Consider the following 81,762-nt stretch of genomic DNA (forward strand, 5'->3'; position numbering starts at 1 on the left):
CCATCCGAGGCCTTAGCTAAACATAATCAAGATGTTAAAAACATATTCTCTAAATATCCATTGATAAAAAATCCAAAAGTATTTGGATCAGTATCACGAGGTGAAGATACTGAGGAGAGTGATATTGATTTTTTAATTCAAGCCGAACGAGGGGTTACTTTGTTCATGGTTTCAAGGCTAAAGAATGAATTGTCAGAGTTGTTGGGTATTGATGTAGATATTGTCACAGAAAATCAATTACCACCAAAACATAAAAACGAAATTATAGAAACGGCCATGTCACTATGAGTAAGTTTGATTTATATGAACAAATTGAACATATCAAAGAATATGCTGAGGCTATACTTAAGGACACAGATGATATTCAGGAAGAAGAGTTTAGGTCAAATAGATTGCTTCAGCGTTCATTGACATTAGATATCATTACTTTAGGTGAAATTGCGGCAGTAATCTCACTCAAGTTTCCAGATTTTGTGAAAAATAATAAGACATTGCCGTGGAAAGATATGGCAGCAATGAGGCATAAAATGGTGCATGGTTATTACACTATTGATTTGGCTATTGTCTGGGATACCGTAAAACAAGATATTCCGAGAGTTTTAGAGTCTATACCTCAGCTAAGAAAAGATGTTATTTATTTTAATGAAAGAAATCTTGATGAGAATTTAGAAAGATAAGAGTATGGAAGATACGGGGCCGATGAGTTTTTATGCCTTGAGTTTATAAAGGCACAAAACGCCAGGTGGCCATAGAAGATTTTCAATAGAAATGCTGGATAAATTTAAAAAAAACAGTGAAAAAATTAAAGCTCCACAAGATCTATCCTTTTATAAAAGGATTGAAACTTTAGAAAAAGAAGATAAAGTAAAAAGCAAAAAGAGCCTGTAAATAATTTTGTGTAACTTTCTTTAATCCGATATCCATCATAGGAGTATTTCACATGGAAAGTTACAGGACTAAAGACGACATCATTCTATCGTTAATCAAGCAATTAGCCTTAAAGCCTAGCGATGGTGATAGCATTGAAGCACTTGCAGACAATTGTTGCCTTAACCCCGTATTACCACCGCAGCTTAAATCAGTTTAGTATAGAGTTGTTGTCGTAGGGATAAAAAGCTAAGTGATATCCTCTGTATCATAACGGCATCATGAGCGCAATATCTAAACCCATAGGCGGGAGATGACGTTGGTGGCGCAGATAGACAATTAATTAAAGGTCATACAGCATGAGTGAAAGTAAAGAAAAAAGTTTAGAGCAATTACGTAAGATATTTAGCGAGATGGACGCTCGCACGGTTCAAGCGGAACAAGATGTTAAAGAAATGCAGGCGTTTATTGAGCGCTTTGCGGCGATAGAAGAAAATCGCAAGCAGCTTGAAGCGTATTATTTCGGCGATTGGATGAAGGATGTTGCGGCCTATGAAGCTTTGGGGCTTGAGGAGAGTTTTTACAGCATCTGTGAGGATCCGATTTGGAATGCAACGGGCTGCTTACAATCAGAGAGAATCAGGCTTTTAAAGCTGTTAGCCGACTCGCTCTAGCGCAGCTAATGCAGACCTAATCTGCTGTGGCTCCCTCATCATTAAGTGACCGCCTTTTTAAGCTTTACAAAAGACCGCGCCAGTTCTCGCATAGTCCGCCCTGTCAATGACTGAGGTTCTCCCCATGCAAGCGTCTGAGGAGGACCTCAAACTTATTCATCCCAATGAAAGGTGGTGAATTCATCTAGCTCAATACGTGGCGTTCTGAAGGTGTTGACGATGTGATTTTTATCTTCGTAGCCAATCGAAATGGCGCAAACGATCTTCAGATTCTCAGGATAGTTTAAATGCTTACGTACGATACTAGGGTAATGCATCAAAGCACCTTGTGGGCAGGTGCTTAGTCCGAGTGATTTTGCCGCAAGTAAAATATTCTGTATAAAGGTACCGGTATCAATCCAGCTACCTAATTCCATTTCTTTATCAATTAAGATAAAGAGGGCGACGGGGGCGCCAAAGAAGTTAAAGTTTTGCACTTGCTGCGCTTTCATTGCGGCTAAGTCGCCTTTTTGAATGCCTAAGGTACCATAGAGTCCCCAACCGTTTTCGCGGCGACGCGTAAGATATGGCTCACTCAAGCGTCTAGGATAGTATTTATATTCAGCTTCTTCACGGTGCTTGTTATTAAAGGCTTGCATCATGTCCGCAGCCAGTGCCTCACGTTTTGCACCGCTAACGACTTGTACATGCCAAGGCTGAATGTTACTGCCGCTAGGGGCTGAACTGGCCGCTTTGAGGATAGTCTTGATATCGTCCTGTGAAACGGGATCAGCTAAAAATTGACGCACGCTTTTGCGTTCGACCATGGTTTTTAAAACAGGGTTTAACTCCAATTCAGTCATTTTGTTCATAAGGTATTGTCTGTTGCATTGTGAATGTTGACAGCACTATAACATATCGTTTAACGATAGTTTGAGCAGACAATCAAAGATATCGTTTAAAAAATTGCCAGATTAATTGACTTGCATGGGGCCCATGCTGGGAGTTAAAGGGGAGTCGATGATCGCCTCCAGCCCACGCATGGTCCAGGTGTTTAATGAGAATTAACTCGATGATACGCTTGCGTCCATCGTAATAAAGCGATTGATTATATTCTTTTGTTGTCCCTTGAAAAAACTCAGTGCTTTTAGCAAGACTGTTCATTGGTAGCTGATTAAAGTGAAGCAACTGTTTAACTAGCTCAGTGGCATGACGTGGATGAACGATCTTATCCTTTTCCCCCTGCAGGATGATGGTCGGCAGTTGTAACTTTTGGGGTGGTGCAAAGCCATCCATAGCCGCTGCTAAGATGCTATCAGAAACTACCTGCGGATCGCGCATGGTGCTAACCGCACTCTGCGCATCATAAGCGAGACCTAGCACGGGGCCGCTGTGCATGGCTAAGCCAGCGAATTGCGAAGGAAAGTTTGACGCCAATATGCCAGCCATTGCGGCGCCAGCAGATAAGCCAACCACAAATACTTTGTTAGGGTTAAGGCGATGCATCATAATGGTGCTTTGAATGATACTCATGATGCTATGGGCTTCAGCCATGCCCTGATGATGCTTGTCCGTGTCGTACCAATGCCAACAGTTAGTGAGATGGTAGCGACGGCTTTGCTGAGGATAAAGCACCACAAAACCATTGCGTTGAGCTACCACGTTCATCTGTGAACCTTGAGCAAATAAAGCGCTGTCTTGTTGGCAACCATGCAACATAACCACTAAAGGCATACCCTCAGTGCTTGGATGGCGGACGCTTGCTGAAGGTTCAAAAATATAGTAATCAAGCTGTGGCACTAGGGTTACCTTAGAAAAGGCTGGCGCAATAAAGCGATGCTTTTTCCAGATGCCACGTCCTTGAGGATCAGGTCGTGTTAATAACACATTCATTGCCTTGAGTTGCTCTGGCAATTTCCTTTTTACCTGTTTTGTCAGTTGCTGTTGGAGTTTGAGTAGTTGTTTAGTGGTTTTAATAATGGGCTTTTTCAAGCGCGTGCGTTTTGCCATTGTGAGTAACCAGTGAATAGGGCTTAGGTCGAGTCAGTGCTTAAATCACTTTTAGCATAACAAGCCAATCACGTTGATGACAAGCGAATACCACTGTAGCAAGCGTTGCCATAAAAAAAACGGGATGATGTTCATATCATCCCGTGGTTACACTCAGGTGGTCTAGCCCTACTGATTAGCTAATAAGGCATCACGTAAAATGCCTAGCGCCTCATCAAATAGCTCCTCACCAATGGTGAGTGGGAATAAGAAGCGAATGACATTGGCATCTGGTCCGCAGCTAAGTAAAATCAAGCCCTTAGCCAGTGCATCTTGTTGTACCTTTTTGACAAAATCACTTTGTGGGGCACCGGTTTTAGGGCAACGGAATTCAACCGCAACCATAGCACCTAGACCGCGCACATCGGAGATAACAGGCACCTCAGCGCGTAGCTCATTAAGCATGGCTTGGAGTTTATCACCTAATTTGCTGCCTTTTTCTAATAGATTTTCCTCTTGCATCACCTCAATGACTGCAAGCGCTGAAGCTGTGGCCAAGGGGTGACCAGCATAGGTGCCGCCAAGCCCACCAGGTAGTGGTGCATCTAGGATGTCTGAACGACCGCAGAGGCCAGATAACGGCATGCCGCCAGCCAGACTTTTTGCCATGGTGGTGATGTCGGCTGCCACCCCATAATGTTCCATCGCAAATAGCTTGCCAGTGCGGCCAAAGCCAGTTTGAACCTCGTCTGCAATGAGTAAAATACCGTGTTCATCGCATAGTTCACGTAAGAAGGTCATGAACTCTGGTGGGCATACGTTAAAACCACCTTCACCTTGAACAGGCTCAATAATAATCGCCGCTACTTGTTGTGGATCCACGCTGACGGCAAGTAATGATTTGAGTTGACGCTTGGCATCATCCAGGCTGACACCTTGTTGCTCATTCGGGAATGGTGAATGGTAAACATTAGGCGCTAAAGGACCAAAGCCTTTTTTGTAAGGGTTTACTTTGGCGGTTAAGGTGATGCCTAAAAGCGTACGACCATGGAATGCATGGTTAAAAGAAATAATATGAGGGCGCTGGGTCGCATAACGCGCAATTTTAATTGCGTTTTCAACGGCTTCTACCCCGGTGGTAAAGAAAGCGGTTTTTTTAGGAAAATCACCCGGTACGAGGGCGTTAATTTTTTCCGCTAATTCAACATAGGACTCGTAGGGTACGACTTGATACGCAGTGTGAATGAAACGAGCTAATTGCTCTTCAATCGCCGCCACTAAACGTGGGTGACGATGCCCGGTATTACATACCGCAATACCACTAGCAAAATCGATGTAACGCTTGCCTTCAATATCCCAAATTTCAGCGTTTTCTGCGCGATCAGCATAAAACTCACACATCACACCGACACCACGTGGTGTGGCAGCGTTTTTGCGTTCAACTAAGGTTGCGTTTTTCATTCAAAATGTCTCCTCACAAAGTTATATCTATCAAGTGTTGAATGACGCTGTGTTTTGTCGCATCGGGAGCTGACGAAAACAATCCATGTAATTTTCTTAGCTTATCCTTAATTTGGTACCATGCAAAGAGCCATTTATGCAAAAATAAGTGGAGCCACTTAGGGAGGGAAGAATGCATATTGATGCATTACAAGAGCATATTTTGCAGCGCTTGGAGCGCGATGGTGAGATACCGTTAGCGCGCCAGATTTACATTATATTAAGTGATTTAATTTTAAGTGGTGAACTCAGTGCCGGAGTGAAGTTGCCCGCCAGTCGTAGTTTAGCAACAGATTGTGGTGTCTCCAGAAATACCATTATGTTTGCCTATGAGCAATTACTCGCAGAGGGCTATGTGATTTCGCAGACCGGCAGTGGTACTTTTGTTTCTGATACGGTGCCAGTGGCGGATTGGTCGCAGGAGGAGTCAGCGCTCAAAGAGAAATCGCCAATGACTGAGCATCAACCCTATTTATCCAAGCGTGGTTTTGAGCTGGTGAGTTCAGCCCAGGCTTCAGCCGAGCAATGGCAGCCATTTGTTTCAGGTGTGCCAGATATTTCTTTGTTTCCCAAGGATATTTGGCTACGTTTATTGCGTAAGCATTGGCAACAAGCAACACCAGCGATGCTTAGTTATGCGCATGGGGCAGGTTATTTGCCACTACGTCAAGCCTTAATCGAGCGCTTGCGCTTGGCCCGTTCGGTTAATGGCACGGCTGAGCAAGTATTGATGATTTCTGGCTTGCACAATGCCATTAGTTTAATTGCCCATTTGCTGATTGACCCGGGTATGACCGTTTGGATGGAAAATCCAGGTTACTGGGGGGCCGCCACCGTGCTGAAAATGGCAGGCGCTAATATTGTCCCCATCGCCATTGACGAAGAGGGTTTGGCACCCACGCCTGAGCAGATAGCGCAACCCCCTAAACTTATTTTTGTGACGCCATCACATCAATATCCACTCGGACATGTGATGAGCTTAGCCCGACGTCGCATGTTGTTAGACTATGCCAATGCGCATGATGCATGGATTATCGAGGATGATTACGATAGTGAATTCCGTTTTGCCGGTTTACCTATTGCTTCATTACAAGGTTTAGACTCCTATCAAAAAGTGATTTATTTGGGTACCTTTTCTAAAACCCTATTCCCCGGTATGCGCTTAGGTTATATGGTATTGCCAGAAAATTTAGTGGATTATTTTGCCATTGGTTTGTCGGAAAAATATCGCGATGGCCGCTTGCTTGAACAAGCTGTATTAGCGGATTTTATGGTTGAGGGGCATTATGCTGCACATGTGAGAAGGTCGCGTTTACGCTATGCCAAACGTTCCGTATTATTGCGTGAGGCTATTAATGAGCAGTTAGGGCCGGATTGGGTTTCCTCAAATGTTGAAGCTGGATTGCATTTGGTGATACATCTACCAGCGGGTACGGATGATGTGGCCATTGCGCGAGCGGCAAAAGCGGCAGGTATTATGGTCAGACCGTTGAGTAGGTATTATCTGGGTGAGCCGTCTAGGGCGGGTGTGTTGTTGGGTTATGCCAACGTTGCCGATGAGCTGATTAAACCGAGATTCGCACAATTAGCGAGAATTATCCGCAGTGAATTAAGGACTTAGGCGATTCGAAATTCATAAATTCGCTGTAAAAGCATTGCAAAAGATAAATGGCTTAGATAATATGCCTTAAAGTCGCTTTATTAGGGTGCCATTTGCAATTGCTGCTTTGCTTGGCAACAATGACAAGGAAATATGCGCATTATTTTTTAGGAGGAGTGTATGCAGGACTTATCACGTAAGGATTTATTTAAACAACAGGCTTATATTGATGGGCAGTGGGTGGATGCAGACAGTGGTGAGACACTGGAAGTGACTAACCCAGCCACGGGAGAGGTGTTAGGTACCGTGCCTAAGATGGGCCAGGCTGAAACCCGCCGCGCCATTGAAGCGGCCGAGCGAGCGCAAAAGCAATGGCGTGCTAAAAGTGCTAAAGAGCGTGCGCTTGTATTACGCAAATGGTTTGATCTGGTGATGCAGCATCAGGATGATTTGGCACGTATCATGACGCTTGAGCAGGGTAAGCCATTAGCCGAAGCAAAGGGTGAGATTGCTTATGGTGCCGCCTATCTTGAGTGGTATGCGGAAGAGGGTAAGCGCGCTTATGGGGATATTATCCCGGGTCCAGCGTCGGATCGCCGTATTGTCGTGACCAAAGAGCCGGTGGGAGTGTGCGCCGCCATCACGCCTTGGAACTTCCCGTCCTCAATGATTACTCGCAAGGTCGGTGCCGCCCTAGGTGCAGGGTGTTCGATGGTGATAAAACCGGCCGCCCAAACCCCTTACTCGGCCTTCGCATTGTGCGTATTAGCAGAGGAAGCTGGCGTGCCAGCAGGTCTCGTGTCGGTGGTGACTGGTTCAGCATCAGAAATCGGTAAAGAAATGACGGCCAACCCCATTGTGCGTAAATTTAGCTTTACGGGCTCCACTGAAATTGGTCGTTTATTGATGTCACAGTGCTCCGATCAGATCAAGAAGGTCTCATTAGAACTGGGCGGTAACGCACCATTTATCGTATTTGATGACGCTGATTTAGATGCGGCGGTTGAGGGGGCGTTGATTTCTAAATACCGCAATGCGGGACAAACATGTGTTTGTGCAAACCGCATTTATGTTCAGGATGATATTTATGATGCCTTTGTCGAAAAATTTGTTGCTGCCGTCAACAAGATTAAGGTAGGTGCTGGTACTGAGGCCAATGTAACGCAGGGACCTTTGATTGACAAAGCTGCTGTGTCTAAGGTGCAAGAGCATATTGACGATGCTGTCAGCAAGGGCGCTAAGGTCGCCGCTGGCGGTAAGCAGCATGATTTAGGTGGTTTATTCTTTGAGCCTACTGTGTTAACCGAAGTGACCTCGTCGATGAAAGTTGCTAAGGAGGAAACCTTTGGTCCTTTAGCCCCATTATTCCGCTTCAAAACCGAAGAGGATGTGGTGCAAATGGCGAATGACACCGAATACGGTTTAGCGGCGTACTTTTATAGCCGTGACTTAGGTCGCGTGTGGCGCGTTGCAGAGGCCTTGGAGTATGGCATGGTAGCCATCAACACAGGTATTCTTTCTAATGAAGCGGCGCCTTTCGGCGGCATTAAGCAATCAGGCCTTGGTCGCGAAGGCGCTAAATACGGTTTGGATGATTACTTAGAAACGAAATACATGCTAATGGGTGGCATTTAATCCTAAGCAGGTGTTTTGTATTTAAAGTAAGCGATTAGCGTTAATCCTAAGCCCGTCATGTAGATGTTTTTCTATCTGACGGGCTTTTTATTTGAGCTGAATCAAGGAGATTGCTGAGCAGATACAGGGATAATCCCTAAATAAGAGCTTTTATGATTGCTAAGCTATTGAATATATTAGATGTATTTAAATTGGCTCTATAAAATATAGGCAAAGTGGCACTGTTCAGTAGTGCCACTTATTCATAAAATAAATTTCATTAATAAAAACTACAAATTGTTAACTTATAAACATCTTAACTAGTTAAGGAGACAAAGATGAAATTAAGTCGTTTCTTTAAAACGGTACTAGCGGCGACGGCATTTTCTTTAGTAGCTACCGCTGCCCATGCAGACAATTTGCGTTTGCGTTTCCACACTTTCTTTGGTTCGGAAATGGATACAGCCGCTAAGCGCATGCAAGATACACTTCGAGAAAAAAGCGATAACAAAATTCGTATGCAATACTTCCGTGGCGGTGAATTGGTGTCCAGTGACCAGTTTGTGGAAGCAGTAGGCCGCGGCACCATTGATATTGCCTATGGGGTTGGTAGTTATTGGCCAGGCCAAGTCGACGTTGGCAATATTGAAGCGGGGCTACCTGGCGCCTGGACTAGCGTAGAAGAAGCGCGCGAGGTGTTTAAAAAATTAGATCCGATTATTGCTGAAGCCTATGAAGAGAAAGGAGTCGTTCTGATTGGCCGTGGTTATGGTAGTGATTATGAATTGCTAACCAAAGAACCGGTCAAATCCCTAGAGGATCTTAAGAAAATGAAGATCCGTTCGACTGGTCAAATGGCTCGGTTACTAAAAGAGTTTGATGTACCTACTGTCTTTTTACCCGCTGAGGAATTGTATGTGGGTTTATCCACCGGCGTGATCGATGGTGTTTTATACGGCGGTCCACTTGAGTATGAGCAGCTAAAGCTTAACGAAGTGGCTAAAAACTATACCTCACTCAATTTACTGAACCCTGGCTGGATTGAAACCATCATCATCAATAAAAAAGTCTGGGATAAGATGAATGATGAACAAAAAACGCTTGTCAAAGAGGCCGTTAACCAATACGCCGAAGATATTCATGCGTGGTTAGATAGTGGTAATAAAAAGCTTATGGAAGAGGCGAAGCTATTTAATTTCGCGACGATTAATGATGAGGATACCCGTAAATTAGCTACGGCAGCTGAAAAAATCTGGCAAGAGGAAGCCGCTAAGTCTGAGCGTAACGCCAAACTCATCGACATTTTGATGGAAAATAAAAAAGCACAAGGTCGTTAGTTGTTAGCAAGGGGTGGGTATTAGCAATATCAACCCCTTTGTTGTCTCTGTTAATTCTTAAGATAAGTTGGTCTTTCTGATGATTGAAAAGTATCTACGCTTGCAAGACGGTCTTTCTGAGTGGGTTGGACGTGTGATTGCATGGTTTGCTTTGGTGCTAATTCTGACCTTAATCTATGAGGTGGTGTCGCGTTATTTTTTTAATGCGCCGACCATTTGGAGTCATGAATTATCAACCATGATTTTTGGTGCTTTTGCTATCTTGTCTGGTAGTTATACCTTAAAGCATTTAGGGCATGTGCGCAGTGATGTGGTGTATTTATTACTGCCTGCTAGATTACAGCGTTTTTGTGACATTCTAGTGTATTCAATTGGGCTATTTATTTTAGCTGTTTTCCTAGTGCACTCCATTGATTTTGCACTCAAGTCGTGGGAGGCGAGGGAGGTGTCTGCGCGTAGCATCTGGCAGCCTCCGCTCTACTACATTAAATCGGTAATTCCAATTGCTGTGTTGTTATTGATGCTGCAGAGCTTAGCCGAGTTAGTGCGAGCTGTGCTTTTATTTTTGAATATTTCCTTTACTGATCCACGTCATTCAGTGTCTGTGAGTGGGGATGATGATGTTTGATTTTTTGCTTGATCCGAGTCCGCTGGCCGTCACGGTCATCATGTTTTCATCCATGCTGTTGATGATGGTCATTGGTGCGCCATTGGCCTGGGCGCTAATGGTTTCAGGCATGTTGAGTGCGTATCTGATGTTCGGCACCGGTGGTTTGGAATTGTTGCTAGCTGCGGCTTACTCAACCATGGATAATTTCATCCTTATCTCTTTGCCGTTATTTATTTTGATGGGGTTGATTTTAGAGCGTTCAGGTATTACCGATGATTTGTTCGATATGATGTACAAATTGATGGGCTTTATACCTGGCGGCTTAGGTGTGGGAACAGTCTTTATTTGTGCCATTATTGCGGCAATGGCAGGCGTTTCTGGCGCAGCTACGGTCAGTTTAGGTCTGATTGCATTACCAGCGATGCTTAAGCGCGGCTATGAGAAGAAGATCGTGATGGGAACCATCATGGCAGGTGGCGCCTTAGGCTTTTTAATTCCGCCTAGTCTGTTAATGATTGTCTACGCTTTCCTATCCCGTGATTCCGTTGGTAAGCTATTTGTTGCTGGCATTGTACCAGGACTTTTACTAGCCGGCATCTATATTGCGTATATCTTGCTTCGCTCGTGGTTGAATCCACAAATGGGTCCAGCGGTACCTCGTGATGAGCGGGTATCAATGGGTGATAAGTTTAAGGCCTTGCGCCATATGCTATTGCCTGTGCTGTTGGTGCTTACCGTTTTAGGCTGTATTATTTTTGGTGTGACTTCACCCTCAGAAGCCTCGGCAATTGGCGCTGGTGGTGCCTTGGTGGTGGCGGCTGTGCGTGGTCGTCTTAATCGCAACGTACTGATCGATGTCTTGATGAGCACGACTAAATTAACCGGCATGTTAATTTGGATTGCGATTGCGGCGGTTTTCTTTAGTCGCGTTTATATTGGCTTAGGTGCTGGTATGTTGGTAAGCGATTTTATTCACGATAGCAATATTTCACCTAAAATGATCATCGCGATGATGCTGCTTAGCTTCTTTGTGCTAGGGATGTTTTTAGATGATTTTGCCATTGCCTTTATCACCGTGCCTATTTTTGTACCGATTGTCAGTGAGCTAGGCTTTGATACGATTTGGTTTGCGATTTTATTTGTCTTGAGTATGCAGACTGCCTATCTGACGCCACCTTTTGGTTATAACTTATTTTATATGCGCTCAGTGGCACCAAAACATATCACCATATACGATATTTACAAAGCGGCCATTCCATTTATTTTATTGCAAACACTTGGTCTAATTATTGTGTTCTTTTTCCCAGAGATTGCATTGTGGTTACCAAATAAGTTATTTAATTAATCGCTGTTTGTTGCTTTGCAAAGTCCCTAGTATGAGGATGGTGACATCCTTTGCTGGGGACGTTTTTTATAGCGTTGATAAGGCGGGTGTGGGTAAATGGTATTGAGGTTGTTCCGGTCATTATCAATAAATAAGCGCCTAGTGATCCTAAGCACTTGCTTCAAGGAGAGGAGATATCTTTTTATCAACATAATATCGTGGATATTCTGAATTATCTAATATGTGATCAAGAATAGAAATGAGTTCTTGACCATCATCAGAGGCTTTAAACTCCTCATCAGACAGTTTTTTAATTAAATCAGCGGTATTGTTAATATCGTGTCTTACGGTTAATTGCATTAAGCGTCTTGAAAAATCAATTTTCATTTGTTTCTCCTCTGCATTGCCCCAGTAAAGCCTGCTGAGTTCTGAGCGTATTATACGTAGTTAGACGTACTTTAGTGTGACAGTGTGTTTGTTCTATGTTGCTAAAGAGAAACATAGGCAGCATTATTCCCGATGGCTTTGATTTAAGCGTTCTACATAGGCTTTCTGATAAGGGGTCTGGCTCAATATCAAGATTTGTTCCTTGAAAAACGCTTTTGATATGAGTTTTGGTGACTTATTCATCTAAGGATGTCACGATTAAAATCATCATAAATGTTCAGCGTCTTGGTGTTTGTGGTTGCGCAAAAGTATCGGATTGCTCGCCGTTAATCCTTGTCGTCCTTTGTTGCGGAATGGCAGCTCAGAGTTAATGCACGCCACCTTATAGCCCATAATGGCTTAATCAAGCATAAATGATCGGACAACTAGTGTGACATAGGGGGTTAGTATGAGAGATTTTCCAAATGGATTAGGAGAAGAGTTTGCTTGTGTCGAACAAAAGCCTTAAATGGTTGAAGTGGGTCATACTATTTTGTTGTATTGTGTTTATCAGTCGCTGGGCTGTTTTGTATGGCCCTTACATATTCTCATTTGATTCCCAGCATTACACGCGATTGGATCGAATCCCTTACGAGATGTTCACCCCAGACGAAATTAAAAATGCACCGGGGATGACGGATAAATCAATAATTTCATATTATCCACAAGACGGCACACGTTCTGAGGGCATTAAAGTAGAGTATGATGGCAGACGAGATATTAAAGAGCTTGAGGAATATCTTTTGTCCTTAGGGTATCACGAAGGCTATGACCCGATTGTCGGTAAAAGATGGTATTCATCTGATGGGATTCAAAGGGCCTATATCCTTGATGGAGGAGAAAATACAGTGCTCGGGTTCTCTCGTTAGCTCACAAAAAAGCGCCAACTCGAAAGCCGAGGTGGTGACTAGGCAGCGTATTACAACTCAATAAACCCCTCGCCACTCAATACACCAAAGCACACGCTGCCGCTGAAAGACAAGTCTAGCTAAGTGAGGATAGTGTGACATAGGAACTGCCTAATTAAATGTCAAGCTTTAATAGTTTAAGTCTGCATTTGGGGAGCAATCAAATAGCGCTCAAATTTATCATGCCATGCCGCCCGAATATTGATATCATAGGCGTGCGATAGGGCGTTGCATTGCACGAGTTGTTCGGGCGTGTATTGTCCCATCAGCAGGCCATTCTTTAGCAGGATAATTTGATCAGAAAACTGCAAGCTTAAGTTAATATCATGAATCACTACAATAATCGTGAGTCCTTTGGCTTGGAGTTGTTTCAAGAGTAACATCAAGGCATACTGGTGACGTATATCTAAGTGGTTAGTTGGCTCGTCTAAGAACAACACCTGACCCTGTAAATTAAAATCACTGTCACGACAAACTTGCGCTAAGGTACGAGCAATTTGCACACGGTGTTGCTCGCCTCCCGATAATGAGCTGTAGTTACGCTCAAGCATATCCTCTAGTTCCATCCATTCAATGATTTGCCTGATCACGCTGGCATTATCATGACGGCTAGCAGTATCGCGGTAGGGCTCTCGTCCCATTTCGATAATTTGCATAACACTAATGGAAAAAGGCACGTTATCTAACTGTGGCAAGACCGCGCGCTGTTTAGCCAAAGCAAGACGATTGATGTCTGCAAGCGCTTTCTGCTTAAAAAGAACCAGACCAGTGTCGGGCCTGTTGTCACCATTAAGTAGGTTTAGTAGAGTTGTTTTGCCCGCCCCATTAGGGCCCATAATGGTCGTTAGTTGCCCGGCTGGGATGCTGATTGAAACATCACGTAAGAGTGAGCGCGGGTGCTTCATGCCCACCTGAACTCCAAGGTTTTGTGCTGAGATAATTGGTGTCATGCGCGTAGTCCTCCCATTTGACGCCAGACTAGGTAAGCAAGAAAGGGGGCACCAATCATTGCAGTAATAATGCCGATGGGAAGTTCGGCGGGAGTGACAACGGTGCGTGCCATCATATCGGCTAGGCAGAGGAGGGTGGCACCAAAGATAAACGAGGCAGGAAAGACGTAGCGATGGTGGCTGCCTACTAAGCCACGGACGATATGCGGTACCACTAGGCCAATAAAGGCAATTCCTCCGGCAAAAGAAACCGAGGTGCCAACGAGTAAAGCGACTAAAAAGATTAAACGTTTTTTTGCACGCTCAATATTGAAGCCTAAATGCCCAGCAACTTTTTCCCCTAACATCAGTGCATCAAGTAGTCGTATTTCACGGGCTAAAAGTGGTGTAGCAAAGAGGATAACAACAAACAAAATGGATACTTTGTGCCAGTCAAAAATAGCTAAACTCCCCATCCCCCAAAAGGTCAGAGAGCGCAATTGATTGTCATCAGCGGCATAAGTCAGTAAGCCTGTTAGGGCACCAGCAAGTGCCCCTAAGGCGATACCAATGAGAAGCATGGCGGCAATATTTAAGCTACCACCGCGCTTTGAGAATCGATACAGTACTAGCGTCATCAACCAAGCGCCTAGAAAGGCCATAAAGGGTAGGGCATAATCGCCTAGGCTTTTGAAAAGTGTAGGCATAAAGGTACCACCTAACACGATACTAAAGCTCGCCGCCAAAGACGCGCCTGACATTACCCCTACAATACCTGGATCGACTAAGGGATTGCGAAATAAGCCTTGCATCACAGCACCACAGATGGCTAAGGATCCACCCACCAAAATGGCGGCAATCACCCTCGGCAAACGAATATGCAAAAGAATTTGTTTTGCATAGTCATTACTTGAGGTTTGAGAGTCGCTTAGTAGTAAGTGAATAAAAGCTTGTAGGTCGAATTTAACCGCACCTGTACTAATGCCAGCAAAGATGGTGATAGAAAACAGACAAGCCAAAATCACAAAAATATAGATACGATGTGACGTACCGTGTATCGATAAAAACATAAGCTCACATGTCCTAACGTTTAGCTAAGGCAACGAGTTGCTTTCTCACCGCTTCAGTCGTCATTGATACCTCAGTAAAGGGCAGTTGTACAAGGTGCTGACCATAGCGCAGGGTTGCACCGAATTGATTTACGCCAACCATGACGGGTGTGATTGTGGCTGCGTTCTCAATGTTAAGGACTTTCATATAATGTTGAATGGCCGCCGCATGGTCCTCATTCATATGCCCGATAATGTGATCTTCCTGTGCTTCTGTAAAGGGGGATGCCACCGCAACCTCCTCGACATTTAGCCATTTAATTTGACCAAAGGTTTTAATCAGACGGAGTTTCTTAGGTCTTAAGCGTAAGAACATAAAGTCGTGTACTTTGCTGTAGGAGGCGGAGTTTGGATAAAAACGCTCATATTGCTTAGCCACGCGTTCACGTTCATCCGCTGTTACTTCTTCTAAGTCGCCAACGATGGTGAGACGCCAACCCGTTTCGATGCGATGATTGCAGCTGATATCGCGCACCAACAGGGAAGCGCGACTGTTATTTTTAGCGTTTTTGCTATGTTCGGCAATACGTGCTGAAAAAATGACAGGACAACCCGTGTGATCCAGCATAAACGGGGCAACTGAACCCATGGGGTAACCAGACAATTCTCTACCTGGACGGATAATAGTGGCTAAGTCACCAGCAAAGGTGCTTTGATAAATTTTTAAGGCGTCTTGTAGGCCTTGCTCGGTGGTGTAGCTATCGAAGTCGGATAAGTTTTTATCGTCGATAAGCTGGTTCGTTGATTCGGTATGTGAATGAAGCATAACTATTCCTTTGCTCTTATCAGTTATTATTTAAGTGAAAATACAATGGTGGTACTAATTTGTCGATTAACGCCAGCTGGAGGCGGCGAGTACTTGCCAAGGCGTTTTAAGGTGTTGAGTGCGGCCTGGTCTAAACTGTGATAGCCGCTGCTTTGTAGCAGGCGGATATTGCTTAAACGACCATCGTCCTGCAGGGTAAAAGCCACTTTAACCCGTCCTTGTTGGCGCATTTGTCTGGCTTGTTGTGGATAGCTCTGCGCCGCCCGTTTGGAGATGGTGTTCAGTAAGCCTGCTAGGTAGGAAGCGCCATGGCCTTGTTGTGCATGTCCTTGACCACCAAGTGACTTGTTGGTCGTGCCTTGCTGGGCGATTTGATTGCTTTTAGCAAGCCCACTGCCTTGTTGTGCTTGGCTTGCTGTCTTTTGAATGGTGTCAGTATTGTGCTTTCGGGTCGAGTGGTTGTGTTTTATGGGTGCCTTTTTGGGTTTAGGTGTGGGCGTAGGCTTAGGTTTTGTAATCTTTTCTGGTGCTTTTTTCTTGGGCTGCTCCTTTGGTTTCGCTTCAGGCTCGACTGGTTCTGTTGATTTTTGACTAGGCGCAGAATCTACTGCTGCCAAGGCACTGGCTTGTTTTGCTTGCGTTTTTTGTATATTGTCACTTTGTTCGACCGCCATTAACATGCCGATATCTACGACCCTGGCCTCGGCTGCTTGCACAGGGATAAGGTCATCCGCACCATGCCACAGACTATAGATGACCACAGCACAGCATAGATGAATGAGGGTTGATGAGGTCGCCGCAAAAAGGTTACGCATTAGTGCTGCTCCGTACTTGATTTTTCCGTGATAACAGTGACCTTGCTTAAGTTTTGCTTATTCAAAATATCCGTCAGGCTTAAAAAGCTCTGAAAGGGGGCGGTCGCATCAACTTTGATGGTGATTGGCTGGTCACTCTGCTGCGTCATGAGCGCCTCAAGCTCACTAAGGCTTTGTGGTTTATCATCAATAAAGTAATGCCCTGCTTGGTCGACTACAACGACCACGGCAAAATCTTGCGAGGCGAGTGAGGTGCTGTTATTTGATTGGGGCAAATTCACTTGGATTTTTCCCTGTGAGATAAAGGTCGCCGTCGCCAATACAATAGCCAACAATACCAGCATAATATCGATAAAAGGGACCACATTTATACCATCAAATTTTTGCATCAGAGGTCTCCTGACAGTTTATGAGACTTTTTTCATTTAGCGCTTGCCAAGCCAGTTTGCCCGTATCTACCTTGCTTTGAAAGTGGTTGTAAATCATCACTGCAGGAATGGCGACCACAATGCCTGCAGCAGTAGCTTTTAACGCAAGGGCAAGCCCAATCATGATTTGCGTGACATCCATGTTGCCGCCCGCCTGACCCATATCAAAGAAAGTAATCAGAATGCCGATCACGGTGCCTAAAAGCCCTACATAAGGGGCAATAGAGCCAGTGCTATAAATAATGCTCAAGTTTTTGCGCATATCGATTTCAAGCTCATACACCGTCTGATAGCTAGCGGGTTTTAAGCCTGCAAAAAATAGACTCCGCTCAATGGCGGCATACACCATGATTAAACTCATTAGACCTAAGATGCCGAAAATAGTGTAATCGGTATATGCTTTCAAATATTCCATTAAAACCACAGTCAACTCCACCTAGGGCAAGCAGCGATTCACTGCTTGCGCAATTTGTAGTGCAGCTTCGGTGAGTTTAGGACCAAAGCCTAAGGCTTTAACAGCATCAATACGGAAGATGCAATCATTTTTACCTGCCTGGCTCAAGGCAATTTCTGGGTAATGTGCTTTGGCTAGGGTTAGCTCATTTACTTTTTTTTCTTCAGAGAAAGTACTTATGATAATCATGTCTGTTGCGTCTGCGATCAACGACTCGCGTGATACTGCTTTCATGCCTTTGAATTGCTCGGTAAAAGCATTTTCACCGCCCACAATGTGTACTAGACTATCGCCAGCAGTCTCTCTGCCTAAACCTGTTAGTTGCCCGGTCGTACCATCCATCAGAATGGCAATTTTTGGTTTGCGCTTATAGTTCATCCGCTCTTTGGCTATTACCTTTTCCTCTTGACGAATCATGGCGATGAGTTCTTTAGCTTGTTTTTGGGCGCCCAAGGTGTTGGCAATCAGCTCGATATTATTGACTAAGCCATTGATGCTTTTATCATCCTGGATTTGGAGTAGAGGTACATTGACCACCTTTAATTGTTCAAGTACATTTGGCGGTCCTGCATCAGGCGCTAAGATAAGCAGATCGGGATTGAGTGACAAGATACCCTCTGCCGATAGGTTGCGACGGTAGCCCACCTTTGGTAGGGAGTCCATTAATTCAGCGGGTTCTGTACTTGTGGTGTCCACGCCTACTAAACTCTCGGCCAAGCCCAAGTTAGCGATAATTTCTGAGGCGTTGCCTGTGGCAGAAACGATGCGCTCTTGGGCCTGTACTGTTAGGCCCGCACTAATTAAGGTCAGAATACTAATTAGGCGTTTTATGTTCATCTTGCTTAAAACTCGTAACGTAGGTTGATGGCAAAGGTGCGACCAGGTCGCGTCATGCGGTTGTAGTCATTGCCTACTAAGGCTGCTGATTGTGCATCATTCCATGTCACATATTTACGATCGCCCACGTTGTAAACGCCCGCATTGATATGGAAGTGCTTAGCCATTCGTACGTAGCCAGTGATGTCCAAGGTGCCATAGCCACCAACAGGTCGGTAACCATTACTACTTTGGAGTTGCTCCGCATCAATATCTTTTTCTTTTTTGCCCTTAGCAAAGTTTAATGTGGTGGCAACGCCCCATATATCGCTTGGATCATCAAAGCCAAGTCTTAGGAAGCCGTTAATGGGATCGACTGCAGACCATGGTTGATCGAGTTCGCGATCTCGACCTTTAGCATAGGCTAAGCCCGCAGTCAGGCTCCAACCCTCAGGTGTGCCGAAAGCCTCAGCAAGATTTAAGTTGCCCTCATACTCTAGACCGTAGATAACGACCTTACCAGATTTGTTGATCATGGTACTAGCGTTGTTGGGGTAGCGGCCAAAAGTGGTCTTGGTAATCATATCGGTATAGGTGGTATGGAAGGCAGTAATAGTTTGGTTGCCATAGCGACCATAGCTACGTAAACCTAGTTCAAAACCACGGCTTTTTTCAGGTTTTAGATCTGGGTTGGGTAAGCTTCTACTATGGAAGCCAGCTGAGTTCATTTCTGCAAATGACTGTGCTCTGAGACCCTGACGATAGGATAGGAAGAGTTGGTTATAGTCATTGAGATTAAAGCGTGTGCCAATTTCTGCATTGACATAATTGCGGCTGCTTGTGGTAAATGGAGCTTTATCATCGTAGCCCGTAGTGGCTTTAGGGCTGAGCTTGTAGTGCCCAACGCTTACTCCTGGTGTGATGAACCAATGACCATTTAATAAGTCAATGTCATCCGCTAGGTAGAAATTGTAGTTATTGACTACCGTTTTGGGTTGGAACGGTGCATTGATAAGGCCCATACGGAATACTCTGGCATCCCATAACCAACTTACCTCGGTGGAAGTTCTCTCATAGTTAAAGCCGTACTGTAGATTGTGGTTAACTGAGCCCGTATGCAATCGCTTACTTAGTCCAAGCTGGGCGCCACTACTCTTGACGTCATAGCCAGTGATGGCATAACTAGGTATACCGTAAGCAAGATCCTGTTCGCGTGTTTGCTTGCTTTTTTGCGTGTAAATCTGCCAGTAACCGCTATCAAATAACATGGTGTTAGCGTTAAAGTCATGACGTAAGCTAAAGGCGGAGCGTTTGTTTTTGTTGTAATCCTCATAATTGCCCGTTAGAGCGTATTGGTTGTCTAACTCATCAATGCGGTTGCTGAGTCTAAAATGCTCCATCTTTAATGTGAATTTATGAGCATTGCTTGGCTGAAAGACCAACTTAGCTAAGTAGTTTTGTGAATTGCCGCGTGAGGGATTGCTACGGGTGCGGTCGGGACCTACAACGTCAAGTCCGGCCTTGTTTTTGAGCTCATGTAGGGTGCGGTGTGTAAAGGAAAACATTGCAGATAGCGTATCGCTTAAATCACTAGCAACGGTGCCGCCGATAAAGTTACTGCGATCTTGGGAGTCATAGCCCGTGCGAATATTACCACCGTAGCGGTTGTTATCTTGGTAGTAGTCTTGGGGATCTTTGGTGGTGTAATTAACCGTTCCAGCTAGCCCGCTTTTGCCTGGACCAATGACGCCAGGTCCCTTAAGTACTTCAACCTGTTTTAGGTCGCTGATATCAAAGGTTGCTCGTGTGTTGCGTGTAATATGCCCATGCACAAAAGTATCATTTACCGGGATGCCATCAATATTAATCGCTATGCGGTTCTGACCTGTGCCATCTTCGCTTCCTGCGCCGCCCATACCTCGAATTACGATATCTGAAACGCGGGCTGTATTACTTCGCTCAAAATGTACTCCCGGCGTATAGCGGAAAAGGTCGCTTGCGCTATGATTGGTACTGCGATCAATGTCTTTAATGCCGAGCAATGTGATTGAAGCATTCTGAACGTTGCTAGGTTCTAGTGGTAAAAGTTCAGAGGTAGAAACAACGTTAACTTCACCTAAATGCTCCATTTGCTCTTGCGCATAAGCGGCGCTAGAGAGCGCAGTTAAAATGGCGCTTAGGACGATGGATTCTTTAAATAGCGGGCGCGACATAGAACGACTTAACCTCACAAAAATTAATGCTTAAACGGATACTAAGGGCAATGCAAGTTATTCGATCGCAATGTTTAGCTTAGGTAAAGAGAGTGGGTGTAGACGTGGTGTGTCCAGTGTTTTGAACACTCTGTGTTGAGAGCAAGCATCACTTGTCTGATGGCTAGGTATAAAAACCTTTTAACCGTAAGTAAATAGATCGCACAACTTATTACTAATAATAATGATAATGATTCTTATTATATGTTGCAAGCAAAAAGACTGAAATCATCAAGATAACGATCTAATCTAGGTCTTAGGAGGGTGATTTAAAGTAGAAAATGTATGACAGTATATGGGCGTTTATAAATGTCAGTGAAAGGGGGCTTGGCGTCGCTGACAGGAATAATGTACCTAAATGGTGAAACTGGGTGTCGTATAAGCGGTGGATTTCATGGAGATAAAGGTTAACATCCCTCCACCCCTTGCTTAAATCTTGATTCGCTGCTTTGGTCTCAATTAGTAAGACAGGGTGAGTTTTAACGGATAAGCTTAATAAACGGCATCATAATAGCGTAAAAATTAGTGGTTAGAATGAGCAACAGTATTTATTAACTGAGGTGTGTTCATGGTAACGGAAGCAGAAGGGTTACAAATAGTACTGTCGCCGGTTCAGATGGCTGGGATACTTCATAATGCCTCGATTAGCGAAGGAGAAGTGCTGAGTAATCGCTTATGGGGAGGGGTAGGTCTTGCTGGTGGCATGCTTCAAATGCTCGTCGCTGGTGGTATGTGTGCTGCGCCAGATCCTACTATGTTGACAAAAGCAGCTTGTGTCGTAGTTGGAGGGCATGCTGCAGATGTGGTCCATTCTTCTTTTAATCAAATCATAACAGGCAAGTCAAGCAACACAACAACCGCTCAAGCAGTTGCCGCAACAGCAGAAATGTGAGGTAAGGAAAAAGGGACAGCAAATATAATTGCCCTGACGGTTGATTTGGCAGTTCCTGTTGGATTCGCCTCTGCTATAGGTGCGATTAGGGTGGCTGCTATTCGGACGGGTAGAATAAGGTTGGTTGAACATGAGGCTGTTGCTGGTTCTAAGATTGGTGGACATACAATTTCCAAGCATGTTAATAAAGCAGAAAAGGAACTTTTGCATCGACTGGCCACTGATCCGAGAGTAGGTCCTGCCGCAAGTTCTTTTTTTAACTTAAGGGTAGCTGAGCAGGCAATTTCTGAAGCGCTGCATGCGAATAAGCTTTACATTGCGCAGTGGGTTAAGTCTGGTTCGAAAAGAACGTTAACGATTGAGCATTAAATTAGCAACTATAAGGTGGGGGGATATATTAAGAAAGGAACTACCAACTACATCCAAACTTCAAAAATTAGGGTAGTGCTCAAGTCAGAAAACTATAATGGGAAGCCATACTACATACCAACAGCGTATCCAAAACATGGTGATTTAAATGCATGAATATGAAGAAATATATCAGTTAATGGGAGGATATCTCAATCAAGATATCTTTATTATCTGTGATTGTGATACTTTCGAGGAGGCCGTAGAATATTATGTATCGTATGTGGATGAAATAGTATTACGTGAATTATTGGAGGATATTGCCCGTTTTGAAGAGGATTTTCGTAATGATCTAGATGCTGCCTTTGAGGAGCAGTTTTCGCCAGAGGTTGAAATCGCTTCGGTAAGCAATTTTTTTACGCTTCTTCGAGAAACCATCAAGAAGCATTATCCGGACATGGTGTAAGCAAAAAAAAGCCCCTATTCAAAAACCAGTTGGGGTGTATGCCTCCCAATATTTTATGAGATTTTATGATGCGGCATGGTGTGCTGTGAGAAAACCAACAGGGCGTATAGCCTTTGTTTTTGCTGGTTTTGAGCTAATTAAGCCTTGCTTAGAGTTGTCTAGAAATTGGGGGCTTGGCGTCGCCGACAGGAATCGAACCTGTATCGAGAGCTTCGGAAACTCTAATTCTATCCATTGAACTACGGCGACTTTGAAGACTTATTTTTAAGTCTGCCATTTTAGCCTATTTAGCTAGCGAAGATTGCTAATTAAGCACATTTTCTCATTTCAAGTTTAAGGCTTAGCATTTAAAAGCGCTTGCTGTTGTTTCTTTGGCTACAAGTTATCGGATAAATTCAGCCCACTTAAGCAAGTATCGTAAAAAGAGGTATTAAACTCCTACAAATCGCAAGGATATAGTTATAATAGCCTGTTAAGAGAGGAAAGGGAGAGGGACTGTCGCCTGCTTTGGCGGTTTACTTCCCAATCGCTGTCAGTTTTTTAGTGGATAAGTTTATCTCATAATTATTAAGTGATATCTAGGAAACGCATATGAGTTCTACCAATCATAAAGGGTCCAAAACACCCGGCGAAATGTTAAAAGTAGGCGCATTAGTTTTTATTGTGCCCATCATCGTAATTATCTTTTTGATCAAAATGAATTTGGATAATGGCGGTACTGACAGAGCATCAATGGCGCCTGAGATGGTATTAAGTCGTATTGCGCCGGTTGCTCACTACAATACAGGAGCACCATTACCTGAAACTAAAGCTGCTGAGCCCTTAACTGGTGAGCAATTATATAGCAAACTCTGTATGACCTGTCATGACACCGGTCTTTCCGGTGCCCCGATTAAGGGTGATGAAAGTGCGTGGGCTCCTCGTATTGCTCAGGGCGCGGATACGCTATTTAAGCATTCTTTAGAGGGCTTTAATGCGATGCCTGCCAAGGGTGGCGATCTGTCTTTATCTGATGATGAGGTAAAAAACGCCGTGGTCTTTATGGTTAATGCTTCCGGTGGTAGTATTGCGTTTGATGGCGCCGCCGGAGCTGATGAAGCTGCCACTACCGATACAGCGACTAGCGATGATGCAGCAAGCGATGAGGCTGCTGCAACTGAAGCTACGACTAGTGATGAGGCTAGCAGCTCTGACGCTGCAACGAGCGATGCTAATGCATCTGCCACCGAAGAAAGTGCTCCTGCTGCTACGACCGACTCGGCAGCCGAAGAGGCTACGCCAGCAACTGAAGAAGCCGCACCTGCTACAGAAGCTGCGCCAAGTGAGGCACCTGCTGCTGAAACTTCCGCCTCTGCTGAACAAACTGCTGCCCCACAGCCTAGCATTAAGGAAGTGCCTTTAAATCAGCAAGTGCCTGAGCAAGATAGTGCGGTCGGTACGGTTAGTCCAACTCAGGCTGAAGACCCTGCCAATCCTTTAAGTAATTGATTTATAATCAATCCTTATTGTTAGTTTTTGATTAAATATACCTCAAGCTCAAGCGTGTTATAACATTAGCTCTTGAGCTTGAATTTTTAGTAGGGTACTAGTCAGTGCCCTTGCCTTTGACCATCCATAGGCATAGGCAAAGCTCAAGACTTGTCATCGTTGCTTTCCACCTTGGCAGGCTTAAGTTAAACTTATAGGCGTATTGTTTATTTATTTTTTAGACGTCCATTATGTTACAAGACCTAGATCAATTGGCAGCGCGCGTCGAGTTGTTAGTTCAGCTGAGTGAGCGCTTAGTGACAGACCGTGATGAGCTTAATCAGCAGTTAGATGAGCTTCGTACTCAATTATCAGATACTCGTGCAGCGCTTGAGTCCAAGACCAGTGAGCAGCAGCGCTTAAGTGCTGAGCTGCATGAGCTTAAGCAGTCTGCCTTAAGTGATCAGCAGCAGTTGAACGATGAGAATCAGCAATTAAAGCAGCAACTCGCAGCAGTGCAGGCTGAATTAGGCTCCGTCACATCGGAGTTACAGCAGCAAAAAACGCAGTCCGAGCAGTTAAGAGCAGGTGTTAGTCATGCGCGAGACCGGGTGGCTCATGTGTTAGCTAATCTTCCCGGTGGTGCGACTCAGGAGGGTGTGTAGATGGAGCACTTAGAAGTTACGATTTTAGATAAAGAGCTGACCTTAGCGTGCGAAGCTAGCGAAAAGGACAAGCTGTTAGCCGCAGTCAAGCAGGCGAACGATTTAATGACGATGATCAAGCAAAGCAGCAAGATGACCAATGAGCGGGTTGCTTATATGGCGTGTATCCAGTTAGCCTCGCAACTATTGTCTGCCGAGTCGACCGAGGGACCGTTTCAGGGTGTTGCGTACGGCGACTATAAAGCCAAGGTGGATCATATTAATGCCTTACTGGATGAGGGTATTAATCGTCTCAAGTAAGCGCAATTTATCGTTTTGACGTAGCGGCTGACAATGCTATAATAAATCCAACAAAGCTTCATTGCTTTAACAGCTTTCCTGCGGTATTCGTGACCTTGGTTATACATCTCTTACCGATGCTTATGGCTAGGGTAGTTAGCTCAGATGCAGGAGTGAATCTCTCTCGTCAGAGAATCCCGGCGCATCATACGAGCCGACCGCCAACTTGAACTTTTTGGGTTCGAGATGCCGACCTTGACGGTACCGCGGGTTACCCATCTTGTATAAAGTGCCCAACACTGCCTCCACGGTGCTGGGTATTTTTCAATCTATCACGGTCTATGCTATGAGCAATCTATTGGATAATATCTGGCACCAGCGCTTTAGTGATGATGATTATTTCTATGGTACCACGCCAAATGACTTTTTAGTCGAGGCCAGCTCTTATTTGACTGAACATTCTAAGGTGCTTTCACTAGGCGAGGGTGAGGGACGTAACGCCGTTTTCTTGGCTGAGCAGGGTCACCGTCTGACGGCGTTAGATATCGCTTTGTCCGGCTTGCAAAAGGCCTCAAAGCTGGCGCAGGCACGAGGGGTGGCGCTTAAAACCGTACACGCCGATCTGAGCCAATATCAATTTAGCGCAAATGCTTGGGATGCGGTGATTAATATCTTTTGTCATATACACCAGTCTGAGCGTGCTCAATTTCATCAGCAAATACAGGATAGCTTAAAGCCTGGCGGTCTGTTAATTTTTGAGTGCTATAGCACCAAGCAACCGCAGTATCAGACAGGTGGCCCGAGTCATGTGGATTTGTTGTATAGCGCAGAGGAGTTAGCACGCGATTTTGCGGCGATGGATATTCTGCATTTGGCTGAGCTAGAGCGTGAGGTGCATGAGGGGCAGGGGCATACAGGCTTATCTTCCGTGGTACAGTTGATTGCACGCAAAAAGTAGGCATCGAACTATTTTGCCTTAGTTCACTCTAAGCAGTATTCATATCAAGGAGTGAACGATGAGATATTTTAAAGCACTTGTTTTTATTCCCTTACTCTTGAGCACCTCAATGGCGTTTGCCGCAGAGCAGAGGGAGCCTGAGTCGTATGTGCGGGTGGGGGCAGAGGCTTTTCGAGAAGTGGCTGAGGATCGCGCTAATGTTATCCTGACTAAGGAAATTGATGGCGCTGATGAGCGTCAATTATTACGTGATGTGAATCTGGCCATGCGCAGGGTGGCAGAACGTGCCAAGGAGTATTCTGAGCTGAGCTTAGAGACTGGGGATTACTCGGTTCGTAAACACACTCAGTATAAAAAAGATACTAATCAAATTGAGAAAATTACCTACACGGCAGTGGGTAAAATGATAGCGCGCTCAAAGAATTTTGATGAGTTGTTAAAATTTGTCGAGGCCTCTCATGAGGATATGTTGGTGGATGATATTCGCTTTGATGTATCAAGCGAGTTGCGCCAGACCATTGAAAAAGAAATCCTCGAAGAGGCGATCGCATCGTTTAGAGGCAAGGCTGAAACCGTAGCCAAAGGCTTAGGTTATGAGGGTTTTGAAGTGCGTAATATTGATGTTAATGACTCTGCCGCTACTGCGCCGATTAGAAGACCACCGTTGCGACCCATGATGGCACGTGCCATGACGGCAGAGCGTGTGGAGGAGGGCTATGCTGAAGCACCACCCTTAGAGGCCGGTAAGCAAATGGTGCGGGTGTCAGTGTCAGGTCAAATCGTTTTAAAATAATTTCATTTAGCCTAGGAGAAATTCATGAAGTTATCTCATTTAGTGATTCTATTGTCTACGCTTTTGGCGGCGCAGCCAAGTTTGGCTCAAAGTGCCAGTGTGACGGCGGATGAGCGGACCGTGCTCAGTTTGGCGGCTGACTCGTCCAAGGAAGTGGTGCAGGATCGGGTGGTATTGACCCTAAGCAAAGAAGCGCGTGGCGATGATCCTAAGGTCTTGTCAGATGCGGTCAATAAAGCCATTAATCAGGTAATGGCAAGCGGTAAAGATAATCAAAAGTTGGAGCTTAAAAACGGTACCTATAATCTTTGGCCGCAGCAGGATTATGATGACAACGCTAAGCGCACTGGCAAGGTGACCTATGTGGTCAATGGCGAAGTGATTGTGAGCTCTCAGGATCTGGTGGAAGCGACACGTTTTGTGGAGCAGGTGAGTGAGCACATGACGCTATCCAATATCGTATTTGAAATGAGTACGGAGCTGCGTCAGAGTGTAGAAAGTGAGATTCGTGCTGCCGCCATTCAAGCGTTCCAAGCCAAAGCACGAGCAGTGACTAGAGAGTTCGGTTTTGATAATTACGAGATTAAGCAGGTACGTGTAGATGATTCGAGTATGGTCCAATCACCTAGACCGCGCTTAGGTGTAGCGAAAGCTGCCATGGTGCAGAGTGAGGACTACAGTGGTCCGACACTCAGCGCAGGCAAGGAGCGAGTATCGGTTACTGTGAGCGGGGAGATTGCCTTATACTGATGGCAAAAAGAATAATTCCGGCTAATATCATCGGCAAGGAGAGCCATTGACCCATACTGAGGTTGAAGCTTAATAAGCCCAAATGGCTATCCGGCTCGCGACCAAATTCAGCGATAAAGCGGAATACGCCGTAGCCGATTAAAAAGACTGCGCTTACACATCCCGTGGGGCGCGGTTTTTTTGAGTAAAACCATAAAATCACAAACAGCAATATCCCCTCTAAGGCCATTTGATAAAGCTGTGAGGGGTGGCGTGGCACATTATCTACCATTGGGAAAATCATGCCCCAATTACCATTGGTCGGGCGTCCCCAGAGCTCGCCATTCATAAAATTGCCCCAACGACCGAAGGCTAAACCAAGCGGGATTAAGGGTGCGACAAAATCTCCCAGTTGAAAGAAAGTCTTGCCCTCTTTGTGCGCAAAATAAAGCATTGCTACCAAAACACCGATTAAGCCACCATGAAAGGCCATGCCACCGTCCCACACCGCAAAGATTTCCAAGGGGTGGCGTAGATAGTAGCTGAACTGATAAAACAGCACATAGCCTAGGCGACCTCCGACAACCACCCCGATGATGCCGTAAAAGAGTAAGTCCTCAAAGCGCTTTTGCGTAATATCAAAATAGCCTTGTTTAATCCGTTGCCGCCCTAAAAACCACGCAATCGCAAAAGCCAGTAAGTACATTAGCCCATACCAATGCACTTGCAGCGGACCGAGGGAGAGGGCGATGGGATTAAGTTGCGGGTGTTGAATGATCATGTGTTGTAGTAACAAATGTGTGAATGGTTGAATTTAAGCGAGCTAAGCTAAGCATAAGTTTAACGCATTAGCGCTCATTTTTTTGCCAGAAAATATCTTGGTACTCGTTCAGACGATTTAGTTCACGCGCTAACACAAAGAAATAGTCGGATAAGCGATTAAGTAATTGCAGGGATAAATCGCTCACGGGCTCCTCACGATTAAGGAGGACTAAGGAGCGTTCAGCACGACGACTGACGCTGCGGCAAATATGTGCTTGTGCTGCTTGGTGGCAGCCGCCAGGCAGTATAAACTCACGCAACGGTGGTAATTGCTGCAGCATGGTGTCAATGGACGCTTCTAGTGTCGTGACGATGATTGGACTTAAGGCATTGAATCCGGGAACCGCCAGCTCACTACCAAGGTCAAATAAAGCATGCTGAATTGATGACAATAAGCGCAGATGGGCTGGTACTTCGCGCTGCTTCATACCTTGTAGTGCTGTGATTAATAAACCGATATGGCTGTTTAGTTCATCAATATCACCCATGGCGCCAATGCGCGGGTGACTTTTACATAAGCGTTGGCCATCAGCCAAGCTGGTGCTACCCTGGTCACCACTTTTGGTGACGATGGTACTGAGGCGATCTGTCATAGTCCTTGAGTAAATTGTTAAAGGGTGTAATTTTGAAAATAAATCTATTATAGCCAAGCGTAGCAAGAGTTAAACTGTCAGTACGATTTAATGGAGTGATAATTATGAAGATGAAAAAGATATTCGCAGGTCTTTTGGTCGGCTTAGGTGTGTTGGGGGCGGCTACCATGAGTAGTGCGCAGGATGAGGCCTCTGCTCGCGGTGAGGTGCGCCGCCTAGATACGTCCAAGGGTACAGTGACCATTAAGCATGGTGCGATTACAGATTTGAATTTACCCGCCATGACCTTAGTCTATGAGGTGTCGCCAGCGCTTTTACAAGGCATTGAGCCGGGTGATCAGGTGCGCTTTAAGGTGCGTCACCAAGATAATAAATATGAAGTGATTGAGCTTAAGAAGTAGCTAGTAAGCAAAAAAATCCGCCATCAAGCATTGTTTGCTGTGGCGGATTTTGTTGGCTTGAGTGCAGTCAGTTAAAGCACGTAGCGTGCTAAATCTTGGTCGGCTGCGGTCTGATCGAGTTTTTCATTGACATAAGCCGTGTCGATTGTAACCACAGTGCCGGCTTGTGCAGCCGTGGCGCTAAAGGATAAATCCTCTAGCAGTTTTTCCATCACCGTATAAAGACGACGAGCGCCGATGTTTTCAGTAGTTTCATTCACATCAAAGGCAATTTCAGCAATACGTCGAATGCCATCCTCAGTGAAGTCCAGCTCCACCCCCTCTGTGATGAGCAGCGCTTTATATTGCTTGGTGAGGGAGGCATCGGTAGCGGATAGAATCTCTACAAAATCATCCGTACTGAGGGATTCTAGCTCCACCCGAATTGGGAAGCGACCCTGTAGCTCTGGGATGAGATCCGATGGGCGTGATAGATGGAACGCACCAGAGGCGACAAAGAGTATGTGGTCGGTTTTAACAATACCGTATTTGGTATTTACCGTGGTGCCTTCTACCAGCGGCAACAGATCCCGCTGTACACCTTGACGTGATACATCAGCTCCTTGACTCTCTTGGCGTGCGGCAATCTTATCAATCTCGTCTAAAAACACAATACCGTTTTGTTCAGCGTTTAGAATGGCGGCATTACGAATTTCTTCTTCATTTACACGTTTCGCCGCTTCCTCTTCGACTAAGAGTTTAAAGGCGTTACGTACCGTCATTTTCTTAGGTTTGGTATTATCACGTTGCAGACCGGCAAACATGGTGCGCAACTGCTCCGTCATTTCTTCCATGCCCGGAGGGCCCATGATATCGAGCGCTTGAACCGTGTTGGCAACACTGATTTCAATTTCCATATCGTCAATTTGCCCTTCACGTAAGCGCTTACGGAAGTTTTGACGAGCGGCACCCTCTTGGCGGATAGGCTGGTTTTGCGCATCATAGGAGGGCGGGATAATAGCATCTAAAATACGCTCTTCAGCCGCTTCTTCTGCTTGTGTACGCACCCGTTGAAGCTCCTGCTCGCGGGTTTGCTTCACAGACATATCCACTAAGTCACGGATAATGGTCTCCACGTCGCGACCTACATAACCGACCTCGGTAAATTTTGTCGCTTCTACCTTAATAAAAGGTGCATTGGCAAGTTTTGCCAAGCGACGGGCGATTTCTGTTTTACCCACGCCGGTTGGGCCAATCATTAAAATATTTTTAGGGGCAATTTCATGGCGTAAAGGCTCGGGTACTTGTTGACGGCGCCAGCGATTTCTTAAGGCTACTGCAACGGAGCGTTTAGCTTTAGTTTGACCCACAATATTTTTGTCTAATTCCGACACAATTTCTTGGGGCGTCATGATACTTTCGTTGATTTTATAAGTCATTCTAGCAATTCGATTTAAGATTAAAGAGTTTCAATCACGTGATTTTGATTGGTATAAATACATAGGTCGCCAGCGATTTCTAGCGATTTTTTAACAATCTCGGCAGGGGCTAGATCGGTGTTATGTAATAGTGCCAGACCAGCTGATTGGGCATACGCACCACCGGAGCCAATGGCGGCAAGACTGTGTTCTGGTTCCAATACATCGCCATTACCTGTTAAGACGAGCGTGTGCTCCTTATCCGCAACGATCAGCATCGCCTCCAGACGTCGTAGCATACGATCGGTGCGCCAGTCGCGAGTAAGCTCGACCGCAGCACGCATTAAGTGACCGGAATGCTTAATGAGTTTGGCTTCAAAGCGCTCAATTAGGGTAAAGGCATCCGCTGTGGCACCAGCAAAGCCTGCGAGCACCGTGTCATTATGCAGTTTGCGGATTTTGCGGGCCGAGCCCTTCATCACAATATTGCCGAGGGTGACTTGACCGTCACCACCAATAGCGACTTCATTGCCGCGGCGGACACAGATAATTGTTGTAGCGTGAAATTGTTCCATAATGTCTTTTTGATTTTTCATAAAGGGTCATGGCTAGATGGAGTGCTTTGTTGATTTTTCAAGAGCGCATGCCAAAATAAAAAAGCCCGTATCACACGAATGATACGGGCAGCTTGAGCTCGGTTGCTGTGAATAGGGCGCAACTTAATTAAGTGTGCAGCAATTAATCACCGAATTGCTTTTGACGCTTTTCACGACGCTCTTGGGCCTCTAAAGATAAATTAGCGGTTGGGCGCGCCAGTAAACGAGGGATACCGATAGGCTCACCGGTTTCTTCGCACCAACCGTAATCACCCTCATCAATTGAAGCAAGCGATTGCTGTACCTTTTTGAGGAGCTTACGCTCACGATCCCGTGTGCGCAGTTCCAGCGCATGCTCTTCCTCAATGGTAGCGCGGTCGGCAGGATCCGGTACGTACTGCGTCTCACGTAGATTATCCGTGGTTTGGTTAGCATTGTCGAGAATTTCTTTTTCTAAAGCTTTTAAGCGATGTTTGAAAAAGGCCAGTTGCAGATCATTCATATAATCCTCTTCAGGCATCGCTAATAACTGCTCCTCTGTTAAGGTAGCGGCTAACTCTTCTAATTTTTCAGGTGTTTGCTTACTTGCTTTGGCCATTACGCTATTCTCCCAGCTAATAGTCAATCATACATCATTACTTAGTCAAACAATTCTTGAGGCCAGCTAGAAATACATCCTTAGGAAGATTCTTGCCGATAAAAACCAATTTATTATATGGCTTTTCTTTGCCCCAAGCTTTGCCAGGCTCGGTGCCCAATAACATATGTACGCCTTGGAGTAACATACGCTGACGGACACCTTTGAAAAATAAAATGCCTTTATAGCGGTACATGTCAGGACCGTAAAACTGTACCAACCCCCCAAGAAAATCATCCAGTTTATAGGGGTCAAAGGGTTGTTCGGAGCTAAAGACAAAGGCACCGATATCATCTTGATGATGGTGATGATGGTCATGCTCGCAATGCTCATCGCATTCATGATCATGGTGGTGATGGTGAGCCTCATCTTCTGCTTTGAGGAAGTCGGGGTCAATGTCTAGCGCCGAGTCTAGGTTAAAACCCTTCATATCCAGTAATTCATTTAAATCAGTCTCACCGAAATGCACCGCCGTGATATTGACACGCGGGTTCATTTTAATCAGACGCTGACGTAAGCGCTCATACTCATCCTCAGTCACCAGGTCTTTTTTAGAGATTAAAATGCGATCGGCAAAACCGACTTGTGCTTGGGCCTCGTTCTGACGATCAAGAATATCCATCCCGTGCTTGGCGTCAACAATCGTAATGACTCCGTCTAAACGGTAGTATTCGGCCACCACGTCATCCATAAAAAATGTCTGACAAACAGGGCCAGGATTGGCCATGCCGGTGGTTTCAATGATCACGCGGTCAAACTGTAGCTCGCCCCTTTCTCGTTTATGGCGTAAATCTGTCAGCGTGCGCAATAAATCGCCGCGAACGGTGCAACAAATGCAGCCGTTATTGAGCTCAATAATCTGCTCATCGCTTTCCTGCACTAAGAGCTCATTATCAATGCTTTCGGGGCCAAACTCATTTTCAATCACGGCAATACGTTGACCGTGAAACTCACTTAATATGCGTTTAAGTAATGTGGTTTTGCCGGCGCCTAAAAACCCGGTAAGAATGGTCACAGGCAGCATTTGCTCAGCTTGCTTTTCAGTAACAGCCATACAATTCTTCTAATTAAATCAAAAATTAATAGAAGATTACAGCACAGCTTTAGAGATATAGCAAATAAAATAGGCTGAATGGGGATAAAAATACTTAAGCAATTGTAATAATCTTGCCATAAGTGTGTGTCCCGGCGCTAGGCTAGGCCTCATGGGTGGGCAGCGGCTGGGAGTTTAAGCGCTTTGCTGGCTACACTTTTTGCAAATGGCACGAATCTCAGTTTGGGCGCTTTTTTGCACAAAACCGGTTTGCGTAATTAAGGCTTGTAATTTGTGGCTAACATCTGGTACATCCACTTCGGATACTAAGCCACAATCAGTACAGACGATCAGTAAATTATGATCATGTCCGTGCAACTCGATGTCATTACAGGCAGTCCAGCCGTTAAGCGCATCTAAACGATGAATAAAGCCCTCGGCTTCAAGAAATTCCAAGGCACGGTAAACCGTGGCAGGCTTGGCGCTAGGGAAGTCCTTGACCATCAGATCAAGAATCTCATAGGCCTTCATACAACGCTCATCACTGACGATCAGCGCTAATACCTGCTTACGAATCGGTGTTAAGCGCTTACCCCGAGACTGGCAAATGGTCTCTGCTTGATGAAGAAAGTCGTCAAGAGGTAGAACAGCTTTAGTCTGAATCATTGCTTTGTGCCTATCCAAAATCGAAGATGAATGGATTGATAAATAGTCGTTCTAGTTATAATATAACAAATCAAACAAAATCTATGTATAATACATTATATTATAACAATCCAACTCCTTAGATGTTGATATGAACAGTTCTGACAGCGTTTTTACCAGCCAGCAAGTCCATGACATCGGTTGTCGTTGCCGCTCATGCTTGACCATGTCAGCATTAAAGCGGACCTCAGCTGTGTTTTTGGTGTTGCTTTTGCTTTGGACCGTGGTATTTGTAGCGATGGGTTGGGATTTGACCCGTCTGTTTTAGTCTTTATGCCGCCGAGATCTTGCGGCATGCATTTCTTGTGATTCTGAGTTATTGTTTTAAGCTTATAGGGTTTTATGAGCAGTGATGTCTTGCGCCTGAATAATGTCACTTTAGCATGGGGTAACCAGACCATTCTAAAGGAGATTAGTGGCGGCTTTAGAAGAGGCTCGTTTACTGCTATTGTAGGACCTAATGGTGCAGGCAAATCCACCTTAATTAAGGCCCTGGCTGGTCAGTTAGCACCTAAGTCGGGGGAGATTCTGTTGGCACCAGAATTCAAACGTAATATCGCACTGTTGCCGCAACAAAGCGAGTTGGATCGCGATTTTCCCATGACCACCTTTGACTTAGTCAGCATGGGCGTATGGCGCCATTTAGGCCCCTTTCGATCCTTATCTTCGGCGCAACGTCAGCAGATTATGCAGGCTTTAGTCCAAGTCGGTTTGGTAGAGCAGGCGCAGGATTTGATTGGTAGTTTATCCGGTGGGCAGTTGCAACGGGCCTTGTTTGCCCGATTATTAGTGCGTGATGCGCAATTGATTATTTTAGATGAGCCCTTTGCTGCGGTTGATGAAGAAACGCAAGAGGGGCTCATTCCTATTTTGCAGCAATGGCATCGTGACGGTCGCACCTTATTGATTGTTTTGCACGATGAGGAATTGGTGCAGCGCATTGTCCCGGAAACCTTAGTGATCGGGCGTGGTGTTGTGGCTTGGGGGCCGACCGCAGAGACCTTTACCACGGCTAATATGCGTACCGCACAACGTCGATGTCGTGCGATAGGATAGGGGGCGACGATGTATGAGTTATTAGTACAGCCCTTTGTTGAATTTGCCTTTATGCGGCGCGCCTTGTTTGGGGCCATCTTTTTATCCATGATTGCCGCACCACTAGGAATTTTTCTGATTTTGAGACGCTTAAGTCTGGTTAGTGATGCAATGACGCATGCTATTTTGCCGGGCGTTGCTTTGGGCTTTTTCTGGGCCGGTAATTCGATGCTAGCGATGTTGCTGGGGGGCTTGATCACTGGATTTGTGGTGGCCTTAATGGCGGGTTTTATTTCCCGTCATACCAGTCTAAAAGAGGATGCCAGTTTTGCTGCCTTTTATTTAATTTCCTTGGGGCTTGGCGTTTTTCTGATTTCCGTGCGCGGCACGAATGTGGATCTGATGCATGTGCTTTTTGGTTCGATTTTGTCCATCAGTGATGAGTCTTTATTCACCACGATGTGCGTCAGTAGCGTCTCGATTTTGATTTTGGCCTTGATCTATAGACCCTTAGTGTTGGATTGTTTTGATCCCGTGTTTTTAAGGGTGGAGTTGGGTAGACGCTCGTGGGTGTTTAGTATTTTTATTGTGCTGCTGGTAGTGAATCTGGTTGCAGGATTTCAGATTTTGGGTACTTTGATGGTGGTGGGCGTCGTGATTTTACCTGCTATCACAGCCCGCTTTTTGGGTCGAACGCTCGGCTTCCAGCTGATTATAGCGCCGCTTGTTGGGGTGTTTTGTCAGTATGTCGGTTTAGTGATTTCCTATGCTTATGATTTGCCAACATCAGCCATCATCATTTTAATTAATGGCATTGTGACGGTATTGGCCATGCTATTTGGTCCTTATGGTAGTGTGCGCAAGCGTTATCAAGCCTAAGTTTTTTCAAAACAGCCATTATAAACACATGGAGATGATATGAAGTTATCGCGTATTTTAACAGTGCTAGCGGCCGCCTCCGTTGCTAGCTTTGGTCACTGGTCTGTGGCTCAGGCTGAGCAGCTCAAGGTAGTCAGTAGTTTTAGTATTATTGGTGATTTAGTAAAAAATGTGGGTGGTGAACACGTTGTGGTTAGCAATTTAGCTGGTCATGATGTTGATTTGCATCATTTTGAGCCTAAGCCAAGTGATGTCAAAAAATTAACGCCTGCAGAGGGCGCAAAGTTGCTATTTATTAATGGTCTTGAGCTGGAGCCTTGGGCTGAGCGCTTAAAGCAATCGTCAGGCTTTAAGGGTGAGACTGTGGTGGTGAGTGAGGGGATTAAGCCACTTAAGTTCGATGATATTCATCACGATCATGACCACGATCATGAACACGATCACGATCATGCGCATGAAGACGACCATCATCATGAGCACGAGCACGATCATCACGAGCATGATGGGCATAACCATGGCGAATGGGATCCGCACGCATGGCAAAATCCTCAAAATGCCGTGATTTACGTAGATAATATTCTGAACGCATTGAAAAAAGCTGATCCAGCGAATGCCACTAGCTACGAGGCCAATGCTGAGCAATACCTGGCTCAAATCAAGCAGCTTGATGCCGAGATTAAAAAAGCCTTTGCTGCCTTAACTAAGGAACAACGTCGCTTTGGTACGAATCATGAGGCCTTTGCTTATTTTGCTGAAGCTTATGACTTGACGCAAATCCCTGTTACCGGTGTTAGTGGGGGCGAGCCATCTGCGGCACAAGTGGCAGCCGTTTCTAAACGCCTTAAGCAGGAAGGGGTTAGGGCTGTGTTTTTTGAAAACACCACCAATAATCGCTTAATCGAGCAAGTGGCACATGATGCGGGCGTGAAGGTCGGTGGCACCTTGGTGGCCGATGCCTTAGAAAAAGAGGGTGAGGGTGCTAGCTATCTTGGCATGATTAAGAAAAATGCCGATACCTTATTAGACGCCTTAAAGTAGTTTTTAAAGACTGATGTCGTTGAACCGGCGGTTCTTCTGTTGAGGGGCCGTCGGTTTTTTTTGATTCCATTACTAGGCTCAACTTTGGACGGGTGACACAACCGCATTTTCTAATTTCTTAGTTTAAATTTAGAGCGCTGACTTTAAGTATTCCTTTTGTCTTGGTAGTATGATGCTTGAGGCTAATTTAGTTTCACGAATTGTTAGCGCATAGTGAATTTCAATGTTTAGAGGTTTAGAGATGACGGACAAGACCGCATTTACAGCACAAGAAGTGGCTGATTTTTTACAACAAAATCCTAGTTTTTTTAAAGATCATGCGGATGTTTTTTTGTCAATGACGATCGAGGATGAGACGGGTGGCGGCACCTTGTCATTGGCGCAACGCCAGCTTGCGGATTTGCGCAGTAAATTAAAAAAGCAGGATTTTCATTTAAAAGAATTGTCGTTATACGCCATGGAAAATCAGGACATTAGCCAGTCGCTGTTGCAATGGTGTGTGTATATGTTGGCTGAAAATGATGCCGCCTATTTACCTCAACTCTGTATTGATAGTTTAGAGCATTGCTTCCCCGGTTTAAAGGTAGCCATTAAGCTATGGCCTTGCCCGGAGCAGATTCAGTCACAATTTGATGGCGCATCACAGGAGTTGATAGCCTATGTGCAGCAAATGGAGCAGCCCTATTGTGGTCGTAGTTATCCTGAGGAGATGAATGCTTGGTTTGAGCGTACGCCAGCCTCTGTGGCGATTTTGCCTTTAGATGACGAACGTTCTGATATCGGTGTGCTGGTGTTTGCCTCAGATGATCCAGAGCATTTTCAAGAGGGTATGGGCATTAGCTTTTTATTAATTATTTCAGCCTTGGCCGGATCAGCCTTAAGTCGCACAATGCGCTAGGAAGAGTCGATGAAAGTAGTATTTGCCGGTACCCCGGAGTTTGCACGCTTAGCTTATGCGGCAATAGCTGATGCAGGTTTTGATGTTCCTCTCGTGATGACGCAGCCGGATCGGCGTGCGGGGCGAGGGATGAAGTTAAGTCCCAGTGCGGTGAAGCAGGAGGCCTTAGCGCGTGGCGCAGAGCTGATACAGCCGCTGAGCCTGCGTTTAGATGGTAAGCACCCTGAAGAGGCGATAGCAGCCAGGGAGGCATTGAAAGCGGTGCAACCAGATGTGATCGTGGTGGCTGCTTATGGCTTGATTCTGCCACAGTGGACCTTGGATTTAGCACCTTATGGTTGCTTAAATATTCATGCTAGTTTATTGCCGCGTTGGCGTGGTGCCGCACCGATTCAGCGCGCTATCGAAGCGGGTGATGAGTATAGTGGCATCGGTATTATGCAGATGGAAGCCGGTTTGGATACGGGGCCCGTGCTATTAGAAAAGCAGCTTAAGATTGGGCGTATGAATGCGGCTCAATTGCATGATGCCTTAGCAAGCCTAGGCGCTGAGGCCATCGTGGAGGTGTTAACTAAATTAGCTGCCGAGGGCGATGCGGCCTTTGAGCCTAGCGTGCAGGCGAAGGAGGGCGTGACCTATGCTGCTAAGCTGACAAAGGAAGATGCCTTATTAGACTGGGCTGAGTCGGCGATGGTGTTGGAGCGCCGGATTCGTGCCTTTACACCGGTGCCGGGTGCGCGTGTTAATTTAGCGGGTTTTGATGAGCCGGTGAAGGTATGGTCGGCTGAGCTGCTTGAGACAGCACATGAGCTTGCGCCGGGTACGATTTTGGCGCGCTCAGCAGAGGGGGTGGATGTGGCGTGTGGTCAAGGTGCGCTCCGCTTAACTGAGCTGCAACGAGCAGGCGGTCGACGCCAGACGGCTGAGCAATTTATTCAGGGCTGGCGCAATTAATAGGTTATGGCAGGGTCGAGCGGGCGGTTTAAGCGTCCGCCCCTTTGCTTCACCTGCCAAAACTGCTACTCAAGGCGTGGTTTGTTTAGGCTTCCTCAACGGTATCGGCAAATAAATCATAGGCATCGGCATCGGTCACAACGCACTTGACGATATCGCCGGGTGCCAGCTCATAGGGACTATCCACATACACCACGCCGTCAATTTCCGGCGCATCTGCTGCGGAACGACCGATGGCAATACCCTGCTCATTTAATTCATCAATGAGCACCTCGATGGTGGTACCGATTTTCTTTTGTAATTTGGCGGCAGAAATGGCTTGTTGATGGGCCATAAAGCGCTCCCAGCGCTCTTGCTTCACCTCCTCGGGTACCGGATCAGCGAGTTCATTTGCTGGTGCACCCTCAACCGCTGAATACTTAAAGCAGCCCACACGATCGAGTTGGGCTTCAGTTAGCCAGTCAAGTAAATACTGGAAGTCCTCCTCGGTCTCACCAGGGAAGCCCACAATAAAGGTGGAGCGAATGGTGATATCCGGGCATTGCTCACGCCACTGATGAATACGGGCGAGGGTGCGATCCTCAAAGGCCGGTCGTTTCATGGCACGGAGGATTTTGGGGCTGGCATGCTGAAACGGAATATCTAAGTAGGGCAGGATCTTGCCCTCAGCCATCAATGGAATCACATCATCCACATTAGGGTAGGGGTAAACATAGTGTAAGCGCACCCACAGGCCTAACTCACTTAAGGCCTCGCACAGCGCTGTCATTTGAGTTTTGATGGGTCGCCCCTGCCAGAAATCGGTGCGATACTTGACATCCACACCATAGGCACTGGTGTCCTGAGAAATCACTAAAATCTCTTTGACACCAGCATTAGCCAAGCGTTTGGCCTCATCCATCACATCGCCGATGGGGCGGCTGACCAAGCGGCCACGCATGGAGGGGATAATACAGAAGGCACAGGAGTGATTACAGCCCTCGGAGATTTTGAGATAGGCATAGTGACGCGGTGTTAGACGAATGCCTTGAGGCGGCACTAAATCCACAAAGGGGTCATGCTCAATCATCGGTGGCGCTGCTTCATGTACCGCACGCACCACTTCTTCATATTGTTGAGGGCCGGTAACCGATAGGACGCTCGGATGGACTTGGCGAATCGTATCTTCCTCCACCCCCATGCAACCGGTCACAATCACTCGGCCATTTTCTGCCAAGGCCTCACCAATTGCGTCCAAGGACTCTGCTTTGGCACTGTCGATAAAGCCGCAAGTATTGACCACGACCACATCAGCGCCCTCATAGGTGGGCGAGATTTCATAACCCTCTAAGCGTAATTGCGTCAGAATACGCTCAGAATCTACCAAGGCTTTAGGACAGCCTAAGCTGACAAAGCCGACTTTTGGAGAGTTCATAATTAATGCTAATTTATTGAATAAAGAATTGAATTTTTGACTGATGAAGCTGATTTTAGCATTTTACAGAGTAAACTAGAGGCTGAATTTCTCACACCCTTAACTATGTCACAAATCCCTTTATCCGAGCTGCTTGCTGAAACTGCCACAGTCATCCATCAGGTGATGCAAGGTCAGTCCCTGTCCCGTTTATTACCTGCGGTGGATGAGCGTCATCGAGCCGGTGTGCAGGCACTTAGTTTTTTTGCGTTAAGGCACTGGCATCGTGGCCTAGCCCTAAGTGAGCAGTTGCTAAGTAAAAAAGCGCCGAACCCCTTGTTTAAATCCTTGTTAGCGCTTTCACTGACACTCTTAAGTGCTGAGGATTTTGCTGAGTTGGCGCAGGATGAGCCCCAGGCGAGCGACTATCCGGTATATGAGGCCTTTACCTTGGTGAATCAGGCGGTCAAAGCCGCTACGCTGCATCGTAAAACCGCCCCTTTTAAGGGTCTGCTAAATGCCTGCCTAAGACGTTATCAACGCGAATCGGCGAGTTTAGTAGCGCAGGTGATGCAGCAGGTGGAGGTGCGTTATAACTTTCCTGCTTGGTGGATTGATGCCCTAGCTAAAGCCTATCCTCAGGACTATGCGGCGCTTTTACAGGCAGCCAATCAGCCAGCTGCTTTATGCCTCAGGGTTAATCGGCGTCAAGTGAGCTTAGCGCAATTTCAAGCGAAGTTGGCAGCGGCAGGTATACGCACTAAGCAGCTAGATGAGGATGCGCTGATGCTGGAGCAAGCAATCCCTGTGCCGCAAATACCCGGCTATGCCGAAGGTCATTTTTCAGTACAGGACTTGGCGGCCCAGCAGGCCATTAAAATGTTGCCATTAAAAGATGGGATGCGGGTGCTAGATGCCTGTGCAGCGCCTGGCGGTAAAACCGCACATATGCTTGAGCATTATGATCTGGATATGAGTATCTTGGATGTGGATGCGCGACGTTTGGCACAAGTGCATGAGAATTTGGCGCGCTTAAAATTGCTCAAAGCCGATCATGCGGATAATCCGCACTATCAAATTCGTACCGTAGTAGCTGATGCGGCGGCTCTCGATCGTTGGTATGACGGCAAGCCCTTTGATGTGATTATGGCGGATGTGCCTTGCACGGCGGCTGGTATTGTGCGACGTCATCCGGATATCAAGTGGCTACGTCGTCCTGAGGATGTTCACAAAACCGCCGCATTGCAGCGACGCATTGTGTCGGCCCTCTGGAGTACGCTCAAAGCGGGCGGACATTTACTGTATATTACCTGCTCCATTTTTCCTGAAGAGGGTGAGTTGCAAGCTACTTATTTAGCCAAGCATTTGCCGGGGGCGCAGCGATTGCCAGCCTTGGGGCAGCTATTGGCATTGCCTGACGAACATGGCATAGTAAAGCATGACGGTTTCTTTTATGCGCTTTTTAGGAAGTCTGACTAAAGACTGGCGCTAGCAGTGATTTTCCGGATGATGAAGCAAGCTAAGCAATTATTCTTTAAGCTGAGGTGGCGGTTGCTACTGCTACTATGTATTGCGGTGGCGGCTTGCTCGCAAACGACGCAGCCCACTGACGAGGATGAAGCCGGGGCGAGTAGCTCAGGCGCAACGGTTGAAGCGATTGAGGTACTGGCTTATGAGATAGGACAAAATGGCCCCCGGCTGCAGTTAAAAGCTGATTTGGCGCTACAGCCAGACCCTGAGTTGGTGAATGCTGCCTTACGTGGTGTGCCGCTAAACTTTGTGTATGAGATTGAGATTAGCGAGCCTTATTGGTATTTTTTTAAGAAAAAAGTCGCTTATCAATCGCAAGCATGGTTAATTAACTATCAACCATTGCTAAGGCAGTGGAGTGTTAAAGACAATCAGCGTACCTATCAGGAAATCTCACTCGAAGATTCGCTAGAGCATATTAGTAGCACCAAGACTTGGACCCTGAGCTTGGATGCCCCTTTGGCACGGGATAAGGTTTATACGGCCAGGTTGCGACTGCACCTAGATACGACCCAATTACCTGGTGCTTTTCAGTTTAATTTATTTAATTTCCGCAGTGTTTGGTCACTTTCATCAGAATGGCAAAGCTTACTATTTCAACCATCCATCTAAAAATCCAGCGACTCATCAGTTGGCTTTTGAAACTAGGCTTGGTGTTGGGCGTGTTAAGCCTGATTACCTTGTTGTTTATGTTATTTCGAGCGACGGATAATGTGTCGGGATTGACGCGGCAATTCGATTTATTGTTGATGTTAAACGGTGTGTTGACACTGATTATGGTGTTGTGGGTCAGCATCTTAATGGTACGTTTGATTCGACAAATTCGTAGAAAGCAGTTTGGTGCCCGTTTAACCAGTCGTTTTGCCTTTGTTTTTGCCTTAATGGCGGTGGTGCCGGGGGTGCTGATTTACATTATTTCCGTGCAATTTATGGCAAAGTCAGTGGAATCGTGGTTTAACGTCAAAGTGGATAGTGCTTTAGACTCCGGTTTATCCTTGGGTCGCGCCACGATGAATGGCTATGTGCAGGATTTAGCGACCCGTGCACGGCTAATGTCTTTGGAACTAAGTGGTTTAAATGACTCCGATATGGCGTTGAGCCTCGCTCGTCAGCGTGAGGCCAATCCAGTGATCGCTGATGCCCTCGTTTTTTCTGGCGCATCGGGTAATCGAGTGATTGCTTTTGCTGGTTCCGGATTTGGTAGTTTATTGCCGGAGCTACCTTCGGCTGCCTTGATGAATCAGCTGCGCCTGTCAAATAGCTATGCCCAAGCGGAGCTGATGCCGAATTCCGATCCAGAACAGCCGCTGTATCGTATTCGGGTCATTGTGCCAGTCGTTGCCAAGCAATTGCGTTATGACAGTTTAAACTTTAGTGCCACGCCTGCAGAGGGGTATTGGCTACAAATCACCCGCGCCATTCCGGATAATGTCACCTTTAATATGAATGAGGTGCAGCAGGGGATACGTGATTACGAGGAGTTGTCTTTATCGCGCAGCAGTTTACGGCGCTTATTTACCATTACCTTAACCTTAGCCTTGGTGATGACGGTATTAGCATCGTTAGCGGCCGCATTAAGCTTGGCTAGACGTGTGGTGCGACCTTTATTAACACTGGCAGAGGGGACGCAAGCCGTGGCGGCGGGTGACTATAGACCCTTGCCCGAGCCTAAATTGCGTGATGAGATTTCTCAGTTGACCCGCTCCTTTAATGTGATGACCTATCAACTGGATGAAGCGCGTCGTCAGGTGGAGTCGAATCGTCAGCAATTGGAAAAGTCCAATGTGTATTTAGAAAACGTGATGGCCAGTCTCAGCACTGGCGTGATAGTTTTTGATACACGTTTTAATGTGAGCACGGTTAACCGAGGCGCTGGTGATATTTTACGTACGGAGCTACGCGCTGCGCAGGGGCGCCCTTTGGAGTTTATTAAGGGCTTAAATGAATTTACCAAAGCCATTCGCAACGCCTTTGCTAAGCACGCAGCGGTCGAGTCGGAGCGTGACTATTGGCAAGAGCAGATTGAATTAAACTTTGATGAGGCCAATACCTCCACTGAGAGTTTGGATCAGCATCGCATCACCACCTTATTAATGCGTGGTACACGTTTGATGGTAGATAATCATTTCACGGGTTATTTGGTGGTGTTTGATGATATTTCTGAAGTGATGTCGGCTAGTCGCACCGTGGCTTGGGGCGAAGTGGCACGGCGTTTGGCGCATGAGATCAAGAATCCGCTCACCCCGATTCAGCTCTCAGCTGAACGCTTAGCGATGAAGTTAGAGGATAAGCTGGATGAAAAAGATGCGGCCATGTTGCTGCGCTCAACCAATACCATTATCAATCAAGTCACCTCATTGAAAAACATGGTCAATGACTTCCGTGATTATGCGCGGACGCCACCAGCCGTGTTTACTGCGGTCGATATTAATGCGCTGATTTTAGATGTGGCCGTACTCTATGGGTGGGATCCGGAACAAAAGCACAAGGAAGAGCCTTTGTCGCGCCAACTCGCGCTGTGTCTGGATGATCAGCTGCCCTTGGTTGAGGCCGATCAAAGCCAATTACGACAAGTTCTGAATAATTTACTCGCCAATGCCCGTGATGCGATGGAAGGCTTGGAGCTAGTAGGGGATGAGCCCGGTATTAAAATCAGCACGAAGTACTTGGCATCGGAGCAGCTGAGTAAGCAAAAGCAAGATATGGTGCGTATTATAATTGAAGATAGGGGTACAGGCTTTCCTGAGCATGTGTTACAAAATGTCTTTGAGCCTTATGTCACCACGAAAAAAACTGGTAGCGGTCTGGGTTTGGCGATTGTGCGTAAAATCATTGAGGAGCATCATGGCAAGATCGAGATAGCGAATGCTAAAAGTGGTGGCGCTCGTATATCAATTTTGTTGACTCGACTTGCTCCGCTAGGAAAAAAGTAACAAAGCGTTGTTATAATTAGATTAATCACATTTTTACAACAATCTAGGACCTATCGATAAGCCGTCACATGCTTGTGCACTTGATTGGTTCAGAAAAAAGTTGAGGTATTTTTATATGGCCAAAATTCTGGTGGTCGACGATGAAATTGGTATTCGCGAGCTACTGTCTGAGATCCTGTATGATGAGGGTCACACGGTAGAGCTAGCGGAAAATGCATCCGAAGCTCGCGCTGCGCGTTTGCGTTATCGCCCAGATTTGGTGTTATTAGATATCTGGATGCCGGATACGGATGGGGTGAGCTTACTCAAGGAGTGGGGCGCTCAGGGCTTACTCGATATGCCGGTGGTGATGATGAGTGGTCATGCCACGATTGATACGGCGGTAGAAGCCACGCGTATTGGTGCAGTGGACTTTTTAGAAAAGCCTATCACCATGCAAAAGCTGCTTAAGACGGTACAGTCCTGCTTGTCGCGCCCGGTGATCCGCAAAGAAGCGCCGGCAGCGCCGGCAGCCACGACGACCGAGGCGCCACAGGCCGATAGTGGTAGCCCGGCTACACCGTCGACTGCAGCAGCGCCGGCGGTGGCAGCAGTGGCGATAGCTCCCGACGATCATATTAGTTCAGGTATGTTGGGACGCATTTCTTTAGATTTGCCATTGCGCGAAGCACGAGATGAGTTTGAGCGTGCTTATTTTGAGTATCATTTGGTACAGGAAAATGGTAGTATGACCCGCATTTCCGAAAGTACGGGTCTGGAGCGTACCCATTTGTATCGTAAATTGCGTCAGTTGGGGATCGATACATCACGTAAGCGCAATAGCGGTAACTAGTCCTGTCTGTCCTGCGATAGCGGTTCTGTTATCGCCCTGTTATCGCATGACGAGCTGATTAGAGCCTAATTATGAAAATTCTTATTGTGGGTGTGGGCCGTGTCGGTTGCAGCTTGGCGCAAAATTTGGTCAGTGGCAAAGACGACGTTACCGTGGTGGATATTAACCGTGAGCGCCTGAGCGAGCTGCAGGAGCGCTTTGATTTACGCACGGTTTATGGTGATGCCAGTTCACCGCAAGTGCTAGAGGAGGCTGGTGCACATGACGCTGACCTACTGGTAGCCTGCTCAGCTTCTGATGCGGTTAACTTGATGGCGTGTTATTTGGGACGCGAGGTGTTTAATATACCGCGCCGAATTGCTCGCATCCGCACTCATTACTATCATACGCATCTTGAATTTGCCAAAGAAAAGTTCGGTGTGGATCACATCATTAACCCCGAACGAAGTATCACCGACTATCTCTTTCACTTAGTCGAGTTTCCCGAGGTCTTGGAAATTGTCGACTTTGCGCATGGCTTAGTGTCATTATTAACCTTAAAGGTTGGTGGTAAAAGCCAATTTCTTAAGTTGCAGGTTAATGAAAACCACTTAAATTTGCCGGACTCCAATGGTCGTATTCTAGAAGTTATCCGGCAGGAAAAGACATTGCCATTGGAGCGTACCTTCAGTTTGGAGCGTCATGACGAGGTAGTCTTGGCGGTGGATACGGCGGAGGCGCGTAAAGCCATTAAGCAATTACATAAGCGGATGCATCGGGTCCGAAATATTATGATTGCCGGTGGTGGTAATATTGGCGAGCGCTTGGCCCGCCTCTTGGCTAATGACGATTATAATGTGCGCATCATTGAGATGAATGAAGAGCGTTGTCATGAGCTAGCGCGTAGCTTGCCAGAAAATGTGATCGTGCTGCATGGCAACAGCACCGATGAGACCTTGTTATTAGATGAGCATGTGATGGATATGGATGCTTTTTTGGCAGTGACTAATGCCGATGAGGATAATATCATGGCCTCCTTATTAGCCAAGCGTCTCGGTGCTGAAAAGGTGCTCACCTTAATTTCCCGTCAATCGTACGGTGAATTGATTCGCGGTAGTGCGATTGATATTGCCGTATCACCCATTTGGACCACGATTAGTGCCTTAATGCGTGATTTAAAGCAGGGGTCGGTTGAGCGCGGACACCGCTTACGCCAAGGGCGCTCTGAGGCGGTGGAGTTTAAGGTCTTGGGCGACTCGTCGAATTCTAAACTGGTGGGCCGCACCGTGGGCGAAATTCGTTGGCCTAAAAACGCTGTCGTAGCGGCTATTGTGCGAGAGGGTCGAGTGATTATCCCAGTGCCTACCACAACCATCAATCACGAGGATCATGTGATTATGTATGCAAGCGATCCGCGCACCATGGAACAAGTCAATAAGCTCTTCCAAGTCTCGGCGCTAGTGCTGTAAGCACACGCATGATGCAGTTGCAAAGGAATAGGAAGACGTAGGCGAATTTTTATGTATCACACCCTAAATTCTCTACATAAATTAGGCATGGTCGTGATGGCTTTTTCACTGACCTTAGTTTTCCCATTTGTGTTGTCGATTCTGATTGATGACGGAGCCGCCCGCTATTTTGTGATGCCAGCAGTGGGTGCTTTTGTGTTTGGTTTGTTGTTGACCGTACTGTGCTTTCCCTTTCGTGGTGCCTTACGCCGGCGTGAAGGGATTTTGGTGGTCTTTTTATCTTGGATCTGCTTGGCCTTTATCGGTTCATTGCCGATTTATTTTGCTGAACAGCTCTTGCAAGAGGATTTTGGTATTGCCAAGGCGGTTTTTGAAGGCGTATCCGGTCTAACCACTACCGGTGCCTCGGTGATTAATGAGGTTGAGCGACTGCCTATCTCGGTTAATATCTGGCGTCACTCCCTGTTATGGTTTGGTGGCATGGGGATTTTATTATTAGCCGTTGCGATCTTGCCGCTCTTTAATGTCGGTGGACGTGAGGTGATGATGAGTGAAATGCCCGGGCCGCTTAAGGATGAGCGTTTGACGCCACGGATTGCGAGCACGGCTAAAACGCTATATGGTATCTATTTTGTGGCTTCGGTGCTTTGCCTGATTGCCTATCGAGTTGCCGGCTTAAACTGGTTTGACGCCTGGTGTCATGCGGCTTCGACCATGGCCTTGGGCGGTTTTTCTAGCTTTAATGCTAGCTTTCAAAGCATTGATAATGTCGCTGTGGATGCGGTGGCCGTGGTCTTTATGCTGTTTGCTGGGATTAACTTTGCCACCCACTTTAAGGTCTTACGTAACCGCAGCCTACGCTTGTATGCTTATTGTCCTGAGGCCCTACCATTTCTCAAGCTGGTATTGGGTAGTGGCTTGATTATCAGTGCCATACTTTATTTTAATGGTAACTATGCTACCTGGTTTGAAGCGTTACGTTACGGTATTTTTAATACAGTGTCTGTTGCCACCACCACCGGTTTTGCGAATGTTGACTATCTGACTTGGCCCTTTGTGATACCGGTGTATATGTTAGCGCTGGGTTCGTTTGCTTCGTCCGGCGGCTCGACGGGTGGGGGCATCAAGTTAATTCGCATCTTATTAGTTTTTCGACGGATTCGGGTGGAAATGTTAAAGCTCCTGCATCCGCACGGGCTGTTTCCGGTGCGTTTTAAAACAACCGTCGTGTCCGATTCGGTGCTGTTATCAGTGATGACATTTCTTGCGCTCTATATGATGACCTTGATGGTGGTCTTTGCGCTTTTGGCCTTAGGTGGCGCCGACCCTATTTCGGCTTCCAGTGCTGCTGTGGCCTTGGTAGCCAATATTGGTCCGGCTATCGGTTCGGTTGGACCAATGAGTAACTATGCCCACTTTAATGATTTTCAGCTGTGGGTGAGTAGTGCGGCGATGCTGGTGGGCCGTTTGGAATTATTAACCGCTTTTGTGATTTTTACGCCACATTTCTGGCGGCGCTAACGGCTCTTAGGGGCGGGCTAAGTGTCGCTTGAAGCTTGCGCTGTTGCTGTTAAATACCGCCCACGAAGCCTATCTGGCGCCAAGCCTCATACACGGTAATGGCCACACTATTGGCCAAGTTAAGGCTGCGACTGGTGTTCACCATGGGTAAGCGGATGGATTGCTCTCTGCCGATAAGGTCCCACTCAGCGGGCTTTAAACCAGCGGTTTCACGACCGAAAATAAAGCAATCGCCATCCTGAAAGCTGATTTGCCCCAAGTTGCGCTGCCCCTTACTCGACAGGGCAAAACAGCGATCCTTGGCAGCGCCGGTGGTGCCAATGGCTTCCGCTAAACTATCGTGTGTCTTTAACTCCGCCCACTCGTGATAATCTAAACCCGCACGCTTTAGGCGCTTGTCGTCGAGCTCAAAACTAAAGGGCTTGACGAGGTGTAAGGTGCAGCCGGTATTTGCTGTTAGCCGGATAATATTGCCGGTGTTAGCGGGGATTTCGGGGCAAACAAGGATAATATGAAACACAATAATTTGAATTTAAAATACTAATAACTAGCACGTGCCAAGACTATCGCATGCACCCGCTTAACGCCGGCGGCTTTTAAAGCTTGGCTCGCACTATCCAGGGTGGCGCCACTGGTCATGATGTCGTCCACTAAAATCACCAAGGGCACCTCAAGGCGTGCTGAACAATAATACAGATCACGTACATTGAGCCGTCGTCCCACACTGTCTAAGGCTTTTTGCTCAATAGAGTGATGCCCTTGCGCTCGATGTAGGCTGTGGTGGTCAATGCGCCATGCATTTAGCCTAGCAAGTTCCTTGGCAATTTCTGATGCAGGATTATAACCCCTTTTTTTAAGGGATTGATTACTGGCGGGAAGGGGGATACATAAAGTTGCCGGTGGGATAGTAATGCCTTGCCGCTGTAAGCGTGCTTGTAAAAGCTTGGCAAATGGCTTAGCCAAAGCCAATTGACCAGAGTTTTTATAGCGTAAAACTAAGGACTTCATGGGTTGCACATAGTCAAAGGCAATGCTCAGTTTGTCATAGCGCGGTTTCAATAAATAGCAAGCCTCACAATAGTCTAAGCCCCTAAGCGCAAGATGACAGCGTGGACAACGATGCTGATGGCTGTCACTGGCGGTCAAAATATCCTCACTACATGCGGCACAAAAGCTGCCAGCAAGGCAGAGCTCCTGACACAGAGGGCAACGCCCACCAATATAAGGAATAATATTTTTAAACACTGCGCTGGGTCGCCGTAGCTGAGCTGTCATAATATCACTCAGATGTCGCATAGCATCCTCCTCCATGAGATGGGTAAACATCGCCAAAAGCCGATGGCTTCTTGTCGTTTTAACATCATCTGCGGTGGCTAGAGTATGATAGGATTAATTTGTCCGCTACAGATAGTTTTGTTATGTCTTCTACTCAGTCCCCAGCCGTTTTAGCGATTAATCATCAGCATGTACAACAGCAATTTGCGCGTCGCCAGTTGCTTGAACCGGCGCGTTTTTTACTTGATGAGGTGGCAGCGAGGATGCTGGATCGTTTGCAGTATATTAAGCAGCAGCCTACGGCAGTATTAGATGCGGGTTGTGGCCTAGGGCATGGGATAGAGGCTTTACAAAAGCGCTATCCCGAGGCGAAATTCACCGGTTTAGATAATCAAGCCCTATTTTTGGAAGCTGCCAAAGCGCGCTTTATGCCTAAGCAACAGAGCGTTAGAGGCTTTAAAAAGTTGTTGGCTAGGGTGGCTGCTTTAGGTGCTAATGCAGCTGAATCGTTTGTGCCCTCAGGCTTAGTGGACTTTGTTGAGGCAGATTTGGCAGCCAGTGGTTTAGAGCCAAATCGCTTTGATTTTATCTGGTCTAATTTGGCACTTCATTGGCATGCCAATCCACCGGCGGTATTTAAGGAGTGGTACCGACTATTAGAGGTTAATGGTTTATTAATGTTTTCTTGTTTCGGTCCAGCGACATTGCCGGAGCTGCGCCAAGCGCTGGAGGTGGCGGGCTGGCAGACCCGTACCATGGCCTTTGTGGATATGCATGATTTTGGTGATATGCTGATGGAAAGTGGCTTTATCGATCCGGTCATGGATCAGCAAATGATTACACTGACCTATAAAACGCCGCAAAAGCTGTTAGCCGATGTGCGTGCTTTGGGTGGTAATCCTAGTATTGGTAGACAGCCCGGATTGCTTAGCCGTGCGGCCTTAGCTCGTTTGCATCAGGCCTTAGAGCAACAACGTAAGGACGATGGTTTAATTCATCTGAGCTTTGAGCTGATTAATGGTCATGCCTGGCGTGGCGCTAGCTTGCACAGTGACGGTGTGGCGCATATTGCTATCAGCTCAATTGGTAGAAAGTAGCGCTTGTCTATGTATGCTGGCAGTTGGCGCCCATGTTAGGGCAGTGTTGAAATCTCTTCTGCCTTAACTTCACGGGCGAGTAGCTTAGCTACGCTTTCTAGCGAGTTTAGATCATCAAAGAGAATATCGCAGACTACCTCAGTGATCGGCATTTCGATGCCGAGACTGTTGGCGCGAGCGAGCGCAGCACGTGCACAACGCACGCCTTCAGCAGTTAAACCAGTGGCTAGAATCTCATCCAAACGTTGCCCCTTGGCTAGGGCTAGACCTACTTGGCGATTACGTGATAAATCACCTGTCGCCGTGAGTACGAGATCACCTAATCCGGTTAAGCCGGCAAAGGTGTCCGCTTGACCGCCCATGGCTAAACCAAGACGTCGAATTTCATAGAGACCGCGGGTGATCAGTGCAGCGCGCGCATTATTGCCTAGGGCTAAGCCGTCGCTGATACCACAGGCGAGGGCTATGACATTTTTCATAGCACCACCAACCTCAACCCCGATAATATCGTTACTGTAATACACACGCGTTTGCTTATGGTGGAGAGCCTGTATCACCCGCTCACCCACGATTCGGTTTTGACTGGCAACCGTCATCGCAACGGGTAGGCCTTGGGCTACTTCCTTAGCAAAGGTGGGACCTGATAAAACGCCGTTAGGCTGCGTAGAGTCGGGTGCGACAGCGGCAATCACTTCGTGCGGCAGCAAGGCAGAGTCTTCCTCAAAGCCCTTGCAGGTCCAAACATAAGGTACATGCTCAAGGCCAGCCTCTTTGAATAAAGGCAACCAGCTTTGAATACCTTGGCGCATTGCCTTGACGGGCAAAGCAAAAATAATTAAGGCGGAACCTGAGGTATTAGCCCCGATTCCCTGCTGTAAAAAAGCAATGGCCGTATTTTTATCGGCAGTGGCTTGGAGCGACGCCGGTAACCGGATGTCTTGTAGATAGGAGGGGTTATAAGCTTGCTGATTGATGTGTTCAGCTTGCTCCGCATGACGAGACCAGAGCAGTACCGGTCCCGTCTGTGCGGCGGCAATGGCTAGTGCGGTGCCCCAGCTACCTGCACCGATGACTAAGGTGTGGACAGACGTGTTGCTTGGGGTGCTACTAGATAATTGCATACGTGCTTAAGAGGTAAGGGCCTAGTTAATGGTCGGATTGTCGTCCGTCGCCGTGTCACCGTTGGCTGCAGACTGTGCTGCCTCTTGGAGGCGTTGCTCATATAAAGCTTGGAAGTTAACCTCGGCCATATGAATAGACGGTAAGCCTGTGCGATTAATGGCATCCGCTAAGTTGGCACGTAAGTACGGGAAAATCATGGATGGGCAAACAATGCCAAGTAGCGGGTCAACCTGATCCTCAGGGATATTGGCGATCTCAAAAATGCCGGCTTGGGTGCCTTCAACTAAATACAAGACTTTGTCATTGATTTTAGTGGTGATGGTAGCACGTACAGTGGCTTCAAAAATCGTCTCGGCCAAGCGCTCAGCACCAATGTTTAAGCTGATATCAACGGCGGGTTGCTCTTGCTCTAAGAAAATGTGTGGCGCATTAGGCATCTCGAGGGATAGATCCTTGAGATAGCATCTTTGCATACCGAAACTCGGTTGTTGCGATTGCTGAGCTGCAGCGTCCTGATTTTGTGTGTTTTGCTCTTCGGCCATAATAAATAAATCCCAATAAGATAAAAAGGTTTAAAAAAGCGAATAAATTAAGCCAATAAGTCGGCTAGTTTACCCTCACGCTCTAAGGCTTGTAAATCATCACAACCGCCAATATGCTGGCCGTTAATAAAGATTTGTGGCACGGTCGTGCGACCGTTGGATCGCTCGATCATCTCAGCCCGCGCTTCGCGGTTGGTGTCGATGCTGATCTTTTCTAAATCGGTGACCTGATGTTCTTTAAGAATTTTTTCTGCGCGAGTGCAGTAAGGACAAGTGACCTTATAGTACATCGTAACTTGAGCCATTGTTTCCTCTTATAAGTTGAAAGTGTATGCGTATTATAGTGTTCAGAGAGCACTATTTGAGCTTTTTAGCGCCAGTGGGTTTTTTTAAGGGTAAATTCTCTTTGAGCCAAGAGACCAAACCACCACTGAGGTAGTGTACATCCTCAATACCCTCTTTTTTTAATAGATTGGCAGCAGCAGGCGCACGGCGTCCATCCTGATCAATCACGACCACAGCTTTGTCTTTAGCGAGGGTCGCAGCTCGCGCTTTTAGTTGATCCATGGGGATATGGATGGCGTTAGCGATGGTGCCTGCTTGATACTGCTCGCTGTCTCGTATATCAATAATCAGCGCTTTGCTATTGGTCATGGAGACGGTTTGAGCCGGTGAAAGACCCTTGCCGGCACGGCTATATTGAACAGCCAGTACAGCGCCAGACAAAAGCGCAGCAATAATAAATAAATAAGTGTTGTTAAAAGTAATAAATTCCACGTTTGCTACCTGACTCTGCCAAAATGGCGATATTAATAAGATTAATTTGTCGATTATAAAATAGCCTTAGCCACAATAAGCTAAGTTGGCTAAAATAGATGAAATTAATCATAGAAACGCTTTATTTATCAATCTAAGGATAGCAATCATTATGTATAAAATCGTTTTAATGCGCCATGGTCAAAGTCAGTGGAACCTAGAAAACCGTTTTACTGGTTGGGCGGATGTGGATTTGACGGAGGAGGGTCGAGCTCAAGCAAAGCAGGCTGGTGAGCTTTTAAAGCGGGAGGGTTATGTCTTTGATCAGGCCTATACCTCCTATTTAAAGCGTGCCATTCGCACCCTATGGATTGCCTTAGATAGCATGGATACGATGTATGTGCCCTATACGCCGAGTTGGCGTTTAAACGAGCGTCATTATGGGGCGCTGACTGGCCTGAATAAGGCTGAAACAGCGGCTAAATACGGTGATGAGCAAGTGCTCATCTGGCGTCGTGCTTTTGCGATTGGTCCTGAGCCTTTGTCTTTGGATGATGAGCGTCACCCACGCTTTGATAGTCGCTATGCGCAGATCCCAGCGGAGGAGTTGCCGGCAGCTGAGTGCCTCAAAGATACGATTGTGCGTGTTAAGCCACTGTGGGATGAGGAAATTGCCCCTGCCATTAAGAGCGGTAAGCGTATTTTGGTGACAGCGCATGGGAATAGCATTCGTGCCCTAATTAACTTATTTGACGAAATTTCCGAAGAGGATATTGTGCATTTAAATATCCCGACCGGTCAGCCGCTAGTGTATGAGTTAGATGAAAATCTTAAGGCAATTCGTCACTACTACCTAGGCGATCCAGAGGAAATTGCTAAGGCGATGGCTGAGGTGGCCGCTCAGGGTAAGGCGAAGTAGTTACCACAAGGCCGAGTGATTTTTAGTTTATATTTAAATGAATGGCTGTGGTACCGATAACACGTAATTCAATTCGAGCTAAGCAGATAAAAAGAGCGAGCAGAGCAGCAGTAGCTGCCTGTGCCGCTCTTTTTTTGGTCTGTTCTGCCTTGGCCAAGGTGGCAATAGCACAATCGCAATCACTTAGCGATTTAAGTCAACAGCAAAAATCGGCTGAAAGGCAGCGTGCCGAGCTGGAGAAAAGGATCGACTCCATCAAAAAAGCCATTCAGTCTCAGGAAACTGAGAAAAAGGATGTGGTGGATAGGCTTGGTCAATCCGAGCGCAATATCTCGCGCATTAATGCTGAGCTCGATCGCTTACAAGAGCAGCAGGATGAAACGGAACATGAGATCGTCTTGTTGCGCCGACAAGCGGATGGTCAGCGCATACTGCTAGCGGAGCGGCAGGAGGATCTAGGGCAGCAGATTTATACCCAATACACTTCTGGTTTATCACCGTGGTCGGCGCTATTATCCGGTGGCGATGCTCAGAAAATCGGTCGTGATATGGGTTATTTAAGTTATGTGGCTAGAGCTCGGGCGCGTGCCGTCGAAGAGTTAAACCAGGCGTTATTAAGCCTGCAAAAAACCGAATCCGAGATTAAGGGACGGCAGCAAAAGATTGAACGCCTAGCACAGCAAAGCTTAGCGAGTAAAAATGAATTAGAAAAAGAGCAGCAAAAGTATCAGGGTGAGTTGGCTAAGATTGAAAGCGATCTGAAGCGTCGTCGTGCCGAACAGGGGCGTCTTAAAGGCGATCAGCAGCGCTTGGATAGTCTTATTGGTGAGCTTGGTCGTACCATTACGCAACAAAGGGAGCTAGCACAACAAGCGGCCATAGAGCGTCAACGTCGCGCCTTAGCGCATCAGCAGCAGTTGGCGCAAGAACGTGAGGCACAAGCCAAGCGTGCAGCAGAGCAGGCTGCGCTCGCACAACAGCAGGCTGAACGTGCAGCAGCCTTGCGTGCCCAAGCTCAACAAAAGCAGCAAGAGGCCCTATCACAGCAGCGTTTAACTGAAATTCAGATTCGCGCCGTTGAAAATGATATTGCCCGTGCCATAGGTCCTGAGGCCTTAGATCAAGCCAAGCGTCGGATGACGGCGATGTTGAATCAGCGAGCGCAAAGTCAGCAGCAATTAGCCGCAGCCCGTCAGCAGCAGGAAAATGCCGAAATCGAAGCGGCCAAGGCGCGGCTAGCACGAGAGCGTGCCTTAGAAGCGCAACGCTTGGAAGCCCAAGCGCGTGAGGATGAACGTAAGGCCAAAGCCCTGGCTGCCTCAACCACTGCCGGTATTCCCCAAGGTGCGCCTTGGCCCTTACGCGGCACGATACAGGGTAGATTTGGTCGTACCCGTCCTGATACGGGTGGGGTTTGGCGCGGTATTTTGATTCAGGCCAAGGCAGGGGCCCCGGTAAAAGCCGTTGCGGGTGGTACGGTGGTATTTGCGGACTGGATGCGCGGTTTTGGTAATTTAATCATCGTCGATCATGGTAATGACTATATGAGTGTCTATGGCTACAATCAGAGCTTATCGCTAAAGGTTGGTCAGACAGTGCGCTCTGGTCAAACCATCGCTCGTGCAGGTTCAACCGGTGGTCAAGTGGAGCCGGCTTTATATTTTGAAATTCGTCGCGGTACGCAGCCCATTGATCCCCTGCGGATGCTGGCAAAATAGCTTTTAAAAGCAAAGGTGCATCATGCTTTCTATTTCTAACCTTATTTCTAAGCAATCGCTTTCCAAGCAGTTTACGGCATTAGGCTCGGCGCTGTGTCTATTGGCTTTGCTGGCTTACGCCTCGGTGGCTAGAGCGGATTCCTTGCAGGCGCAAAAGCAGGATCAACTTAGTCTTGAAGTGATCGAGCAGGTCCCTGTGATTGAAGCGATTCCTGAGTTAGACGATCGTTTGCCCTATGAGGAGTTGCGTCGCTTTGCCTCGGTCTTTGCCGCTATTAAAAATCGTTATGTTGAGCCCGTGGAAAATTCTAAATTGGTCGAGGCGGCCATTAATGGCATGATGGATAGTTTAGATCCACACTCCAGTTATCTTAACGAAGAGGCCTTTACTAGTTTACAAGAGGCAACCGAGGGTGCTTTTGGTGGTTTGGGTATCGAGATTGAGGACAGGGCGAATAAGGAAATTGAAATTATCTCCCCGATTGAGGATAGTCCTGCTGCCAAAGCTGGTATTCGACCCGGTGATGTGATTGTTAAGGTCGATGGCATGGCTGTCACCGAGATGCCTTTAGCTGAGGTGGTTAAAAAACTTCGTGGGGAGCCGGGTTCAAGTATTGTGTTGACGGTGCGTCGTGGCGAGGAAATACTGGATTTTGAGATCGTTAGAGATTTAATTAAGGTGCAAAGTGTTCGTAGCAAAATGCTTGAGCGTGATATTGCTTATGTCCGAATTTCTCAGTTTCAAGAGCGCACAGTTGAGGATTTGGTGAAGCATCTCAATGATTTTAAAGTAGAGCCTAAAGCATTGGTGCTTGATTTGCGTAATGATCCCGGTGGCTTATTAAATGCTGCGGTAGGTGTGGCTGGCGCATTTATTGAACCTGAAAAGTTGGTTGTTTATACCAAAAGCCGTGGTGAGGTGAATTTACGTTATCGTGTGGTACCTAGCGACTACAGCTTAAATCATCGCGATCCGCTCAAGAACTTACCGACATGGAGTCGCAAGATCCCAATGGTGCTACTAATTAACGTTGGTTCTGCCTCAGCTTCAGAGATTGTAGCGGGTGCCTTGCAGGATTATGAGCGCGCCACGATTATGGGTAATCGCAGTTTCGGTAAAGGCTCTGTGCAGGTGGTGATGGCATTAGGTGATGACACTGGCGTTAAATTGACCATTGCACGTTATTACACTCCTAAGGACCGTTCTATTCAGGCCACTGGGATTGAGCCGGATATTGTGGTGACTGACACTGAAAAGGGTAATTTTTTCAGTGTACCGCGCGAGTCAGACTTAAAAGACCATTTAGTCGGCGATGAGGAAGTTGTGAGTTCGCAGCCAGCCACTGAGGCGAGTGCCGAGTCCGCCGCTGCTAGTACCTCTGCAGATGAGGCGACAACTACCGTTGAAGAGGTTGATGCGATTGAGTCTGAGACGGCAGACGATGCTTCAGAGCTTGAGATGTATACTTTTGGTTCGGCTGAGGACTATCAGCTGCAGCAAGCAGTGAATTACTTGATTGGAGAGTATCTTGAGTCAGCTGAATGATGAGCAGTTGTTACGCTATGCCCGTCATATTATGCTGGACGGCTTTGGTTTTGAGGGCCAAGAGCGTTTAATCAATAGCCGTATCCTGATGGTGGGAGCGGGTGGCCTGGGCGCACCGGCGCTCATGTATTTAGTAGCCGCCGGTGTGGGCACCATTCATTTGGTGGACGATGATACGGTTGAATTAAGCAATCTGCAGCGCCAAATTGTGCACACCAATGAGCGGATCGCTATGCCTAAAGTGGCGTCGGCTAAATTGATGGCGCAAGCGCTAAATCCCGAGGTGGAGCTTATCCCCCATCATGGGCGTCTCAATAATGAGCAGCTCGATGCGCTAATGCAACAAGTCGATTTGGTGCTTGAATGTACCGATAACTTTGCTACGCGCCAGCAACTAAATCGCATGTGTTTCAAGCATCGTGTACCCATGGTATCAGCGGCAGCAATTCGCTTTGATGGACAGGTGACGGTGTTTGATTTTAGGGATGAAAAAAGCCCATGCTACGCCTGTCAATATGATCCCAGTGAGAATTTACAACCCGATAACTGCGCTACTTTAGGTGTGCTATCCACGGTGGTGGGGAGTATCGGTATGATGCAGGCACATGAGGCGCTAAAGCTTTTGTTGGGAATAGGTCAGTCCCTGCAGGGGCGTTTATTGATGTTTGATGGGCGCAATACCCGTTGGCATGAGTTTAAACTCAGTAAAAACCCACAGTGTCGTGTTTGTGCCAACACATCGCGATAAAGTCTAGTTTAGGGCTTCTCTATCACGGCTTGTGCGCCGATGAAAGAAAAGCCCTTGTTGCTTATAAATTTAGCTTAGGAAGCAGCTAGTGTTTTGCTATTGCTCGCTTTCGACTTGGCTAGGCATTTGCTCACTAGTGTCCTCAACCTCGTTCGTTGGCGCCATGGTAGCAAGGCGGTCTTTCTTAGGTTGAAGCTGAAATTCCGCATAGAGTGGGGTATTAAATTCCACCGTAAAGCTGCGTAACTCATCACGTCTGAATACATGTACTAGTGCTTTTTGCTTGCTTTGGTAGCGACTTAAAAGCTCTTCCAGATTGCTAGCATTTACGCGTAAGCCATCAATGGCCACCAGCACGTCACCGGCCGATAAGCCACCCTGATGTGCCGCGCCATGTTGCATTACACTTTGGATCATACATTGACCCTCACGATTGGCCGTGCGAATATCCAAGCTCACCGCTGCGTTACTTTTCTTAGTGAGCGTCGTTAGTTTAAGCCCTTCGGCCTCGAGCAATGCTTTTAGTGGGAGCTTTTTCGTGCCATAAACATAGCGTTCAAGGAAATTGAGTAGTTCATCTTGATTGATGCCAGTGGCTTGATGCAGGACCTCGGGAACATCCGCCTCACGTAAACCCAGTTGACTGCCTAAATAGAAGTTTTTGCCAAAATGTGTCCACAAGTAGCGCATCACATCATCAAGTGATTTTTCATGCTCAGTCTTTTGACGTATAAATAAGTCCAAACAAAGCGCGACCAGTGAGCCCTTGGTGTAATAACTGACAATCTGGTTACGGGCATTTTCATCCTGTTGATAGAACTTAGTCCACGCATCAAAAGAGCTTTCAGCCACACTTTGTTTAATCCGTCCGGAGTCATTGTTAACCCGACTAATGGTCTCTGCTACTAAGTCAAAATACTGTTGCTCGCTGATTAAACCACTACGCAACAACATCAAATCATCATAGTAGGAGGTAAAGCCTTCAAAAATCCATAATAGGGAGGTAGGGGTGGCTCTATCTAGGCGATAGGGCGCAAATACCGCAGGTTTAATGCGTTTTATATTCCAACTGTGGAAGTACTCGTGACTGACTAAACCCAAGAACTCACGATATTCCTTGGACTGTTCGCTCTGACCAATGACCGGTAAGGATTTACGCGAACAGATTAAGGCAGTGCTATTGCGATGCTCAAGACCACCATAATCATTGCCGGTGACCGTGGTTAAGAAAACATAGCGTGCACCATGATCGCCAAAGGGAGGGGTGTTGCTCTCAGGTTCAAATAGGCGGATTTGTGCCTCGCAAATTTTAGCTGTATCGGCCGCAATGCGCTCAAAGTCAATATTGGGTAAAACACCAGTAAAGACCATGTCGTGGACAATACCAGCCACCACAAAGCTAATGACCTTAGGGCGACCCATTTCGACCGGGTGATCGATTAAATCATCATAATCCTTGGCGCGGTAAAAACCAAAGCGCGTATGTGCTGCCGCTTTAGGGTGACCCTCAGCCGGTGGTAGACTGGTATAAACACGCCATTTACTACTTTGTTTGGGCGCTTTAATCTCCACTAAACAAGGTAAATGCTCCTGTCCATGGACTTTAAGAAAGACACTGGTGCCATTAAAAAAGCCGTGCGTTTCATCAAGATGCGCCTTACGTACCGATAAATCCCAAGCGTAAACGGTGTAGTCAATTTGAATCGGACCAGTTCGTACCGCCTCAATTTTCCATGTGTGATTATCCAGATGGGTAATACTCAAAGGATAGTTATTATGCGTGGCGCGCAAGGTCTCAATATGCTTAGAAAAATCGCGAATCATATAACTACCAGGGATCCAACGTGGGAGGCTGACAATTTGACCCGCAGGGTTAGGTTCGGCAATGGTCAGTGAGACTTTAAAACGGTGACCGCTTAAATCATCTGAGGTAATGCGATAAAAAACTTTATCGTCAAACATTTTATTATTCATCTATGTAATGCCTTTAGTTCTGATAAAATCCATGAGTTCTTAAATTCTTGACAGCTTTTTGAAAGTTTTGCAAATCAAAAGCGTTGTGGCGTATGTTTAGTACTTCTTTAGTATTATAAACAAGCTCTGAGCAGGGATTTATTCAGCATGATGATTGCACATATTTTTACTGATGGGCTTGTGAAGCTTAGGCGCTGAGCGTTTAAACTGACAGCGTATTAAGCTGATACGGCACTGCAACAAAATATGTAACTAGCACATCAACTGAATGTGACAAGTAGTAAAAAAAAGGTTATACTTAGGGCGCTATGGATCAGGAGCAATTTGAAGCGATAAGCTTAACCCCAGAGCAAAGGCGGCGCATGAGTGCGGCAGCCGTTCGGGGGCTACTAAATACAGTGCTTGCTCAACTGGTAGCATTGCTGATAGCTACGCTAATTACATTGCTTGTATCGACAAGTTGGGCGGCGCTATCAATCATTGCAGGCGGTATGACCTATTTGATTCCGACTGCTTTATTTGTCTTGCACTTGGTGTTAAGGCTGTTATCGCAAAAACCGGCCACGGCCACGATGTTTTTAGTGGGTGAGGCGATTAAAATCGGTGTTGCGATGATCTTAATGGTATTAGTCATTAAGGTATTTGGTACGAATTTAGTATGGCCGGCGTTTTTTGTTGGCTTATTAGTAGTTTTAAAGGCATACGTATTACTTTTAGTCTTTAAAAAGCTATAGTTCAAAGCCGCTTGGGCGGTGGCTTCTGATAGCCAGGCTAGAGTAGTAGATTTGATTAGTTGTTACTCTCTTGATTGAGTTATGTTGATTAAGAGGGTGGTTCATACGGAGATTGGAGCAAAATGGATGCTTCTTTAGTTAAACCATCACCACAGCAGTATTACATTCAGCACCATTTGGAGCATTTTAGTAATAAGCCACAGGAATCGATTGCTGATTTTAGTGTCATTAACTTTGACTCTATTTTCTGGGCTGTGTTAGTAGGCGTTATCGGTCTTTTCTTCTTGTATAAGGCTGCTAAAAACGCTACCTCTGGTGTACCGGGTCGCTTCCAAATGGCCGTTGAGATGTTGGTCGGTATGGTTGATGAGCAGGCTAAAAGTATCGTGCACAATGCCACTTCGCGTAAGTTTGTTGCGCCATTAGCGCTAACAATCTTCGTCTGGGTGACCTTGATGAACGCCCTCGATTTATTGCCAATTGATTTGATGCCATCAATCTACTCATGGACTGGTTTGGCGGGTACGGCTGAGAATCACGGTGTACTTTATTACCACCGTATTTTACCGACGGCTGACCTCAACATGACCTTAGGTATGTCAATCACCGTGTTGTTAATTTCTTTATATTACGGTGTGAAGATCAAAAATCCAGGCGGTTTTATTAAGAGTTTATTTACTGCACCTTTCGGTGCGGAGAGTGTGGTTGCTAAGGTTTTATTAGCACCAGCTAACTTACTATTAAATATTATTGAGTACTTTGCTAAAACCGTATCACTAGGTATGCGACTTTTTGCAACGATGTATGCCGGTGAGTTAGTGTTCATGCTGATCGCGCTGATGGGTGCGGCATGGAGTGGTTTTAATGCCTTAAGTATCGGTTTAGGTATCGGTCACATTTTAGCTGGTTCAGCTTGGGCGATTTTCCACATTTTAATTATCTTATTACAAGCATTTATCTTTATGATGTTGACTCTCGTGTACGTTGGTCAGGCGCATGAAGATCACTAGAATTTAGTTGGCTGAAATGGTCTTAGTGCATGTTTTCAGTCAACTAAGTAGCAGATTTTGAGTGGCATCTCGTTCATCAGAGTCTGTTTAATTTTATAAATTAATTTATCCATCTTTTAACTATTGGTTCATTACCACAAGGAGTTGTCATGGAAGTTGCAGGTTTAGTAGCTCTTGCTTGCGCATTTATTATTGGTTTAGGTGCTATCGGTGCGTGTTTAGGTATCGGTATGATGGGTGGTAAATACCTAGAAGCATCTGCTCGTCAGCCTGAGTTGATGAACGCTTTGCAAACCAAAATGTTCTTATTAGCCGGCCTTATCGATGCTGCCTACTTAATCGGCGTTGGTATTGCTATGTTATTCGCTTTTGCTAACCCATTCGTCTAAGCGATAGATTTAACACCATCGCTTGATGGTTTGTGAACTGGATGGATTGGTGCAGGGCTGTTGAGTCAGTCTCTGCATCCAAAAATTCAGTATAGTTTTGGATAGGTAGTGCATAGTGCAAGACCTTAATTAGCAAAAGGGAAACGACCGTGAATTTAAATGCGACGCTCTTTTTCCAGGTAATCGTTTTCTTAGTATTAGTGTGGTTCACTATGAAGTTTATTTGGCCACCACTAATCAAAGCAATTGACGATCGCCGACAGAAGATAGCCGATGGTCTAGCGGCTGCTGACAAGGGTAAGGCTGATTTAGCTCAAGCCCAGAGTCGTATCGCCGAAATCGAAAATGCAGCAAAGACCGAGAATCAAACAAGATTTGCTGAAGCTGAAAAACGCGCTGCCTCAATCGTTGAAGCCGCTCGTGAAGAGGCTGAGCAAGAACGTGCCCGCATCATTGCCCAGGCCAAACAGGACGCTGTTCTTGAAGTTACACGTTTACGTGATGAGTTACGTGACGAAGTTGCAACATTAGCAGTACAAGGTGCTGAGCAGATTCTTCGCCGTGAAGTGGATGCGAAAACACATGCCGAGTTGCTCGATCAACTGAAGGCACAGCTTTAATTTGGGATTGCTATGGCTGAACTTTCAACTATTGCCCGTCCTTACGCAAGCGCTGCATTTGCAGCGGCAAAGGACAGTCAAGTCGGATTAGAGACTTGGGCTAAGGCTGTAAAACAATTGTCAGAAATAGTTTCTGTCGCTGAAGTCAAGGAGCTTTTATCAAATCCTAAAGCGACCGAAGCTGACAGCTTGGCTATTTTTGACACACTATTGCCTGATATGCCTGCTGATGTTAAGAATTTTGTTCAATTAGTAGTGGAAAACGATCGCTGGGCAGTATTGCCAGAGATTGCTGAACAATTTATTCAACTTAAAAATAAGCATGATGGCAAGGCGATCGCCCAAATTACGAGCGCTTTTGAGTTAACTCAAGAACAATTAAAAGATTTGCTTGCAAGTCTTGAAAAAAAATTTAGCGTATCTCTAGAACCCGAGGTGAAGGTTGATCCAGCCTTAATTGGTGGGGTACGAGTGATCGTGGGTGATCAAGTTTTAGATACTTCGGTGCAAGCGCAAATTACACGTTTGCACGATAAGTTGGTTGCTGAATAAGCGCCATAACTATAGGATTTCAGGAGTCTGATTATGCAACTCAATCCGTCAGAGATCAGCGAATTACTAAAGAGCCGAATTGAGGGTCTAGGTACTTCTGCCGATGTCCGTACGCAGGGTACGGTAGTATCCGTAACCGACGGTATTACTCGCATCCACGGTTTATCCGATGTGATGCAGGGCGAAATGCTCGAATTTCCCAACAATGTTTTCGGTTTGGCGCTAAACCTAGAGCGTGATTCAGTTGGTGCGGTGATTTTAGGTGATTACACCAGCGTTTCCGAGGGTGATCTGGTTAAAACAACTGGTCGTATTCTTGAGGTACCTGTTGGTCCAGAATTATGTGGCCGTGTGGTTGACACCTTAGGTAATCCAATTGATGGTAAAGGCCCGATTAACACGACTCAAACAGACGTTATTGAGAAGGTTGCTCCGGGCGTAATTGCACGTCAATCCGTATCTGAGCCTTTACAAACAGGTTCTAAAGCGATTGACTCAATGGTACCTATCGGTCGCGGTCAGCGTGAGTTAATTATTGGTGACCGTCAGGTAGGTAAAACAGCGGTTGCTGTGGATGCCATTATTAACCAAAAAGGCCAAAACGTAATTTGTGTATACGTGGCTGTTGGTCAAAAAGCATCTACCGTAAACAATATTGTTCGTAAACTTGAAGAAACAGGTGCTTTAGAGTACACCATCGTGGTAGCTGCTAACGCCTCTGACTCCGCTGCTATGCAGTACTTAGCCCCTTATGCTGGTTGTACAATGGGTGAGTACTTCCGTGACCGTGGTCAGGATGCCTTAATTGTTTATGATGACTTAACTAAGCAGGCTTGGGCATATCGTCAAGTATCGTTATTATTACGTCGTCCACCGGGTCGTGAGGCTTATCCGGGTGACGTATTCTACTTACACTCTCGTTTACTTGAGCGTGCAGCACGTGTAAATGCTGATTACGTAGAAAAATTCACTAATGGTGAGGTTAAGGGTAAAACCGGTTCATTAACTGCCTTACCGATTATTGAAACTCAAGCGGGTGACGTTTCTGCTTTCGTACCAACCAACGTTATTTCAATTACTGACGGTCAGATCTTCCTTGAAACTGACTTATTTAACGCTGGTATTCGTCCTGCAATTAACGCAGGTATTTCGGTATCGCGTGTGGGTGGTGCAGCTCAAACTAAGGTGATTAAGAGCTTATCAGGCGGTATTCGTACTGACTTGGCACAGTATCGTGAGTTGGCTGCCTTTGCGCAGTTCGCTTCTGACCTTGACGAAGCAACTCGTCGTCAGCTAGAGCGCGGTGAGCGTGTGGTTGAGTTATTGAAGCAGCCACAATACACTCCTTACAAAGTTTGGGAAATGGCGGTTTCGCTATTTGCGGTTAACAACGGTTATTTAGACGATGTAGAAGTTGCACAAATTCTACCATTTGAAAAAGCGCTTAAAGAGCACTTGAAGTCTAACAATGCCGATTTAATTGATCGCATTGAATCAACTAAGCAGTTGAGCAAAGAAGACGAGGCTGCACTGAAAGATGCCATCGCAGCTTTCAAAAAGTCTTACGCTTAATAAGGTGATTTAGCACAGTCAGACCGGGCTAAATCAGGTCTGACTGAGGTCTAATTCTAATAGGAATTTAATATGGCTGGAATTAAAGAAATCCGTACTAAGATTTTGAGCGTACAAAATACGAGCAAAATCACTAAGGCCATGGAGATGGTAGCTGCGTCCAAGATGCGTAAAGCACAGGATCGTATGCGTGCCGGTCGTCCTTATGCCAAAAAAGTACGTGATATTGCCAGACACTTGATGTTGACAACATCTGACTACTCAAATCCTTACCTCGAAGCTAGAAAGGAGGTAAAAAATGTGGGTCTAGTGTTGATTACAACGGACAAGGGTCTTTGTGGCGGATTAAATACCAATATTACGCGTTTAGCCTTAAATCGTCTGCAAGAGTTCAAATCTCAGAATGTCGGTGTTCAGGCAACCGCTTTGGGCTCAAAGGGCTTATCATTTTTAAGCCGTTTAGGTGCCAATATCGTTTCACAACAAACACAATTAGGTGATGTGCCAAATATGGAAAGCCTAATTGGTGCACTAAAAGTGCAGTTGGACGACTATAAAGAGGGCAAGATTGACGCACTTTATGTAGCGACAACAATTTTCGTGAATACGATGAAGCAGGAGCCGGCATTTATTCGTTTATTGCCATTGCCGTCTAACCTAGAGGATCCCTACACCACTTCTTACGATGATAAGTTCGAAGAAGGGGAGAGCGGTTTATCTTCTCATGGCTGGGATTACATCTTCGAGCCGAATGTTAGCAGCGTAATTGATGATCTTCTACAGCGTTATGTTGAGAGTTTGGTCTATCAATTTGTTGCGGAAAATATGGCATCAGAGCAGTCAGCGCGTATGGTAGCGATGAAGGCTGCATCGGATAACGCTAAAAAGGTTATTGGTGAATTGCAACTTGTCTATAACAAAACACGTCAAGCAGCAATTACAAAAGAAATTTCAGAAATTGTGGGGGGTGCTGCTGCCGTTTAATGCTCAGCATACGAGTGTTAAATGAAGTAGTAACTTTCAATCGTTATAAAGGTAAGGATACAACATGAGTAACGGTACAATTGTTCAGTGCATCGGCGCAGTAGTGGACGTACAGTTCCCGCGCGACAATATGCCTAAGATTTACGAGGCATTAAAGGTGGCTGAAGATAGCAGCAATAAGTTTGTTGAAGCAGGCTTAACTTTAGAAGTACAGCAGCAATTGGGCGACGGTGTTGTTCGTACCATTGCTTTAGGTTCAAGTGACGGTTTAAGCCGCGGTTTAGCGGTTGAGCGTACGCACTCTGGTATTGCTGTACCAGTCGGTGAGGGTACCTTAGGTCGCATTATGGACGTATTGGGTCGTCCGATTGATGAAGCTGGTCCGATTGAGCACGACGAAAAACGTGTAATTCACCAGCCTGCACCTAAGTTTGACGAGTTATCTCCATCAGTTGAGCTATTAGAAACTGGGATTAAGGTAATTGACTTAATCTGCCCATTCGCCAAGGGTGGTAAGGTTGGTCTGTTCGGTGGTGCCGGTGTAGGTAAAACCGTTAACATGATGGAATTAATTAACAACATCGCTAAGCAGCACTCTGGTTTATCTGTATTTGCTGGTGTTGGTGAGCGTACTCGTGAGGGTAATGACTTCTACCACGAGATGGAAGAGTCTAACGTTCTTGATAAAGTAGCAATGGTATTCGGTCAGATGAACGAACCACCAGGTAACCGTTTACGCGTGGCGCTGACTGGTCTAACCATGGCCGAGCGTTTCCGTGATGAGGGTCGTGATATCCTATTCTTCGTGGATAACATCTATCGTTATACCCTAGCTGGTACTGAGGTATCTGCACTTCTAGGTCGTATGCCTTCAGCGGTAGGTTATCAGCCGACACTTGCTGAGGAGATGGGTGTACTACAAGAGCGTATTACCTCAACTAAGACCGGTTCGATTACCTCAATTCAAGCGGTATACGTACCAGCGGATGACTTGACTGACCCGTCACCTGCGACTACGTTCCAGCACTTAGACTCTACTGTTGTATTGTCTCGTGATATTGCCTCTTTAGGTATTTATCCTGCGGTTGACCCATTAGACTCAACCAGCCGTCAGCTCGATCCTCAGATCGTTGGTGAGGAGCACTACAATGTAGCTCAGTCAGTACAGCATACATTACAGCGCTACAAGGAATTACGCGATATTATTGCGATTCTTGGTATGGATGAGTTATCGCCTGAAGATAAGCAAGTGGTTGCACGTGCTCGTAAGATTCAGCGTTTCCTATCTCAGCCGTTCCACGTAGCTGAAGTATTTACCGGTTCACCTGGTAAGTATGTACCATTAGCTGAAACGATTCGTGGTTTCAAGATGATTGTTTCTGGTGAGTGTGATGCCCTACCTGAGCAGGCATTCTACATGGTTGGTTCGATTGACGAAGCTTTCGAAAAAGCCAAAACCCTTAAATAAGGAATTGTCATGGCAGTTCTGAAACTCGATGTAGTGAGTGCGGAAAAGTCATTGTACTCGGGCACGGTCAAAATGGTCGTGCTTCCGGGTGAAGCGGGTGAGCTAGGTGTACTGCCTGGTCACACCCCTTTGATTACCCGTATTCGTCCAGGTACCGTTAGAATCACGCGCGAAGATGACTCACAAGAGGTGGTGTTCGTTGCTGGTGGTATTCTAGAGGTACAGCCTTATGCAGTGACTGTGTTGGCCGATGTGGCAGTTCGTCTAGAGGAACTAGATGCAGCCAAAGCTGAAGAGTCTCGTAAGAAAGCCCAAGAAACGCTTAAAAACGCTGCTTCGCCACAAGAGGCGGCAGCAATTGAAGCTGAACTTGCTTTATTACAAGCACAAGTGGTTGCCATCCAGCGCTACCGAGATCTCAAATCTCATCACTAAGATGGATAGTATAAAAACCCCGTTAAAATCAGCCATGGGCTATGCTTTAACGGGGTTTTTTGTTTGCTTTAGTGTTTAGCAAACTAGGCTCTGATGCCCTCAGCTTGTAGTGCCTTTTGTAATGGTTCAAACTGCGCCACACGCTCGTAGTAGGCTTGCAGATTTTCTAATTGGCTGAGATCTAGTTTGACCAATTTGGCCCATCGCAGGGTCACAAATAAGTAAATATCCGCAATACAAATCTGATCGATTAAGTACTCACGATTGGCTAAGTGATCATCGGCAATTTTATAGCTTTTTATTAGGGATTGCTCGGCTGCTTTTTTTACTCTATCATGCAGTGCTTGATCGCCCTCAATAAAGCCTGGGGTAGAGAAAAAAGGTGTAAATTGCTTATGTATGTCGGAGTTCGCATAGGCTAACCAACGATATGCTAAAGCTCGTTGCTGCAAATTGTTTTTTGCACCAAATAGTTCGGCATCAGGAAACTTTGCATCCAAATAGGTGAGAATCGCAATATTTTGCGTGATTGTAAAATCACCATCCTCCAAGGTAGGCACTGAGCCAGCCGGATTTTTGGCCAGGTACTCGGGCGACTTCAAATAGTCCCGTGGTGTCTGATATGCCTCGAAATCTGCGTCTAGCCAATATAATGCGGTGTGCGGTACGACTGAGCAAGAACCCTGTAAATAATAAAGCTTCATAAAGCATTCACTCCTTAGTTAAGATCATTGGTTCTAATAATGTAATCTACTTCAAAAAATTTTGCCATGCAGATTAGGTGAGTAATATGCTTTAGCCATTCCATGATTAAAAAAATCGCAGCTCGCGCTCAGTCACAATACCATCGAGTAATTTATCATGCGCTAATGCCTCATAATCGCTTGGTAAACGCGCATCCGACCACACTGCGCCGAGTAGTATAGGGGACTGCTCTTGTGCTTCCCAAGCGGCAATGGTGCGATCGTAGTAGCCACCGCCATAGCCTAAGCGCTCACCCTGTTCCCCATAACCCAGCATGGGCAACAACACAATATCGGGGGTATTGGCGATTTCTTTGGCTTCTGGCTCCAGGATGCCAAAATGACCCGTAACCAAGGGGGCACCCGGGTCCCAGTAAAAGAACTGTAAGGCTGCGTTTTTTTCTACAATTTTGGGTAACACAATTTCATGCCCCATGGCATAGAGCTCATCTAGTAAAGCCCGGATATCAGGTTCCTGCCGAAATGGCCAATAAGCGGCAATCACTAGTCCCTGACGGCGTATTTTATGACGCGCGGGGAGGATCTTTAGGGCATCAAAGTCGTGTTGCGCTTGTGTCTCGTATTCTAAGCTGTTAAGCCAACCCATAAAATGCTCGCTCAGCGCCTTGGAGCGTGCTTGATATGCCACTTCGCTCAGTTGCATGCGTTGATTCAATAACTTAGATCGTATGGATTGATAGTAGTTTGTGTTATTCTGCTGCATAGACTATTTAATAATTGGCACACTGCCATCTGATGCGTGGAGCAACCATGACTCAAAAATCATTATCACCTTATTGGAAGTATACACTGCTGGCAGGTATTTTGGCCTCCGCCTTATTTGTGGTGAGCGGATGCAGTTCGACAGCTCAATCACAATCCGCTTTAACGACAGGCGCTGTGGATGAAGAAGCGGAGCTAAGCGCAGCGGAGATTGAAGCACAACAAACACGTTCACGCCTGCCTGAGCGCGATTTAAAGCCAGTTGATGCTGCCGCTAGAGCAGCAGTGGCCAATGCCTACCTGGCTTTGCAGAACCGTCAGTGGGAGCTGTTACCGAGTTTTGCTCATGCAGCCAAAGCGGATCATGAGCTTGGTGCTTATCCGCAATATTGGTTTTTACGCAATCATCTCAATCGTAGCAGCACGTTAGCTGCTTTGGATACGGCTGCCTTAGACCAGTTTATCAAAGCGCACCCCCACAGCTATATGGCTGAGCGCCTTAAGGCAGAATGGATTATCAAGGCTGCGGCTTTGGGTGACTATCAAACGGCAGCTGCCTTGGGACCGGTAAACGTAAGTTTGAGCCAAGCTGAATGCGCCTCTATCCAAAGTCACGCCATGACAGGTCAGCGAGTTGGGATTCGTGAAGCGTTGGCAAGCTTTAGTCCAGGTGAGTCTTGTTGGGCGATGTTAGACACTTTGAATCGTCAAGGGCGTTTGAGCTTTGAGCAATTACAGCCAGCCTTGAGAGCGGCAGTAGAATATGATAATAAAAACGCTGCGGCCCGTTATGCGGCACTGGTTTTTTCACCGGCACAGCTAGCACAGTATCGTGCCATTATGGCCGATCCGCGCGCTTGGATTAGTCGCCAATCGGGTGCTGCCGCCTCACCACTGGAGGCGGAATTGCGTGCCATTGCTTTTAGCCGCTTGGCACGTCAGGATCGTGAGCAAGGCATTCAGCTGTTAAATGCCACTAATCTCCTCAGTAAACAGGATAAGCAATGGGCTTATGCTCAGTTTGGATTAGTCTCAGCCCTTAATCTGGAGGATCGCTCCGATCGCTGGTATCGGCAGTCGGAGGATGTGGCCTTAAGCGATTACAATGCGGCTTGGCGGGTTCGTGCTGCTTTACGTCAGCCCACAGTTGATTGGCGCCGTGTGAAAGACACGATCGAGATGATGAATAAGGAGCAGCAAAAAGAGACGGCTTGGGTCTATTGGCATTCACGTGCCTTGGCAGCCTTAGGTCAGACGGCAGCGGCGCACACAGGCTATCAGAGCTTATTGAGTCACTATGATTTTTATGGTCAATTGGCTCGTGAGGCCTTGGGGCAGCAGATCACTTGGCCAGAGCAAGCAGCGCCGGTCACGGCGGCCGAATTAGCGGCGATTAAGCGCAATAGCGGCTTACAAAATGCGGTAGCGCTTCTAGGGATTGGGGCGCGTGAGTATGCGGTGGTGGAGTGGAATCATGCCATTCGTGGTCTCAACGATAGGCAGTTAATGGCAGCTGCTGAGTGGGCCAAGCAAGTGGGCTTTTATGATCGCACCATTAATACCTCCTTACTGACAAAACACAGTGTGAACTTTGAGCAACGCTATGTGGCTCCCTTTGATGGGCGAGTGACTGCGCAAGCTCGTCGGGTTGGGGTATCACCAGCCTGGGTGTATGGCTTAATTCGTCAGGAGTCGCGCTTTGTGCCGGTGGCTCGTTCTGGTGTCGGTGCCTCTGGTTTGATGCAGCTGATGCCGGGTACGGCGCAATTAGTGGCGCGTAAGCTGGGGGTGCAAAATTATAATCACAGCATGATTAACGATTTCGATACCAATACTTTATTTGGTACGAGCTATCTTAAGGATATTTTGGATAAGCAGGCAGGTTCTGAAGTCTTGGCCACTGCGGGTTATAACGCAGGTCCGAACCGTGCTGTACGTTGGCGTAATAGCCTGACACGGTCAGTAGAGGGGGCGATTTTTGCGGAAACGATCCCCTTTACCGAAACTCGCTTATATGTGAAGCATGTATTGTCTAATGCTGTTTGGTACGATATTAAGTTTAATCACGGTAGACCTGCCTCGCTCACGCAGCGTTTGGGTACCATTCATCCCTAGTAGCTAAGGATGTCTAAGCAGTCGATTCGTAGTAACAAGCTAGACCCCACAGCCATTTATGCAGTGGGTGGGGCGGTGCGTGATCGCTTATTAGGTCTACCTGCGGGTGATTATGATTGGGTGGTAGTGGGCGCTACCCCTGAGCAAATGGTGGCCAATGGCTACCTACCCGTGGGTGGTGATTTTCCCGTGTTTTTACACCCTAGCACCCATGAAGAATACGCCTTAGCCCGCACTGAACGTAAGTCTGGTCGAGGTTATCAAGGCTTTACCTTTTATACTGGCAGTGATGTTAGTTTGGAACAGGACTTATTGCGGCGTGATCTGACGGTCAATGCCATGGCCTTGAGTCAAGCGGGGCAGCGTTATTTGGCGCAACTAAGCGATGAGTTGGGAGAAGCGCAGCTTAATACCTTATTGCAAAGTGGCGCCTTAGACCAACGGCTCAGTACGGGAAGTCCACCGTTTTTAAGCGATCCCTTTGGTGGTTTACAGGATCTACGACAAAAGGTTTTTCGGCATGTCAGTGAGGCCTTTATTGAGGATCCTGTTCGTATTTTACGTTTGGCACGTTTTTTAGCGCGTTTTGAGGACTTTAGGGTAGCGCCTGAAACCTTGAGTTACTGTCAAACAATGGTGGACAATGGCGAGGTAGACCATTTGGTGGCCGAGCGTGTATGGCAGGAGTTATCGCGCGCTTTGATGCAGCCCGCACTCTACCGTACGTTCCAGTTTTTAGCAGAGATTGCGGCCTTGGAGCGTGTGTTACCAGGCTTTGTTTGGGATAGGGAGGCAGCTGAATTGCTACATTTAGTAGCTAACAGCGAGCTCAGTTTAGCCTTTAGCTATGGTTTGATCTTTTATCGTGTGGCCGATATTAGGGCGTTTTCTCAGCGCTTGAGAGCGCCTCATGCCTGTCAAGAAGCGGCGCAGTTAATTGCCCAATGGGTGCAAGCTATGCAGCAGTATCCTTTGAACGCTACCACGCCACCCGAGCAACTATTGCGGGCGATATTAGCTACCGATCCGCTTAGAAAGCCTGAGCGCTTTGAGGAGTTGCTGCAGAGTTATGCCTTACTATTAAGCGTCAAAGGGGTGTCGGCTGAGCAAATTGAGGCGGAACTGGGTCAATGGCGTCGACTACTTGCCGCTGTACAAGCGGTTGACGCGGGAGCGATCGCTAAAGCTTGTGCGGCACAGGGGCGACCAATTAAAGAGGCAATTTATAGTGCACGTCTAAGGGCATTGGAACAGGTCCGTTGTGCTTAGTGTGTGGGGCGAATCGAGTCTAAGCGAGTAGCTGCTTAGTGATTTTTTCTCCAAAGAAAAACACAAAGAGACCGATGGAGCTAATGATTGCGCCCAGGATACGCCATACATCCACTGGTCTAGTCGGCATGCCGATTAAACCGAAATGATCCACCACAATTGCCACCATAATTTGGGTAAAAACCACCACAAAGAGAAAATTACTTAAACCCATTTTTAAGGGTAAAAAGGCGCTACAGAAGACCATAAAGGCCCCCAGTAAACCACCGGAAAACTTCCATAAGGGCTGTTGTCCGAGGGTAGGAGCCAGGGGGCTGAAGTCAGCACGAAATAAGCAGATAATAAAGAGGGTGATGGTACCCACGGAAAAAGAGATGAGGGCTGCCAATAAAGGCTGCCCTAATAAATCCTGACCCAGTCTAGAGTTGATAGGTGCTTGCAGTGCAATGGCGATGGCCGCAGTAAAGGCCAAAAGATAGTATAAAAGCATAGATTTCTCGTTTGATAGTACTGGGTCTCAATCGCTTAAGCTTCGCTCCTCATTACAACTGCGAGCGACGATCGGCGTGGCTAAAGCCAATGGGGCAAAAACCTTGCAGCCCCTTGCTAAGTATCATCACTTTAAAGAGCTCACCCATTTCCGATTCGGAGAGTAGCTTTTGCACCGGACCAATATGTAATGCATAGCTTTCAACATCCTCTGGATCCAGCGTGGATAATAAATCCAACATACCACAATTAATGAGGAAATTGGCTTGTGAGGTGTAACCAGCTAGCTCTAAACCGGCTTTGAAAGCTTCATCAGCGATTGCTGAAAAGTCCACATGAGCGGTAATGTCCTGAATGCCCGGTAAGGACAGTACATCCGGGTGCGCATGATGGCGAAAATGACACATTAAGGTACCCTGAGCACGCTGGGGATGGTAGTACTCGGCAGCAGGGAAGCCGTAGTCAATAATGATGGCTGCGCCTTGCTTTAGCCACTCACCCATGCTGCGAATCCAAGCTCTGGCTTGTTGATTGAATTCAGAGCTATAACCGGCAATTTTAGGCATACGCTCAATCCCATCTGCTAAGCGTTCGGCTGTCACCTCCTCATCAGCCCAAGTAAAGAGGTTTTGAGGCTGGGTTGCTACCGTCTCCTCCTCGCTGGTGGAGGTAGGACGTAGCGTGACATGGCGCTCCTTGAGCTTTTCTTCATCGTCGTAGATATAAAGGCGCACTGGCATCGCATCCAGCACCTCATTGGCTATCACACAACCAACAAAGCTCTCCGGTAATTGCTCTAACCAGACCACGCGGTCGGCATAGGCCGACAAGCTTTGCTGTTGTAGCTCTTTTAAGTCGGAAGAAACTTCAAGGATGAAATACTTGACCGAGGTATCGTCTAAACTCTCCAAAATCTGTGCCGCTAAAGCACCACTGCCAGCACCAAATTCGAGAATATTTTTTTCGCTACAGTGACTTAGCACATCGCTAACCGCAAGTGCTAGCGTACGACCAAACCAAGGACTCAACTCCGGTGCAGTAATAAAGTCACCACTCACGGCGGAAGCGCTGCTCATGGCCGCAGGGTTACCTTTATCAACGCGACTCATGCCGATGGAGGGGTTATCGCCTTCTAGCGGAATCGCCTCACCTCGTTCAAGATAAGCTAGACTGGAGGCGGCAATCGCTTCCTGACTGCTTTGATGACTGGCTAGTTTTAGCCTACCGCTGGTGTAGTAGCCGTATTGGGGGTGATAAAGCGCTTGAGCCATAAAATGCTCAAAAGAAATCGGTCCATTGGACTCGATTTCTTTTTTTAAAAGCTCAGCTAGCCTTTGGGTGTGCTCCAATTCGGCAGGGTGTAGCTGCGGCAGGTTTTTAATGTTCATTTAGTATTATGCAGATGAAAAAATTTTAAAATTTCTTTGCTAGCGTCAAAGTCGGATACTTCATTATAGCGATAATCAGGGTTGCCATTAGCCCAACCATGCCATAAGTCGGGGATCATTTTAAGGCGTACTGGCTGGGCACTTGTTTGATGAATCCGTCCTGCTTTGCGATTTAGGCTGCTAAACCACTTTTTAAGTTGTTCAGCATTCAGCGGATTGACGTAATCATCCTTTTCGCCATGAATAATCATCAGCGGTAGGGGGTGCTCTATATAGTTAATAGGCACTGGAATATCAGCTATGTCCTCGCTACAGCCATCCTTCATGATGCGAATGGCGCCGGCGGCATTGCGGGCAAGGGGAAACATCGGACAGGAGTGGAGCGCTAAGCCAGCAAATAAATGGCTGTAGTCCATGGCGATATGACCTGCCAAGGCTGCACCCGAGGAAATACCGGCTAAATAAATCCGCTCTGGGTCAATGCTATCCACCGTCTCCACCATGGCGCTCAGCAGCTCAACCACAGAGTTTTTTTCTTCAATACTTTGCCTGCTATCGGCATCAAACCAATGCCAACAGTTATTCATATTACGAAAGGTGTTTTGATAGGGATAAAGTACTGCAAAACCGTATTGTTCGGCGTATTCATTCATCCGTGTACCAGCCGCAAAACTATTAGCGCTTTGACCACAGCCGTGAATCATCACGATCAACGGTAATTTTGTTTGTGCTTTGTTTTTTGGAAAATAGGCTGCATACTCCAATTGTTGAAAATTAAATAAGCCGATGGGTGAACTGTTTTTAAGAACGGGTTCTAACCATTTGCCTTCTAAGTTAGCAAAGCCATGCTTTTCGACAAATTCAAATTTATGGATAGTATTCATTTTATTGTGCATCCTTAGCGCTGCGTGAGCACTAATGTTGATGGGCGCTTATCGTCCGGGTTACAGTCAATCGCACACATCGCTTTATAAGTTTTACTTATATGTTTATACCTAATCTTACTATTCTATGCTGTCGTTTGCACTTTGCCTAGCTAGTGTTTATCTTAGGTATGGTTCCTTATCAATGTCATACACCACGGTTAAAGGCGCATGGTCAGAAAAGCGTTGTTCCTTGTAAATCTCGGTACGGATGGCTTTGGAGGCAATGCCGGGGGTGCTGATATGATAGTCGATACGCCAGCCGACATTATTGTCCCACGCCCGTCCGCGATTACTCCACCAAGTGTATTGCTCAGCCTCTTGATTTAATTGACGAAACACATCGACAAAACCGCGTTCCTCAAAGAGATGACTCATCCAGGCGCGCTCTTCTGGGGTAAAACCGGAGTTTTTTAAATTGCCACGCCAGTTTTTTAGATCAATTTCTTTATGCGCCATATTCCAGTCACCACAAATAATATACTCATGACCCGTTTGGCGATGGTGTTCCATCATGCGATCAATCCATGGACCAAACTTGTCTAAAAAGCGAAATTTGGCCGCTTGACGTTCTTCACTACTGGAGCCGGACGGTAGGTAGGCACTGATAACGGTGAGATCGTCCCAGGTGGCGCTGATTAGACGTCCTTCTGGGTCAAATTCCTCACAGTCCATGCCATGTTCGATGTCAGGATTACCCTTGTAATAGAGCGCCACGCCACTGTAGCCTTTTTTCTGGGCATGGTTATAAACACTTTGATAACCTGTTTGATGGCGTATCTCGTCCTTAAGATCGGCCTCGCTGATACGGGTTTCCTGAAGACAGAGGATATCAGCATCTTGAGTCTGCATCCATTCAAAAAAGCCCTTTCGGGCCGCCGCACGGATACCGTTAACATTAAGCGTGGTGATTTTTAGCATAGCAAATGATGTTATGAAAAATGGTCAAATTTTATCGTGTTAAGTCATTGTAACACCTAGGGGTTTACCCTTGGGTGTAAGGTTCTAAGGTATTGATTTTTATTGTCTTTCTTTTAGATTTTCTGATATACAAAAAAATAAAATTTGATAAGTATTTGATATTTTTTTGATAAGAATTTGAAGTCTGATTCACTACACTACCCATGAGATGAATATTGGGCTAGGAAATTAGTCGCTTGGAAACCATGCACTACACCATTTTTCTTCGTTTTTTAATCAATGGCGGTCTGGCGACGGCGATGCATTATGCGGTTTTTATATGGCTGCTGCAACTGGGGACAAGCGGACTCGTTGCTACTACGGTGGGTGCCTTGGTGGGTCTCGTTGCTAATTACTTGTTGCAATATCACTTCACCTTTGCCAGCGCTATCTCACATGGTCGAGCATTTCCGAGTTTTTTGATCGTCGGTGTTTTGTCTTGCGGGCTCAACGCGCTCTTATTTTATGCCTTACAAGCACTGCTCGCTGCGCCTGAGCTGATTTTACAACTGATGGTGAGCACCATTGTGAGCTTAGTTAATTTTGTTTTATACAAAAAGGTATTTTGCTATGACACCTTATCCGTTTAAAGAGACTGTAGCAGTCAATCAGCAGGCTTCTGTAGCGCTGTCGCTAGTGATTCCTGTGTACAACGAAAAACCGGTGATTCCTCTGTTGTTAGAACGACTGAAACAGGTCATGTCAGGCTTAGAGCTGAGTTATGAAATTGTCTTAGTCGATGATGGTAGTCGTGATGGCTCTGGTGAATTAATGTACCGCTTAGCCTTAAGCGATCCCAGCTTACATGTCTTGCGTCTAAGCCGTAATTTTGGCAAAGAAGCGGCTTTAACCGCCGGTCTGGATCATGCGCGGGGCGAGGCTGTGATTATTATGGATGCGGATTTACAGGATCCCCCTGAGTTAATTCCGCAAATGGTGGCGCATTGGCGTGAAGGCTATGATGTTGTCAGCATGAAGCGTCGTAGCCGTGAGGGTGAGACGCGCTTCAAGACATGGTCGGCGCATTGCTATTATCGCATGTTGAACAAAATCAGTGATGTTGATATTCCTACCGATACGGGTGATTTTCGTTTGTTGAGTCGGCATGCTTTAGAAGCCTTAAAGCAATTGCCCGAGCGTAATCGCTATATGAAAGGGCTATTTGCATGGATTGGGATGAAAACCAAGGTAGTGGAATACGATCGTCAGGCGCGTGTTGCCGGTAAAAGCAAGTGGGATTATTTTGCTTTGGTGGGTTTGGCCTTTGAAGGGATTACTTCTTTTTCCCGTTCTCCGCTACGTCTTGCCATGGGCTTGGGTGTGTTTATTGCACTGGCAGGCGTCTTATTCGGTCTTTGGATTGTTTTTAAAACCTTAATGTTAGGCGAGGTGGTGCCAGGTTACCCGTCGATTATTGCCTTAGTGACATTTTTGGGTGGGGTGCAATTAATGACGGTCGGTTTATTAGGTGAGTATGTGGGCAAAATCTACTATGAGTCTAAGCAGCGTCCAATTTATTTATTGAGTGATGCGGTAGAGCAGGCGCAAGCTTGTCGTCCAGCGTATGGTGGCGTCTCGGAAGCAAGTCCTTACGTGGCCACGGTGCACGGTCATCCTATGGCGCAATCGCTGGAACCCTCAGCTGAGAAAGCGCCGCTAGCTCAGCGCAAAGTGTCTTAATAAGTGAATTGAATAAATGTTAAAGTTATTTGAGCGTCCTTTGTTCTTATTGGCGCTAATTTTAGTGGCTGTGTTGCCAGTGATGGCCTTGATGCCTTTTAGTGATACCACCGAACCACGTTATGCGGAAATCGCCCGCTTGATGCTAGAGCGTAATGACTGGATCACGCCTTGGTTTGATCCACAAACGCCATTTTGGGGTAAACCGCCTCTCTCTTTTTGGTTGCAAGCCTTAAGTATGAAGTTTTTCGGCGTATCGGAATTTGCTGCTCGTTTGCCGTCTTACTTAAGTTTATGTGCCTGTGCCTTTTTGTTGCAGCGTGTTGTTCAGCAGCTACATAGCGCCTGGCAGGGCTTATGGGCGGCTATTATTTATGTGAGTTGCGCTTTAAGCTTTACCACCGGCGCTGGGGTGCTAACCGATCCTTTTCTTAATTTAGGCTTATTGCTCGCATTAGTATCCTTTGTGATGGTGATGGAGGGCCAAGGTGCTTGGAATTACGGTTTTTTTATTGGCTTAAGTATTGCTTTATTAGCTAAAGGTCCTTTGGCTTTGGTGTTGTTAGGGGCACCCTTGCTATTGTGGGTACTGTTAAGCTTCAAAGAGCGTGTGCTGCTATTAAAGCGCTTTGCTTGGCGCAGTGGATTAGTCATCATAGCGATATTGGTGTTGCCATGGTATATCTTGGCAGAGATTAAAACGCCTGGCTTTTTGTATTATTTTATCGTGGGCGAGCATGTTTTACGCTTTCTTGATCCGGGTTGGCAAGGTGATATGTATGGCACGGCGCATGAGTATATGCATGGCACTATTTGGTGGTTTGCGTTACAGGCAATGGCGCCGTGGAGTCTACTGTTAATTGCTTTTGCAGTGGGCGCCGCATTCTCAACGAAGCTGTGGGGACACTGGCAAGCACTTTCTCAAGCACCGTATTTTTCATTATTTTTATGCTATGGACTGTTTGTGCCGAGCTTTTTTACCTTCTCGGGTAATGTGCTGTGGACCTATGTGTTGCCCGCAATACCAGCCTTTGCGTATTTACTTTCTATGCTGCTCGTGCCCTATGTGATGGAGACTAGGCCTCGTTTGAAGCTCTTGCCAGTCACAACAGCATTGTTGATGCCAGTGGCGGCGGTCGTGTTGTGTGCACTCGTGTTGTTGGTGCCGCAGCAATTTAAAACGGAGAAGTATTTGATTCAAGCCTGGCAAGCAATCACGCCGTCATGTCCTTTGTACTATGTGGATAAAGCACCATTTTCGGCAAGATTTTACAGCTCAGAGCAAAGTCAAAGTCTAGCGGTAGCTGATATTCACAGCTGGCTACAGGCACATAAAAGTGCACCGATCTGTCTTGCGGTGTCAAAACGAGATGAAAAAATCTTAAGCGATTTGGCGTCTTATCAAGATACGATCATTGCTAGCAGCAAGCGTTATATACTATTTAAATTATCGCCACCATCGTATGTTGCTAACTAGTGAATAATGATGACAGCTACCGAGAGTCTGAGAGTTTTAATTGTTGAGGACCATTCTGCCTTAGCGCAGAATCTGGCGGAGTACTTTGATGAAGCCGCTTATCAGTTGGACTTTGCCGCTGATGGCTTAACCGCTTTACATTTATTAGCCACTAATCAATACGATGTGATTGTGTTGGATATTATGTTGCCGGCGGTTTCCGGGCTTGAGCTCTGTCAACGTATTCGGGAGGACTTGGATAGCAGCACGCCAATTATTATGATGACGGCAAAGGATCAGATTGAGGATAAAACCTTAGCTTTTAGTTTGGGTGCTGATGACTACTTGGTAAAGCCTTTTGCTTTAAAGGAGTTGGAATTACGCATTCATGCCTTGGCACGTCGTCATGCAGGGCGTTTGGACAAAAAGAAGTTACGCGTCGGTCAGATAGTGTATGACCCCCGTAGCTTCTTACTGACCGTGGCTGAGGTAGGCTCTTTGCATTTATCAGGGATTGGCGCAAGGATCTTTGAAACACTGATGAAAAGCTATCCCAATCATGTGAGCTATCAGGAATTACAGCAACAGGTGTGGGGAGAGCGCGAGGTGGATATGAATACCATTCGCACCCAGACCTATGCGCTTAGAAAGTTATTAAGCGATACCTTTGGTAGACCATTGATTAAAACTATTTATGGCGTGGGTTATGAGCTGAGTATTGATGCGCCCGAGGCAGGGGAATAAGTGATGAAACCCATTGCAAGACGCATTTATTATGCCATTATCAGTTTATGCTGCCTGCTGCTCGTGGTGTTTAATCTGATCGCTTGGAGTATGCAGGAAGGTCTGGAAGCAACTATGCTGGAGATTGAGTTTCAGCAGGAGCGGGACTTTTTTTTACAGCAGTTCGATTTTGCCGAGAGTGTGCTGATAAGTAGTGAGGGGCATTTGATCGCTTATGCGAAAAAGGGCGATCCGCTACCTCAATTACCCGAGTTTTTTTTGGAGTTCCCTGAAAATTACCGAGGCGAAATCGAGCGCAACGGTAAAACGTATCTTTTTACGATTGAAACACTACCCGGCGGTGTTTTATATATTTCCAAGGATATTAGCCATTTTGAAAAGCAGGAGATGCTGTTTGCATTGGCTTTGTTGGTGATTAGTGGTATTGCCGTTTTATTGAGCTTGTTTTTAGCTAGGTATTTGAGTCGGCGCATTGCTAAGCCATTGGAGCAGCTTGCCGATGCGATTAGTTGCACGCAAGCGGGGACGCAGATGCAGCGTTTGGATACCGCCTACGATGAGATTGAACTGCATTCAATTTCGGATAGTTTTAATCAGTTTTTGATGCAAATTGAGCGCTTTGTACAGCGTGAAAAAAATCTCTTAAATATGGCGAGTCATGAGTTAAAAACACCGCTTGCGGTTATGTTAGGTGGTTTGGATATTCTTGATAAACGGGGCAATCTCTCGCCAAAGGACGAGGTGACGCTACAACGCATACGACACGCTTGTCAAATTATGCAGAATAATGTCGAGGTACTCTTGAAATTGGCGCGCTCTGAAGCGAACCCGAGTGAATTAGCGCAGCACTCCTTAGCAGAGATTCTGAGGCAGGTGCAAACAGACTTAGAAGCAGCGGATCCGGCGGTAGCTGATCGTTTGTCACTTAATGTGTTGGCAGAGCCAACGGTGTTTACACAATTTAATATGGCTTATATGGTAGCCAGAAATTTAATTCAAAATGCGATTCAGCATAGTAAGGGGCAGGTGGAGGTCAGTTTATTTGCGTCCTACTTTACGGTCTGTGATGAGGGTTCAGGTTTGACCGCTCAGCAAGTGGCCTTGTTGGAGCAAGGTATGGGTCTAGCAAAGGCGCCGAGTGGTGGCGGTTTAGGCTTGTATATTGTGACATTGATGTGTGAGCGCTTACAGTGGCGCTTGGAAGTGCTGGAGGCTCAGCAGCAGGGAGCAAGCATCCGGGTGATATTTGCGCCTTAATCCGCTATTTGAGTGGTGCCTTGGATCGTTAAAACTGTAAAAAATTGTATAATGATTTTTTCTTTTTTTTGTTGCTGAATCATTGATATGACGAATACTACTCAACAGCAAGCTCAACAGCGCCGTGATTTCGTGCGTTTTGCCCTGGATCTTGGGGTATTGCGATTTGGTCAGTTTGAAACTAAGTCAGGACGCCTGAGTCCTTATTTTTTTAATGCCGGTTTATTTAATAGCGGTAAATCATTAGGCGAATTAGCGAAGTTTTATGCAGATACGCTCGTTAACTCGGGCGTTGAATTTGATATGCTCTTTGGCCCTGCCTACAAGGGCATTAGTTTGGCTGCGGCAACCTCCATCGCCTTAGCGAATCATCCTCAGTTAGAGGGGCGCGATGTGCCTTATGCCTTTGATCGCAAAGAAGCCAAGGATCACGGTGAGGGCGGTGTGCTGGTGGGGGCGCCGCTTGCTGGTAAGGTGGTGATCATTGATGATGTGATTACTGCAGGGACGTCAGTGCGCCATTCTGTGGATATTATCCGAGAGCAGGGGGCGACACCAGCAGCTGTTTTAATAGCACTTGATCGTATGGAAAAAGGTGGTAATCACGAGGAAATCGCCGAACATTCAGCAGTACAAGAAGTGGAACAAAAATACGGTTTACCGGTGATTTCAATCGCTTCATTAAGCGATATTATGAGCTTGTTAGAAGAGGATGAGCAATTCTCTCAGCATAAAAACTCTGTTGCTGCTTATCGTGAGAAGTACGGTGCTTAATTAATTTAATTAAGAACTAAAAACAAAACCTAGGGCTCTGTGCGTGATGACGGCAGAGCTTTTTCCTGTCTTCAGCGTTGGGTCACCCTGAAGTGTTTTTCACAGATAGAGACTTTTGCATAAAAGCAGTTAAATACCGGA

Annotated in this window: 86 protein-coding genes, 1 tRNA gene, 1 other RNA gene and 1 pseudogene; 55 read left to right on the forward strand and 34 right to left on the reverse strand. The window is 46.4% G+C overall.

Annotated elements, in window-relative coordinates:
* From HMPREF3144_RS01625 to HMPREF3144_RS01635, 4 genes are all read left to right on the forward strand, one after another.
* Positions 1–288: nucleotidyltransferase family protein (locus HMPREF3144_RS01625; RefSeq protein ID WP_070475957.1), on the forward strand; the 288-nt coding region annotated here is incomplete at its 5' end.
* The gene (locus HMPREF3144_RS01630) at positions 285–677 is read left to right on the forward strand and encodes a HepT-like ribonuclease domain-containing protein (protein WP_036560653.1); all 393 of its coding nucleotides are present in this window, start codon (positions 285–287) and stop codon (positions 675–677) included. The genes HMPREF3144_RS01625 and HMPREF3144_RS01630, both read left to right, overlap by 4 nt.
* Before the next feature lie 263 nt (positions 678–940).
* A complete protein-coding gene (locus HMPREF3144_RS11640; RefSeq protein WP_168163045.1) occupies positions 941–1,087 on the forward strand; it encodes a hypothetical protein in 147 nt (48 codons plus the stop codon).
* 139 nt (positions 1,088–1,226) lie between these two features.
* Entirely contained in the window at positions 1,227–1,541 is a 315-nt protein-coding gene (locus HMPREF3144_RS01635; protein ID WP_036560655.1) for a DUF4298 domain-containing protein, read from the forward strand.
* 152 nt (positions 1,542–1,693) lie between these two features.
* Here HMPREF3144_RS01635 and HMPREF3144_RS01640 read toward each other — a convergent pair whose 3' ends face one another.
* From HMPREF3144_RS01640 to gabT, 3 genes are all read right to left on the reverse strand, one after another.
* On the reverse strand, positions 1,694–2,392 hold the full coding sequence (locus HMPREF3144_RS01640) for a nitroreductase (RefSeq protein WP_083290353.1): 699 nt from the start codon (positions 2,390–2,392) through the stop codon (positions 1,694–1,696).
* 73 nt (positions 2,393–2,465) lie between these two features.
* Positions 2,466–3,530: an extracellular catalytic domain type 1 short-chain-length polyhydroxyalkanoate depolymerase gene (locus HMPREF3144_RS01645; protein WP_070475961.1), complete on the reverse strand. Its 1,065-nt coding sequence runs from the start codon at positions 3,528–3,530 to the stop codon at positions 2,466–2,468.
* Between the two features lie 168 nt (positions 3,531–3,698).
* Positions 3,699–4,970, reverse strand: coding sequence for a 4-aminobutyrate--2-oxoglutarate transaminase (gene gabT / locus HMPREF3144_RS01650; RefSeq protein WP_070475965.1), 1,272 nt, complete (start codon positions 4,968–4,970; stop codon positions 3,699–3,701).
* A gap of 172 nt (positions 4,971–5,142) precedes the next feature.
* Here gabT and HMPREF3144_RS01655 point away from each other — a divergent pair, with 172 nt between their 5' ends.
* From HMPREF3144_RS01655 to HMPREF3144_RS01675, 5 genes are all read left to right on the forward strand, one after another.
* A complete protein-coding gene (locus tag HMPREF3144_RS01655) occupies positions 5,143–6,630 on the forward strand; it encodes a MocR-like pyridoxine biosynthesis transcription factor PdxR (protein ID WP_070469464.1) in 1,488 nt (495 codons plus the stop codon).
* Between the two features lie 159 nt (positions 6,631–6,789).
* A complete protein-coding gene (gene gabD, locus HMPREF3144_RS01660; protein ID WP_036560669.1) occupies positions 6,790–8,244 on the forward strand; it encodes an NADP-dependent succinate-semialdehyde dehydrogenase in 1,455 nt (484 codons plus the stop codon).
* Between the two features lie 317 nt (positions 8,245–8,561).
* Positions 8,562–9,560 carry a TRAP transporter substrate-binding protein DctP gene (gene dctP / locus HMPREF3144_RS01665; protein ID WP_048766808.1) on the forward strand — a complete coding sequence of 333 codons (999 nt, stop codon included), beginning with the start codon at positions 8,562–8,564 and terminating at the stop codon, positions 9,558–9,560.
* Between the two features lie 79 nt (positions 9,561–9,639).
* A complete protein-coding gene (locus HMPREF3144_RS01670; RefSeq protein ID WP_018027295.1) occupies positions 9,640–10,188 on the forward strand; it encodes a TRAP transporter small permease subunit in 549 nt (182 codons plus the stop codon).
* Complete coding sequence (locus HMPREF3144_RS01675) at positions 10,175–11,515, forward strand: TRAP transporter large permease (RefSeq protein ID WP_246823827.1); 1,341 nt, start codon at positions 10,175–10,177, stop codon at positions 11,513–11,515. Before HMPREF3144_RS01670 ends, HMPREF3144_RS01675 begins: the two co-directional genes overlap by 14 nt.
* A 147-nt stretch (positions 11,516–11,662) precedes the next feature.
* Here the strand turns inward: HMPREF3144_RS01675 and HMPREF3144_RS01680 are convergent, their stop codons facing one another.
* Positions 11,663–11,881, reverse strand: coding sequence for a hypothetical protein (locus HMPREF3144_RS01680; protein WP_048766809.1), 219 nt, complete (start codon positions 11,879–11,881; stop codon positions 11,663–11,665).
* Between the two features lie 635 nt (positions 11,882–12,516).
* Between HMPREF3144_RS01680 and HMPREF3144_RS11830 the strand changes: the two genes are divergently transcribed.
* Positions 12,517–12,789: a hypothetical protein gene (locus HMPREF3144_RS11830; protein WP_225792237.1), complete on the forward strand. Its 273-nt coding sequence runs from the start codon at positions 12,517–12,519 to the stop codon at positions 12,787–12,789.
* Between the two features lie 176 nt (positions 12,790–12,965).
* Here the strand turns inward: HMPREF3144_RS11830 and HMPREF3144_RS01690 are convergent, their stop codons facing one another.
* The 8 genes from HMPREF3144_RS01690 to HMPREF3144_RS01725 are packed head-to-tail and all read right to left on the reverse strand — an operon-like array spanning position 12,966 to position 20,376.
* Positions 12,966–13,778: an ATP-binding cassette domain-containing protein gene (locus HMPREF3144_RS01690; protein ID WP_083290354.1), complete on the reverse strand. Its 813-nt coding sequence runs from the start codon at positions 13,776–13,778 to the stop codon at positions 12,966–12,968.
* Positions 13,775–14,827, reverse strand: coding sequence for a FecCD family ABC transporter permease (locus HMPREF3144_RS01695; protein WP_048766811.1), 1,053 nt, complete (start codon positions 14,825–14,827; stop codon positions 13,775–13,777). The genes HMPREF3144_RS01690 and HMPREF3144_RS01695 overlap by 4 nt, the downstream gene beginning before the upstream one ends.
* 13 nt (positions 14,828–14,840) lie before the next feature.
* Positions 14,841–15,632, reverse strand: coding sequence for a HugZ family pyridoxamine 5'-phosphate oxidase (locus HMPREF3144_RS01700; protein WP_018026933.1), 792 nt, complete (start codon positions 15,630–15,632; stop codon positions 14,841–14,843).
* Between the two features lie 26 nt (positions 15,633–15,658).
* Complete coding sequence (locus HMPREF3144_RS01705; RefSeq protein ID WP_018026932.1) at positions 15,659–16,447, reverse strand: energy transducer TonB; 789 nt, start codon at positions 16,445–16,447, stop codon at positions 15,659–15,661.
* A complete protein-coding gene (gene exbD / locus HMPREF3144_RS01710; protein ID WP_070475968.1) occupies positions 16,447–16,836 on the reverse strand; it encodes a TonB system transport protein ExbD in 390 nt (129 codons plus the stop codon). The genes HMPREF3144_RS01705 and exbD overlap by 1 nt, the downstream gene beginning before the upstream one ends.
* Positions 16,823–17,290 carry a TonB-system energizer ExbB gene (gene exbB, locus HMPREF3144_RS01715; RefSeq protein WP_036558883.1) on the reverse strand — a complete coding sequence of 156 codons (468 nt, stop codon included), beginning with the start codon at positions 17,288–17,290 and terminating at the stop codon, positions 16,823–16,825. Before exbB ends, exbD begins: the two co-directional genes overlap by 14 nt.
* Before the next feature lie 21 nt (positions 17,291–17,311).
* Positions 17,312–18,166 carry a heme/hemin ABC transporter substrate-binding protein gene (locus tag HMPREF3144_RS01720; protein WP_052043604.1) on the reverse strand — a complete coding sequence of 285 codons (855 nt, stop codon included), beginning with the start codon at positions 18,164–18,166 and terminating at the stop codon, positions 17,312–17,314.
* Positions 18,167–18,171: 5 nt separating this feature from the next.
* Positions 18,172–20,376, reverse strand: a complete 2,205-nt coding sequence (locus HMPREF3144_RS01725; protein ID WP_141742704.1) for a TonB-dependent hemoglobin/transferrin/lactoferrin family receptor — start codon at positions 20,374–20,376, stop codon at positions 18,172–18,174.
* A gap of 589 nt (positions 20,377–20,965) precedes the next feature.
* On the opposite strand from HMPREF3144_RS01725, the gene HMPREF3144_RS11755 reads away from it, so the two are divergent.
* From HMPREF3144_RS11755 to HMPREF3144_RS01735, 3 genes and pseudogenes are all read left to right on the forward strand, one after another.
* Entirely contained in the window at positions 20,966–21,289 is a 324-nt protein-coding gene (locus HMPREF3144_RS11755) for a hypothetical protein (RefSeq protein WP_018026927.1), read from the forward strand.
* Between the two features lie 90 nt (positions 21,290–21,379).
* Positions 21,380–21,814 (forward strand): annotated as a pseudogene (locus tag HMPREF3144_RS11835) (RNase A-like domain-containing protein).
* Positions 21,807–22,103, forward strand: coding sequence for a contact-dependent growth inhibition system immunity protein (locus HMPREF3144_RS01735; protein WP_018026925.1), 297 nt, complete (start codon positions 21,807–21,809; stop codon positions 22,101–22,103). Before HMPREF3144_RS11835 ends, HMPREF3144_RS01735 begins: the two are co-directional and overlap by 8 nt.
* A 174-nt stretch (positions 22,104–22,277) precedes the next feature.
* On the opposite strand, the gene HMPREF3144_RS01740 is transcribed toward HMPREF3144_RS01735, so the two are convergent.
* Positions 22,278–22,352 (reverse strand) — tRNA-Arg (locus HMPREF3144_RS01740).
* Between the two features lie 342 nt (positions 22,353–22,694).
* On the opposite strand from HMPREF3144_RS01740, the gene HMPREF3144_RS01745 reads away from it, so the two are divergent.
* The 7 genes from HMPREF3144_RS01745 (at position 22,695) to HMPREF3144_RS01775 (ending at position 27,015) form a co-directional block, all read left to right on the forward strand.
* Positions 22,695–23,591, forward strand: a complete 897-nt coding sequence (locus HMPREF3144_RS01745; RefSeq protein ID WP_070475975.1) for a c-type cytochrome — start codon at positions 22,695–22,697, stop codon at positions 23,589–23,591.
* Between the two features lie 230 nt (positions 23,592–23,821).
* Positions 23,822–24,235: a hypothetical protein gene (locus tag HMPREF3144_RS01750; protein ID WP_070475979.1), complete on the forward strand. Its 414-nt coding sequence runs from the start codon at positions 23,822–23,824 to the stop codon at positions 24,233–24,235.
* Positions 24,236–24,535, forward strand: coding sequence for a cell division protein ZapA (locus tag HMPREF3144_RS01755; RefSeq protein ID WP_048766818.1), 300 nt, complete (start codon positions 24,236–24,238; stop codon positions 24,533–24,535).
* A 72-nt stretch (positions 24,536–24,607) separates the two neighbouring features.
* A non-coding RNA gene (gene ssrS / locus HMPREF3144_RS01760) (6S RNA) lies at positions 24,608–24,791 on the forward strand.
* 69 nt (positions 24,792–24,860) lie between these two features.
* On the forward strand, positions 24,861–25,472 hold the full coding sequence (locus HMPREF3144_RS01765) for a class I SAM-dependent methyltransferase (protein WP_168163046.1): 612 nt from the start codon (positions 24,861–24,863) through the stop codon (positions 25,470–25,472).
* A gap of 58 nt (positions 25,473–25,530) precedes the next feature.
* Positions 25,531–26,265 carry an SIMPL domain-containing protein gene (locus HMPREF3144_RS01770; RefSeq protein WP_070475983.1) on the forward strand — a complete coding sequence of 245 codons (735 nt, stop codon included), beginning with the start codon at positions 25,531–25,533 and terminating at the stop codon, positions 26,263–26,265.
* Between the two features lie 24 nt (positions 26,266–26,289).
* A complete protein-coding gene (locus HMPREF3144_RS01775) occupies positions 26,290–27,015 on the forward strand; it encodes an SIMPL domain-containing protein (RefSeq protein WP_048766820.1) in 726 nt (241 codons plus the stop codon).
* Here the strand turns inward: HMPREF3144_RS01775 and lgt are convergent.
* The gene (gene lgt, locus HMPREF3144_RS01780; protein WP_070476063.1) at positions 26,984–27,772 is read right to left on the reverse strand and encodes a prolipoprotein diacylglyceryl transferase; all 789 of its coding nucleotides are present in this window, start codon (positions 27,770–27,772) and stop codon (positions 26,984–26,986) included. The two genes, HMPREF3144_RS01775 and lgt, sit on opposite strands and share 32 nt — an antisense overlap.
* Before the next feature lie 70 nt (positions 27,773–27,842).
* Positions 27,843–28,409, reverse strand: coding sequence for a cob(I)yrinic acid a,c-diamide adenosyltransferase (locus tag HMPREF3144_RS01785; protein ID WP_070475986.1), 567 nt, complete (start codon positions 28,407–28,409; stop codon positions 27,843–27,845).
* A 104-nt stretch (positions 28,410–28,513) separates the two neighbouring features.
* Here HMPREF3144_RS01785 and HMPREF3144_RS01790 point away from each other — a divergent pair, with 104 nt between their 5' ends.
* Positions 28,514–28,810, forward strand: a complete 297-nt coding sequence (locus tag HMPREF3144_RS01790; RefSeq protein ID WP_018026916.1) for a copper-binding protein — start codon at positions 28,514–28,516, stop codon at positions 28,808–28,810.
* Between the two features lie 71 nt (positions 28,811–28,881).
* Here the strand turns inward: HMPREF3144_RS01790 and hslU are convergent, their stop codons facing one another.
* The 5 genes from hslU to HMPREF3144_RS01815 all read right to left on the reverse strand — a co-directional run bounded on the left by hslU (position 28,882) and on the right by HMPREF3144_RS01815 (position 33,139).
* Complete coding sequence (hslU, locus tag HMPREF3144_RS01795; RefSeq protein WP_036558909.1) at positions 28,882–30,216, reverse strand: ATP-dependent protease ATPase subunit HslU; 1,335 nt, start codon at positions 30,214–30,216, stop codon at positions 28,882–28,884.
* Between the two features lie 32 nt (positions 30,217–30,248).
* Complete coding sequence (gene hslV, locus HMPREF3144_RS01800; RefSeq protein ID WP_026156891.1) at positions 30,249–30,782, reverse strand: ATP-dependent protease subunit HslV; 534 nt, start codon at positions 30,780–30,782, stop codon at positions 30,249–30,251.
* Positions 30,783–30,945: 163 nt separating this feature from the next.
* A complete protein-coding gene (gene dksA, locus HMPREF3144_RS01805) occupies positions 30,946–31,401 on the reverse strand; it encodes an RNA polymerase-binding protein DksA (protein WP_070469394.1) in 456 nt (151 codons plus the stop codon).
* Positions 31,402–31,438: 37 nt separating this feature from the next.
* The gene (locus tag HMPREF3144_RS01810; protein ID WP_048766822.1) at positions 31,439–32,494 is read right to left on the reverse strand and encodes a CobW family GTP-binding protein; all 1,056 of its coding nucleotides are present in this window, start codon (positions 32,492–32,494) and stop codon (positions 31,439–31,441) included.
* A 174-nt stretch (positions 32,495–32,668) separates the two neighbouring features.
* Positions 32,669–33,139, reverse strand: a complete 471-nt coding sequence (locus HMPREF3144_RS01815) for a Fur family transcriptional regulator (RefSeq protein WP_018026911.1) — start codon at positions 33,137–33,139, stop codon at positions 32,669–32,671.
* A gap of 130 nt (positions 33,140–33,269) precedes the next feature.
* Between HMPREF3144_RS01815 and HMPREF3144_RS11645 the strand changes: the two genes are divergently transcribed.
* The 6 genes from HMPREF3144_RS11645 to fmt all read left to right on the forward strand — a co-directional run bounded on the left by HMPREF3144_RS11645 (position 33,270) and on the right by fmt (position 37,982).
* A complete protein-coding gene (locus tag HMPREF3144_RS11645; protein ID WP_018026910.1) occupies positions 33,270–33,446 on the forward strand; it encodes a hypothetical protein in 177 nt (58 codons plus the stop codon).
* 74 nt (positions 33,447–33,520) lie between these two features.
* Complete coding sequence (locus HMPREF3144_RS01820) at positions 33,521–34,234, forward strand: metal ABC transporter ATP-binding protein (protein ID WP_070475990.1); 714 nt, start codon at positions 33,521–33,523, stop codon at positions 34,232–34,234.
* A 9-nt stretch (positions 34,235–34,243) separates the two neighbouring features.
* Positions 34,244–35,092: a metal ABC transporter permease gene (locus HMPREF3144_RS01825; RefSeq protein WP_048766825.1), complete on the forward strand. Its 849-nt coding sequence runs from the start codon at positions 34,244–34,246 to the stop codon at positions 35,090–35,092.
* A 39-nt stretch (positions 35,093–35,131) separates the two neighbouring features.
* Positions 35,132–36,130 (forward strand): metal ABC transporter solute-binding protein, Zn/Mn family, encoded by a 999-nt coding sequence (locus HMPREF3144_RS01830; RefSeq protein WP_070475993.1) that lies wholly within the window; start codon positions 35,132–35,134, stop codon positions 36,128–36,130.
* Positions 36,131–36,353: 223 nt separating this feature from the next.
* A complete protein-coding gene (locus HMPREF3144_RS01835) occupies positions 36,354–37,028 on the forward strand; it encodes a DUF484 family protein (RefSeq protein WP_225792238.1) in 675 nt (224 codons plus the stop codon).
* Positions 37,029–37,037: 9 nt separating this feature from the next.
* Complete coding sequence (gene fmt, locus HMPREF3144_RS01840) at positions 37,038–37,982, forward strand: methionyl-tRNA formyltransferase (RefSeq protein ID WP_018026905.1); 945 nt, start codon at positions 37,038–37,040, stop codon at positions 37,980–37,982.
* An 85-nt stretch (positions 37,983–38,067) separates the two neighbouring features.
* On the opposite strand, the gene rimO is transcribed toward fmt, so the two are convergent.
* Positions 38,068–39,396 carry a 30S ribosomal protein S12 methylthiotransferase RimO gene (gene rimO, locus HMPREF3144_RS01845; RefSeq protein ID WP_070475996.1) on the reverse strand — a complete coding sequence of 443 codons (1,329 nt, stop codon included), beginning with the start codon at positions 39,394–39,396 and terminating at the stop codon, positions 38,068–38,070.
* 36 nt (positions 39,397–39,432) lie between these two features.
* On the opposite strand from rimO, the gene rsmB reads away from it, so the two are divergent.
* The 6 genes from rsmB (at position 39,433) to HMPREF3144_RS01875 (ending at position 47,639) form a co-directional block, all read left to right on the forward strand.
* On the forward strand, positions 39,433–40,854 hold the full coding sequence (gene rsmB, locus HMPREF3144_RS01850) for a 16S rRNA (cytosine(967)-C(5))-methyltransferase RsmB (RefSeq protein WP_141742705.1): 1,422 nt from the start codon (positions 39,433–39,435) through the stop codon (positions 40,852–40,854).
* Positions 40,855–40,881: 27 nt separating this feature from the next.
* On the forward strand, positions 40,882–41,517 hold the full coding sequence (locus HMPREF3144_RS01855) for a DUF4390 domain-containing protein (RefSeq protein WP_070475999.1): 636 nt from the start codon (positions 40,882–40,884) through the stop codon (positions 41,515–41,517).
* Between the two features lie 14 nt (positions 41,518–41,531).
* Entirely contained in the window at positions 41,532–43,838 is a 2,307-nt protein-coding gene (locus tag HMPREF3144_RS01860; protein WP_168163047.1) for a sensor histidine kinase, read from the forward strand.
* A gap of 115 nt (positions 43,839–43,953) precedes the next feature.
* Complete coding sequence (locus tag HMPREF3144_RS01865; protein ID WP_070469379.1) at positions 43,954–44,670, forward strand: response regulator; 717 nt, start codon at positions 43,954–43,956, stop codon at positions 44,668–44,670.
* 71 nt (positions 44,671–44,741) lie between these two features.
* Positions 44,742–46,118: a Trk system potassium transporter TrkA gene (gene trkA / locus HMPREF3144_RS01870; protein ID WP_036558852.1), complete on the forward strand. Its 1,377-nt coding sequence runs from the start codon at positions 44,742–44,744 to the stop codon at positions 46,116–46,118.
* A gap of 51 nt (positions 46,119–46,169) precedes the next feature.
* Entirely contained in the window at positions 46,170–47,639 is a 1,470-nt protein-coding gene (locus tag HMPREF3144_RS01875; RefSeq protein ID WP_018026898.1) for a TrkH family potassium uptake protein, read from the forward strand.
* A gap of 49 nt (positions 47,640–47,688) precedes the next feature.
* Here the strand turns inward: HMPREF3144_RS01875 and HMPREF3144_RS01880 are convergent, their stop codons facing one another.
* Both HMPREF3144_RS01880 and HMPREF3144_RS01885 read right to left on the reverse strand, forming a co-directional pair.
* On the reverse strand, positions 47,689–48,159 hold the full coding sequence (locus tag HMPREF3144_RS01880; protein ID WP_036558846.1) for a tRNA (cytidine(34)-2'-O)-methyltransferase: 471 nt from the start codon (positions 48,157–48,159) through the stop codon (positions 47,689–47,691).
* Between the two features lie 20 nt (positions 48,160–48,179).
* On the reverse strand, positions 48,180–48,935 hold the full coding sequence (locus tag HMPREF3144_RS01885) for a ComF family protein (protein WP_102705682.1): 756 nt from the start codon (positions 48,933–48,935) through the stop codon (positions 48,180–48,182).
* Between the two features lie 122 nt (positions 48,936–49,057).
* On the opposite strand from HMPREF3144_RS01885, the gene HMPREF3144_RS01890 reads away from it, so the two are divergent.
* Positions 49,058–50,011, forward strand: a complete 954-nt coding sequence (locus HMPREF3144_RS01890) for a methyltransferase domain-containing protein (protein ID WP_070476004.1) — start codon at positions 49,058–49,060, stop codon at positions 50,009–50,011.
* Positions 50,012–50,046: 35 nt separating this feature from the next.
* Here HMPREF3144_RS01890 and HMPREF3144_RS01895 read toward each other — a convergent pair whose 3' ends face one another.
* Genes HMPREF3144_RS01895 through HMPREF3144_RS01910 form a run of 4 tightly spaced genes read right to left on the reverse strand, consistent with a single transcriptional unit; the run spans position 50,047 to position 52,452 of the window.
* Positions 50,047–51,132: an NAD(P)H-dependent glycerol-3-phosphate dehydrogenase gene (locus tag HMPREF3144_RS01895; protein WP_070476007.1), complete on the reverse strand. Its 1,086-nt coding sequence runs from the start codon at positions 51,130–51,132 to the stop codon at positions 50,047–50,049.
* Positions 51,133–51,153: 21 nt separating this feature from the next.
* Positions 51,154–51,675: a protein-export chaperone SecB gene (gene secB, locus HMPREF3144_RS01900; RefSeq protein ID WP_018026893.1), complete on the reverse strand. Its 522-nt coding sequence runs from the start codon at positions 51,673–51,675 to the stop codon at positions 51,154–51,156.
* Between the two features lie 47 nt (positions 51,676–51,722).
* Positions 51,723–51,980, reverse strand: coding sequence for a glutaredoxin 3 (gene grxC / locus HMPREF3144_RS01905; RefSeq protein WP_018026892.1), 258 nt, complete (start codon positions 51,978–51,980; stop codon positions 51,723–51,725).
* Between the two features lie 52 nt (positions 51,981–52,032).
* Entirely contained in the window at positions 52,033–52,452 is a 420-nt protein-coding gene (locus tag HMPREF3144_RS01910) for a rhodanese-like domain-containing protein (RefSeq protein ID WP_018026891.1), read from the reverse strand.
* A gap of 151 nt (positions 52,453–52,603) precedes the next feature.
* Here HMPREF3144_RS01910 and gpmA point away from each other — a divergent pair, with 151 nt between their 5' ends.
* From gpmA to HMPREF3144_RS01930, 4 genes are read left to right on the forward strand one after another with little or no spacing between them, the layout of a single operon-like run.
* Positions 52,604–53,350, forward strand: coding sequence for a 2,3-diphosphoglycerate-dependent phosphoglycerate mutase (gpmA, locus tag HMPREF3144_RS01915; RefSeq protein WP_036558840.1), 747 nt, complete (start codon positions 52,604–52,606; stop codon positions 53,348–53,350).
* Between the two features lie 41 nt (positions 53,351–53,391).
* Complete coding sequence (locus tag HMPREF3144_RS01920; RefSeq protein ID WP_083290355.1) at positions 53,392–55,068, forward strand: murein hydrolase activator EnvC family protein; 1,677 nt, start codon at positions 53,392–53,394, stop codon at positions 55,066–55,068.
* A 22-nt stretch (positions 55,069–55,090) separates the two neighbouring features.
* Entirely contained in the window at positions 55,091–56,614 is a 1,524-nt protein-coding gene (locus HMPREF3144_RS01925) for a S41 family peptidase (RefSeq protein WP_070476011.1), read from the forward strand.
* On the forward strand, positions 56,607–57,362 hold the full coding sequence (locus tag HMPREF3144_RS01930) for a HesA/MoeB/ThiF family protein (RefSeq protein ID WP_070476073.1): 756 nt from the start codon (positions 56,607–56,609) through the stop codon (positions 57,360–57,362). The genes HMPREF3144_RS01925 and HMPREF3144_RS01930 overlap by 8 nt, the downstream gene beginning before the upstream one ends.
* 96 nt (positions 57,363–57,458) lie before the next feature.
* Here the strand turns inward: HMPREF3144_RS01930 and HMPREF3144_RS01935 are convergent, their stop codons facing one another.
* Positions 57,459–59,336, reverse strand: coding sequence for a M61 family metallopeptidase (locus HMPREF3144_RS01935; protein WP_070476014.1), 1,878 nt, complete (start codon positions 59,334–59,336; stop codon positions 57,459–57,461).
* Positions 59,337–59,644: 308 nt separating this feature from the next.
* On the opposite strand from HMPREF3144_RS01935, the gene HMPREF3144_RS01940 reads away from it, so the two are divergent.
* The 9 genes from HMPREF3144_RS01940 to HMPREF3144_RS01980 all read left to right on the forward strand — a co-directional run bounded on the left by HMPREF3144_RS01940 (position 59,645) and on the right by HMPREF3144_RS01980 (position 67,100).
* A complete protein-coding gene (locus HMPREF3144_RS01940; protein ID WP_018026884.1) occupies positions 59,645–60,070 on the forward strand; it encodes an ATP synthase subunit I in 426 nt (141 codons plus the stop codon).
* Between the two features lie 122 nt (positions 60,071–60,192).
* On the forward strand, positions 60,193–61,080 hold the full coding sequence (gene atpB, locus HMPREF3144_RS01945) for a F0F1 ATP synthase subunit A (RefSeq protein ID WP_018026883.1): 888 nt from the start codon (positions 60,193–60,195) through the stop codon (positions 61,078–61,080).
* A 149-nt stretch (positions 61,081–61,229) separates the two neighbouring features.
* The gene (atpE, locus tag HMPREF3144_RS01950) at positions 61,230–61,469 is read left to right on the forward strand and encodes a F0F1 ATP synthase subunit C (protein WP_018026882.1); all 240 of its coding nucleotides are present in this window, start codon (positions 61,230–61,232) and stop codon (positions 61,467–61,469) included.
* 149 nt (positions 61,470–61,618) lie between these two features.
* Complete coding sequence (locus tag HMPREF3144_RS01955) at positions 61,619–62,089, forward strand: F0F1 ATP synthase subunit B (RefSeq protein ID WP_018026881.1); 471 nt, start codon at positions 61,619–61,621, stop codon at positions 62,087–62,089.
* 12 nt (positions 62,090–62,101) lie between these two features.
* Positions 62,102–62,641, forward strand: coding sequence for a F0F1 ATP synthase subunit delta (locus tag HMPREF3144_RS01960; protein ID WP_018026880.1), 540 nt, complete (start codon positions 62,102–62,104; stop codon positions 62,639–62,641).
* A 33-nt stretch (positions 62,642–62,674) separates the two neighbouring features.
* Positions 62,675–64,213, forward strand: a complete 1,539-nt coding sequence (gene atpA / locus HMPREF3144_RS01965; RefSeq protein WP_070476016.1) for a F0F1 ATP synthase subunit alpha — start codon at positions 62,675–62,677, stop codon at positions 64,211–64,213.
* Positions 64,214–64,285: 72 nt separating this feature from the next.
* Positions 64,286–65,197: a F0F1 ATP synthase subunit gamma gene (gene atpG / locus HMPREF3144_RS01970; protein ID WP_036558827.1), complete on the forward strand. Its 912-nt coding sequence runs from the start codon at positions 64,286–64,288 to the stop codon at positions 65,195–65,197.
* Positions 65,198–65,261: 64 nt separating this feature from the next.
* Positions 65,262–66,665: a F0F1 ATP synthase subunit beta gene (atpD, locus tag HMPREF3144_RS01975; RefSeq protein ID WP_018026877.1), complete on the forward strand. Its 1,404-nt coding sequence runs from the start codon at positions 65,262–65,264 to the stop codon at positions 66,663–66,665.
* Between the two features lie 9 nt (positions 66,666–66,674).
* Entirely contained in the window at positions 66,675–67,100 is a 426-nt protein-coding gene (locus HMPREF3144_RS01980) for a F0F1 ATP synthase subunit epsilon (RefSeq protein WP_018026876.1), read from the forward strand.
* 83 nt (positions 67,101–67,183) lie between these two features.
* On the opposite strand, the gene HMPREF3144_RS01985 is transcribed toward HMPREF3144_RS01980, so the two are convergent.
* Both HMPREF3144_RS01985 and HMPREF3144_RS01990 read right to left on the reverse strand, forming a co-directional pair.
* Complete coding sequence (locus tag HMPREF3144_RS01985; RefSeq protein WP_070476019.1) at positions 67,184–67,804, reverse strand: glutathione S-transferase family protein; 621 nt, start codon at positions 67,802–67,804, stop codon at positions 67,184–67,186.
* Positions 67,805–67,910: 106 nt separating this feature from the next.
* The gene (locus tag HMPREF3144_RS01990) at positions 67,911–68,567 is read right to left on the reverse strand and encodes a 5-formyltetrahydrofolate cyclo-ligase (RefSeq protein WP_081606600.1); all 657 of its coding nucleotides are present in this window, start codon (positions 68,565–68,567) and stop codon (positions 67,911–67,913) included.
* A gap of 47 nt (positions 68,568–68,614) precedes the next feature.
* Between HMPREF3144_RS01990 and HMPREF3144_RS01995 the strand changes: the two genes are divergently transcribed.
* On the forward strand, positions 68,615–70,681 hold the full coding sequence (locus HMPREF3144_RS01995; protein ID WP_070476022.1) for a lytic transglycosylase domain-containing protein: 2,067 nt from the start codon (positions 68,615–68,617) through the stop codon (positions 70,679–70,681).
* A gap of 9 nt (positions 70,682–70,690) precedes the next feature.
* Complete coding sequence (locus HMPREF3144_RS02000; RefSeq protein ID WP_070476025.1) at positions 70,691–71,950, forward strand: tRNA nucleotidyltransferase/poly(A) polymerase-related protein; 1,260 nt, start codon at positions 70,691–70,693, stop codon at positions 71,948–71,950.
* A gap of 19 nt (positions 71,951–71,969) precedes the next feature.
* Here HMPREF3144_RS02000 and HMPREF3144_RS02005 read toward each other — a convergent pair whose 3' ends face one another.
* The 4 genes from HMPREF3144_RS02005 to HMPREF3144_RS02020 form a co-directional block, all read right to left on the reverse strand.
* Positions 71,970–72,440, reverse strand: a complete 471-nt coding sequence (locus HMPREF3144_RS02005; RefSeq protein WP_018026871.1) for a DMT family transporter — start codon at positions 72,438–72,440, stop codon at positions 71,970–71,972.
* 52 nt (positions 72,441–72,492) lie between these two features.
* Entirely contained in the window at positions 72,493–73,827 is a 1,335-nt protein-coding gene (locus HMPREF3144_RS02010; protein ID WP_070476028.1) for a class I SAM-dependent methyltransferase, read from the reverse strand.
* Entirely contained in the window at positions 73,824–74,711 is an 888-nt protein-coding gene (locus HMPREF3144_RS02015) for an extracellular catalytic domain type 1 short-chain-length polyhydroxyalkanoate depolymerase (protein WP_070476031.1), read from the reverse strand. Before HMPREF3144_RS02015 ends, HMPREF3144_RS02010 begins: the two co-directional genes overlap by 4 nt.
* Positions 74,712–74,870: 159 nt before the next feature.
* Positions 74,871–75,671, reverse strand: coding sequence for an exodeoxyribonuclease III (locus tag HMPREF3144_RS02020; protein ID WP_070476034.1), 801 nt, complete (start codon positions 75,669–75,671; stop codon positions 74,871–74,873).
* Between the two features lie 245 nt (positions 75,672–75,916).
* Here HMPREF3144_RS02020 and HMPREF3144_RS02025 point away from each other — a divergent pair, with 245 nt between their 5' ends.
* The 6 genes from HMPREF3144_RS02025 (at position 75,917) to pyrE (ending at position 81,621) form a co-directional block, all read left to right on the forward strand.
* Positions 75,917–76,300, forward strand: a complete 384-nt coding sequence (locus tag HMPREF3144_RS02025; RefSeq protein WP_246823828.1) for a GtrA family protein — start codon at positions 75,917–75,919, stop codon at positions 76,298–76,300.
* Positions 76,281–77,390, forward strand: a complete 1,110-nt coding sequence (locus HMPREF3144_RS02030; protein WP_070476041.1) for a glycosyltransferase family 2 protein — start codon at positions 76,281–76,283, stop codon at positions 77,388–77,390. Before HMPREF3144_RS02025 ends, HMPREF3144_RS02030 begins: the two co-directional genes overlap by 20 nt.
* 16 nt (positions 77,391–77,406) lie before the next feature.
* Positions 77,407–78,867 (forward strand): ArnT family glycosyltransferase, encoded by a 1,461-nt coding sequence (locus tag HMPREF3144_RS02035; protein ID WP_070476045.1) that lies wholly within the window; start codon positions 77,407–77,409, stop codon positions 78,865–78,867.
* 6 nt (positions 78,868–78,873) lie between these two features.
* Positions 78,874–79,590: a response regulator transcription factor gene (locus HMPREF3144_RS02040; RefSeq protein ID WP_070476048.1), complete on the forward strand. Its 717-nt coding sequence runs from the start codon at positions 78,874–78,876 to the stop codon at positions 79,588–79,590.
* A gap of 3 nt (positions 79,591–79,593) precedes the next feature.
* Positions 79,594–80,847: a sensor histidine kinase gene (locus HMPREF3144_RS02045; RefSeq protein ID WP_070476051.1), complete on the forward strand. Its 1,254-nt coding sequence runs from the start codon at positions 79,594–79,596 to the stop codon at positions 80,845–80,847.
* An 87-nt stretch (positions 80,848–80,934) separates the two neighbouring features.
* Complete coding sequence (gene pyrE, locus HMPREF3144_RS02050; protein WP_070469340.1) at positions 80,935–81,621, forward strand: orotate phosphoribosyltransferase; 687 nt, start codon at positions 80,935–80,937, stop codon at positions 81,619–81,621.
* The last annotated feature ends 141 nt before the right edge of the window (positions 81,622–81,762 follow it).

It is taken from the genome of Oligella sp. HMSC05A10, assembly GCF_001808335.1.
Classification (GTDB): domain Bacteria; phylum Pseudomonadota; class Gammaproteobacteria; order Burkholderiales; family Burkholderiaceae_B; genus Oligella; species Oligella urethralis.

What these genes read in the sequence shown, in the direction of transcription:
- HMPREF3144_RS01675 (WP_246823827.1), top strand. Translation starts at nt 10,175, where the DNA reads ATGATGATGTTTGATTTTTTGCTTGATCCGAGTCCGCTGGCCGTCACG.
- HMPREF3144_RS01785 (WP_070475986.1), bottom strand. Translation starts at nt 28,409, where the DNA reads ATGACAGATCGCCTCAGTACCATCGTCACCAAAAGTGGTGACCAGGGT.
- HMPREF3144_RS01815 (WP_018026911.1), bottom strand. Translation starts at nt 33,139, where the DNA reads ATGATTCAGACTAAAGCTGTTCTACCTCTTGACGACTTTCTTCATCAA.
- exbB (WP_036558883.1), bottom strand. Translation starts at nt 17,290, where the DNA reads ATGGAATATTTGAAAGCATATACCGATTACACTATTTTCGGCATCTTA.
- HMPREF3144_RS01865 (WP_070469379.1), top strand. Translation starts at nt 43,954, where the DNA reads ATGGCCAAAATTCTGGTGGTCGACGATGAAATTGGTATTCGCGAGCTA.
- HMPREF3144_RS01765 (WP_168163046.1), top strand. Translation starts at nt 24,861, where the DNA reads ATGAGCAATCTATTGGATAATATCTGGCACCAGCGCTTTAGTGATGAT.
- pyrE (WP_070469340.1), top strand. Translation starts at nt 80,935, where the DNA reads ATGACGAATACTACTCAACAGCAAGCTCAACAGCGCCGTGATTTCGTG.
- trkA (WP_036558852.1), top strand. Translation starts at nt 44,742, where the DNA reads ATGAAAATTCTTATTGTGGGTGTGGGCCGTGTCGGTTGCAGCTTGGCG.
- HMPREF3144_RS01735 (WP_018026925.1), top strand. Translation starts at nt 21,807, where the DNA reads ATGCATGAATATGAAGAAATATATCAGTTAATGGGAGGATATCTCAAT.
- HMPREF3144_RS11640 (WP_168163045.1), top strand. Translation starts at nt 941, where the DNA reads ATGGAAAGTTACAGGACTAAAGACGACATCATTCTATCGTTAATCAAG.
- HMPREF3144_RS01960 (WP_018026880.1), top strand. Translation starts at nt 62,102, where the DNA reads ATGGCTGAACTTTCAACTATTGCCCGTCCTTACGCAAGCGCTGCATTT.
- HMPREF3144_RS11645 (WP_018026910.1), top strand. Translation starts at nt 33,270, where the DNA reads ATGAACAGTTCTGACAGCGTTTTTACCAGCCAGCAAGTCCATGACATC.
- atpE (WP_018026882.1), top strand. Translation starts at nt 61,230, where the DNA reads ATGGAAGTTGCAGGTTTAGTAGCTCTTGCTTGCGCATTTATTATTGGT.
- HMPREF3144_RS02015 (WP_070476031.1), bottom strand. Translation starts at nt 74,711, where the DNA reads ATGAATACTATCCATAAATTTGAATTTGTCGAAAAGCATGGCTTTGCT.
- HMPREF3144_RS01630 (WP_036560653.1), top strand. Translation starts at nt 285, where the DNA reads ATGAGTAAGTTTGATTTATATGAACAAATTGAACATATCAAAGAATAT.
- HMPREF3144_RS02040 (WP_070476048.1), top strand. Translation starts at nt 78,874, where the DNA reads ATGATGACAGCTACCGAGAGTCTGAGAGTTTTAATTGTTGAGGACCAT.
- HMPREF3144_RS01775 (WP_048766820.1), top strand. Translation starts at nt 26,290, where the DNA reads ATGAAGTTATCTCATTTAGTGATTCTATTGTCTACGCTTTTGGCGGCG.
- HMPREF3144_RS01980 (WP_018026876.1), top strand. Translation starts at nt 66,675, where the DNA reads ATGGCAGTTCTGAAACTCGATGTAGTGAGTGCGGAAAAGTCATTGTAC.
- dksA (WP_070469394.1), bottom strand. Translation starts at nt 31,401, where the DNA reads ATGGCCAAAGCAAGTAAGCAAACACCTGAAAAATTAGAAGAGTTAGCC.
- HMPREF3144_RS02030 (WP_070476041.1), top strand. Translation starts at nt 76,281, where the DNA reads ATGACACCTTATCCGTTTAAAGAGACTGTAGCAGTCAATCAGCAGGCT.
- hslV (WP_026156891.1), bottom strand. Translation starts at nt 30,782, where the DNA reads ATGGAACAATTTCACGCTACAACAATTATCTGTGTCCGCCGCGGCAAT.
- HMPREF3144_RS01835 (WP_225792238.1), top strand. Translation starts at nt 36,354, where the DNA reads ATGTTTAGAGGTTTAGAGATGACGGACAAGACCGCATTTACAGCACAA.
- HMPREF3144_RS01990 (WP_081606600.1), bottom strand. Translation starts at nt 68,567, where the DNA reads ATGCAGCAGAATAACACAAACTACTATCAATCCATACGATCTAAGTTA.
- HMPREF3144_RS01855 (WP_070475999.1), top strand. Translation starts at nt 40,882, where the DNA reads ATGATGAAGCAAGCTAAGCAATTATTCTTTAAGCTGAGGTGGCGGTTG.
- HMPREF3144_RS11755 (WP_018026927.1), top strand. Translation starts at nt 20,966, where the DNA reads ATGGTAACGGAAGCAGAAGGGTTACAAATAGTACTGTCGCCGGTTCAG.
- HMPREF3144_RS02045 (WP_070476051.1), top strand. Translation starts at nt 79,594, where the DNA reads ATGAAACCCATTGCAAGACGCATTTATTATGCCATTATCAGTTTATGC.
- HMPREF3144_RS01940 (WP_018026884.1), top strand. Translation starts at nt 59,645, where the DNA reads ATGGATCAGGAGCAATTTGAAGCGATAAGCTTAACCCCAGAGCAAAGG.
- HMPREF3144_RS01690 (WP_083290354.1), bottom strand. Translation starts at nt 13,778, where the DNA reads ATGACACCAATTATCTCAGCACAAAACCTTGGAGTTCAGGTGGGCATG.
- HMPREF3144_RS01935 (WP_070476014.1), bottom strand. Translation starts at nt 59,336, where the DNA reads ATGAATAATAAAATGTTTGACGATAAAGTTTTTTATCGCATTACCTCA.
- gabT (WP_070475965.1), bottom strand. Translation starts at nt 4,970, where the DNA reads ATGAAAAACGCAACCTTAGTTGAACGCAAAAACGCTGCCACACCACGT.
- HMPREF3144_RS01705 (WP_018026932.1), bottom strand. Translation starts at nt 16,447, where the DNA reads ATGCGTAACCTTTTTGCGGCGACCTCATCAACCCTCATTCATCTATGC.
- HMPREF3144_RS01695 (WP_048766811.1), bottom strand. Translation starts at nt 14,827, where the DNA reads ATGTTTTTATCGATACACGGTACGTCACATCGTATCTATATTTTTGTG.
- HMPREF3144_RS01820 (WP_070475990.1), top strand. Translation starts at nt 33,521, where the DNA reads ATGAGCAGTGATGTCTTGCGCCTGAATAATGTCACTTTAGCATGGGGT.
- HMPREF3144_RS01750 (WP_070475979.1), top strand. Translation starts at nt 23,822, where the DNA reads ATGTTACAAGACCTAGATCAATTGGCAGCGCGCGTCGAGTTGTTAGTT.
- HMPREF3144_RS01635 (WP_036560655.1), top strand. Translation starts at nt 1,227, where the DNA reads ATGAGTGAAAGTAAAGAAAAAAGTTTAGAGCAATTACGTAAGATATTT.
- fmt (WP_018026905.1), top strand. Translation starts at nt 37,038, where the DNA reads ATGAAAGTAGTATTTGCCGGTACCCCGGAGTTTGCACGCTTAGCTTAT.
- HMPREF3144_RS01720 (WP_052043604.1), bottom strand. Translation starts at nt 18,166, where the DNA reads ATGAACATAAAACGCCTAATTAGTATTCTGACCTTAATTAGTGCGGGC.
- HMPREF3144_RS01655 (WP_070469464.1), top strand. Translation starts at nt 5,143, where the DNA reads ATGCATATTGATGCATTACAAGAGCATATTTTGCAGCGCTTGGAGCGC.
- HMPREF3144_RS02025 (WP_246823828.1), top strand. Translation starts at nt 75,917, where the DNA reads ATGCACTACACCATTTTTCTTCGTTTTTTAATCAATGGCGGTCTGGCG.
- HMPREF3144_RS01825 (WP_048766825.1), top strand. Translation starts at nt 34,244, where the DNA reads ATGTATGAGTTATTAGTACAGCCCTTTGTTGAATTTGCCTTTATGCGG.
- atpD (WP_018026877.1), top strand. Translation starts at nt 65,262, where the DNA reads ATGAGTAACGGTACAATTGTTCAGTGCATCGGCGCAGTAGTGGACGTA.
- HMPREF3144_RS02005 (WP_018026871.1), bottom strand. Translation starts at nt 72,440, where the DNA reads ATGCTTTTATACTATCTTTTGGCCTTTACTGCGGCCATCGCCATTGCA.
- dctP (WP_048766808.1), top strand. Translation starts at nt 8,562, where the DNA reads ATGAAATTAAGTCGTTTCTTTAAAACGGTACTAGCGGCGACGGCATTT.
- atpB (WP_018026883.1), top strand. Translation starts at nt 60,193, where the DNA reads ATGGATGCTTCTTTAGTTAAACCATCACCACAGCAGTATTACATTCAG.
- HMPREF3144_RS01925 (WP_070476011.1), top strand. Translation starts at nt 55,091, where the DNA reads ATGCTTTCTATTTCTAACCTTATTTCTAAGCAATCGCTTTCCAAGCAG.
- HMPREF3144_RS01995 (WP_070476022.1), top strand. Translation starts at nt 68,615, where the DNA reads ATGACTCAAAAATCATTATCACCTTATTGGAAGTATACACTGCTGGCA.
- rimO (WP_070475996.1), bottom strand. Translation starts at nt 39,396, where the DNA reads ATGAACTCTCCAAAAGTCGGCTTTGTCAGCTTAGGCTGTCCTAAAGCC.
- HMPREF3144_RS01755 (WP_048766818.1), top strand. Translation starts at nt 24,236, where the DNA reads ATGGAGCACTTAGAAGTTACGATTTTAGATAAAGAGCTGACCTTAGCG.
- HMPREF3144_RS01745 (WP_070475975.1), top strand. Translation starts at nt 22,695, where the DNA reads ATGAGTTCTACCAATCATAAAGGGTCCAAAACACCCGGCGAAATGTTA.
- HMPREF3144_RS01640 (WP_083290353.1), bottom strand. Translation starts at nt 2,392, where the DNA reads ATGAACAAAATGACTGAATTGGAGTTAAACCCTGTTTTAAAAACCATG.
- secB (WP_018026893.1), bottom strand. Translation starts at nt 51,675, where the DNA reads ATGGCCGAAGAGCAAAACACACAAAATCAGGACGCTGCAGCTCAGCAA.
- HMPREF3144_RS11830 (WP_225792237.1), top strand. Translation starts at nt 12,517, where the DNA reads ATGTTCACCCCAGACGAAATTAAAAATGCACCGGGGATGACGGATAAA.
- atpG (WP_036558827.1), top strand. Translation starts at nt 64,286, where the DNA reads ATGGCTGGAATTAAAGAAATCCGTACTAAGATTTTGAGCGTACAAAAT.
- HMPREF3144_RS02020 (WP_070476034.1), bottom strand. Translation starts at nt 75,671, where the DNA reads ATGCTAAAAATCACCACGCTTAATGTTAACGGTATCCGTGCGGCGGCC.
- HMPREF3144_RS01895 (WP_070476007.1), bottom strand. Translation starts at nt 51,132, where the DNA reads ATGCAATTATCTAGTAGCACCCCAAGCAACACGTCTGTCCACACCTTA.
- HMPREF3144_RS02000 (WP_070476025.1), top strand. Translation starts at nt 70,691, where the DNA reads ATGTCTAAGCAGTCGATTCGTAGTAACAAGCTAGACCCCACAGCCATT.
- HMPREF3144_RS01920 (WP_083290355.1), top strand. Translation starts at nt 53,392, where the DNA reads ATGGCTGTGGTACCGATAACACGTAATTCAATTCGAGCTAAGCAGATA.
- HMPREF3144_RS01810 (WP_048766822.1), bottom strand. Translation starts at nt 32,494, where the DNA reads ATGGCTGTTACTGAAAAGCAAGCTGAGCAAATGCTGCCTGTGACCATT.
- HMPREF3144_RS01890 (WP_070476004.1), top strand. Translation starts at nt 49,058, where the DNA reads ATGTCTTCTACTCAGTCCCCAGCCGTTTTAGCGATTAATCATCAGCAT.
- gabD (WP_036560669.1), top strand. Translation starts at nt 6,790, where the DNA reads ATGCAGGACTTATCACGTAAGGATTTATTTAAACAACAGGCTTATATT.
- HMPREF3144_RS01680 (WP_048766809.1), bottom strand. Translation starts at nt 11,881, where the DNA reads ATGAAAATTGATTTTTCAAGACGCTTAATGCAATTAACCGTAAGACAC.
- exbD (WP_070475968.1), bottom strand. Translation starts at nt 16,836, where the DNA reads ATGCAAAAATTTGATGGTATAAATGTGGTCCCTTTTATCGATATTATG.
- grxC (WP_018026892.1), bottom strand. Translation starts at nt 51,980, where the DNA reads ATGGCTCAAGTTACGATGTACTATAAGGTCACTTGTCCTTACTGCACT.
- HMPREF3144_RS01645 (WP_070475961.1), bottom strand. Translation starts at nt 3,530, where the DNA reads ATGGCAAAACGCACGCGCTTGAAAAAGCCCATTATTAAAACCACTAAA.
- HMPREF3144_RS01700 (WP_018026933.1), bottom strand. Translation starts at nt 15,632, where the DNA reads ATGCTTCATTCACATACCGAATCAACGAACCAGCTTATCGACGATAAA.
- HMPREF3144_RS02035 (WP_070476045.1), top strand. Translation starts at nt 77,407, where the DNA reads ATGTTAAAGTTATTTGAGCGTCCTTTGTTCTTATTGGCGCTAATTTTA.
- HMPREF3144_RS01770 (WP_070475983.1), top strand. Translation starts at nt 25,531, where the DNA reads ATGAGATATTTTAAAGCACTTGTTTTTATTCCCTTACTCTTGAGCACC.
- HMPREF3144_RS01875 (WP_018026898.1), top strand. Translation starts at nt 46,170, where the DNA reads ATGTATCACACCCTAAATTCTCTACATAAATTAGGCATGGTCGTGATG.
- gpmA (WP_036558840.1), top strand. Translation starts at nt 52,604, where the DNA reads ATGTATAAAATCGTTTTAATGCGCCATGGTCAAAGTCAGTGGAACCTA.
- HMPREF3144_RS01985 (WP_070476019.1), bottom strand. Translation starts at nt 67,804, where the DNA reads ATGAAGCTTTATTATTTACAGGGTTCTTGCTCAGTCGTACCGCACACC.
- atpA (WP_070476016.1), top strand. Translation starts at nt 62,675, where the DNA reads ATGCAACTCAATCCGTCAGAGATCAGCGAATTACTAAAGAGCCGAATT.
- HMPREF3144_RS01790 (WP_018026916.1), top strand. Translation starts at nt 28,514, where the DNA reads ATGAAGATGAAAAAGATATTCGCAGGTCTTTTGGTCGGCTTAGGTGTG.
- HMPREF3144_RS01830 (WP_070475993.1), top strand. Translation starts at nt 35,132, where the DNA reads ATGAAGTTATCGCGTATTTTAACAGTGCTAGCGGCCGCCTCCGTTGCT.
- HMPREF3144_RS02010 (WP_070476028.1), bottom strand. Translation starts at nt 73,827, where the DNA reads ATGAACATTAAAAACCTGCCGCAGCTACACCCTGCCGAATTGGAGCAC.
- HMPREF3144_RS01885 (WP_102705682.1), bottom strand. Translation starts at nt 48,935, where the DNA reads ATGCGACATCTGAGTGATATTATGACAGCTCAGCTACGGCGACCCAGC.
- HMPREF3144_RS01670 (WP_018027295.1), top strand. Translation starts at nt 9,640, where the DNA reads ATGATTGAAAAGTATCTACGCTTGCAAGACGGTCTTTCTGAGTGGGTT.